Here is a 112681-nt window from a genome sequence, read left to right on the forward strand (position 1 = left end):
TCGTCCAACCCCCGGCCCACGAGGAGCACCCCGTCCCTGCGCGGTGCACCGCGCACCCTGCGGGCGGCGTCGTCGCCCACCAGCACCAGTGGAGCCGAGTCCCATCCGACCCGCGCACCCGGCCCGGCGCCCCCTTCGCTCCCGCCCTCCGCGGCCCCTGGATCGGGGGCGCCCGGCTCGGACACCGTGTGCCGCACGTGTGGTTCGGCCCCCGCGGCGGCGCACAGCCGCAGCAGGTCGTCGAGCAACAGGGGGTCCTCGGTGATGATCAGCGGTCGGCCGCCGCCGGGGGCGCCGGGCACGCTTCCCGGAAGGGCCCCCGGCGCGGCCGGCACCCCGCCCCGGCGATGGGCCGCAACGCTTTCCGCCACTTCGCACGACTTCGATCGAGCCACGATCTCCGCCCCTCTTCCCGCTGCAAATCCAGCACCGCGGACTTCGCGGCCCTAATCACGGTGCCGCCAACGGGAAAAAGGAGTGGATCTTGCTCGAAAACTGTGGACACCGGTCCGCTTGTGGATATCCCGCTCACCCCCACAGGTGAGTTCAGAGCGCGGCGGAACCACTACGCACCGTCACGAGTTCGAGGGGTGAAGGGCCTTCGCCGCGCGGGCCCACACCAGAGGAGGGACCGAAGGAATGATCACTTGGGGCCGAAGGCAGAGGACGCAAACCGCGTCCGGACATGCGACGACCCCCGCCGGGGGGGAGAGCGGGGGTCGTCCCCACGGTCCGACTCGGGGGGGGAGGAGCCAGACCGGGTTAGCACGGTCGCGAACGATCCGTGACTTCCATGGTGTACCCGAGGGGCCTCATAAGCAAACCCACGCGCCGCGCCTTACGCCGAATGGTGGGCGCATATGCTCGGAGAGTGGAAAATCAGCCCTTGCCGCACTCCTCGCCTCGCACCGCCGCCTTCTTCGACCTGGACAAGACGGTCATTGCGAAGTCGAGCACCCTGACGTTCAGCAAGTCCTTCTACCAGGGCGGCCTGATCAACCGGCGGGCCGTGCTGCGCACCGCGTACACGCAGTTCATCTTCCTGGCCGGCGGCGCCGACCACGACCAGATGGAGCGGATGCGCGAGTACCTGTCCGCCCTCTGCAAGGGGTGGAACGTGCAGCAGGTGCGGGAGATCGTCGCGGAAGCCCTGCACGACCTCATCGACCCGATCATCTACGACGAGGCCGCGTCCCTCATCGAGGCCCACCACACGGCCGGCCGTGATGTCGTCATCGTCTCGACCTCGGGCGCCGAAGTCGTCGAGCCCATCGGGGAGATGCTCGGCGCCGACCGCGTCGTCGCCACCCGCATGGTCGTCGGCGAGGACGGCTGCTTCACCGGTGAGATCGAGTACTACGCCTACGGGCCCACGAAGGCGGAAGCCGTGCGGGAGCTCGCGGAGTCCGAGGGGTACGACCTCTCCCGGTGCTACGCCTACAGCGACTCCGCCACCGACGTCCCGATGCTGGAGGCGGTCGGACACCCGCACGCGGTCAACCCCGACCGGGCGCTGCGCCGCGAAGCGGTGGCCCGGGAGTGGCCGGTGCTGGTCTTCAACCGGCCGGTGCGGCTGAAGCAGCGGCTGCCCGGACTGTCGATGCCTCCGCGGCCGGCGCTCATCGCGGCCGCGGCCGTGGGTGCGGCCGCGGCCACCGCGGGCCTCGTCTGGTACGCGAGCCGGCGCCGCGCCGGAGCGGGCGCCGCCTGACCGTCCGGCCGGTCCCGACCCTCCCCCGCCCGGCCGGCTGGCCAACCCGCTCGGCCGGCCGGGCACGATCGGCCTGCCGCGGGCCCCGACGGGGCTGGCCGGCGCCCGCCCCGCCCACGGCCGTCACCCCGCCCGCTCGCCACCCCGGCACGCGACACCGACACCGACACGGGCACCGGCACCACACGGGCACCGCACCGGCAGCGTCCGGCCGCATGCCCTGATTGTCCTGACCAGCGGCGATATGGCGTGCACCATTCGCCCTTATTCGTCCTAGAAAGTAAAGAAGTCTGGTCAGGGGTTTCGCATGCCTCGGAAGCGGAGTACAAAGGAGTCAACGGCCCGCGAGACCAAAGAACATCCGAGAGGATCATCTTTCAAACGCAGTAAGGCCCACGGACCGAAGCACGAACGCCGAGTACCCACGCGACGTCGACCCGTCGATTACGGGCCAGCCGCACCAGGGGACGGGCAAAGCTCCCGACCTGATGGGCAATCATCGAGGACGCTTGGTAACCGGGCGCCCGTGCAGGCGGCGACACCAGGGCAAGACGGTGTCGCCGCAACCCCTGTCCGGGCCCGGGCGGCCGACGACCCGGAGACCCGAGCCGCCTCAGGCCGCGCCGCGCTGCATGGCTTCACACACAGCCGTCGACTCGCGGACCCCCAGCTCGACCGCCCGCCCGCAGTGCGCGAACCAGGCGGCCATCCCCTCCGCCGTCCCGGAGACGTACCCCTCGAACGCGGCCAGGTAGGCCGCCCGCCCCTGCTCCGCGTGGCCGACCTCTGCCGGGCAGATGGCCTTGGGGTCGAGCCCGCTGTTGATCAGCACGATGCGCTCGGCGGCCCGCGCGACCAGGCCGTTGTACGAGGCGAAGGGCCGCAGCGCCAGCAGTTCGCCGTGCACCACGGCCGCCGTGACCAGCGCCGGGGCCGACCCGCCCGCGATCACCAGCCGGGACAGTCCGTCGAGCCGGCCGGCGACCTCCTCCGCGCCGGGCAGCGGCGATTCCACCAGCGGTTCGCTCACGGACTCGCCCGCGAGCCGCGGGCGCCCGACGACGTCCCCCTCCGCCGTCGACCCCGACGCCACCAGGTGCAGGCGGGCCAGGACCCGCAGCGGCGACTGGCGCCAGATGCTGAGCAGTTGGCCGGCCTCCGCGGTGAGCCGTAGTGCGGCGCCCACCGTCCGCGCCTCGGGCTCGGACCCGAAGTCGGTACGGCGGCGCACCTCCTCCAGCGCCCAGTCCGCGCCGGACAGCGCCGCGCTCCCGCGGGCGCCGCGCAGGGCCGCCTCCGAGGTGATCTCTGCGCTGCGCCGGCGCATCACCCGGTGCCCGTAGACCCGGTCCACGGCCTTGCGTACGGAATCCACGGACTCGGCGACACCCGGCAGCCCGGCCAGTGCGGCCAGCGGGTCAGAAGCGCTACTCATAAGTAGGGAGCCTACGCACTGGGCACCCCCGCCACCGACCCCTCCTTGGAGTGGTCTTCTTCACTCGGTTCGACCACCCAAAGCGATCGGTCCACTACGCTTGGTGAACATGAAGATCGCTTTCGTAGGGAAGGGCGGCAGCGGCAAGACGACGCTGTCCTCGCTCTTCATCCGCCACCTCGCCGCCAACGAAGCCCCCGTCATCGCGGTGGACGCCGACATCAACCAGCACCTGGGCGCCGCGCTCGGGCTCGGTGAGGCCGAGGCCGCCGAGCTGCCGGCCATGGGGGCCCACCTGCCCCTGATCAAGGAGTACCTGCGGGGGTCGAACCCCCGGATCGCGTCCGCCGACACCATGATCAAGACCACTCCGCCCGGCCGCGGCTCGCGGCTGCTGCGGGTCACCGGCGACAACCCGGTGTACGAGGCCTGCGCGCGCACGCTCGTGCTCGACGGGGAGCCCGTACGGCTCATGGCCACCGGACCGTTCACCGAGGACGACCTGGGCGTGGCCTGCTACCACTCGAAGGTCGGGGCGGTCGAGCTCTGCCTCAACCACCTCGTCGACGGGCCCGACGAGTACGTGGTCGTCGACATGACGGCCGGGTCCGACTCCTTCGCCTCGGGCCTGTTCACCCGCTTCGACGTGACCTTCCTCGTCGCCGAGCCGACCCGCAAGGGCGTCTCCGTCTACCGCCAGTACAAGGAGTACGCGCGGGACTTCGGGGTGGAGCTCAAGGTCGTCGGGAACAAGGTGCAGGGGCCCGAGGACATCGAGTTCCTCCAGGACGAGGTGGGCGAGGACCTGCTGGTCACCGTCGGGCACTCCGACTGGGTGCGGGCGATGGAGAAGGGCCGCCCGGCCGCCTTCGAACTGCTGGAGGCGACCAACCGGCTCGCCCTCCAATCGCTCCAGGACGCCTCCGACGACTCGTACGCGCACCGCGACTGGGCCCGCTACACGGAGCAGATGGTGCGGTTCCACCTGAAGAACGCGGAGAGCTGGGGCAACGCGAAGACGGGGGCCGACCTGGCGGACCAGGTCGACCCCGACTTCGTGCTGCACGAGGACGTGGAGCGGGAGGCGGATCGGGACGCGACGGGCGGCCCGGACGCGGAGGGCCTGGTCAGCCCTCGTCAGCAGCCGGCTCCGCAGCCGGCTTGACGGCGGCGGCGGACGGCGGGGCCGGCGGCGGCCCCGCCGTCAGGAACTTCGACCAGCCCGCCTTCGGCGTCTCCCCGACGTCGAGGGTGCGCATCCACTCCAGCGCCTTCGGGTCCTGGGCGTCCAGCCAGTCGGTCAGCTCGCGGAACGGCACGCAGCGGACCTCGGGCTTGGTGCACATGTTCTTGATGGACTCCTCGACGGCGCGCATGTAGGTGCCGCCGTTCCAGGACTCGAAGTGGTTGCCGATGATCAGCGGTGCGCGGTTGCCCTGGTAGGCGCGGTCGAAGGCCTCGCCCAGGCCGTCGCGCATCTGGTCGCCCCAGTACTGGTGCTGCGACGGGTCGCCCTGCGAGGTCGTCCCGGACTGGTTGACCATGTAGTTGTAGTCCATGCTCAGCGTGTCGAAGGCGCGGCCGGGCATGGGGACCAGCTGCAGCGGCAGGTCCCAGAGGCCGTCGGTCTTCTTCGGCCAGATCTGCTTGCTGATGCCGCTGGAGTCGTAGCGGAAGCCGAGGTCCTTCGCGGCCAGCATGAAGTTCTTCTGGCCTTCGAGGCAGGGGGTGCGGGCCCCGATGAGCTCCTTGTCGTAGTCGAACGGGAGCGGCGCCAGGTCCTTCATGCCCGCGTTGGACTTCCAGTTCTTGACGAACGACTTGGCCTGCTTGATCTCGCTCTTCCACTCGTCCACCGACCAGGTGCCGACGCCGCCCTCGGGGCCGCAGAAGTGGCCGTTGAAGTGGGTGCCGATCTCGTTGCCCTCCAGCCAGGCCGCGCGCACCTGGGTGGCGGTGTCCCTGATGCCCTGGGGGTCGCCGAAGCCGATGTCCGAACGTCCGGCGGAGTGCTGCGGAGCGGTGTAGAGGGAGCGCTTGTCCTCGGGGAGGAGGTACACGCCGCTGAGGAAGTACGTCATGCGGGCGTTGTACTTCTTGCCGACCTCGCGGAAGTGCGAGAAGAGCTTCTGGCTGTCCTCGCCGGCCCCGTCCCAGGAGAACACCACGAACTGCGGCGGCTTCTCGCCGGGCTTCAGCTTCTGCGGCTTCTGCACGTTCGGCTGCGAGCCGGTGTACGCGGTCGAGCCGTCACCGATGAGCCGGTTCACGCTGCCCGGGGCCGCTTCCGGGGCGGGACCCTTCTTCGCGTTCTGGGCCCCGGGGGCCGGGGGCCGGGCGGCCTCGGGCGCACCGCAGGCGGCGACGCCCAGGACCAGCGCCGTGGCGACCAGGCCGCCGGCGATCTTCTTCGTGGCGGCGATCATCCGCCCCACCTCTCCCTCGCAGTTCCATCGCAGGACTTCCGCGCCGCAACGTCCCATGCGGTCTGGTTTGAGGAAGGTATGACAAGCCGCACAAAATGCTTATTCAATCTTGAGTGTTAATCCATAGGCCTTTTGCCCGCTTTCCCTACCACAGGCCTTTACTCTCCATTACCATCCATTTACCGAGTGTTGAGACTCCCGCCGCTTCACCCCTCCTCCGAGGAGACGGGACCTTATGACTGCCACTTCCTCCACCTCCACGACCGACGAGACCCCCGCCGGGGCCCGCACGGCGGCCCCCAGGGGGCGCCGTGAGGACTTCTCCGCGGACCTCTCCGCCTCCATCGCCGTCTTCCTGATCGCCCTGCCCCTCTCGCTCGGCATCGCCCTGGCCACCGGCGCCCCGCTCCAGGCCGGACTGGTCGCCGCCGCGGTCGGCGGGATCGTCGCCGCACGGCTCGGAGGCGCCCCGCTGCAGGTGAGCGGGCCCGCGGCCGGGCTCACCGTCGTGACGGCCGAACTGATCCAGCGCTACGGATGGCGCACCACCTGCGCCATCACCGTGCTCGCCGGCTGCTGCCAGCTCGGACTCGCCGCGCTGCGCACCGCCCGGTCGGCGCTCATGGTCAGCCCGGCCATCGTGCACGGCATGCTCGCGGGCATCGGCGTGACCATCGCCCTCGCCCAACTGCACATCGTGCTCGGCGGCACCCCGCAGAGCTCCGCCGTGGCCAACGTGCGCGGCCTGCCCGGCCAGTTGGCCGACCTGCACCCGGCCGCGCTCGGCATCAGCGTGCTGACCCTGGTCGTGCTCCTCGGCTGGCCCCGGCTGCCCGGAAAGGCCGGCCGGGCCCTGCGCAAGGTGCCGGCCGCGCTCGCCGCCGTCGCCACGGCCACCGCCTTCGCCGCGCTGGCCGGGCTCACCCTCCCCCGGGTGGACCTGCCGTCCTGGCGCAGCCACGCCCTGCCCGAACTCCCCGAGGGGCCGGTGCTCGGCCTCATCGCGGCCGTCCTGACCATCACCCTGGTCGGCAGCGTGGAGTCGCTGCTGTCCGCGGTCGCCACGGACAAGCTGATCGCCTCCGAGCGGGGTACGGACAACCGCCCGCCGCGCGCCGACCTGAACCGGGAGCTGCGGGGCCAGGGCGCGGCGAACATCGTCTCCGGAGCCCTCGGCGGGCTGCCCATCACCGGGGTGGCCGTGCGCAGTGTGGCCAACGTCAAGTCCGGTGCGGTCAGCCGCAGGTCGTCCATGCTGCACGGCCTGTGGGTGCTCCTGGCGGCCGGGCTGCTCGTCCCCGTCCTCGACCTGATCCCGCTCGCCGCGCTGGCCGCCCTGGTGATGGCGGTGGGCGTACAGATGGTCAGCATCACCCACCTGCGCAACGTCACCCGGCACCGCGAGATCCTCGTCTACGGGACGACCATTGTGGCCGTGGTCCTCGGCGGAGTGCTGGAGGGCGTGGCGGTCGGGATCGCGGTGGCCGTGGCGCTCGCCCTGCACCGGCTGGCCCGCACCCGGATCACGGTGGAGCTGCTCGACGACGGCGTCCACCGGGTCTGCGCGCGGGGCCAGTTGACCTTCCTCGCGGTGCCCCGGCTCAGCCGGGTGCTGAACCAGATCCCGCACACCGCGCACGCGGTGATCGAACTGGACGGCTCGTTCATGGACCACGCGGCCTACGAGACGCTCCAGGACTGGCAGGACTCCCACCTCGCGCACGGGGGCTCCATCGAGGTGATCGGCCGCTCCGGGACCTCGGCCCAGGCGGCCGGCGAGCGCACGGTGGGGGCCGGCCCGATCGCCGCCGCCGGCCGCACCGGGCGCACCGACCTCTCGGACCGGGCCGGGCTCGCCGACCGGCTCCGGCGGGCCGACCGGGCCCGCCGGTCCGCGCCGCGCGCGGGGCACCAGTGCTGCCGCCCGTGGACGCCGTGGCAGAACCACTGCGACCACCGGACCGCGGGAGTCCGTACCGCCGCGGCGGCGGCCGCGGACGCCTCCCGGGCCCAGACCCCCGAGCAGGCTCTTGCCGCCCGCAGGCGGGGCGCCGGCCAGCTGGCCAGCGGGATCAGCGCCTTCCAGCGGGACACCGCGCCCCACGTGCGGGACGAGCTGGCCCGGCTGGCCCGTGAGGGTCAGCGGCCCTCCCAGCTCTTCCTGACCTGCGCGGACTCCCGGCTGGTGACCAGCATGATCACGGCGAGCGGCCCGGGGGACCTGTTCACCGTCCGCAACGTCGGCAACCTGGTGCCGCTGCCGGGCGCGGAGTCCACCGACGACTCGGTCGCGGCGGCCATCGAGTACGCGGTGGACGTGCTCCAGGTCAGCAGCATCACGGTGTGCGGGCACTCGGGCTGCGGGGCCATGCAGGCCCTGCTCAACTCCGCCCCCGGCACCCCGATGACCCCGCTGCGGCGCTGGCTCCGGCACGGGCTGCCCAGCCTGGAGCGGATGTCCAGCCGCCACCACGCGTGGGCCCGGATCGCCGGGCGGCTCCCCGCGGACGCGGTGGAGCAGCTGTGCCTGACCAACGTGGTGCAGCAGCTGGAGCACCTGCGAGCCCACGAATCGGTGGCCCGCCGGCTCGCCGAGGGCACCCTGGAGCTCCACGGGATGTACTTCCACGTCGGCGAGGCGCAGGCCTACCTGCTCTCCGAGGGCGAGGACTACTTCGACTGCCGGGTCTTCGACAGCGTCGGGCAGAACGTCTGAACCATCGACGTCTGCACCATCGACCTCTGCGCCATCAACCCCTGAACCGACTCCCTCCCCGATCCGTGCCATCATTCGGCCCCTTCCCGCTTCCTGCGGCGGGAGGGGGCCGTTGGCACGTGGTCCGTGAGCAGCCGGACCTTCTATAGGTCTAAACCAATTCTCGGCTACCCCTTGTCACCTGGGCCGCTGACTGATGAGCTATGCCCGGGGACACAACGGACACCCTGGGAAAGGGAGATGTAGTGAGCAAGGAAAGCCTGGCCAATCTGTTGAAGGAGGAGCGCCGGTTCGCTCCGCCTGCCGACCTGGCCGCCGCCGCCAACGTGACAGAGGCCGCGTATGCCCAGGCCGACGCGGACCGGCTGGGCTTCTGGGCCGAGCAGGCCCGGCGCCTGGCCTGGGCCACCGAGCCGACTCAGACGCTCGACTGGAGCAACCCGCCCTTCGCGAAGTGGTTCGCCGACGGCAAGCTGAACGTCGCGTACAACTGCGTGGACCGCCACGTCGAGGCCGGCAACGGCGACCGCGTCGCCATCCACTTCGAGGGCGAGCCCGGCGACAGCCGCTCGATCACCTACGCCGAGCTCAAGGACGAGGTCTCCAGGGCCGCCAACGCCCTCACCGAGCTGGGCGTGCGCGCCGGCGACCGGGTCGCCGTCTACCTGCCGATGATCCCCGAGGCGGTCGTCGCGATGCTCGCGTGCGCCCGCCTCGGCGCCGCGCACTCGGTGGTCTTCGGCGGCTTCTCCGCGGACGCCGTCGCCTCCCGCATCCAGGACGCCGACGCCAAGCTGGTGATCACCGCCGACGGCGGCTACCGCCGCGGCAAGCCGAGCGCCCTGAAGCCGGCCATCGACGACGCCGTGGCCCGCTGCCCGCAGGTCGAGCACGTGCTCGTCGTGCGCCGCACCGGCGAGGACACCGCCTTCACCGAGGGCCGCGACGTGTGGTGGCACGACGTGGTCGGCCGCCAGTCGGCCGAGCACACCCCGCAGGCCTTCGACGCCGAGCACCCGCTCTTCATCCTGTACACCTCGGGGACCACGGGGAAGCCGAAGGGCATCCTGCACACCTCGGGCGGCTACCTCACCCAGGCGGCCTACACCCACCAGGCCGTCTTCGACCTCAAGCCGGAGACCGACGTCTACTGGTGCACCGCCGACATCGGCTGGGTCACCGGGCACTCGTACATCGTCTACGGGCCGCTCGCGAACGGCGCCACCCAGGTGATCTACGAGGGCACCCCGGACACCCCGCACCAGGGCCGGTTCTGGGAGGTCGTGCAGAAGTACGGCGTCACCATCCTCTACACGGCGCCCACGGCCATCCGCACGTTCATGAAGTGGGGCGACGACATCCCCGCGAAGTTCGACCTGTCGAGCCTGCGCGTGCTGGGCTCGGTCGGCGAGCCGATCAACCCCGAGGCCTGGATCTGGTACCGCAAGCACATCGGCGGCGACCGCTGTCCGATCGTGGACACGTGGTGGCAGACCGAGACCGGCGCCATGATGATCTCCCCGCTGCCGGGCGTCACCGAGACCAAGCCGGGCTCCGCCCAGCGCGCCCTGCCCGGGATCTCCGCCACCGTCGTGGACGACGAGGGCAACGAGGTCCCCGACGGCGGCGGCGGCTACCTGGTGCTGACCGAGCCGTGGCCGTCGATGCTGCGCACCATCTGGGGCGACGACCAGCGGTTCATCGACACGTACTGGTCCCGCTTCGAGGGCAAGTACTTCGCCGGCGACGGCGCCAAGAAGGACGACGACGGCGACATCTGGCTGCTCGGCCGGGTGGACGACGTGATGCTGGTCTCCGGACACAACATCTCCACCACCGAGGTCGAGTCGGCGCTCGTCTCGCACCCCTCGGTCGCCGAGGCGGCCGTGGTCGGCGCCAACGACGAGACCACCGGTCAGGCCATCGTGGCCTTCGTGATCCTGCGCGGCAGCGCCTCCGAGACCGAGACCCTGGTCGCGGAGCTGCGCAACCACGTCGGCGCCACCCTCGGCCCGATCGCGAAGCCCAAGCGCATCCTGCCGGTGCAGGAGCTGCCGAAGACGCGCTCCGGCAAGATCATGCGACGGCTGCTGCGCGACGTGGCCGAGAACCGGGCGGTCGGTGACGTCACCACGCTCGCCGACTCCTCCGTCATGGACCTCATCCAGTCCCGGCTGCCCTCGGCGGGCAGCGAGGACTGACCCGGCCCCCGGGCCGGGTCAGCCGTAAGGGCGCGCGGGCCGGGTGGGGTCCGTAGGGGCTCGTAGCGGACAGGGAGGGCGTCCGGCGCGCAACGCGCCGGACGCCCTCCCTCCGTTTAAGGTGAAGATCACCCGATACGACCGGCACCGCCCTGTACCGTTGGGGAAGCGTCACACGAGGACGCCGCAACAACTCAGGGTGCGCCGGGAAGTCTGGTCGGCAACTGCATTTGCCATGCCGTCGACCAACCGGAGGTGCCCCCGCCGTGGCCACGCCCACCCGTACGCCCGACCCCTCTCCCCCCCGCAAGCTCCTCGGCCGGCTCTCGCTCCCCGAGCGCCGATTCGTCGCCGACGCCCTGCGCACCGAGACGGTCGGCGGCGTGCTGCTGCTCCTGGCGGCCATCGCCGCCCTGGTGTGGGCGAACGTCCCCGCGATCTCGGGCGCCTACGACAGCGTCCGCTCCTTCCACATCGGCCCCGCCACCCTCGGCCTGGACCTCTCGCTCCAGCACTGGGCGGCCGACGGCCTGCTCGCCCTCTTCTTCTTCGTCGCCGGCATCGAGCTCAAGCGCGAGCTCGTCGCGGGCGACCTGCGCGACCCCAAGGCCGCCGCCCTCCCCGTGATCGCCGCGCTGTGCGGCATGGCGGTGCCCGCGCTGGTCTACCTGCTCGTCAACGTCCTCGGCGGCGGCTCCACGGGCGGCTGGGCCGTCCCGACCGCCACCGACATCGCCTTCGCCCTGGCCGTCCTGGCCGTCATCGGCACCTCGCTGCCGTCCGCCCTGCGCGCCTTCCTGCTGACCCTGGCGGTCGTCGACGACCTCTTCGCCATCCTGATCATCGCCGTGTTCTTCACCAGCGAGATCGACTTCCTGGCGCTGGGCGGCGCGGTCGTGGGCCTGGCCCTCTTCTGGTTCCTGCTCCGCCGGGACGTGCGCGGCTGGTACGTCTACGTTCCGCTCGCCCTGGCCATCTGGGGCCTGATGTACAACAGCGGCGTCCACTCCACCATCGCCGGCGTCGCCATGGGCCTGATGCTGCGCTGCACCCGCCGCGACGGCGAGGAGCACTCCCCCGGCGAGCACATCGAGCACCTGGTCCGGCCGATCTCGGCCGGGCTGGCCGTCCCCCTCTTCGCCCTCTTCTCCGCCGGCGTCTCCCTCTCCGGCCACGCGGTGGCCCAGGTCTTCACCCGGCCCGAGACCCTGGGCGTGGTCCTCGGCCTGGTCGTCGGCAAGGCGGTGGGCATCTTCGGCGGGACCTGGCTGGCCGCCCGCTTCACCCGGGCCGAGCTGAACGAGGACCTGGCCTGGCCCGACGTGTTCGCCGTGGCCTCGCTCGCCGGCATCGGCTTCACCGTCTCCCTCCTCATCGGCGAACTCGCCTTCGCCGACGACCCGGCCCTGATGGACGAGGTGAAGGCGGCCGTGCTGATCGGCTCCCTGATCGCCGCCGTCCTCGCCTGCGTGCTGCTCAAGCTCCGCAACCGCACGTACCGCGACCTCACCGAGGCCGAGGACCGCGACGAGGACCTCGACGGCATTCCGGACATCTACGAGCAGGACAAGCCCGAGTACCACCTGCGGATGGCCGCGATCCACGAGGCGAAGGCGGCGGAGCACCGCCGCCGCGCCGAGGCCGCGACCCGCGCCGCCGACGCCCGGACGGCAGCCGGGTCCAGCGCCGGAGCCGACGGTCCGGCATGATCTGACTGACGGCGCAGGACAGGCGCCGGCCGCGGACGACAGAGGGAGAGAGCGATGACCGCAGTGGACCAAGGGGCGCCGGGGGCGCAAGGGGCCGAGCGCACGCTCGGCCAGCTGGTCGCCTCGGCCACCGCCGAGATGTCCGCCCTGGTGCACGACGAGATCGCCCTCGCCAAGGCGGAGCTGCGCCAGGACGTCAAGCGCGCGGGCATCGGCGGCGCGGCCATCACCGTCGCGGGGGTGCTCGCGCTCTTCTCGCTGCCGGTGCTGAGCTTCGCCGCGGCGTACGGGATCCACAACCTCGGGCTCGGGCTGGCCTGGTCGTTCCTGATCGTCGGCGCGGCGTTCCTGCTGCTCGCGGGCCTGCTCGCGCTGATCGCCGTGTCGAAGTTCAAGAAGGTCAAGCCGCCGGAGAAGTCCATCGCCTCCGTCAAGCAGACCGCGGCGGTCGTCGGCACCGTCAAGCCGCACCCGCGACCGGTCAGTGACCAGGCTGTGGGTGTGGCACGCTCGTCCTCATGACAGCGCCCACACCGGACCCCGGCACCCCGCCCACCGCGGCCACGGCGGTACGGCTCGACCTCCCCGGCGGGCGGTCGGTGACGCACCGGGACGTGGCCGCCAACGGCGCCCGCTTCCACGTCGCCGAAGTCGGCGAGGGCCCGCTGGTGCTGCTGCTGCACGGCTTCCCGCAGTTCTGGTGGACCTGGCGCCACCAGCTGACCGCGCTGGCCGACGCCGGCTACCGGGCCGTCGCGATGGACCTGCGCGGGGTGGGCGGCAGCGACCGCACCCCGCGCGGCTACGACCCCGCGAACCTCGCCCTCGACATCACCGGGGTCGTACGCTCCCTCGGCGAGCCCGACGCCGCCCTCGTCGGCCACGACCTGGGCGGGTACCTGGCCTGGACGGCCGCGGTGATGCGGCCCAAGCTGGTGCGCCGGCTCGTGGTGTCGTCCATGCCGCACCCGCGCCGCTGGCGCTCGGCGATGCTGTCGGACTTCGGTCAGACCCGGGCCAGTTCGCACATCTGGGGCTTCCAACGGCCCTTCGTCCCGGAGCGGCAGCTCGTCGCCGACGACGGGGCGCTCGTGGGCGAACTGATCCGCGACTGGTCGGGGCCGGTGCCCCCGCAGGACGCGGACCTCGACGTGTACCGGCGGGCGATGTGCATCCCGTCCACCGCCCACTGCTCGATCGAGCCGTACCGCTGGATGATGCGGTCGATGGCGCGGCCCGACGGGCTCCAGTTCAACCGGCGGATGAAGCGGCCGGTGCGCGTCCCGACGCTGCACCTGCACGGCTCGCTCGACCCGGTGATGCGCACGCGCAGCGCGGCCGGCTCCGGGGAGTACGTCGAAGCCCCGTACCGGTGGCGGCTGTTCGACGGGCTGGGGCACTTCCCGCACGAGGAGGACCCGGTGGCCTTCTCCACCGAGCTGGTGAACTGGCTGGGCGACCCCGAGCCGGACCGCTGAGCGGCCCCGGTCCCCGCGCCGCGGCCGCGTGACGGGGCAACGACCCCACCGTTGCGCTTATATGACAAACATTCAATTGCCTGGCGCATAGGCCAATTGGCCGGCCCGGACGGGATTACCGACCTTGGGGCCCGGGCACAGCTCGAAGTATGGGCTGGACGCACGACTACGGTGACACCGCACACGAACGCCGCCCGGCAGTCACGCCGGGCACCCACCAGAGGGCGGGCCGGCACGGCCACGACCTCCGGCTCGGTATTCCGCGCATCCTGCGCCGCCGCGCCCGGTGGGTGTCGGCGCGCCTCCGCCACCCGCGGACGTAGGCGCACCGGCCTCAGAGGGCGCAGCCCTGGCTGTCGACCCGGGTCTGGGCCGTCGTGCCGATCCGGATGTCGTCGCGGATCTCGTCGGCCGTCAGCGCGTACCCGGTGTTCGGGTCGTCGAGGGACTTCGCGAAGACCACGCCGTACACCCGGCCGTCGGGGGTGAGCAGCGGGCCGCCCGAGTTCCCCTGCCGGACCGTCGCGAACAGCGAGTAGACATCGCGCTGGACGGTGCCGCGGTGGTAGATGTCCGGGCCGTTGGCGTTGATCCGGCCGCGGACGCGCGCGGCCCGGACGTCGTAGCCGCCGTTCTCGGGGAAGCCGGCGACGATCGCGTCGTTGCCGCTCACCGCGTCCTTGTCGACGAACTCCAGCGGCGGTGCCTTCAGCTTGGGCACGTCCAGGACGGCGATGTCGCGCGCCCAGTCGTAGAGCACGACCTTGCCGTCGTACAGCCGGCCCTCGCCGCCGATCTGCACGGTGGGCTCGGACACGCCGCCGACGACGTGCGCGTTGGTCATCACCTTGCCCGGCGCGAAGACGAAGCCGGTGCCCTCCAGCACCTTGCTGCAGCTCGGCGCGGTGCCGACGACCTTCACGATGGAACGCTTCGCCTGGTCGGCGACGGGGCTGCTGGCGAGGTCGGGATCGGGGGCCTGCACCTCGGTGATGGGCTCGTTGGAGAACGGGCTGAACACCTGCGGGAAGCCGTTGCGCGCGAGGGTGGAGCCGAAGTCCGTGAACCAGATGTTCGCCCGGTCCGGCAGCACCCGGGACACGCCCAGCAGCACGTTGGAGTTGCGGACCTCCTTGCCCACCGTGGGCAGCGAGGTGACGGCGACCCACGAGCCGATCAGCCAGGCCACCAGCAGCATCGCCACCACGTTGACCAGCGCGCCGCCGGTCGCGTCGAGCGCGCGCGCCGGCGACCAGGTGATGTGGCGCCTGAGCCGGCTGCCGAGGTGGGTGGTCAGGGCCTGGCCGACGGAGGCGCAGACGATGATCGCGACGACGACGATGACCACGACGGTGCTGGACACCCGGGTGCCGCTGTCGGTCACCCGGTCCCAGACCAGCGGGAGCAGGGACACGGCGACGAGGCCACCGCCCAGGAAGCCGATCACCGACATGACGCCGACGACGAACCCCTGGCGGTAGCCCACGATCGCGAACCACACGGCGGCGACCAGCAACAGGATGTCCAGCACGTTCACGTGGGTCACCGTCTCATGCGCGCCAGTCGAGCGGGACCTGGCGCGAGCGGTCCCAAGGGCGTTCCCAGCCCGCGAAGTGCAGGATCCGGTCGATCACTCCGGCCGTGAAACCCCAGACCAGAGCCGATTCCACGGTGAACGCCGGGCCTTGGTGGCCGCTCGGGTGCACGACGGTGACCCGGTGCGCGGGGTGCGTGAGATCCGCCACGGGAACCGTGAACACCCGTGCGGTCTCGGCCGGGTCCACCACGCCGATCGGGCTCGGGGCGCGCCACCAGCCGAGCACCGGGGTCACCACGAACTCGCTGACGGGGATGTAGAGGCGGGGCAGCACGCCGAACAGCTGGACCCCGGCCGGGTCGAGGCCGGTCTCCTCCTCGGCCTCCCGCAGCGCGGCGCGCAGCGGGCCCGTGGTCTGCGGGTCGCCGTCCTCGGGGTCGAGGGCGCCGCCGGGGAACGAGGGCTGGCCGGGGTGGGAGCGCAGGCTTCCCGCGCGTTCCATCAGCAGCAGCTCGGGGCCGCGGGCGCCCTCGCCGAAGAGGATGAGCACGGCGGACTGTCGGCCGCGGCCGTCCTCGGGCGGCAGGAACCGGCTCAGCTGGGTCGGGCGGACCGTCCGCGCGGCGTCGACGACGGGGTCGAGCCAGTCGGGCAGTCCGCGGGTGCTCACCTCGGTGCTGCCGCGGCGGACGGGGCCGGCGGGCGGCCGGGCGGCGGCGGGTGCCCCGCCGGTCGGCCCGGCGGACGGGCCGGCGGCGCTCCCACCGGTGTCGGCGGTGGTGGTACCGGCGACCGCGTCGGCGGCGGTCGTACCCGCGACCGCGTCGGTGTCGGCGGCGGCCGGGCGGTTCTGCGTAGCCCCAGTCATAGGCACCCCTGTCCGTGTTCTCCCGCACCGCCGAACGCGGTCCGGGTACCGATTCGTTCCTACGGCTGCGGCGCCGCCTGCGCGCCCAGTGGCGGGGCCGGGAGGCCCGGGTAGTCCGGGGGCGGGCTCAGGCGCTGGCCCGGCTGGCCGCCCTTCTCGTACTTGAGGAGCTTCTTCGCCTTCTCGGGGTCGGTCTCCCCCTCCCCGTACGCCGGGCACAGCGGGGCGATCGGGCAGGCGCCGCAGGCCGGCTTGCGGGAGTGGCAGATCCGGCGGCCGTGGAAGACGACCCGGTGCGAGAGCATCGTCCACTCGCTCTTGGGGAAGATCGCGCAGACCTCCGCCTCGACCTTCTCCGGGTCCTCCTGCTCCGTCCACTTCCAGCGGCGGACCAGCCGGCCGAAGTGGGTGTCCACCGTGATCCCGGGGACGCCGAAGGCGTTGCCGAGCACCACGTTGGCCGTCTTGCGGCCGACCCCGGGCAGTTTCACCAGGTCCTCGATGCGGCCCGGCACCTCCCCGCCGAAGTCGTCGCGCAGGGCCTGCGAGAGCCCGAGCAGCGAGCGCGACTTCGCCCGGAAGAACCCGGTCGGCCGGATCAGCTCCTCCAAGGCCTCCGGTGATGCCGCGGCCATGTCCTCGGGGGTGGGGTAGGCGGCGAACAGGGCCGGGGTCGTCTGGTTCACCCGCAGGTCGGTGGTCTGCGCCGAGAGCACCGTCGCGACGAGGAGCTCGAAGGGATTGCGGAAGTCGAGTTCCGGATGGGCGTACGGATAGATTTCGGCCAGCTCCCGGTTGATGCGCCGGGCCCTGCGCACCATGGCCAGGTGCGATTCGGGCTTGGGCACCCTCGGTTTCTTGGCCGAACCTTTGCCCTCGGGGGCGGATCGGGCCCGCCCGGACGCCTTCCCTGGGGCTTGTTCGCCCACGGCTGAATTCGAGGCCGCCGTCACTCCCGCGGACCCCTTGGCCTGTGCTCTCACCGGCTTGTTGGACACCCGGCCAGCCTAAGGCCGGCCGCCGACACCCGCCCGGACCTCAAGTAACACCACCCCGATTGGTCTCTCGCCGCACAGCACACCCGTGCGTCCGGCATCCTTGTGATTGATCGCACTGTTTGAGCCGTCCGGCAAAATGGGGAGCACGGTCCCCTGAGCTGGTCGACATAGGAGAGAGACTCGTGGACGACGTTCTGCGGCGCGCCCCGCTCTTCGCGGCGCTCGATGACGAGCAGGCCGCGGAGCTCCGCGCCTCCATGGGCGAGGTGACCCTCGCACGCGGTGACGCCCTCTTCCACGAGGGCGACCCCGGCGACCGGCTGTACGTGGTGACCGAGGGCAAGGTGAAGCTGCACCGCACCTCCCCCGACGGCCGCGAGAACATGCTGGCCGTCCTGGGCCCCGGCGAGCTGATCGGAGAGCTGTCGCTCTTCGACCCGGGCCCGCGCACCGCCACCGCCACCGCCCTGACCGAGGTCAAGCTGCTCGGCCTCGGCCACGGCGACCTCCAGCCCTGGCTCAACGCCCGGCCCGAGGTGGCGACCGCGCTGCTGCGCGCCGTCGCCCGGCGCCTGCGCAAGACCAACGACCAGATGTCCGACCTGGTCTTCTCCGACGTTCCCGGCCGCGTGGCCCGGGCGCTCCTCGACCTGTCGCGCCGCTTCGGCGTGCAGTCCGAGGAGGGCATCCACGTGGTGCACGACCTCACGCAGGAGGAGCTCGCGCAGCTCGTCGGCGCGTCCCGCGAGACCGTGAACAAGGCCTTGGCCGACTTCGCGGGCCGCGGCTGGCTGCGCCTGGAGGCGCGCGCCGTGATCCTGCTGGACGTGGAGCGCCTCGCGAAGCGTTCGCGCTGACCGCTGCGGCCCTGGCCGCGAAGCCGCCGTGAAGGGGTCCCGTCCGTACACCGGACGGGGCCCCTTCCGCATGCCCGGGTGCGGCGGGCGGGCCGTCGGACGCCGCACACGGCCCTGACGCACCCGACGTGGTCGGAGCGGCCCGGGGGGCCGGAGGCGCTACGAGGGGCTCCTGTGGCCCGCCAAGGGCCTCAAGGGGTGCGAACGGGACCGCGGCGAGGGGCGAGGTGCCGCACCGGCTGCGGAGTCGGCATCGAGGCCGCTGCCGGTGTCCACGGTGATGTCGACTCCGACGTCGGCTTCGACGCCGACCTCCGACGTCGGCCAGGCCTGGACGTGGCCGGGCCGGGCCCAGGCCGTCTCTTTCGGATCTTGTCGGCCGAGCCCGCGGCGTCTGGTGCCGTGCCTGGGCGTGCTGCCGGGGCGCTCGCGTACTGGACGTACGTGGTCGCCCCGGCAGTGCGGCCAGGCACGGTGCCAGGCGTCGCGGGCCCGGCACGATCCGAAAGAGACGGCCTAGGCGTGGCCGGACATGGACTCCACCGCCGCCTTCGCCTCCACCAGGTCCGCGCCCGTGGCGGCGCGGTACGCCTTGACGGCCTCGACCGTGCGGCCGTCCCGCAGCAGCGCCCGTACGCCGTCCATCCCGGCCGGCTCCGGTTCGACGACGCCCAGGTGGTCCAGGATCAGGCCCAGGCGGCGGTCCATCCGGTCCACCCGCCGTTCCAGCCGCTGCACCCGCAGCAGCACCGCCGAGGTGGCCCAGCCTGCCGCGCCGATCAGCAGAAGCAGCACGAGCAACAGGAACACGATGTTCATTCGGGCCTCCCGGGGATCAGACCATGATCGCGCAAGTATTCCAGCTGCGCCCGCACGGACCATTCCGCCGCCGGCCACAACGACCGGTCCACATCCGCGTACACCTGGGCGACGACCGCCTCGGCCGTGGTGAAACCGTTCTCCACCGCGGTCTCCACCTGCGCCAGCCGGTGGGCGCGGTGGGCGAGGTAGTACTCGAAGGCCCCCTGGGCGTCCTCCAGCACCGGCCCGTGCCCCGGCAGGACGGTGTGCACCCCGTCGTCGACCGCGAGCGAGCGCAGCCGGCGCAGCGAGTCCAGGTAGTCGCCGAGCCGGCCGTCGGGGTGCGCGACGACCGTCGTGCCGCGCCCCAGGACGGTGTCGCCGGTCAGCACGGCCCGGTCGGCCGGCAGGTGGAAGCAGAGGGAGTCGCTGGTGTGGCCGGGGGTCGGGACGACCCGCAGCTCCAGCCCGCCGGTACGGACCACGTCCCCGGCGGCCAGCCCCTCGTCCCCCAGGCGCAGGGCCGGGTCGAGGGCGCGCACCTTGGTCCCGGTCAGCTCGGCGAAGCGGCCGGCGCCCTCGGCGTGGTCCGGGTGGCCGTGGGTGAGGAGGGTGAGGGCGACCCGCTTGCCCGCCCGCTCGGCGGCGGCGACGACCGCGCGCAGGTGGGCGTCGTCCAGCGGGCCGGGGTCGATGACGACCGCCAGGTCGGAGCCGGGCTCGGACACCAGCCAGGTGTTGGTGCCGTCCAGGGTCATCGGGGAGGCGTTGGGGGCGAGGACGTTGACGGCCCGTGCGGTGGCGGGGCCCGAGGTGACCACGCCGCGGGGCTGTCCGGGCAGTACGCCGGCGCCGGTCATGCGGGGCCTCCCGGGCCGACGCGCCGGGTGAACTCCTCGTGGCCCGGCCAGCTGAGCACCAGTTGGCCGTCCTCCTCCAGCACGGCCCGGGCCAGGACCGGCGCGAGGTCCTGCCGCACGGCCGCGGCGAGCGCGTCGGCGGCGCTCGCGTACGGCTCCAGGGAGCGCAGTGTGGAGATCGTCGGCGGCATCATCAGCAGCTCGCCCCCGTCGTACCCGGCGGCCGCCTCGGCCGGGCGGATCCACACGGTCCGGTCGGCCTCGGTGGAGGCGTTGCGGGTGCGCTGGCCCTCGGGGAGGGCCGCGACGAAGAACCAGGTGTCGTAGCGGCGCGGCTCGAACTCCGGGGTGATCCAGCGCGCCCACGCCCCCAGCAGGTCGGAGCGCAGCAACAGGCCCCGCCGGTCGAGGAACCGCGCGAAGGACAGCTCCCGCGCGACGAGGGCCTGCCGGTCGGCCTCCCAGTCCCCGCCGGTGGTGTCGCCGACCACGGTGTCCGGGCTCTCCCCGGCGAGCAGGACGCCCGCCTCCTCGAAGGTCTCGCGCACCGCCCCGCACACGATCGCCTGGGCCACGGCCGGATCGGTCCCGAGCCGGGTCGCCCACTCCTCGCGGGAGGGTCCCGCCCAGCCGATCCGGTGCTCCTCGTCGCGGGGGTCGACCCCGCCGCCGGGGTAGGCGTACGCGCCACCGGCGAAGGCCATGGAGGCGCGTCTGCGGAGCATGTGCACGGCGGGGCCGGCGGGGGTGTCGCGCAGCAGCATCACGGTGGCGGCGCGCCTCGGGTCCACCGGGGTGAGCGAGCCGTCCGCGAGCGCGCGGATGCGGTCGGGCCACTCCGGCGGGTACCACTGGCCTCCGGCGGGGGGCTGTTGCTGACCGTACTGACCATTCGGCATGGCGGGATGCTACGGCCATCCGGCCCGATGTTCGAGTGGCCCCCGCCCCCGCGGCGGGCCCGCCACCGCACCGGCCGCGCCCCCGCGGGCCCGGCCCCGCGCACCCGTCACGCGCGCGGCGGACGAAGATCGCGCCGACGCCCGCCCCGCGGGACGACGGACGGGCCGGGCCCCGCGCGGTGCGCGCGGGGCCCGGCCCGTCCGGGGTGCGGTGCCACCAGGGTCCGAAGGCCCGTCAGGCCTGGGCGACCTCGACCTCGACCTGGAGCTCGACCTCGACCGGGGCGTCGAGCGGCAGGACCGCCACGCCGACCGCGCTGCGGGCGTGCACGCCCTTCTCGCCGAGGACCTCGCCCAGCAGCTCGCTGGCGCCGTTCAGCACGCCCGGCTGACCGGTGAAGTCCGGGGCCGAGGCGACGAAGCCGACGACCTTCACGACGCGCACGATCGCGTCGAGGTCACCGATGACGGACTTGACGGCGGCCAGGGCGTTCAGCGCGCAGGTGGCGGCGAGCTCCTTGGCCTGCTCCGCCGAGACCTCGGCGCCGACCTTGCCGGTGACCGGCAGGCTGCCCTTGACCATCGGGAGCTGGCCCGCGGTGTAGACGTAGGCGCCCGAGCGGACGGCCGGCTGGTAGGCGGCGAGCGGCGGGACGACCTCGGGGAGGGTCAGGCCGAGCTCGGCGAGCCGCGCCTCGACGACGCCGCTCATGCCTTCTCCCGCTTGAGGTAGGCCACGAGCTGCTCGGGGTTGTTCGGCCCGGGCACGACCTGGACGAGCTCCCAGCCGTCCTCGCCCCAGGTGTCCAGGATCTGCTTGGTGGCGTGGACCAGCAGCGGGACGGTCGCGTATTCGAACTTCTTGGTCATGGAGCGAGGGTAGTGCCTGCGCAGGGGCGCCCACGCGCGGCCCGGGAGCCGGACGTGACACCGCCCCCGCGGCCGACCGCGCCCGTACCGCCGCCCGGCCCGGAGTAACGGAGCTCACCCCGCGAACACCCCGGCGCGGCCACCCGGCCCCTCCGCACCCGGCGCGGAGGAATTAGGCTCGGGCGCTGTGAGCAGGCTCCAGGTGGTCAGCGGCAAGGGCGGCACCGGCAAGACCACGGTCGCCGCCGCACTCGCGCTCGCCCTCGCGCGCGAGGGCGGGCGGACTCTACTCGTGGAGGTCGAGGGCAGGCAGGGTCTCGCACAGCTCTTCGGCGCCGAGGCGCTCCCCTACGAGGAGCGCAGGATCGCGGTCGCTCCGGGCGGGGGCGGCGAGGTCTACGCGCTCGCCATCGACGCCGAGCGGGCGCTGCTGGACTACCTCCAGATGTTCTACAAGCTCGGCTCGGCCGGCCGCGCCCTCAAGAAGCTCGGCGCGATCGACTTCGCCACGACCATCGCGCCCGGACTGCGGGACGTCCTGCTCACCGGCAAGGCGTGCGAGGCGGTGCGGCGCAGGGACAAGACCGGCCGGTTCGTCTACGACCACGTGATCATGGACGCGCCGCCGACCGGACGGATCACCCGCTTCCTCAACGTCAACGACGAGGTCGCGGGCCTGGCCCGGTTCGGCCCGATCCACAACCAGGCGCAGGCCGTCATGAAGGTGCTCAAGTCCCCCGAGACGGCCGTGCACCTGGTCACCCTGCTGGAGGAGATGCCGGTCCAGGAGACCGCGGACGGCATCGCCGAGCTCCGGCGGGCCGGGCTGCCGGTGGGCCGGATCGTCGTCAACATGGTCCGCCCCCACCACCTCGACGTGGACACCCTGCGCACCGCGGCCGGCGACCACCGCGCCGAGGTGGCCAGGGCGCTGTCCCGGGCCGGGCTCGGTGCGGCCCGCCGCGGCGGCCCGGCCGAACGGCTGGTGGACCCGCTGCTGGCGGAGGCGGCCGAGCACGCGGGCCGGGTGGAGCTGGAGCGCGAGCAGCGCGCCGTACTGGACGGGCTGGGCCTGCCCACGTACGAACTGCCGCTGCTGGGCGCGGGGATGGACCTGGCGGGGCTGTACGGGCTCGCCAAGGAACTGCGGAAGCAGACGGTCGCCGAATGAACGAGGGGGTGGACACCGTGGGTCTGGACTCTCCGCCGCTGCTGGCGGTCGACCGGATGCTGGACGACCCGCAGACGCGGATCATCGTGTGCTGCGGGGCGGGCGGGGTCGGCAAGACGACCACGGCCGCGGCGCTGGGCGTACGGGCGGCCGGGCGCGGGCGCAAGGCGGTGGTGCTGACCATCGACCCGGCGCGGCGACTCGCCCAGTCCATGGGCATCGACTCGCTGGACAACACTCCGCGCAGGGTGGAGTCCGTGGGCGCCGACGGCGGCGAACTGCACGCCATGATGCTGGACATGAAGCGGACCTTCGACGAGATCGTCGAGGCGCACGCGGACGCGGAGCGGGCCCGGGCCATCCTCGCGAACCCCTTCTACCAGTCCCTGTCGGCCGGTTTCGCCGGTACGCAGGAGTACATGGCGATGGAGAAGCTGGGCCAGCTGCGCTCCCGCGACGACTGGGACCTCATCATCGTGGACACGCCGCCGAGCCGGTCGGCGCTGGACTTCCTCGACGCGCCCAAGCGGCTCGGTTCCTTCCTGGACGGGAAGTTCATCCGGGTGCTGATGGCTCCGGCGAAGGTCGGCGGCCGGGCCGGCATGAAGTTCCTCAATGTCGGCATGTCGATGATGACGGGCACGCTGAGCAAGCTCATGGGCGCCTCGCTGCTCAAGGACGTCCAGACCTTCGTCGCCGCGATGGACACCATGTTCGGCGGCTTCCGCACCCGCGCCGACGCCACCTTCCGGCTGCTCCAGGCCCCCGGTACGGCCTTCCTCGTGGTCGCGGCCCCCGAGCCGGACGCCCTGCGCGAAGCCGCGTACTTCGTGGACCGGCTGGCCGCGGAGCACATGCCGCTGGCCGGGCTGGTGCTGAACCGGGTGCACGGCAGCGGCGCCGACCAGCTGTCCGCCGAGCGGGCGACGGCCGCCGCAGAGAATCTTGAAGAAGGGGGCATTGTCGATCAGGAGTCCGGGAAAGCTGGACTTCGTGACACGGCCGCGGCGGCCGCGCACACACCCGCGGGAACTCCCGAGACCGGCTCCCCCAGCGCCGAAAGCGATACCGCGGAGAACGACCCGGAGAACGACCCGGAGGACGGCCCGGAGACCGACCGGAACACCAGCGACCTCAGCGACACCGTCGACACCATCACGGCAGGACTGCTGCGCCTGCACGCCGAAAGGATGCAGGTGATCGCGCGGGAGCAACGCACACGCGACCGCTTCACCTCACTGCACCCCGAAGTGGCGGTGGCCGAAGTGGCGGCCCTGCCCGGCGACGTGCACGACCTCGCCGGACTGCGGGCCATCGGAGAGCGACTCGCGGCCGGGGTACCGGCCGGAGCGTAGGCGTTCGTACGACGTGGCGCCCGGCCGGTCTACCCGGCGGCCGCGTACGTCTCGTACGGAACGTCCAACTCCGCGTCTGCATCCATGGTGAGGATGCCCGTACTGCGCTCGTATTCCGTGCGCGCGGTTTCGAGCAGCCGTCGCCACGAGGTGACGGTGGGACGTCGGCGCAGCAGTGCGCGTCGTTCCCGCTCGGTCATTCCGCCCCACACGCCGAACTCGACACGGTTGTCGAGCGCGTCGGCCAAGCACTCGGTCCGCACCGGACATCCGGTGCACACCGCCTTGGCCCTGTTCTGTGCCGCTCCTTGAACAAACAGTTCATCCGGATCGGTAGTGCGGCAGGCTGCCTGCGCACTCCAGTCGGTAACCCAGCCCATCCCGGCGCCGTCCTCTCCCGAATCGAGGCTCCCCCACGGCGGCAGCGGCATATTCACCGCTGCCAGTTGAGGACGTTACGGAAGGCGGGCACGGCGCAACACCCCCGTCGGGCCCAATCTTGAATGGTCCGAACGGACTATGGGTAAGCGGCAGATCACCCGACGGAGTGATCCGGCGACATGCCCGACCCTTCCGGCGATTCGGGTGAAATCGGGGAAGCGCTGGTGGGACCCGTATGGCACAGCAGGCGAGATTCGGACATGTGTCCACCCCATTCGGGAAGGGTGAAAATCAAGCCGCGGGGTTGATGTGGCACCGCTCTGCTGTGACAGTTGGGGCCAGCTTAGGCCAAGGCATTCGCGCGTGTCCGGCGAATGAGAACGTAGGCTGCCCTCCATGGGAAAGAAGCGCTCGGGCGGCGGGCTCTCGGGGAGCCAGCAAGCCGTCAAGTTCCTCGGGGTGTCCGTTCTCTCCGGAGTTGTGCTGGCCGGCATGGCGATTCCTGCCGCAGGCGCCCTGGGGCTGGCGGCCAAGGGCACGGTCGAGGGATTCGACGAGATCCCGGCCAATCTCAAGACCCCGCCACTGAGCCAGCGCACCACGATCCTGGACTCCGAAGGTGGCCTGATCGCCACCGTCTATTCACGCGACCGCCAGGTGGTGCCGCTCACCGCGGTCTCCCCGTACATGCAGAAGGCGATCGTCGCGATCGAGGACTCGCGTTTCTACGAGCACGGAGCGGTCGACCTCAAGGGCATCCTGCGCGCGGTCAACCGCAACGCGCAGGAGGGCGGCGCGGCGCAGGGCGCCTCCACCCTCACGCAGCAGTACGTGAAGAACGTCTTCGTCGAAGAGGCGGGTGACGACGAGACCAAGGTGCGCGAGGCCCAGGAGAAGAGCCTCGGGCGCAAGATCCGCGAGCTGAAGTACTCGATCCAGGTCGAGGAGGAGCTCGGGAAGAAGAAGATCCTGGAGAACTACCTCAACATCACGTACTTCGGGCAGCAGGCGTACGGCATCGAATCCGCGGCCCAGCGCTACTTCAGCAAGCCGGCCAAGGACCTCACCCTCGACGAGGCCGCGCTGCTGGCGGGCGTCGTGCAGTCGCCGAGCCGGTACGACCCGGCGAACGACGCGCAGGAGGCGATGAAGCGCCGCAACGTCGTCCTTCAGCGGATGGCCGACATCAAGGACGTCTCGCAGGCGGAGGCGGACGCGGCGAAGGCCAAGCCCGTCACGCTGAAGGTGACCAAGCCGAAGAACGGCTGCATCACCGCGGTCAAGGGCGCCGGCTTCTTCTGCGACTACGTGCGCAACTCCTTCCTGACCGACTCGGTCTTCGGCAAGACGCGCGAGGAGCGGGCCAAGGTCTGGAACCAGGGCGGCCTGACCGTGCGCACCACCCTGGACCCGCAGTCGCAGGACGCGGCCAACGAGTCGATCAAGGACCACGTCTACCAGGAGGACTCGATCGCGACGGCGGTGACCATGGTCCAGCCGGGCACCGGTCGCGTGCTGGCGATGGGCCAGTCCAAGCCGTACGGCTTCGGGAAGAACGAGACGCAGATCAACTACTCCGTGGACAAGCGGATGGGCGGATCGAACTTCGGCTTCCAGGTCGGCTCGACCTTCAAGCCCTTCATCGCGGCGGCCGCGCTGGAGCGGGGCCTGCCGCCGACGAAGGTCTACGCGGCGCCGAACAAGCTCGACTACCCGAGCCCGATCCCGCGCTGCGACGGCACCCAGTACGTCAACACCCAGAAGGAAGAGGCGGAGAACGAGACCGAGGACGAGATCGGCCCCTATGCGCTGAAGACGGCCATGGAGAAGTCGATCAACACCTACTTCGTCGAGATGATCGGCGAGATCGGCCTCTGCCCCGTCTCCCAGATGACGCAGAAGCTCGGCGTGGTCCCGGCGAGCGGCGCGAAGCTCAAGGACGGCCCGGCCATCGCGCTCGGCGCCGAGGAGATGTCCCCGCTGACGATGGCCAACGCGTACGCGGCCTTCGCCAACCGCGGCATCTACTGCACCCCCGTCGCCATCGAGTCGATCACGGACTCGCACGGCAAGGCCCTCGCGGTGCCGAAGTCCAAGTGCGACCGGGCGATGTCCCAGACCACCGCCGACACCATCAACACCCTGCTGCGCGGCGTGGTGGACTCCGGTACCGGTGAGCGGGCCGGCCTGACCGAGCGCGACAGCGCGGGCAAGACCGGTACCACCGACTCCCGTTACAACGCCTGGTTCGTCGGCTACACCCCGAACATCTCGGGCGCGGTGTGGGTCGGCTCCGGCGGCAACAAGAAGATCACGATGGAGGACATCGTGATCGGCGGCCGGTCCTACGACAAGGTCTTCGGCGGCGGCCTGCCGGGCCCCATCTGGAAGGACGCGGTCTCGGGCGCGCTGTCCGGACGCGAGTCCCCGTCGTTCACCACGGTCGGCATCCCGGAGCCCAACGTCCCGTCCGGCGGCTCGCGCGGCGGCACCAAGCCGCCGACGCCCAACACGGGCAAGCCGGGCAAGCCCGGCGGGGGCGAGTAGCCCCGCGACGCGCCACGGCGCCACGGGTGACGGGTGAGGGCCCGGCCGCATGCGGCCGGGCCCTCACCCGTCACCCGTGGCGCCGGCCGGGAGGGCCGGCTGCCTGCTAGGCCAGCTGCTGCTTGACGACGGCGGCGACGCGGCCGCCCTCCGCCAGCCCGGCGACCTTCGGGTTCACGATCTTCATCACGGCGCCCATGGCCCGCGGTCCCTCGGCACCGGCCGCCCGGGCCTCCTCGACGGCCTGCGCCACGATCGCGACGAGCTCGTCGTCGGTGAGCTGCTTGGGCAGGTAGGTGTCGAGGAACTCGCCCTCGGCCGTCTCCCGGGCGGCCTGCTCGGGCCGGCCGCCCTGGGCGAAGGCCTCCGCGGCCTCGCGGCGCTTCTTCGCCTCCTTGGCGATCACCTTGAGGACCTCGTCGTCGGAGAGGACGCGCGCTTCCTTGCCCGCGACCTCCTCCTTGGTGATGGCGGAGAGGGTCAGGCGCAGCGTGGACGAGTGCAGCTCGTCGCGCGCCCTGATGGCGGTCGTGAGGTCTTCCTGGAGCTTGGCCTTGAGCGTGGTCATGCAATGAGTCTGCCAGGTACGGGGGCGCTGGCGCCCGCGCCTTTTCCCGGTCTGCGACGATGGGGCCATGCGTGCGCGTTACGGAGTACCCCTGAAGGCGGCTGCCGGAATCGCGGCGGTGGGGGCCGCCGGTCTGGCCTATGCCGCCGGTTTCGAGGCGCGGTCCTTCCGCCTGCGCCGGGTCACGGTGCCGGTCCTGCCCGCGGGGATGCGCCCGCTGCGCGTCCTGCAGGTGTCGGACGTCCACATGGTCGGCGGCCAGCGCAAGAAGCGCGCCTGGCTGCAGTCCCTCGCGGGCCTGCGCCCCGACTTCGTCGTGAACACCGGCGACAACCTGTCGGACACCGAAGGCGTACCGGAGCTGCTCGACGCCCTGGGACCGCTGATGGAGTTCCCCGGCGTCTACGTCTTCGGGTCGAACGACTACTACGGGCCGCGGCCGCGCAACCCCGGGCGCTACCTGATCGAGAAGACGCAGGGCCGGCACGGGCTGAACGGCAACAAGCCGGTCGTCGGCGCCGTCCACAACCCGTGGGAGGGCATGCGGGACGCCTTCGACGCGGCGGGCTGGCTGAACCTCACCAACACCCGCGCCCGGCTGAAGCTGGACGGGCTGGAGCTGGCCTTCACCGGGCTGGACGACCCGCACATCAAGCGGGACCGCTACGAGCGGGTGGCGGGCGGCCCGGAGACCGGCGCCGACTTCTCGATGGCGGTCGTGCACGCCCCGTACCTGCGGGTCCTGGAGTCCTTCACCGCCGACGGGTACCCGTTGATCCTGGCCGGCCACACGCACGGCGGGCAGCTGTGCATCCCCTTCTACGGGGCGCTGGTGACCAACTGCGACCTGGACACGAAGCGGGTGAAGGGCCTCTCCACGTACGAGACGGAGGGCCGGCGGGCGTTCCTGCACGTCTCGGCGGGCTGCGGCACCAACCGCTACACCCCGGTCCGCTTCGCCTGCCCGCCGGAGGCGACCCTCCTGACGCTGACCCCGAAGACCTGACCGGGCACGGCACCCCGAAGCCCGCGCAACCGACGCCGGAGCCGGCGCCGGCGGTGGGCAGCTCGGACCCGGCCCCCGCCCGGCCTCGGCGGCCGGCCGGGTGGCCGCGGCCGTCTTCCGGCCCTGATCGCGGCCGCGGAGGCGGCCGGGGTGGCCCGGTACGGCTGCGGGCGCGTCGTGGTGGACGCGGCCGTCCTGGGCGCACTCTTCTACGCCCCGGGCCCCGCCCCGGTGGCCGCGGACCGCTTCCGCCGCAGACCCCCGCTCGCTCCGGGGCCCCCGCCGAAAACCGGATTTCGTCTCCGGCCGCGGGTCCGCTAAAGTAATCGATGTCGCCAGGACAGCACACACTGCCCAGGGTGACGCTCGGGGTGTAGCGCAGCTTGGCAGCGCGCTTCGTTCGGGACGAAGAGGTCGTGGGTTCAAATCCCGCCACCCCGACTTCGTAAGACCAGGTCAAGGGCTTGATCCGCATCGCGGGTCAGGCCCTTCCTGCGTCTCCGGAGATCGTTTGGGAGAAATCTGGGAGAAGGTCTTGATCGGCTTCTCCCAGGAACCCGGTCGGCCTCCGTCTTCGCGTCTTCTCCGCGCGCCCGCCTGCCGGTTGGGGTGTGCCCGAGCCTGAGGTCCGTGCCGTTTGTCTTCCTCCCCTGTCTCCAGCCCCGCGCGCCCGCGCGGCCTTCGCCGTCCGGCGCGGCCCGCCTGGATGTCACCGAAGGTGTTCCGCACCGAGGTGCTCGGCGGTCTGGTGGTCGCACTCGCGCTGATCCCCGAGGCGATCTCCTTCTCGGTCATCGCAGGAGTCGACCCGGCGATCGGCCTCTTCTCTTCCTTCACCATGGCCGTGGTGATCTCGGTCGTCGGCGGGCGCCCGGCGATGATCTCCGCCGCCACGGGAGCCGTCGCGCTCGTGATCGCTCCGCTCAACCGGGAGCACGGCTTGGGCTACCTGATCGCTGCCGTGATCCTCGGCGGTGTCTTCCAGATCGTGCTCGGGGTGCTCGGGGTGGCGAAGCTGATCCGGTTCATACCGCGCTCGGTGATGGTCGGCTTCGTCAACTCCCTCGCCATCCTCGTCTTCATGGCCCAGGTCCCGGAGATGCGGGACGTGCCGTGGGCCGTCTACCCGCTGCTCGCCGGGGGGCTCGCGCTGATGGTGTTCTTCCCCAAGGTCACCAAGGCGGTCCCGGCCCCACTGGTGTCCATCGTCATCCTCACCAGCGTCACCGTGGCCGCGGGGATCGCGGTGCCGACCGTCGGGGACAAGGGCGCCCTGCCGTCCTCGCTGCCCGTGCCCGGTCTGCCGGACGTGCCGTTCACCCTGGACACCCTGACGCTCATAGCTCCGTACGCCCTGGCCATGGCCGTGGTCGGGCTGATGGAGTCGCTGATGACGGCGAAGCTCGTCGACGAGATCACCGACACCCGGTCGAGCAAGACCCGCGAGTCCGTGGGCCAGGGCGTCGCGAACATCGTCACCGGGTTCTTCGGCGGCATGGGCGGCTGCGCCATGATCGGCCAGACAATGATCAATGTGAAGGTCTCGGGCGCCCGGACCCGGCTGTCGACCTTCCTCGCGGGCGCGTTCCTTGTGGTGCTGTGCATCGTCTTCGGGCCCGTCGTCTCCCGGATCCCGATGGCGGCCCTCGTCGCCGTCATGGTCATGGTCTGCTTCGCGACCTTCGACTGGCACTCGGTCGCACCGAAGACGCTGCGGCGCATGCCGGCCGGCGAGATCGGCGTCATGGTGCTGACCGTGGCCTGTGTGGTCGCCACCCACAACCTCGCCGTCGGCGTCGTCGCCGGGTCGGTCACCGCGATGGTCATCTTCGCCAAGCGCGTCGCACACCTGGCGAGCGTCACCTCCGTGACCGACCCCGAGGGAGGCACGGTGGTCTACTCGGTCACCGGCGAACTGTTCTTCGCGTCGTCCAACGACCTCGTCGGGCAGTTCGACTACGCCGGAGACCCGGAGACGATCGTCATCGACCTGTCGTCCGCACACATCTGGGATGCCTCCTCCGTCGCGGCCCTCGACGCCATCGAGGAGAAGTACCGCCAGCGCGGCAAGAGCGTCGAGATCATCGGCCTCAACGAGCACAGCGCCCGCCTGCACGGAACCCTCAGCGGCGAGCTGTCAGCAGGCCACTGACGGAGTCCGATCGCCAAAGCCCTGCCGGAGCGGTGAGCGCGGCCCTCACTTGAGCGGGAGGCCCGCTGCTAGGCAGCGGGCCTCAGGGGTGGTGTCACCAGGCGGTCAGCCGGTGATCTCGATCTTCCCGTTCAGGGCGGGCGTCTCCGGGGCGTCGGAGGCCTTCGGGGCGGTGAGGCCCTTCAGGAGCTGGGCCAGGTCGACGCCGGTGGTGGAGCTCAGGAGCTCCATGCCCTGGGTGACGTTGTCGGTGACCGTGCGGGTGAGCTGGCCCGCGCCGTCGGTGGAGATGACCGTCATCCTGTCGACGGCCGCCAGGGGTTCGGCCGCCTTGGCCACCACCTCGGGGAGGGCATCGACCATCATCTGGACCATCGCCGCTTCGCCGTAGCTCTCGAAGGCGCCCGCCTTCTTCTGCATCGCCTCGGCCTCCGCCGCGCCCTTGGCCGCGATGGCCGCCGCCTCCGCGTCGCCCTCCAGGCGGACCGCCTCCGCGATGGCCGCGCGCCGGGCGCGTTCGGCCTCGCCGCGCTTGGCGCCCTCGACGGCCTCGGCCTCGGCCAGGGCGGAGCGGCGCTGCTTCTCTCCCTCACCGGTCAGGCGGGCCCGTTCGGCCTCGCCTTGGGCGGCGGCGATGGCGGCCAGCCGTTCGGCCTCGGCCTGCTTGACCCGGGCCACGCGCAGGGCCTCGGCCTCCTGCTCGGCCTGGTAGCGGCGGGCGTCGGCGGGCTTGCGGACCTGGGTGTCGAGCTGCCGGTCGGTCAGCGCGGCCTGGCGCTCGGCGACCTTCTCCTGTTCGGCCAGGATCTGCTGCTGGCGGTCGGCGTCGGCGAGGGGGCCGGCCGCGTTGGCCTGCGCGGTGGCCGCGTCCGTCTCGGCCTTGATCTCGGCCTGGCGCAGGTACAGGGTGCGCTGGGCCACCGCGATCTCCTCCTCGGCCCGCAGCCGCGCCTGCTCGGCGGCCTGCCGGGAGTTGGCCTCGGCGATGTCGGCCTCCTGCCTGGCCCGGGCGGCCTCGGGCCGGCCGAGGTCTTCGAGGTAGGAGCCCTCCGTGGTGATGTCCTGGATCTGGAAGGCGTCCAGGACGAGGCCCTGCCCGGACAGGCTGGCCTCGGCCTCCTCCGCGACCTGGCCGGCGAACGCGGCGCGGTCGCGGATGATGTCCTCCACCGACATCCGGCCGACGATGGCGCGCAGGGCGCCGGAGAGCACCTCCTGGGTGAATCCGACGATGCCGTCCTGCTGCTGCAGGAAGCGCTGGGCCGCGGCGCGGATGGCGTCCTCGGTGCCGCCGACCTTGACGATCGCGACGCCCTCCAGGTTGGCCTTGATGCCGCGCAGGGTGACGGCGCCGCGGACCGCGATCGGGATGTGGCGGCTGGACAGGTCGAGGGTGTAGCGCTGCTGCACGAAGGGGACGACGAAGACCCCGCCGCCCACGACGACCTTCTGGCCGCTGTTGTCGGTCACGACCTGGCCGGTGTGCGGGTCGGTGGACTCCTTGCCGCGCCGGCCGGTGATGATGAACGCCTCGCTCGGGCCCGCGACCTTGTAGCGCGTGACCACCACCAGGGCGAGCAGGACGAGGAGCACGAGCACTCCGACGACCGCGGTGACGACTGGACTCATGGGTGTTCCCCTCCTGCCCCCGAAGCGGCAGATCGTTGGTGTCCGGGCCGGTGCGGGGCCCGTCAGCGCTCGACGGCGCGGACGACGACCGAGGTCGGCGAGGGAGTGCGCTCCACCCACACCTCGGCGCCCCGGGCCAGCGGGCCGTCGGCCAGCGCCGCGTACTTGACGGTCTGGCCGGCCAGCCGGAGCAGGACCTCGCCGTACCCGCCGGCGGGGATCGGCGTGACCACCGTGCCGGCGGAGCCGAGCAGTTCCTCCCCGCGCGGTGCGGCCCCGCCGCGGTCCGCCATCAGGGCCCGGCCGACCCGCCAGGCCGCCCAGGCGGCCGCGGACCCCGCCACCGCGCCCGCGGTGGCCGCCGCCCCCGGCCCGAGTCCCGTGGACCCGAGCACGATCGCCCCCGTGAAACCGAGCATCGAGACGAAGCCCGCGACCACCGGAAGCGACAGCCACCCGTCGAGCAGTCCGCCGAGCGCACCGTCGAAGACGCCCTCCAGCAGACCGTCCAGGGCGAGCGAGAGGGCCAGCAGGGCGGTTCCCCCGATGCCGAGACCCAGAAACAAGCCCATGAGCCCCTCCCCCGCTGTGCTCCCGCTCCCGCCGGACAACGGCATCGTGTCAGCGCGGGTCCCGCACGCACATTGCCGTCCGTCGGCAATCTTTACGGTCCTTTAACGCGCGGCCCGCGGCCAGTCCAGCAGCCGTGCCCCGATGGCCGCCGTCTGCAGCGTGTAGCGGTGCTGCGGATCGGCCGGGTCCGCGCCGGTCAGAAGCTGGATGCGGCGCAGCCGGTAGGTCAGCGCGCGCACGCTGAGCGAGAGCCGGCGGGCCGCCTCGGTGGCCACGCAGCCGCTGTCGAAGTAGGCGTGCAGGGTGTCGAGCAGCGGCCGCGCGCCGCCGCGGGCCTGGCGGAGCGGGCCGAGCACGGTCTCCACCAGGTCCTCCATGGCTTCCCGGTCCCGGGCCAGGACGGGGTAGACCAGCAGGTCGGCGGCGTGCAGCAGCGGCCCCTCCAGCTCCATCCGGTCGGCGAGGCCGAGGGCGTTGAGGGCTTCCTCGTAGCTGTGGACGACGCCGCCCGCGCCGGGGTGCGCGCGCCCTATCGCCACCCGTCCCCCGCCGGTCGCCGCGTAGGCCCGCTTCGCGAAGAAGGCCAGGATGTCGGGCTGGTCGCCGGGGGCCACGCACACCAGCCGGCCCTCCTTGGTGGTCAGCAGGATGTTCCGCTCCCCGAAGCGGGCCAGGACGGCGGACTCGATGCCGCGGGCCACGGGGAAGCCGTCCCCGTACGGCTCCGGGCCCTCGGCCACCGCCACCGCGTGGGCCCGGGAGAGCAGCAGGCCGAAGCGGGCCGCCCGTTCCGCGAGCCGGCCCAGGTCGCTGCGCCCGTACAGCAGGTCGTCGACGAACTCGCGGCGCGCGGCCTCCTCGCGGCGCACGACGTCGCGCTGGGCCCGCTCGTAGCCCTCGGCGAACGCGTCCACCGCCTGTTCCACGGCCTCCAGGAGGTGCCGCGCCGTGCCGGCGGGCAGGCCGGGCTGGATCTCGCGGGCGGTCGCCAGGTGCGCGCGCACCAGGGTCCGCAGCCCGTGGCCGGCCTCGGCCGCCCGTTCCCCCTCGGCGCGGCGGGCGTCGCGCTCGTCGCGCGTGAGGTGGCGGCCCGTGGCGCACGCGGCCCGGAGGATCTCGGCGTACTGCGCCAGGTGCTCCCCGCCGGTGCCCCGCTCGTCCATGGCCGTCCTCCCCCGGTCGCGCGGGGTGCCGCCCGCGCCCCGTCGACGCGCCGTCCGCGCGCGTCAAGACTGCCACGGCCGCCGGGCACCGCCCCGCCCGGTCCGGCCGCGCCTTCAGGCCGGACGCAGGGCGAAGTCGACCTCCGTGAGCGCTTCGCCGGGCCACGACAGCCGCGCGGGGGCCGGCGGGGTCTCGGCGAGGACGCGGCCGTGCGCGACGACGTACCGGGGGCGGACCTGGCGGCGGACGGCCTCCTGCGGGGTCGGGGCCGGGAGCACGACGAAGGAGGCGGGGGCGCCCGGGGTGATGCCGTACTCGGCGGCCGTCAGGCCCAGCACCCGCGCGGCGCGGTCCGTCACCATCGCGAACGCCTCGGGGATCTCGTCGGCGCCGGTGAGCTGGGCGGCGTAGATGCCGACGAGGGCGGTCTGGAGCGGGTTGCCGGTGCCGAGCGGGTTCCAGGGGTCCATCACGTCGTCGTGGCCGAAGGCCACGTTGACCCCGGCCGCGAGCAGCTCCTTGACCTGGGTGAGGCCGCGCCGCCGGGGGTAGCCGTCGAAGCGGCCCTGGAGGGCGAGGTTGGCGAAGGGGTTGGAGACCAGGTTGACGCCCGAACGGGACAGCAGCCGCCGGAGCTTGTAGGCGTAGGCGCCGTTGTAGGAGCCCATCGCCGTCGTGTGGGAGGCGGTGGCCCGCTCGCGCAGGCCCGAGCGCAGTGCGAGGGCGGCCAGCACCTCGACGAAGCGGGACTGCTCGTCGTCGATCTCGTCGCAGTGCGCGTCGAGCCGCAGGCCGTGCCGTTCGGCGAGGGCGAACGCGGTGTGCAGCGAGGCCACCCCGTCCTCGCGGGTGTCCTCGAAGTGCGGGATGGCGCCGACGACGTCCGCGCCGCGCCGGACCGCCTCGCGCAGCAGCGCCTCGCCGTCCGGGAAGGAGACGATGCCCTCCTGCGGGAAGGCCACGATCTGCAGGGTCATGAAGTCCCTTACCCTGTCGCGCACTTCGAGCAGGGCGTCGAGGGCGGTCAGGCGGGGGTCGGTGGTGTCGCAGTGGGTGCGCACGTGCAGCACGCCGTGCGCCGCCTGCCAGCGCAGCACCTCGGTGGCGCGGGCGACGACGTCCTCGCGGGTCAGGGTGCGCTTGCGTTCGCTCCAGCAGGCGATGCCCTCCCACAGGGTGCCGGAGGCGTTGGGGCGCGGTTCGCCGGCAGTCAGCGCCGTGTCGAGGTGGATGTGCGGTTCGACGAAGGGGGCGGTGAGCAGGCCGCCGCGGGCCTCGACGAGCACGCCCGTGGCGGGCGGCTCCTTCTGGTCGTCGTACGGCAGGACCCGCGCGATCCGGCCGTCCTCGCCCACCTCCACGTCGCACAGCCCGCCGTGCCCGCCGGCGTGGCCCTCGTCGTGCAGCAGCCGGGCGCCCCGGACGATCATCCGCATCGCGCCAGCGTACGCAGCGGGCCGGGTGCGCGGCGCGTGTCGGGGGTGGGCCGGACGGGGTGCGTCGCGGCGGGTCCGGCGGGCGGGTCCGGCGGGCGGGGCGGTGCCGTCGGCGTGCGGGGGACCGGCGGAGCGGTCGGCGGGCGGGGCGGGCGTGCGGCAAGAATGGGGCCATGACCAGCGACAGCGATGTGACCACCGACGTGACCCCCGACTGGGAGAAGCGGTTCCGGGCCCCGCGCGTCGGGCTGCCCGAGTGGGCCGAGGACGCGCCGGACCGTTCGCTCTTCGTCTCCAACGCGACCGGGACGTTCGAGCTCTACGCCTGGGACCGCGCCACCGGCGCCCAGCGGCAGGCCACCGACCGCCCCAACGGCACCACCGACGGCACCCTCTCGCCGGACGGCGAGTGGATCTGGTGGTTCTCCGACACCGACGGCGACGAGTTCGGCACCTGGGTGCGCCAGCCCTTCGCGGGCGGCCCCGACGAGCCGGCCACCCCCGGCCTGGAGCCCTCGTACCCGGCAGGTCTGGCCCTGGGCCGGGACGGGACGGCGGTCGTCGGCCGGTCCACGGACGAGGACGGCACCACGATCCACGTGGTACGGCCCGACGGTTCGGCGCCCACCGTGATCTACCGGCACCGCGAGTCCGCGGGCGTCGGCGACCTGTCGCGGGACGGGACGCTGGTGGCGGTCGAGCACACCGAGCACGGCGACGCGATGCACTCGGCCCTGCGCGTGCTCGACCTCGACGGCGCCACCGTCGCCGAGCTGGACGACTCGCGCGGCGGCACCGAGGAGCTCGGCCTGGAGGTGCTCGGCTTCGCCCCGGTCGCGGGCGACACCCGGCTGCTCGTCGGCCACCAGCGGCGCGGCCGCTGGGAGCCGATGGTGTGGGACGTGGCATCGGGCACCGAGACGGAGCTCGGCATCGAACTGCCGGGCGACGTCAGCGCGGAGTGGTACCCGGACGGGTCGGCGCTGCTGATCGCGCACGGCTTCGAGGCGCGCAGCGAGCTGTGGCGCTACGACCTGGCCGCGCGGTCCCTCGTCGCGGTGGAGACGCCCCCGGGCACGGTGTCGGGTGCGACGGCCCGCCCCGACGGGACGGTGGAGTACCAGTGGTCCTCGGCCGCCGAGCCGCCGACCGTGCGGTCCACCGCGGGCGGGGTCGTCCTGGACCCGCCCGGGTTCCGGGCGCCCGGGTCGGTGCCGGTGGAGGACGTGTGGGTGGAGGGCCCGGGCGGGCGCGTCCACGCGCTGGCGCAGCGGCCCGCGGGCCGCGGCGACGGCCCCTTCCCGACGGTCTTCGAGATCCACGGCGGGCCGACCTGGCACGACAGCGACGCCTTCGCGTCGGCGCCGGCGGCCTGGCTGGACCACGGGTTCGCGGTGGTCCGCGTCAACTACCGGGGCTCGACCGGCTACGGGCGCGAATGGACCGACGCCCTCAAGCACCGGGTCGGCCTGATCGAGCTGGAGGACATCGCGGCGGTCCGCGAGTGGGCCGTCGCGAGCGGGCTCGCGGACCCGGCGCGGCTGGTCCTCTCGGGCGGCTCCTGGGGCGGCTACCTGACGCTGCTGGGCCTGGGCACGCAGCCCGGAGCCTGGGCGGTCGGGCTGGCGGCCGTACCGGTCGCGGACTACGTGACGGCCTACCACGACGAGATGGAGGCGCTGAAGTCCCTGGACCGCACCCTCTTCGGGGGCACGCCGCAGGAGGTGCCGGAGCGCTTCGCGGCCTCGTCGCCGCTGACGTACGTGGACGCGGTGACGGCCCCGGTGCACATCGCGGCGGGGGTCAACGACCCGCGCTGCCCGATCCGGCAGATCGAGAACTACGTGGACCGGCTGGCGGAGCGCGGGGCGGTGCACGAGGTGTACCGCTACGAGGCCGGGCACGGTTCGCTGGTGGTGGAGGAGCGGATCAAGCAGGTCCGGATGGAGCTGGAGTTCGCCCTGAAGCACCTGCCGCACTGACCCGCGGTACGTGCCCCGACGCGGGCCGCGCCGGTGCACCCCCGTACGGTGGTGGGGTGCACCGGTTTCTCCTGACCCCGCGCTGGTGGGGGATCAACGTCTTCGTCCTGCTGGCGGTCCCCTTCTGCCTGTTCATGGGGTCGTGGCAGCTCGGCCGGTTCGAGGACCGCGTCGACAGCCACCGGGAGGCCACCTCGGCGCGCCCCGCCGACCGGGCGGCCGCCCCGCTGGACTCGCTGCTCCCGGTGGACAAGACGACCTCCGGACGGCTGGCCTTCGCCTCCGGGGAGTACGGCGAGCAGTTGCTCGTCCCGGAGCGGAACCTCGACGGCGCGTCCGGCTTCTACGTGCTGACCCTGCTGAAGACCGACTCCGGCAAGGCCGTCCCGGTCGTCCGGGGCTGGCTGCCGGGTCCGGCGGACCCGGCGGTGGCGCCCGCCGCGCCGACCGGGCGGGTGGAGGTCACCGGAGCCCTGCAACCCTCGGAGAACGGCGGCACCAAGGGGGTCCACTCCCAGGGCGGGCTGCCGGCCGGGCAGCTGGGCGTGATCGGCGCGGCCTCGCTGATCAACATCGTTCCGTACGACCTGTACGACGCCTGGCTGACCGTGCAGACCCCCTCGGAGGGGATGCGCCCGGTGCCGGCGGCGGCGCCCAACGACACCGGGCTCGACCTGAAGGCCTTCCAGAACCTCGGCTACACCGGTGAGTGGTTCGTCTTCGTCGCCTTCGTCCTCTTCATGTGGTTCCGGCTCTACCGCCGCGAGATCGAGACCCTCCGCGACGCCGAGGCCGGCCTGCTGGACGCGGCCGGTACGGCCGGGGCCGAGTCCGGGGCCGCGCCCCCGAGCGGACCCGCCGAGCCCGCGGCCCCCGCCGAAGCGGCCTCCCCGCGCACCTGACGCCCCCGCCGCCCGAGCCGCCTCCGGGCCGGGCGGCCACGGCTTCGTCGGCCACGGCCGGCGCCGCGGCTACGGCTACGGCTACGGCTTCGCCGGCTCCAGCGGGATCGCCCCCGTGCGGTAGAGCGTCCCCCCGCAGGCCTCGGGGATCGTGGTCCGGGTGGTCGGCGCGCCCGCCGCCGGGGTGTGCGAGACCGCGAGGCCGGACGGGTCGGGCGGGCTCGTCTGCGGGTCCGTGCCCGGGGCCGTGTTCGAACCGGCCGCACCGTCCGCGGCGGCGCCGTCCGGACGGCCCGCGCCGCCCGTGGACTCGCCCTGCGGCGGGTTCGGGCCGGTACCGGGCGTCGCCGGACAGGTCTGCCCCGACGGCACCCAGGCGAAGCGCACCTCGTACGCCGTGTTCGGCTGGAGCACCAGCAGCGGCGGCTCCGCGGAAGGGTCGGGCAGCAGCCCGCTCGCCGCGTCCCCCGCCCGGTGCCCGACGACCGGGACCCCGGAGGTGACGCCCTGCGCGGCGCCGGGCAGGGCGGCCGCCGTCACGCTGTCGGAGCCGCTGACGACGCAGCCGCGCGAGGAGACGTTGGTGACCTTGAAGCTGCCGTAGACCTTGCCGTCGGCCCCGGGGGCCCGGGCGGAGCCCACCACCCCCAGCTGGTCGGCGCCGCACCCGGGGGTCCCCGCCGCCGCCGGGGGCTGCGGCCCCGTCCCGGGGAGCCCGCCGGCCGCGCCGAGGGAGGAACCCGCCGGGGAGCCCGTGCCGGACGGGCCCGCGGTGGAGCCGCCCGTCCGCGGTCCGTCGCCGGCCGCCTCCGGCAGGCCGGTGGTCCCGCCGCCCCCGGGGCCGGCGCCACCGGGTCTCGGGGCGCTGGGCCGCACTCCGGATCCGTTCTGGTGCGGGTCGGACGGGCCGGCGCCCTCCGCGGCGCCCTGCTGCCGGCCGTGCCCCGCCACGGCCGAGCGGTCGGCGGTGGAGGCGTCCTCGCCCGTGAGGTGGACGGCGGCCGGGACCGCGGTCCCGGCGAGCAGGGCGACCGCGGCCGCCCCGACGAGGGTCCGGCGCTTGCGGGCGCGGCGCGCGGGGACGGCGCACCGCAGCCGCTCCAGCGACCCCTCGGAGGGCTCCAGTCCCTCGACGGCCCCGTGCAGCAGCCCGCGCAGGGCCCGTTCCTCGCTCGCCCCGCCCGGCGGGGTGTGGTCGTCCCTCATGACTGCGCAGCCTCCATCGCGACCCGCAGCGCGGCAATGCCCCGCGAACCGTACGCCTTCACCGAACCGATCGAAATGCCGAGCGTCTCGGCCACCTGGGCCTCCGTCATGTCCGCGAAGTAGCGCAGCACCAGCACCTCGCGCTGGCGCCGCTGGAGCCCGCGCATCGACTTGATCAGGTCGTCCCGTTCGAGCTGGTCGTACGCGCCCTCCTCGGCGCTCGCCATGTCCGGCATCGGCTTCGACAGCAGCTTGAGGCCGAGGATGCGGCGGCGCAGCGCGGAGCGGGAGAGGTTGACGACGGTCTGGCGCAGGTAGGCCAGGGTCTTGTCCCGGTCGCGGACGCGGCTGCGGGCCGAGTGGACGCGGATGAAGGCCTCCTGGACCACGTCCTCGCAGGAGGCGGTGTCGTCCAGGAGCAGCGCGGCCAGGCCCAGGAGCGAGCGGTAGTGGGCGCGGTAGGTCTCGGTGAGGTGGTCGACGGTGGTGCCCGCCACCACCGCCGCCTCCCCGCCGGCGGCGGGTCCCGCGTCCTCGCGCGGCGCGGGCGGACGGGTGGCCGGGAGCGGTGCGGGATCCCGTACGGACGCCTCGGGGGGCGGCTCCGCGGGCGGAACGGGCACGATCACGGGGAAACCGCCGCCGGGCGTACGGGGATGCCGGCGCGGGGGGACGAGCCCGGTGCGCGCCGGGAGGACGGCCAGGTCCAGAAGTGCCTCTGCCACGCCAGTAGGACGCGCGCGGTCCCGTCAGGGTTGTACGCGCGGGGCGACCTCTCCGGTGACATCCCCATGGCCCTCATGCGTACCCGCTCTTCCCGATTGCGCCCCGTTCGGTCGAGACGGCGGTCGGGCCATCACCTTGATCAAGGGATCAGCACCGATCCTACAAAGCGGATTACGCACGTTCACCCGCGATCAGTTCCGCGATCTGCGTGGCGTTCAGGGCGGCGCCCTTGCGCAGGTTGTCGGCGCACACGAAGAACTCCAGCGCGCGCGGCTCGTCGAGGGACGCACGCACCCGTCCCACCCAGGCCGGATCCGTGCCGGCGGCGTCCGCCGGGGTCGGGAACTCGCCGGCCGCCGGGTCGTCCACGAGCACCACACCGGGCGCGGACTTGAGGATGTCCCGGGCGTGCGCGGCGTCCACGACCTTCTCGAACCGCGCCCGCACGGTCAGCGAATGCCCGGTCAGCACCGGCACCTGCACGCAGGTCACCGACACCGGGAGCCGCTCCAGGCCCAGGATCCGGCGGGTCTCGGACCGCACGGCGAGCTCGTGCGAGGACCAGCCGCCCTCGCGCAACTCGCCCGACCAGGGCACGACGTTGAGGGCGAGCGGGGCCGCGAAGGGGCCGGTGTCCTCGCCGACCGCACGGCGCACGTCCCCGGGCTGCTCGCCGAGGGAGGTCCCGGCGACCAGGGACAGCTGGCGGCGCAGCACCTCGGTGCCGGCGCGTCCGGCGGCGCCCGCGGCCTGGTACGAGGAGACGGCCAGGTCGGCCAGGGAGTACTCGGCGTGCAGGGCGCCGAGGGCCGCGATCATCGCGGCGGTCACGCAGTCCGGGCCCGCGACGATCCCGCGCGGCCGCATCCGTACGGCGTGCCCGTTGACCTCGGGCACCACCAGGGGCACCTCGGGGTCCTCGCGGAAGGCGGCGGACTGGTCCACCACGACGGCTCCGCGGGTGGCGACGACGGGCGCCCACCGGGCCGAGACCTCGGCCGGGGTGAGGAAGACCACGACGTCGCCCGGTCCGAGGCCGTCGAAGGCGTCCTCGGTGAGGGCGAGCACCTCGGTCTCCTCCGCGCGGACGGCCAGCGTGCGGCCGGCCGAGCGCGCGGAGGCGATCAGGCGGATGGTGCCCCAGACGTCCGCCCGCTGGGACAGGATCCGGAGCAGGACGGAGCCCACCGCTCCGGTCGCCCCGACCACGGCGAGCGCCGGGGCGGAGGACCGGGCGGGGGTCATCGTCCGGTGCCTCCGTAGACGACGGCCTCGTCGTTGTCGGAGTCGAGGCCGAAGGCCGTGTGCACGGCGCGGACGGCCTCGTTGACGTCGTCCTGGCGGGTGACGACCGAGATGCGGATCTCGGAGGTGGAGATCAGCTCGATGTTGACGCCCGCGTCGGACAGCGCCTGGAAGAAGGCGGCGGTGACGCCCGGGTTGGTCTTCATGCCCGCGCCGACCAGGGAGATCTTGCCGATCTGGTCGTCGTAGCGCAGCGAGTCGAAGCCGATCGTGCCCTTCGCCTTCTCCAAGGCGTCGATGGCCTTGTGGCCCTCGGCCTTGGGGAGGGTGAAGGAGATGTCGGTCAGACCCGTCGAGGCCGCCGACACGTTCTGCACGATCATGTCGATGTTGATCTCCGCGTCGGCGATGGCGCGGAAGATCGCCGCGGCCTCGCCCGGCTTGTCCGGGACGCCGACGACGGTGATCTTGGCTTCGGAGACGTCGTGCGCGACTCCGGAGATGATGGCGTGCTCCACCTGCGCGTCCCCTTGCGGATTCTCGTTGCTGACCCAGGTGCCCGGCAGTCCCGAGAAGGACGAGCGGACGTGGATCGGGATGTCGTATCGGCGTGCGTATTCGACGCAGCGGTGCAGCAGCACCTTGGAACCGGAGGCGGCGAGCTCCAGCATGTCCTCGGAGGAGATCCAGTCGATCTTCCGGGCCTTCTTCACGACGCGGGGGTCCGCGGTGAAGACGCCGTCGACATCGGTGTAGATCTCGCAGACCTCGGCGTCCAGCGCCGCGGCCAGCGCCACGGCGGTGGTGTCCGAGCCGCCGCGGCCCAGGGTGGTGATGTCCTTGGAGTCCGCGGACACGCCCTGGAAGCCGGCGACGATGGCGATGTTGCCCTCGTCCAGCGCGGTGCGGATACGGCCCGGCGTGACATCGATGATGCGCGCCTTGTTGTGGACCGAGTCGGTGATGACGCCTGCCTGGCTGCCGGTGAACGACTGGGCCTCGTGGCCCAGGTTTTTGATCGCCATGGCCAGCAGGGCCATGGAGATCCGCTCTCCGGCGGTCAGCAGCATGTCGAACTCCCGGCCCGCAGGCATCGGGGACACCTGCTCGGCCAGATCGATCAGCTCGTCCGTCGTGTCGCCCATCGCCGATACCACGACGACCACCTGGTGGCCGTTCTTCTTGGCATCGACGATCCGCTTGGCGACACGCTTGATGCCCTCGGCATCGGCTACGGAGGAGCCTCCGTACTTCTGCACGACAAGGCCCACGTGCGCTCCTCGCTCAGTCCGTCTCATTGCTGGTGCAGTCTAACGAGCGGCCGCCATCCGACCGCTTCGTACCACATCATGAGACGAAAAGATCAACGAATTGGTTCCCGTACAGGCCACTGACCTGCGCGGAGTCCGCCGCCGCTCAGCTGCGGCCGAGGCCGCCGAGCTCTTCCGCCATGACCCGGCCGGCCTGCTCCGCGAGCTCTTCCTCGGCCAGGTCCTCGTCGGTGTCCAGCCCGTCCAGGGCCGCCAGCGGCTGGTCCAGCCGCACGTGCGCCACCAGCGACTGCAGGGCGCGCAGGGTCGCCGAAGCGGTCGGCCCCCAGTTGGTGAAGTACGAGAACTGCCACCACCACAGCGCCTCGGTGATCCGGTCGGCCTGGTAGTGGATCAGCCCGTGCCGCAGGTCGGCGACCACGTCCGCCAGGTCGTCGGAGATGCGGTGCGGGACCGGGGCCTTGCGCGGCTCGTAGGGGTCGAAGACCTCGGAGTAGACGTCGACCGGCTCCAGCATCAGCGCGAAGCGCTCGCGCAGGTCGTCCACGTCCGGCTCGGGTCCGAGGTCCGGCTCGTACCGCTCCTCGGGCAGCACGTCCTGGTACGCGCCCAGCCGGCCGCCCGCGAGCAGCAGCTGGGACACCTCCAGGAGGAGGAAGGGCACCGCGCTGTCGGGGTCCTCCCCCTTGGCCACCTCGGTGACCGCGACGATGAAGGACTCGATCTGGTCCGAGATCTGGACGGCGAAGTCGTCCGGGTCCTGACCCAGGGCGTGCAGCGTTGCGTCAGACATCGAGTAGTCGCCTTCCCTCAAAGGCCCGCCCCAGCGTGACCTCGTCCGCGTACTCCAGATCTCCCCCGACGGGGAGCCCGCTGGCCAGACGGGTGACCTTCAGGCCCATGGGCTTGATCATGCGGGCGAGGTACGTCGCCGTCGCCTCGCCCTCCAGGTTCGGGTCGGTGGCGAGGATCAGCTCGGTCACCACCCCGTCCGCGAGGCGCGTCAGCAGCTCCCGGATGCGCAGGTCGTCCGGTCCGACGCCCTCGATCGGGCTGATCGCGCCGCCGAGGACGTGGTACTTGCCCCGGAACTCGCGGGTCCGCTCGATCGCGACGACGTCCTTGGGCTCCTCCACGACGCAGATGACCGTCGTGTCGCGGCGCGGATCGCGGCAGATCCCGCACCGCTCCTCCTGCGCCACGTTCCCGCACACCGCGCAGAACCGGACCTTGTCCTTGACCTCCAGCAGCGCGTGCGCGAGGCGGCGGACGTCGGTGGGCTCGGTCTGCAGGATGTGGAAGGCGATCCGCTGCGCGCTCTTGGGCCCGACGCCGGGCAGCCTGCCCAGTTCGTCGATCAGGTCCTGGACCACGCCTTCGTACAACGGACTGCCTTCTTTCGCTTCGGTTTCCCCGGGAGGTGCCGGTGCCGGGGGCGGCTGGGGGGCTGGCTGCTAGAAGGGGAGCCCGGGGATGCCGCTGCCGCCGCCCAGGCCCTGGGCCAGGGGGCCCAGCTTCTCCTGCTGGAGCGCCTGGGCGTTCTCGTTGGCCGCCTGGACCGCCGCGACCACCAGGTCGGCGAGGGTCTCGGTGTCCTCCGGGTCCACCGCCTTCGGGTCGATCACCAGGGCGCGCAGCTCGCCGGAACCGTTGACGGTCGCCTTGACCAGGCCGCCGCCGGCCTGGCCCTCGACCTCGGCCAGGGCCAGCTCCTCCTGGGCCGCGGCGAGGTCCTGCTGCATCTTCTGGGCCTGCTGGAGCAGCTGCTGCATGTCGGGGCCACCACCGGGAATCACAGGTCACTCACTCTCTGGCTCGGGACGTCCGATCGCGACGTCGGGTCGCGATGCACTGGTCAATCCGAGCCTACGTGCTCCCCGGGCACCACGCCCTACGCCGAGAGGACCAACTCTTTCGAGTGAGAGTCGGGGCGTGCGCGCACCTGCTGGAGGGCTCCTTGCGGGCGGAAATCCGGGGAAGCGTCGTCCGCGGCCCGTCATTCGAAGGTAGGAAGAGCATGCGCACCATTGCGCACACGCGCACCACCACACGTCAGCGCAGGCAGAGGGAGTGCCGGGTGAGCCAGCCGGAGATGCAGCCCGAGGGCCCACCCCGGGAGGAGGGCGGCGGGCCGATGCCGGCGGGCGACCTGACCGGACGGCCGTTCCCCCTCGGGGACTGGGGCGAACCCGCGGAGCGGCTCGACGAGCTCTACCGCCGGGTCGAGGACGACGCGCTGCGCACCGCCGAGTGGTACCTGTCCGACCGGGCGTGGAAGCGGCGCGGGGCCCGGCTGCTGCGCGTCGCCGCCGCGGCGGGCGCCGTCACGGGCGCGGCCATGCCGCTGCTGGACCTGACCGGCTCGGTCCCGGGCGGGGCCGCGTACGGGTACCTGGCGCTGCTGCTGGGCGCGGCCGCCCTGGGCTGCGACCGGTTCTTCGGTCTCACGTCCGGCTGGATGCGGGACGTGGCGACCGCGCAGGCCGTGCAGCGCCGGCTCCAGACGCTCCAGTTCGACTGGGCGTCGGAGAACGTACGGGAGGTGCTCGGGCCCACCGACGGCACCGCGAGCGAGGCCGCCGAGCGGTGCCTGACCGTGCTGCGCCGGTTCTCCGAGGACGTCACCGAGCTGGTGCGCTCGGAGACGGCGGACTGGATGGTGGAGTTCCGGGCCGGGCCCGCGCCGCTGGTGATGCAGTCGCTGGGCGCGTCCGCGGGCCGTCCGGACGCCGCCGTCCCGCCGGCCCGCTTCCCGCTGCCCCCCGGGACCCGGCCGAACATGCCGCGCCAGCGCCCGCCGGAGCAGCCGAGGTAGACCCGCCGGCGGGCGGGGTGCGGGGCGGCCGTACCGGCGGGCCCGCACCGGGCGGTCGCCGGTCAGCTGAAGATGATCATCGAGCCCTGGCCGAGGCTCCGCGTCGCGGCCGCGTGCAGCCCGAGCCAGACGTGCCGCTCCCGGGCGAAGGGGCTGTCGTCGTACGGGATCGGCCCCGCCGGCTCCTCCAGTGAGGTCGGGCGGCCGGGCGGCGCGGGGGGCGCGGGCGGGTTGCCCGGGTCTATCCCGATGGCGGGCGCCACGAACAGCAGCTCCCGCAGCAGGCCCTGCGCGGACCCCAGCGGCCCGCCGCCGGAGAGCAGCTCCTCGTTGGCCAGCGGCGCCGCGAAGTCCACCGGGACGTAGGCCCCGGCGTGGTCGTAGTGCCACACCAGGTGCGACTGCTGCGCGGTGGGCTCGAACATCTCCAGCAGCTGCTCGTAGTCCCCGCCCAGCTCGTCCACCGGGGTCACCGGCAGGCCGCAGAGCTGGAGCAGGTAGGCCCGCCGCAGGAAGTGCAGGGCGTCGTAGTCGAAGCCGGCGACCGGGGCGACGTCCCCGCTCAGGCCGGGCATGTACGCGAAGACGGGCACGGACGGCAGTCCGGCCTCGCCCAGCGCCTTGTCGTAGGCGGCGATCTCTTCCGCGAAGGGGTTGTCGGGGCTGTGGCACAGCACGTCGACAAGGGGGACCAGCCACAGGTCACAGGCCACGCGGGCTCCGATCAGTCGTTGCCGCCGATCGGCCAAGCGTAGTGCGCCGGACACCCTCCGCGAAGGGGTGCGCATCACCCGGTCCCCGCCGCACCCGGCGCGCCCGCCGCTACAGTCCCGCCGCCCAGTTCAATCCGTGCTGGTTGTAGTCGTGCACGAGGCGGCGCACGGTGTCCGCGTCGTTCAGGGTGACGGCGTCCACCAGCTCGCCGTGCCGGTCCCACAGGGCGGCCCGCAGCCGCGGGTCGCGCTGGAGGTGCGGGACGGCGAAGACCCAGCACTGGACGCGGATGCGGTGCAGGAACTCGGAGATGTAGGTGTTGCCGACGAGCGCGCTCAGCTCCCGCCAGAAGCGCAGGTCGTAGCCGATCAGCACTTCGAGGGTGCCGCCGCGCGCGGCCCGCCGCGCCTCCTCGGCGCGGCGGCGCACCGACACCAGCCGCTCGCCGGAGCCGGGGGCGACCCCGCGCTCGGCGAGCCTGCGGAAGATGCCGTCGACGATCAGGGTGCGGGCCTCGACCATGCCGCGGAAGTCGTCGGCGGAGTAGACCCGCACGCGGAAGCCGCGGTGCTGGAGCAGTTCGAGCAGCCCCTGGGCGGAGAGGTCGACGAGGGCCTCGCGGACGGGGGTCGCGGAGACCTCGTACTGCTCGGCGATCTGTTTGACGGTGAACTCGGTCCCCGGCGGCAGGCGTCCCGCGAGCACCTCGTCCCGCAGCGCGTCCGCGATCTGCTGGCGAAGTGTGTTGCGGGTGACAGCTCCGCTGCCTGGCATAGGGGCCCGTCTCCTCTGTAGGACTCCGGACACCTTAGGCCAGACCGTGCGGCCGAAACCGAGCGGTCGAGGATCGTTATGCGGATTAAAGGACCGTTATGCGGACGTCTCGGAGGCCCGCCCGACGGGCGCGGGGCACGGCGGGCGGGCCCCGGCGGCTCAGCCGGAGGCGGTGTGGCGGTCGGCCACCGTCAGCGCCTCGTCGAGCAGGGCCAGGCCCTCCTTGGCCTCCGTCTCGCCGATGTTGCAGGGCGGCACCACGTGGGTGCGGTTCATGTTGACGAACGGCCAGAGGCCGGAGGCCTTGCAGGCGGCGGTGAACTCGGCCATGGGCGCGTTGTCGGCCCCGGCGGCGTTGTACGGGACGAGCGGCTCGCGGGTCCCCTTGTCGCGTACGAGCTCCAGCGCCCAGAAGGCGCCGAGGCCCCGGACCTCGCCCACGGAGGGGTGCCGCTCGGCGAGCGCGCGCAGCCCCGGGCCGAGCACGTCCTCCCCGAGGCGGGCGGCGTGCTCGACGACGCCCTCCTCCTCCATCGCGTTGATGGTGGCGACGGCGGTGGCGCAGGCCAGCGGGTGTCCGGAGTAGGTGAGCCCGCCGGGGTACGGCCGGGTGGCGAAGGTCTCGGCGATGGCGGCGGAGATGGCGACGCCGCCGAGGGGGACGTATCCGCTGGTGACGCCCTTGGCGAAGCAGATGAGGTCGGGGGTGACGTCCCAGTGCTCGGAGGCGAACCAGCGGCCGGTGCGGCCGAAGCCCGCCATGACCTCGTCGAGGACGAAGACGATGCCGTGGCGGTCGCAGAGCTCGCGCACGCCGGCCAGGTAGCCGTCGGGCGGCGTCATGATCCCGGCCGTGCCCGGGACGGTCTCCAGGACGATCGCCGCGACGGACTGCGGCCCCTCGAAGGCGATGGTGTCGGCGAGGTGGGCCAGCGCCCGCTCGCACTCCTCGGCCTCGGTGGAGGCGTGGAAGGCGGAACGGTAGAGGTACGGGCCCCAGAAGTGCACGACGCCGGCGGAAGCGGTGTCGGAGGGCCAGCGGCGCGGGTCGCCGGTCAGGTTGATCGCGGCGGCGGTGGCGCCGTGGTAGGAGCGGTAGGCGGAGAGCACCTTCTGCCGGCCGGTGTGCAGCCGGGCCATGCGGACGGCGTTCTCGACGGCCTCGGCGCCGCCGTTGGTGAAGAAGATCTTGTCGAGGTCGCCGGGGGTCCGCTCGGCGATGAGGCGTGCGGCCTCGGAGCGGACGTCGACGGCGAAGCCGGGCGCGAGGGTGCAGAGCCGGGCGGCCTGCTCCCGGACGGCCTCGACGACCTTGGGGTGCTGGTGGCCGATGTTGGTGTTGACCAGCTGGGAGGCGAAGTCGAGGAAGCGGTTGCCGTCGTAGTCCCAGAAGTACGAGCCCTCGGCCCCGGCCACGGCGAGGGGGTCGATCAGGGCCTGCGCGGACCAGGAGTGGAAGACGTGAGCGCGGTCGGCGGCCTTGACGGTCGCGGCGGTGACGTGAGGGGTCATGCGGTCACGCTAGAAGTGCGCTGGTGGGGAGGGATATCGGCGGACTGTATGGGGGTGGGGGGCCGGTCTCGGCAGTCTGTCCGCCCCGGCGGGGGCCGCGGCGGCCGGAGGGGGCGCGGAAGGGGCTGCGGGCCGGTCCGCGACATTGACAGCATGCTGCCTTTATGACAGCCTATTGTCATGTGAGGCGAGGCGTCCCGACGGACGCCGGACCGGACATCTCCGGCGCGACCGCCGGCGCACGTGAACGTGAACGTGATGAGAGCGAAGCAGTGATGCTGGAGGCGAGCACCATGACCGAGACCCCGCGCAAGCCCGTCCACCTCGCGGTCTACGACACCTACGCGGACTGGGAGACCGGGCACACCACCGCCCATCTCACGCAGCACGGCCACGAGGTCCGCACGGTCGGGCCCGCCGCCGGCGAGCCCGTCACCACCATGGGCGGCGTCCGCATCCAGCCCGACCTGGCACTGGCCGGGCTGCGGCCGGAGGACTCCTCGCTGCTGATCCTCACCGGGGCCTCGCTCTGGGACGCGGGCGACGCGCTGGCGCCGTTCGCGGCCAAGGCCCGCGAGTTCCTGGCCGCCGGGGTGCCGGTAGCGGCGATCTGCGGCGCGACGGCCGGACTGGCCCGCGAGGGCCTGCTGGACGACCGCGCGCACACGAGCGCCGTCTCCTTCTACCTGGCCGGGCAGCCGGGCTACGGTGGCGCGCGGCACTACGTGGAGGCGGACGCGGTCACGGACGGCGACCTGATCACGGCGGGGCCGACCGACCCGGTGGCCTTCGCGCGCGAGGTGTTCGCCCGGCTGGACGTGTACAAGCCGGACGTGCTGGACGCGTGGTACCGGCTGTTCCACGACTCGGACCCGAGTGCGTACCCGGTGCTGATGGCGGCGGAGGAAGAGGAGGCGGCGAACGGTGTTTGATCCCCTGCCCGAGGGCGCGGACGACGGCCCGCGGACGGCGGGCGCCGACCGGGCCCGGCAGGACCTGCTGAGCCGCACCGCGCTCGGGGTGTTCCGGCTGAACGGCCAGTTCCTCGCCATCTCCGAGGAGCTGGCGCGGCCGGCCGGGCTGACGGCCGCGTGGTGGCAGGTGCTGGGGGCGGTGCTGCGGGAGCCGCTGCCCGTCGCCGGGATAGCCAGGGCCATGGGCATCACCCGGCAGAGCGTCCAGCGCATCGCGGACCTGCTGGCCGACAAGGGGCTCGCGGAGTACGTCCCGAACCCGGCCCACCGCCGGGCGAAGCTGCTGCGCCCGACCGACGCGGGCCGGGCGGCGATCGCCCTGATCGGCCCGGGTCACGCGGCGTGGGCGAACCGCCTGGCCGAGGCCCTGGGCGACGAGGCCTTCACGGAGACCATCCGCGTCCTGGACCGCCTGGCCGCGACCCTCGACGCCCTTCCCCTCCCGGACGACGCCCGGCCCGCGACGGCCACCTGAGCCGCCCGCCCCGCCCCGGGGGCCGGGCGGGCGGGGCCCCGGGACGGTACGGGTCCGGGAGAGGACCCGCACCGGTGCCGCGAACAGCGCCTCCCGGCGGGGGGCGCCGCACTACGCTCGGCCGGACGCCTTGAGGGAGGGGTCCACCCGGCCATGGAGCAGTTGCACCCGCACGACCCGCACCGCATCGGCCCCTACCGGCTGCTGGCACGGCTCGGCGCGGGCGGGGGCACGGCCCAGGTCTACCTGGCCCGCTCCGGGCGCGGGCGCACCGTCGCCCTCACCTCGGTCCGCCCCGGGGCCGCCGGGGACCTGCGCGCCCGCTTCCGCCGGGAGGTCGCCGCCGCCCGGCGCGTGGACGGGCCGTGGACGGCGCCGGTGCTCGACGCCGACACCGAGGCGGCCGCCCCCTGGTACGCCACCGGCTACGTCGCCGGGCCCAGCCTGCGCCGGGTCGTCGAGGGCGGCTGCGGCCCACTGCCCGAGCGCTGCCTGCGGGTCCTGGCCGCGGGCCTCGCGCACGCCCTGCGCGACGTCCACCGCGCCGGCCTGGTCCACCGCGCCCTGACCCCCTCGCACGTGCTGCTCACCCTCGACGGCCCCCGCGTCACCGGCTTCGGAGTCACCGGCTTCGGCCTTCCGCGCGGGGCCGGGTCCGGGCCGGCGGGCGACCGGCCCGGTTTCGCCGCGCCCGAGCAGGAGCGCGGCGGGCCGGTCACCGCCGCCTGCGACCTCTTCGGCCTCGCGGTCCTGGCGTACGCGGCCACCGGACGGCCGCCGTTCGGCACGGCCGGGCCGACGGTGCGGGGCCCGGAGCCGGACCTGGACGGGGTGCCGGCCGGGCTGCGCGAGCTGGTACGGGACTGCCTGCGCCGGGACCCCGGCGACCGGCCGGGCACCGCCGAGGTCCTGGCCCGGGTCGGCGCGGCGGGCTCGGTGGCGGACGGGAGGGTGCTGGGGCCGTGGCTGCCCGGTCCGCTCGTGGCCCGGCTCGGGCTGCACACCGTACGGCTGCTGGACCGCGAGGAGGCCGGCCCGGAACGCCCGCTGCCCGCCGCGCCCCCGCCCCCGCCCCCGCCCGCGGACCTTCCCGGGGGCCGCGGGTACGGGCCGCCGCCGCAGTCGCCGCCGCGGCCGCGCGGACGGGCGGCCTCCACGGCCTTCCTCCTCGCCGTGGCCCTGGTCGTCGCCGTCGCGGCCGGGGCCACCGTGTACGCCGTGATGACCGGGGAGCAGGACCCGGCCCCGCCGGGCGGCGTCCCGCGGCCGCCCGCCGGCCCGACCGCGACCGCCGCGCCCGCGCCCGGCGACCGGAAGAACTGATCCGCCGGGCGATTGTGTCGATGCCAATAAGCCTGTAGGCAAAGCTTGTTTGCGCGGGGCGGCCGCGTCGGACACTGCCGCACATGGAGCCGTTGGACGTGGTTGCGGAACTGTGGGAGCGGATCGGGGCACGCGACTGGGACGCGGTGGCCGGGCTCATCGCCGAGGACGCCGTCATCGAATGGCCCGTGAGCGGCGAACGCATCGTGGGCCGCGCCAACTTCGTCGCCGTGAACAGCGACGACGGCTGCGCGGACGACCGGCCGGTCGAGCTGCTGCGCATCCTGGCCGACGGGGACCTCGTCGTCACCGAGGTGGAGATCCCGCAGGACCACGTCGTCTACCGCGCCGTCTCCCTGTGGACGGTCCGGGACGGGGAGGTCGTGGGCGCGCGCGAGTACTGGACCAGCCCCGGCCAGGACCCGGCCCCCCGCTGGCGCGCGGGCTACGTGGAACCCATGGTCGCGGACTGACCGCGGGCCGCCCCTGCCCGACCGGCGGCCCTCGCCCCCGGTGGGCGCCGCCCCGCCGCCGAGCCGGCGCAGCACGGTGGGATTCTCGCCCCGGTGGGCGCTTGCGATGCGGTCGCGGCGCCCGTCGGTCCCGGTCATGACCGGAGCCTGACGGCGGGGGCCCGGGGGCGCGCGCGGTGCGGGTAGTACTTGAGGGGGAGGCGCGGATATCCCCTTCAGCGCCGACGCGGACGACGGGGGCGCCGCCCTACGGTGAGGGGTATGACCGATACGACCACCGGGGCGACCGCCCGGGCGCCCGAGTTCCGCCTCGCGTCGGGGCTCTTCCAGAGCTTTCGCGACGACCTGATCACCGACGCCTTCTCCTACCGGCCGCTGCCGCCGGTCCGCACGGACGGACGGCTCGCCCGGTGGGTGCCGCGGTCGCTGCGCCCCAGGACGGCCTACCTGCCGCACGCCGTGGTGGTCCTGCTGGCCGTGATCACCGCGTTCGTCTCCGTCGTCAACGGCGGCATGGGGGCATCCGGACTGCCGCTGCTGATGGGGCTGATGGCCGCGGCCCCGGTGCTGATGACGCTGGTGCGGCCGGTGGGCGCCTTCTGGGCGGTGGTCGCCGTCACCCTGCCGCTGGCGCTGCTGGGGAACGCCTCGATGACCTGGCCGTGGTCGCCGGGCACCTTCTTCGCCCACCTCGTCGTCGTCACCGTGGTGGCGCTGCGCAGCCGGCCGCGGGTGGCCGGCTGGCTGTGGCTGGCCACCGTGGTCGTCGGGTCGGTGCTGCCGCTGCTGATCGGCCGGGACGCCGAACTGGGACCGATGGCCTTCCTGTCGGCGGTCGCGCTGCTCGCCGTCACGGTCCGCAACACCCGCCGGCAGGCCGAGCAGGAGGTCACGGCCCAGCAGGAGGTCACGGCCGTCGAGCGGGACCGGCGGACGCTGCTGGAGGAGCGGACCACGATCGCCCGGGAGCTGCACGACGTGGTCGCGCACCACATGTCGGTGGTGGCGATCCAGGCGGAGGCCGCCCCGTACCGGGTGAAGAACCCGCCGCCGGAGCTGGAGGCGGCGTTCGCCACCATCCGGGAGAACGCGGTGTCCGCGCTGACGGAACTGCGCCGGGTGCTCGGCGTGGTGCGCTCCGCGGACTACGAGGCCCCGGACGCCCCGCAGCCGACGCTGGCCTCGCTGGACGGCCTGCTGGCGAACGTGCGGGACGCCGGTCTGACGGTGGACAGCACGGTCACGGGCGCGGTGCGGGAGCTGCCGCAGGGGGTGGAGCTGTCGGCGTACCGGATCGTCCAGGAGGCGCTGAGCAACACGCTGCGGCACGCGCCGGGCGCGGAGGCCGGGGTGGAGGTGTCGTACGTGCTGGGCGGTCTGGGGGTGCGGATCGTCAACGGGGCGCCGACCGGCGACGTGCGGCCCTCGCCCGGGGCGGGTCACGGGATCACCGGGATGCGGGAGCGGGTGGCGATGCTGGAGGGCGAGATGACGGCCGGGCCGACGGCCGCGGGCGGGTACGAGGTCGCGGTGTTCATCCCGGTCCGGCGTCCCGAACCGGCCGCGGGCGCGGTCCCGGACGCCGGGGCGGCGACGCCGTGACGATCAGGGTGTTGATCGTCGACGACCAGATGATGGTCCGCGAGGGGTTCTCCGTGCTGCTGAACGCCATGGACGGCATCGAGGTCGTCGGCGAGGCGGTGGACGGCCGCGAGGCCCTCGCCCGGGTGGCGGAGCTGCGGCCGGACGTGGTCCTGATGGACATCCGGATGCCGGTGATGAACGGGCTGGAGGCGACGCGGGAGATCATGGCCGCCGACACGGACGCGAAGGTGTTGGTCCTGACCACCTTCGACCTCGACGAGTACGTCTACCAGGCGCTGCGGGCCGGGGCCTCCGGCTTCCTGCTCAAGGACGCCTCGGCGCGGCAACTGGCCGACGGGGTGAGGGTGGTGGCGTCGGGCGAGGCGCTGCTGGCGCCCTCGGTGACCAAGCGGCTGATCGCGGAGTTCTCGAAGCTGGCCGAGGCCCCGCGGCTCGCGGACCCGGCGGGCGTCGGGGAGCTGACGGACCGGGAGACGGAGGTGCTCGTGCTGATCGCGCAGGGGCTGTCCAACGCCGAGATCGCGGACCGGCTCGTGGTCGCGGAGTCCACGATCAAGACGCACGTGAGCCGCGTGCTGGTGAAACTGGGCCTGCGGGACCGGACGCAGGCGGCCGTCTTCGCCTACGAGACGCGGCTGGTGCGGCCGGCGTAGCGCCGGGCCGGGTCCGCCCGCGCCGGGCCGGGTCCGCCCGCGCGGGGCGGGGGCCGCCCGGGCGCCGGTCCCGTGCGGATCTCGTGGCGGTGTCCGCGGCATCCCGCCGGACGGCCCGCCGCGCGCCTACTGTGCGGGGATGGGTTTTGATCCGTGGGACGCCGCCTTCGTCGCCGATCCGTATCCGGCCTACCGGGAGGTGCGGGAGCAGGGCCGGGCGGTGTGGTTCGAGCCCACCGGGCAGTGGCTGGTGCCGCACTACGCCGATGTGAGCGCGCTGCTGCGGGACCGGCGGCTGGGGCGGACCTACCTGCACCGGTTCACGCACGAGGAGTTCGGCCGCGAGGCCCCGCCGCCGGAGCACGAGCCCTTCCACGTGCTCAACGGCAACGGGCTGCTGGACCTGGAGGACCCCGCGCACGCGCGGGTGCGCCGGCTGGTGGCGAAGGCCTTCACCCCGCGGACCGTGGAGCGGCTGGTGCCCGCCGTGCGGCGGCTGGCCGGGGAGCTGGTCGGGCGGTTGCTCGCGGACGGGGGCGGGGACCTGCTCACCGTCGTCGCCGAGCCGCTGCCGGTGGCGGTGATCGCGGAGCTGCTCGGCGTCCCGGAGGCGGACCGGGGGCTGCTGCGGCCCTGGTCCGCGGACATCTGCGGGATGTTCGAGCTGCGGCCCGACGAGGAGACGGCGCGGCGGGCGGTGCGGGCGAGCGAGGAGTTCGGCGCGTACCTGCGGGCCCTGATCGCGGAGCGGCGCGCCCGGCCCGGGGAGGACCTGGTCTCGGGGCTGATCGCGGCCCACGACGAGGACGGCCGGCTCAGCGAGCAGGAGATGATCTCCACGTGCGTGCTGCTGCTGAACGCCGGGCACGAGGCGACGGTCAACACCACCGCCAACGGCTGGTGGACGCTGCTGCGCCACCCCGGGCAGTTGGCCGGGCTGCGGGAGCGCGCGCACCCCGGGGACGCGGCGTCCGGATGCCTGTCCACAGCTGTGGACGAACTGATGCGCTTCGACACTCCGCTGCAGATGTTCGAACGCTGGGTGCTCGACGACGTCCGGATCGGTGACACCGTCGTCCCCCGGGGCGCGGAGGTGGCGCTGCTCTTCGGGTCGGCCAACCGGGACCCCGCGCGCTTCGCCGACCCCGACGTCCTCGACCTCACCCGGGCCGACAACCCCCACCTGACCTTCGGTGCCGGGATCCACTACTGCCTGGGCGCCCCGCTGGCCCGGCGCGAGCTGGAGGCGTCCTTCGGGGCGCTGCTGGCCGAGGGGGTCCCGCCGCTGCGGCTGGCGAAGGAGCCGCAGTGGCGGGAGGGATACGTCATCCGGGGGCTGCGGGAACTGCTCGTCGAGTTCTAGGCCGTCCCCTTCGGACCGGGCCGTCTGCGCGAAGGAGCGCCGGGCCGCCTACACCACCAGGTCGCGGCGGCGCAGCGCGGCCAGCCCGGCCGCCGTGAGGGCCGCCGCCAGGGCGGTCAGGGCGAGCAGCGGGGCCCAGGCCGTCGCGGCTGCGGCGCCGGGCAGACGGGGCAGGTGGGCGAAGGGCGAGAGGTCGAGCACGGCGTCGGGCAGGTGCAGCGCCGGGCCGACCCAGCCCAGGGCGAGCGCGGCCCCGGCCACGGCCCAGGCGACCGCCGTGTACCGCGGGGCCGCGCCGTGCAGCAGGACCGCGAGGCCGCCGATCGCCCACACCGCCGGAAGTTGGGCGAGCGCGGCGCCGACCGCCGGGCCGAGCGCGGCGGCCCGGCCCTGCCCGAGGCCCAGGCCGAGCCCGGCGGCGAGCAGGATCAGCGCCGGGCCGCCGAAGGCCGCGGCCAGGTGGCCGCCGGCCCAGCGCAGCCTGCCGACCGGGTGCGCGAGCAGCGGTTCGGCGCGCTGCCCCGTCTCCTCGGCGGCCAGGCGCAGGACGGCCGCGACGGCGTACAGGGCGGCGACCATGCCGAGCATCTGGGCCATGGTGGCCAGGAAGGCGTCGGTCAGCCCGCTCCGGTTGCCCATCCGCTCGATGAGCTCGCGCGTCCGGTCGTTGCCGCCGACCAGTTCGGTGGCGCCGGCGGCGACGGCGCCGAAGACCAGCCCGGCGGCGAGGAAGGCCAGGCTCCAGCCGACGAGGGCCGGGCGCTGGAGCCGTCGGGCCAGCGCCCCGGCCGAGCCGAGCCGGCCGTGTGCGGGGCCGGGGCGGGCCGGCAGGAGGCCCGTGCCGAGGTCGCGCCGGCCGGCCAGCGCGTACGCGGCCGCCGCAAGCGCGGCGGTGGCCGTCGCGAACAGGGCCAGCACCCACCAGCGTTCGCCCGCGAAGGCCCGTACGTGCTCCAGCCAGCCCAGCGGCGAGAGCCAGGTCGGCAGGGACGCGCCGGCGGGGGCGCGGGCGTCGCCGACGGCGCGCAGTACGAAGGCCGCGCCGATCGCCGCCCCCGTGAGCCCCTTCGCGAGGCGCGCGCTCCCGGTGAGTTGCGCCGCGACGGCGGCGAGCGCCGCGCAGAGCGTGCCGGTGGCGCCGATGCCCAGCCCGAGGGCCGCCGCGCCGGCCGCGCCGTGCCCGGCGAGGCCGGCGGTCACCAGGGCCGCGGCCAGGCCGTTGGCGAGCAGGGCGGTCAGCAGCGCCGCGGTCAACGGGGCACGGCGGCCCACCACGGCCGCCGACAGCATCTCCTGACGGCCCGTCTCCTCCTCTTCGCGGGTGTGGCGGACCACGATGACCAGGCTCATGATCCCGGCGAGCACCGCGGCGAAGACCCCGCCCTTCCATGCGGTCAGTGCGCCGACGGAGTCGCCGAAGACCGGTCCGTACAGGCCGCGCAGCGAGCCGCTGGCGTTGGTGGTGGCCAGCAGGGTGCCGCGCTCGGCGGGGGTCTGGTAGACCGATTCCAGCGAGGCGGGCAGGGCCAGCACCATCGACGCGACGACGAGGATCCAGACGGGCGCCAGCACCCGGTCGCGCCGCAGGGCGAGCCGCACCAGGGCCGCGGTGCCGGCGAGCGGGGCGCTCATCGCGCACCCTCCTCGGCGTAGTGGCGCAGGAACAGCTCTTCGAGGGTGGGCGGGGTGGAGGTCAGCGACCGGACGCCGGACGCGGCGAGGGAGCGCAGGACGGCGTCCAGCTTGTCGGTGTCGACCCGGAGGCGGACGCCGGCGCCCCGGACCTCGACGTCGTGGACGCCGGGCAGGTGCGCGAGGCCGTCGGGCGGCCCGGCGAGTTCGGCGCTGATCGAGGTGCGGGTGAGGTGGCGCAGCTCGGCGAGGGTGCCGCTCTCCACGGTGCGGCCCCTGCGGACGATGCTGACCCGGTCGCAGAGGGCCTCGACCTCGCCGAGGATGTGCGAGCTGAGCAGGACGGTGCGCCCGCCGGCGCGGGCTTCGGTGACGCAGCCGCGGAAGACCTCCTCCATCAGCGGGTCGAGGCCGGAGGTGGGTTCGTCGAGGACGAGCAGGTCGGTGTCGGAGGCGAAGGCGGCGACGAGGGCGACCTTCTGCCGGTTGCCCTTGGAGTAGGTGCGGCCCTTCCCGGTCGGGTCGAGTTCGAAGCGCTCGACCAGTTCGGCCCGGCGCGCCGGGTCGAGTCCGCCGCGCAGCCGCCCGTAGAGGTCGATGACCTCGCCGCCGGAGAGGTTGGGCCACAGGGTGACGTCACCGGGGACGTAGGCGACGCGGCGGTGCAGGGCCACGGCGTCGGACCAGGGGTCGCCGCCGAGGAGTTCGACGGTGCCCGAGTCGGCGCGCAGCAGGCCCAACAGGATGCGCAGGGTGGTGGACTTGCCGGAGCCGTTGGGGCCGAGGAAGCCGTGGACCTCGCCGGTGGTGACCGCGAGGTCGAGTCCGTCCAGTGCGTGCGTGCGGCCGAATGCCTTGTGGAGTCCGGCGACACTGATGGCCTTGGTCATGCTTCTGAACGTACGCTACTTTCACAAACTTGTGAAGCTCGGGAATAACGTAAAGTCGGGAGGGTGGCGGACGACATGGCGGTACCGGCGGCGGTACGGGACGAGGAAGCGGTCTCCCGCTTCGTGGAGCGGTTCGCCGCGCAGCTGAACGAGGCGGGGATGCAGCGGATGGCCGCGCGGGTCTTCGCGCAGCTGCTGGCCAGCGACGGCGGGGCGATGACCTCGGCGGAGCTGGGCGAGGCGTTGCGGATCAGCCCGGCGGCGGTGTCGGGCGCGGTGGCGTACCTGACCCAGGTCAACATGGTCAGCCGCGAGCGGGAGCCGGGCTCGCGCCGCGACCGGTACGTGCTGCACAACGAGCTCTGGTACGAGACCTTCACCCGGCGGGACCAGATCCTGACCCTGTGGGAGAAGACCCTGCGCGACGGCGCGGCGGGCGTGGGCGCGGCCACCCCGGCCGGGGCCCGGATCGCCGAGACGGCGGCCTTCTTCGCGTTCATGCAGAGCGAGCTGGTGGGCATGATGGACCGCTGGCGGGCCCACAAGGTGACGCTCGGCTTCGACGCGGACTGACCCCGCGCACCCCGGGCCGGGCCGGGCGCGCGCCCGGCCGGAACCCGCGCTGGCGACACGCAGGCGCTCGCCCCGGAGGCGACCCGCTGCGGTGGCGGGGTCCCGGGGCGCTGCCTAGCGTGGGCGGCGGACGCGCCGCACCCGCGCGGTGCCCGCCGCGAGAGAAGGTGCGAGCCCATGGCCGCGAAGCCCGCCGTCGTTCTGGTCCACGGATTCTGGGGCGGCGCCGCCCACTGGGCCAAGGTCGTCCCCGAGCTGCGCCGCCGCGGCTTCGGCTCGCTCCACGCGGTCGAGAACCCGCTGACCTCGCTGGCGGACGACGCCGAGCGCACCCGCAGGATGGTCCGGCAGATCGGCGGGCCGGTGGTCCTCGTCGGCCACTCGTACGGCGGCGCGGTCATCACCGAGGCGGGGGACCTGCCGAACGTGACCGGGTTGGTGTACGTCGCCGCGTTCGCCCCGGACGCGGGCGAGAGCCCGGGGCAGATCAGCCAGGAGCAGCCGCCGGCGGCGTTCGAGAACCTCGCCCCGGACTCCGACGGCTACCTGTGGGTCAAGCAGGACAAGTACCACGAGAGCTTCGCGCAGGACCTGCCGGAGGAAGAGGCGTTCGTCATGGCCGTGACGCAGAAGGCGCCGCTCGCCTCGACCTTCGGCGACACCGTCACCGCGCCCGCCTGGCGGGTCAAGCCGTCCTGGTACCAGGTGTCCACCGGGGACCGGATGATCCACCCGGACAACGAACGGCGGATGGCCGCCCGGATGGACGCGCGGAAGGTCATCGAGCTCGACGCCTCCCACGCCTCCCTGGCCTCGCAGCCGGTCGCGGTCACCGACCTCATCGAGGAAGCCGCCACGGCCTCCGCGTAGCCCCGGCGCAGCCGTGTGAGGGCGCCGGGAGACCGGGCGCGGCCCCGCACGGCTCCCCCTCCCTCAGCGCGGTGTCGTGAGCGCCCACGCCGCCGGGTGCAGGGTCCACGTGCGGCGCCGCACCGGGCCCCCCATCGCCGCGTCGGCCCGGTAGCGGAAGTCCGCGCCCGACACGGTCACCGTCTTGGCCCGGGCCCGCACCACCGCGCCCGCCCGCTCCGCTTCGCCGCCGGCGCCCGGGGCGGCCCCGGTCACGGCCGCCCGGACCACCACCTCCGCGAGCCCGCCGTCGTCCCGCGTGGACACCGCGACCTCCTCGACGGGCCGGTCCACGTCGGCCAGCACCACCCCGTCCGCCTCCACCCGCAGCCGGCGCGGGACCGTACCGCCGCCGCCCGCCGGGCGCACCAGCGTCCGCACCAGCGAGCGGTACGCGCTCCACACCGACGGCCCGGCCCCGGACGGGCCGCCCGGCGCCCGCGGCGTCCGCGAACCGCCCGGGCCGCCGCCCGTCCGCAGCGGCCCGATGCGCACGGCGCCCAGCACCACCCCGTCGCTGTCGTCGACGAGCAGGTCGCACATGCGCACCGCCCCGTCGAGCACCGCCCGCGCGGCCGTCACCGCCGACAGCGGCACGCCGAGCGACCCGGCCAGCCCCAGGGAGCCGGCCGCGCCCACCGGGATCAGCGAAACGGCACCTCCGGCCAGCCCCCGCTCCCGGTGCAGCAGCCCGACGGCCCGGACCAGGGCGCGGTCGTCCCCGACGATCACCGGCTGCCGATGACCCCGGCGGGCGAGCGCCCGCGCAAATTCCTCCTGCGAATCCGGAAGGCAGATTTTCGCCGCCGCTCCCGCTGACAACACATCTTTCGCGATCCGCACGGACTCGCCGTCAAGACGGCGGGCGACCGGGTCGACGAGCACGAGCAGGCCGCCTACCGGCGCGCCCGCGTGGCTCATGGTGGGCTCTGGAGCCGACACCTCGGTCCTTCCTCGGGTAGCATCTTTGTGCAAGAGGCCCTTGCGCTATTGCGCCAGGGCCTTCGTCTATTCCGGGGCACCGGTCCGACGGCTCAGCCTGCGGTGTACATCGTCGTACGCCCCCTGACCTTGGACATGCCCCATCCGGAAGAGGTGTACGCCTGTGCCCGCTCTTGTGCTGCTCGGAGCTCAGTGGGGTGACGAGGGCAAGGGAAAGGCCACCGACCTGCTCGGTGGTTCCGTCGACTATGTAGTGCGCTACCAGGGTGGCAACAACGCCGGCCACACCGTCGTCGTAGGCGACCAGAAGTACGCGCTGCACCTTCTCCCTTCCGGCATCCTCTCCCCCGGATGCACCCCGGTCATCGGCAACGGCGTCGTCGTCGACCCGGCCGTCCTGCTCTCCGAGCTGCGCGGCCTCAACGAGCGCGGGATCGACACCTCCAAGCTGCTCATCAGCGGTAACGCGCACCTGATCACGCCGTACAACGTCACCCTCGACAAGGTCGGCGAGCGCTTCCTCGGCAAGCGCAAGATCGGTACCACCGGCCGCGGCATCGGCCCGACGTACGCGGACAAGATCAACCGCGTCGGCATCCGCGTCCAGGACCTCTACGACGAGTCGATCCTCACCCAGAAGGTCGAAGCGGCGCTGGAGGGCAAGAACCAGCTCCTCGCCAAGCTGTACAACCGCCGCGCCATCGAGGCCGGCGCCATCGTCGAGGAGATGCTCCAGTACGCGGAGCAGATCAAGGGCTACGTCGCCGACACCACCCTGATCCTCAACAACGCGCTGGACGAGGACAAGGTCGTGCTCTTCGAGGGCGGCCAGGGCACCCTGCTCGACGTCGACCACGGCACGTACCCCTTCGTCACCTCCTCGAACCCGACCGCGGGCGGCGCCTGCACCGGTACCGGTGTCGGCCCGACGAAGATCAGCCGCGTCATCGGCATCCTGAAGGCCTACACCACGCGCGTCGGCGCGGGCCCGTTCCCGACCGAGCTGTTCGACGAGGACGGCGAGGCCCTGCGCCGCATCGGCGGCGAGCGCGGCGTGACCACCGGCCGCGACCGCCGCTGCGGCTGGTTCGACGCGCCGATCGCGCGCTACGCGACCCGCGTGAACGGCCTCACCGACTTCTTCCTCACCAAGCTGGACGTGCTGACCGGCTGGGAGCAGATCCCGGTCTGCGTCGCGTACGAGATCGACGGCAAGCGCGTCGAGGAGCTCCCCTACTCGCAGACCGACTTCCACCACGCGAAGCCGATCTACGAGAACCTCCCCGGCTGGTCCGAGGACATCACCAAGGCCAAGACCTTCGCGGACCTCCCGAAGAACGCCCAGGCGTACGTCAAGGCGCTGGAGGAGATGTCGGGCGCCCCGATCTCCGCGATCGGCGTCGGCCCCGGCCGCACCGAGACGATCGAGATCAACTCGTTCCTCTAGGCCGCCGCCGGCCCCCGCATGCCCGGAGGGGCGGCACGCTCGCGCGTGCCGCCCCTCCGGCGACTGCCCGGCGGTCCCCTGGTGGAACGGAGGGACCGGCGCCCGCCGGACCGCCGGTCGGCGGTCCGGCGAATCCGTGGATCAGTTGGTCTCGTAGTAGCCGAAGACGTCGACGATCAGGTCGGTGGTCGCCCACTCTTCCCAGCTCTGGTTGAAGAAGTCGACGATGCCGTTCTGCCCGGCGCTCGCCTGGACCAGGTTCGGGACGGTCTTGCCCTTCGTCCAGTTCAGGGTGGAGGAGCCGGGGGCGTCCGGCGGATTGACGGTTCCCCTCTCGTAGTCCTCGTACGAGTTCGGGTCCGGCGCGACCGCGAGGTAGCCGGTGTTGGCGGTGTTGGTGGCCGTGGCGTTCAGTACGAAGCCCGAGATGCCGTCCTCCGACGGGTCCGGGGAGAACACCACGGGCTGGTAGTAGCCGCCCGGGATCGCCCCGCTCGGACGGTCACGGGTGTCCAGCCGGCGGAACGGCGAGACGGGCACGAACGAACCCGTGCTGGCCGGGCTGTAGTAGCCGACCACGTCCACGATGACGTCGACCCCGCCCCAGGCGCCGTTGCGGACCCCGATCTTGCCGTCGGAACCGACCGGCACGATGACCGAGTTGGCGATGGTCTGGCCCGCGGTGAAGTTCAGGCTGGAGGTGTCCGGCGCCGCCTGGCCGCTCGGGAACACGGTCAGGTGGCCGTACTGCTTCGGGTTGGTGACCGTCACGTTCAGCGCCACGGCCTTGATGCCGGCGGGCACCCCGCGCAGGTTGCTGATCTTGGTGCTGAAGGTCCCCTGGCCGGCGAGCTGGCCCCGGGAGGTGCCGAGTCCCTCACGGGTGTCGACGAAGCGCACCGGCGTCATCGGGGTGTAGCCGCTGGCCGCCGACTTCGTGAAGTAACCGGTGACGTCGGCGATCAGGTCGATGGAGCTGCCGCCCCAGCTGCTGTTGGCCAGGTCGACGTAGCCGTTCTTGCCGACCGGCACGATGACCTGGTTCGGGACGGTCTGACCCGCCTCGTAGTTGACGTTCGAGGTCGTCGGCCGCTCACCGAAGTCGGGGAAGACGGTGACGAACCCGGAGTTCGTGGGGTTGGTGACGGTCACGTTGAGGACGACCGCGGTGACGCCCGCGGGAATGCCCCCGTTGCCGCCGACCTTGAGCCCGACGGTGCCGGACGGGCCCACCTTGCCGGCCTTGGCCCCGGTCCCGTTGCGGGTGTCGAGGATGCGGGTGGGCGTGTACGGGGTGAAGTCCGAGCCGGCGGTCCCGTACGGGAGCTCGTTGACGACCTGCACCCCGTTGGCCGGGTCCGACACCGTGACCTTGATGTTGTACTGGCCGAGCTCCGCGTAGGTGTGCGTGTAGTGCAGGGCCCCGGCGCCGTACGCGTCCCGCTGGTCCCGCGTCCCGTCGCCCCATTCGACGGTGACGATGAGCGAGGCGTCCTCGCTGATCAGGTCGGTGACGAACTCCAGCCCGTGGGCCGTGGTGCTGGTCGCGGCGAGCACCATGTTCAGATTCGGGTTGCCCGCGGCGGCCCCCGCCGCGCGCGGCGCGGCGGCGCCCTTGTTCTTGGCGGCCGGCAGGGCCGAGCGGACCGACTTCTCCGCGGGGCTCTTGTAGGTCTTGAAGTTCGCCGCCGCGGCCTTGGTGAGCTGGGCGTCGGGCGCCGCCACCGGCGGCGCGACGGGCTCGGCCGCGTGGGCCGCGCCCGGGATGAAACCAACGCTGGCCGCTATGACGGCGACAGCGGACATTACGAGACGGCGACTGCGCACCGGCCCCCCCATTTTTGTTTTTGAACGCGATCAGGAACGATCGCGAGCCCAGAGTACATAGGCCTGGCGGGGACACGTACAGGGATATCCGGGGTGTCACGGCGCGGCTCGTGACTCCGACTCCCCTGCTGCCGAGGTCGCGAGGCCGAAACCGGGGCGGGCCGTACGAAACGGCGCCCGGCCCGTACCGACCGCCCCTACGGACGCGCCGCCCACCCGGTGAACCCCGCCCAGGCCTCCCCGGCCAGGCGGAGCGTGGGCCCGGGGTTCTTGGAATCCCGCACGTGCACCGTGTGACCGCAGCCGGCGCCACCGCCGCTCCACTGCCGCCCGTCGAGGGCGACCTCGACGCAAGCACCACCGCTGTCGTTGCTGTAGCTCGATTTGAACCACAGCAGGGGGTTGGTGCTCATATCCAGTCTCCCGCCACCTGCTCGATGAAGCCCAGCGATTCACGCGGACCAAGGGCCTGTGCGCGGATCTTCGCATACCGCTGTGAGTACGTGCTCACCTTGGCTCCATCACTGATCAGCAGGCTTTCGTCTCCCGTCTCGATATAGACCAGCCGCTCATGGCGCGGCGTCTCGACGATGTTCATGCCCCCACGCGTACCGGCATGTTCGCCCGAGAAGCCGGTGCCGAAGGGAAGCACGTAGACGGCCACATTGCGCAGCGCCGCCAGCTCGGACAGATACAGGCACTGCGCTCGCATGATCGCCGGAGTGCCGATGCCTCGACGGAGCACACTCTCGTCGAGGATCAGCTCGATGAGTGGGGCAGGGTCCCGGCCGAAGAGCACCTTGCGCGCCATTCGGCCCTCGACCAGCTCGTCCACCCGTCGGTCCGAGAGGACCGGGAAGCCCCCGGCGATCAACGCTCGGGCGTACTCCTCGGTCTGGAAGACCCCGTAGATCGCTTCGGTCTCGAACAGGTAAAGGCTCAAGGCCTGTTGCTCCAGCAGGAAGAAGTCCTGAAAGTGCGATGGGTACTTGTCCAGCCGCACAAGTTCGCGCGCCACTTCGAAGACCCCGAGTCCGCCCCCGATCTCGGCCTCCAGGCCGACCAGCATCTCGTCGCTCGCAGGTTGCGCGCACGTCTCCACAGCGCTGATCGCTGCGGCAGAGTAGCCGAGTCGCTCGCCCAGTTCTCTCTGGGTCAGCTTCTCCTTCTCACGGAGTGCACGGGCAAGGTGCGAGACCAGGCGGGTCGCACCACCCGCCGTTTCCTTGTTGGCGGCCTTGGCCATGGGGGAGCGCACCTCCAGTCAACCGGACTCAACCAGGCTCAACCCGAGCAGGCCGAGCTACTACCGTTTCACCCCGTCGAGCCGGAGCTATGGAAAACGGTAGGGCGGAGCCGTCAGGCTCGTCCCATGAACACCGAAAGTGACGGCGCCGGCTCAGCGGCGCCCGGCTGGGTTCCGGACTCCGGCATCGTCCTGCGCAAGGCCGGCGTGCTCTTCGACGCCGTACGCGTGGACGGTGACCTGGGACGGAACCTCGCCGACCTGCTCGTCACGCTCACCGGGGGCGACCCCGGGCCGATCGTCACACAAAGCAACGGCCGGCGCCCGACGTACTTCTTCATCGCGGTCGGCAGCGCCGCCCACCGCGTCTGGCCCGCCGGGTTCACCCGGCTCGGCTCCGGGCCGCGCCGGATCAGCTTCGTCCCCGTGCCGGAGGCGGACGGCTGCTGGCCGCTGGCCTGGCGGTGCCCGCCGACCGGCGAGGACCGCTTCGTGCACGCCCTGCTGCTGCACCGTGCGGCCGGGCTCTACCAGGCCAGTTGCGCGATCTCCTCCGCCACCACCGCGCAGGCGTCGGCCGCCGGGTCGATCAGCGGGAAGTGGCCGACCCCGTCGAGCAGCGTCAGCCCGACCAGCTCGCCGGCCTGAGCCGCGGCGGCCACGTACGACTCGGCCACCCGCTCCGGCACCACGATGTCCTCCCGGCCCTGCACCACCGCGGTGGCGATCCCGGTCGGCAGCAGGGCCGAGGGGTCCGCGTACGGCAGCCGCTCGGCGACGTACCGCTCACCGCCCAGCAGTTGGGCAGTGGCGTCCCCGCACACGCCCAGCTCCCGCGCCACCGCGAAGTCCGCGATGGGGGCCAGCGCCACCACACCGCGCAGCGGCGGTGCGGAAGGCAGCCTCCAGGGCGATCCCGGGGGCAGCACGTGCCGGGCGGCGGCCCACAGCGCGAGGTGGCCGCCGGCCGAGTGGCCGGTCAGCACGGTCCGGCGGACGTCCGCCCGCGGGACGGAGGCCGCGGCGAGGCGGGGCAGCGCGTCCAGAGCGGCGGCGACGTCGTCGAAGGTCTCGGGCCAGCGCCCGGCAACCGGGCCCTCGGCGCCCTGGTGCGGGACTGAACTCCCGCGCCGGTACTCGATGTTGGCCACCGCGAAGCCGCGACGGGCCAGGAAGCCGGCCAGCGGGGTGACGTGCTGCCGGTCGTACGGGGCCCGCCAGGCGCCGCCGTGCAGGACCACCACCAGCGGGGCGGGTACGGCGCTCTCGCCGTGCGGGGCGTAGAAGTCGACGACCTGGTCGGGGTGGTCCCCGTACGCGGCGGTCGCGTCCGGCGCGACGGGCGGGTGCGCGAAGGCCGAAGCGGCCTCGGCGGCGTCCCGTTCCACGGCGGCGGGGTCCGTCATCGGCACAACCTCTCGGTAACGCGTGGGACAGCGGAGACAGATGTTCCGGTGGTTCGGCAGAGCGGGACGGTATCAGCCTGGAACGGCCCGTTCCGTACGGGGGCGCCGCAGAACGGCGGCGGGCGGAGCCGGAGCCCCGCCCGCCGCGTGAGGTGACGTTTCGCTACGGGGTCACCCGAAAATGTGACCCAGTGTGCGCGCCGCGCGTTCCGCGTCGGCGAATCCGACGTAGAGCGGGGTGAAGCCGAAGCGCAGGACGTCCGGCGCCCGGAAGTCCCCCACGACGCCGCGGGAGATGAGCTCCGCCATGACCGCGCGGGCGTCGTCGGTGCGCAGCGAGACCTGGCTGCCGCGCTCGGCGTGCGCGGCCGGGGTGACGGACTCGACCCGGCCCGCCGGAACGTACGCGGCCACGCACTCCAGGAAGAAGTCGGTCAGGGCCAGCGACTTGGCCCGTACGTCCGCGATGCCGACCCCGGCCCAGGCGTCGAGCGCCGCCTCCAGGGCGAGCATGGACAAAATGTCCGGGGTCCCGACCCGGCCGCGCCGCGCACCCTCGGCCGGGACGAAGCCCGGGGTCATGGCGAAGGGTTCGGCGTGGCCGTTCCAGCCGGGCAGCGGGGAGTCGAAGTCCTGCTGGTGGCGTTCGGCGATGTACAGGTACGCGGGGGCGCCGGGGCCCCCGTTGAGGTACTTGTACGTGCAGCCGACCGCGAGGTCGACGCCGTGCGCGTCCAGGTCCACCGGCAGGGCGCCGGCGGAGTGGCACAGGTCCCAGACGGTGACCGCCCCGGCGGCGCGGGCCGCCCGGGTGAGGGCGGGCAGGTCGTGCAGGCGGCCGGTGCGGTAGTCGACGTGGTTGAGGAGGACGACGGCGGTGTCGGCGTCGAACGCGGCGGCCGCGTGCGAGGGGTCCACCGGGGTGACGGTCAGGCCGGTCATCCGGGCGGCGGACTCGGCGATGTAGCCGTCGGTGGGGAAGGTGGCGGCGTCCACGAGCAGCCGCGTACGGCCCGGCCCGGCCAGCCGGGCCGCGCCGACCAGGGCCTTGAACAGGTTCACGCTCGTGGAGTCGCCGACGACGACCTGGCCGGGGGCCGCTCCGACGAGGGGGGCGAGCCTGTCGCCGATCCGCTCGGGTGCGGTCCACCAGGCGGACTCGTCCCAGGAGCGGATGAGCAGCTCGCCCCACTGCCGCCGGGCGACGTCGGCGAGGGCGTCGGGCACGCCGGCCGGGAGCGCGCCGAGGGAGTTGCCGTCCAGGTAGACGACGCCCTCGGGGAGCGCGAAGCGGGCGCGGAGCCCGGCGAGCCCGTCGGTGGCGTCGAGTCCGGCGGCGCGGGCGCGCAGGTCGGGCGCGGGCCCGGTGGTGGTGGCCGTGGCGGGCGCGGCTGCGGGGGTGTCGATGGGGTCAGACATGGCTGCGGGCCGTCCAGAGCTCGGGAAAGACGTTCTTCGTGGCGCGCTTCTCCAGCCAGGCCACTCCCGCGGAACCACCGGTGCCGGTCTTGGCGCCCATGGCGCGGCGGGTGGCCACCAGGTGGTCGTTGCGCCAGCGCCAGACCAGCTCGGCCACGTCCGTCATGACCTCGCCGAGGCGGTGCAGGTCCGGGTGGGCGTCGGGGTCGGCGTACAGGGCGGTCCAGACGGCCTCGACCCCGGCCGAGGGCTCGTAGCGCTGCGAGAGGTCGCGCTCCAGGGCGGCGGACGGCACCGGGAGGCCGCGGCGGGCGAGCAGCCGCAGGACCTCGTCGTAGAGGCTGGGCTCGTAGAGGGCCTTCTCCAGCTCCGCGTGGACGCGCGGGGCGCCGCGGTGCGGGACGAGCATGGAGGCGGACTTGTCGCCGAGCAGGAACTCCATCCGGCGGTACATCGCGGACTGGAACCCGGAGCCCTCGCCGAGGGCGCCGCGGTAGGAGTTGAACTGCGCGGGGGTGAGGTGGGCGAGCGGGCGCCAGGAGGCGTTGAGGGCCTCCAGTTCGCGGAGCGATCGCTTCAGCGCGTCCGTCGCGACGGAGAGGTCGTCCTCGCGGACGGCCGCCGCGGCGGTCTCCCACTCGTGGACGATGACCGTGAACCACAGCTCCATGACCTGGGTCGTGACCAGGAAGACCATCTCGCCGGGATCGTCCGAGCGGAGGTGCTGGAGGTGGGTGAGGACGTCCGCCTGGACGTAGTCCTCGTACGGGGTGGTGCCGGCGAAGTCGAGGTTCGGGGCGTCCGAACCGGCTCCGGAGGCATCAAGGGTGTTCGACATCGCTGTCTCCTCGACACGTGCTTCCGGGTAGCGGTCCGCTCCTTCCGTGAGGTGAGTGGAGCCCCGGTCCCCTGTCCGCATCATAGGACCCGCTCGCGCCGGGGCTCCAGCGGAGAGTGACGCAGGTCACGCGCGGGTGCCGTGCGTCACTCCCTGCCGGGTGCGCCGGGTGCGCCCGGTGGGGCCGCCGGGGCGAGGTGCCGGTGGGGCCCCGGTCCCGGGCGGCCGGTGGCGGGGCCGGTCAGGCGGCGAGGGCGTCCGCGGCCGCCGGGGAGGAGTCGCGCAGGAAGGTCGAGCAGCGCTCGTACTCCTCCTTCTCGCCGATCGCCCCGGCGGCGCGGGCCAGGGCGTTCAGGGCGCGCAGGAAGCCGCGGTTCGGCTCGTGCTCCCACGGGACCGGGCCGTGTCCCTTCCAGCCGGCGCGGCGCAGGGCGTCGAGGCCGCGGTGGTAGCCGGTGCGGGCGTACGCGTACGACTCGACGGTGCGGCCGGCCGCGAACGCGTCGTCGGCGAGGACCGCCCAGGCCAGGGAGGACGTCGGGTGCTCGGCCGCCACCTCGACGGCGGGGGCGCCGGCGGCGAGGGCCTCGCGGCCGGGCTCGTCGGGGAGGTGGGTGGGGGCGGGGCCCCCGAGGAGGTTCTGGTGAATGGACATGCGGACAGTCTGTCGGACGGGGGCCGGTGCCGGGGCCGGTGGGACGGGCGGGACGGGTGGGCCGGCTTCCCGGCGGGGCCGCGGGCCGGACGGGGCGGCGGGCCTGGGGCGGGTCACCGGGGGCGGCGGCCTGCGGAGAGGAGGGTGGTGAGGGTGTGGCGGGGGGTGGGGGAGGTGACGAGGGCCTCGCCCAGCAGGACGGCGTCCGCACCGTCGGCGGCGTAGGACGCCACGTCCTGCGGGACGCGGATGCCCGACTGGGCGATGCGGACCACGTCGTCGGGGATCGCGCCCGCGAGCTTGGCGAAGGTGCGGTGGTCCACCTCCAGCGTGTGCGGGTCCCGCGCGCCGACCACGATCAGCCGGGCCCCGGCGGCCACCGCACGGGACACCTCGTCCTCCGAGTGGACCTCGACCAGCGGGGTCAGCCCGATGTCCTCGGCGAGCCGCACCAGCATGACCAGGTCCGGCTGCGACAGCGCGGCCACGACCAGCAGTGCCAGGTCGGCCTGGTGGGCGCGGGTCTCCCACAACTGGTACGGCGAGACGACGAAGTCCTTGCGCAGCACCGGCACGGTGACGCGGGCGCGGACCGCGTCGAGGTCGGCCAGCGAGCCGCGGAAGCGGCGCTCCTCGGTCAGCACGCTGACGACGGCGGCGCCGCCGGCCGCGTACTCGGCGGCCAGCAGGCCCGGGTCGGTGATCTCGGCGAGCGGCCCGGCGGCGGGGCTGGCCCGCTTGACCTCCGCGATGACCTGGACTCCCCCGGGGCGGCGCAGGGCGGCCACCGCGTCGATGGGCGGGGAGCCGACGGCGGCCAGGCTCTTCAGGTCGCCGAGCGGCACCCGGAGCTGGCGTACGGTCAGGTCCGCCCGGACCCCGTCGAGGATGGCGTCGAGGGTACGGCCCGCGCTCATCGCGCCCGCTCCCATGCCCATACGCGCAGCCGCAGCCGCAGGGGCAGCGGCGGCCTCGAACGTGGCCGCGGCTCCAGCCCCAGGCGCTCCCGCACTCTCAAGGGACATCCTCCCGGTTCCGCGCACGGCACGGCGGTCGGCCGCCGTGTCACTCCCCGCGATCCTCGAACCTCCGGTTCCGGATGGGCAACGCACGGGTGCCCGGTGTGTCACCTCCGGCCCCGCCGGCCGGCCCCCGCCGGGGTGGTGGCCGGACACCACCCCCGGGCCGCAGGCCGGTGGCCGGCGCACCTCCCCGGCGGCCGGGTCCGCGACGGACCGTTGGACCGCAGTCATCGCAGCCAAGGGGGGCAGTCGTGACCACCGTCATGCACACCATCGTCCGCAACCAGCGCAGCGCCGTCCACCGGCACCGCGAACCGCTCGGCGAACCGCTCGGGGAGCGGGTCGCCGAGCATGCCGGAGCGCCCGCGTCGGCCGAACGGGCCGGACCCGGCGGGCCCGCCGACACGGCCGCCGACACGGCCCGGCTCGCGGAGCTGACCGAGCTGACCGAGGACCTCTGCTCCACCGTCTTCGCCTCGCTGCGCCGCAGGGACCAGCGCGAGAAGGGCCTCCAGTACGTACGGGGCCTGCTCACCACCAGCGGCCGCAAGTCCATCCGCAGCATCGCCGCGCACGTCGGGGGGCCCGCGGCGGAGCAGAGCCTGCACCACTTCATCTCCAGCTCCACCTGGGACTGGCAGCCGATCCGCACGGCGCTCACCCGCTACCTGGAGGCGAGCGACCCGCTCGGCGCGTGGGTGGCCCAGCCGATGGCGATCCCCAAGGGCGGCGAGCACTCGGTCGGCGCCGGCCACCACTTCGACCCGCACCGCGGCCAGATGTTCCGCGGCCAGCAGGCCTTCGGCACCTGGTTCACCTCCGCCGGACTGGCCACGCCGGTGGGCTGGCGGCTGTTCCTGCCCGATGCGCAGGGCCCGGCCGAGGCCGCCGCCAACTCCGCCCCGCGCGCCGCCGGCTCCCCCGGCGGCCCGGGCACCGGGGGCCCCGCACAGGCCCTGTCCTACGAGGAGTGCGCCGCGAGCGGCGTCATCGAGACGGTCCGCGGCAGCGGTCTGCCCACGCGCCCGGTGGTCCTCGACATCCGGGACATCGGCACCCGGCCGACCATGAACCGGTTCGCCGAGGCCCGCCTGCCCGTCATCGCCCGCATCAGCCCGACCAGCCGGCTCCTGGTGACCGATCCCGCGCTGCCCGGCTACGGCGCGGGCGCCCGGCAGGCCGTGGACGTCCTGCAGTCCGTCAAGGGCCTGCGCATGCCCGTCGAATGGCGCGACCCGGCCGGGCCGCCCACCCACCGCAGCACCCCGGCCGTCGCCGTCCGGGTGATGATGCCGGACCCGTCACCGGCCCGCCGCCGCCACCTGATGCTGATCGGCGAGTGGTCCGACCCGCGCGGGCTGCCGTCCCAGCTGTGGATCACCGACCTCACCCGGCTGCCCGTGGGACCGCTGCTGCGCATGACCAAGCAGGCCCGCCGCGTCGCCCACTCCTCCCACCACGTCGGAGGGGAACTGGGCCTGCGCGACTACGCGGGCCGCTCGCTGCACGGCTGGCACCGCCACGTCACCCTGGCCTCCGTCGCCCACGCCGCCCACAGCCTGCTGGCCCGCGACCTCCCCCGGCACTGACCCCCCTGGCGGTGCGGGCCCGTGCTACTGCGGGCCCGTGCCGCGCCGGGCCGCCTCCGCGCGGCGGTCGTGCAGCACGGCGCTGGCCTTGCGCAGCCGCAGCGCCATCTGGATCTCCAGCGCCCGGTCCGGCTTCTGCCACAGCGGGCCGAGCAGTTCCGCGATCCGGTCCAGCCGCCGCGAGACCGTGTTGGCGTGGACGTGCAGGGCCTCGGCCGCGTGGGTGGGGCTGGCGCCCGAGTCGAAGTACGCCTCCAGCGTGCGCGTCAGCTCCGTGAACCGCGTCGCGTCGTACCGCAGCACCGGCCCGATCGTCGACTCGACGAACGCCTCCACGTCGTGGTCGGTGGACAGCAGCAGCCCCAGGAAGCCCAGTTCGCCCAGGGAGGCGGTACCGCCCGCCCCGTCCAGCGCGGTCAGCGCGTCCAGGCAGCGCACGGCCTCCGCGTACACCCGGGCCACCTCGCGCGCACCCCCGGTCGGGCCGGCCGCGCCGGTGGAGACGGGGTGGCCGAGCATCGGCGACAGTTCCGCCGAGACCTGGCGGGCCGCCGCCGAGGCGTCGGAGCCCGGCAGCACCAGCACGATGCAGCCGCGGCGCACGCCCTTGAGCCCGTTCATCCGGTACGCGTACGAGGACGCCCAGGCGACCGCCTTGCCCAGCTCCCCGCCCTCCGGCCGGGCCACCACCACCACGTGCGGCCGGTCCAGCTCGATGCCGAGCCGGCGGGTGCGCTCCAGCAGGTGCCGGTCCGAGCGGTTCGGCCGGTCCAGCAGCTCCCGGAGCAGCTCTTCGTGGACGGGGCCCTCGGCGGCGGCCGTACCGCGCTGGATCAGGATCAGCGAGGCCACCGACTGCGCGGCCATCTGGAGCAGCCGTACGTCCTCCGCGGTCAGCGGCGCCGACGCGTGCAGCACCAGCACGCCCAGGTCCTCCGCCCCGGCCAGTACCGGGGCCAGCCACACGTCGCCCGGCAGCTCCACCGGCCGCCGGTCGGTGTGCACCGCCAGCGCGGCCCGCGCGACGTCCTCCTCGTCCGGCGCGGCCGCCGGCAGCGGGCCGGTGGAGATCAGCGGCCGGCCGCCGGGATCGCGCACCTGGAGGACGCCGTCGAGCGCGTCCGCCGTGGCCCGGGCCACCGTCGACAGGCTCGCGCCGTCCAGGACCAGGCCGGCCAGCCGCGCGTGGCACTCCCACAGGTAGCGGACACGTGTCAGCGCCGTGTTGGTGCGCGAGCCGAACCGTTCCAGCTCGCCGACCTCGGCGCGGGTCCGCTCCAGCAGCCGGGCCTTCTCGATGGCCACGGCGGCCAGGTCGGCGAGCGAGAGCAGCAGCCCGATCTCGTCCGGGGTGAAGCGGCGCGCGCCGCGGTCGGCGCCGTACAGCGCGCCCAGGGTGGAGTCGCCGTGCCGCAAGGGCACCGCGATGATCGCGCGCAGGCCCTCGGCGCGGGCCAGCGCGTCGATGCCGGGGCCGTGCGGGACGCCCGCGTCGGCCGGGTGGTCTGCGGTCCACACCGGGGCGTGCCGGGCGCCGGCCGGGCCGCCCAGGCCGTTGCCCGCGCCCAGGTCCAGGTCCGGGTCCAGGGCGGTCGTCCCGCCGTCGGAGGTCCGTACGTACGCAGTGCCGTCCGGGCGGTCGAGGGACACCCAGGCCATGTCGAACGTCAGCAGCCGCCGGGCCCGCCGGGTGATCACCCTGAGCAGGCCGTCGAGGTCGTACGGCGAGGTGAGGTCCTGCGCGGTGTCCACCAGCGCGGCGAGGGCCGCCTCCCGCTGCTGGCGGCGGCCGGCGCCGGCCCGCACCGATCGCGCCAGCTCCAGTGCCCGGTTGAGGTCGGTGAGCCCGGCCCCGTCCGCGCCCGCGCGGCGGGCCTCGTGCAGCAGGGCGTCGAACCGGGCCTCCGGGGCCTCCTGCGCGAGCAGCTCCAGCACCGCGAGGGCGGTGGGGGCGGTGGGGGCGGTGGGGGCGGTGGGGGCGGTGCTGGTGGTTGCGGGTGCGGGTGTGGTGCCGGCGGGTGTGGGTGCGGGTGTGGGTGTGGTGCCGCTGCCCGTGGGCGCGGTGCCGTTGTCCCGATCCATCCCTGTCTCCCCCCGGCTGACCAGTGCATTCAAGCCAGATGCCCCGAACCTAGGTTCCGGCCGCCGGGGGGTCAAGCCGCTGCCTCCGGGGCGGTGGGGGCCGGGTGGGGTCGGGGCCGGGGTGCGGGGGCCCGCCGGGGTGTCTCCTCGGCTCGCGCACGCAGCCGGGTCACGCACCCGGGAGGTGGTTGCGCGCTCGTCCTGCGGGGACACCCCGCCGTGCCCCCGCACCCCTCCGCACCGTCGGACCTGCGGGCCCGCGTCCTACGCGTCCGGGAGGTGGTTGCCCGTTCGACCGGTGGGTGCACCCCGCCGTGCCCCCGCACCCCTCCGCACCGTCGGACCTGCGGGCCCGCGTCCTACGCGTCCGGGAGGTGGTTGCCCGTTCGACCGGTGGGTGCACCCCGCCGTGCCCCCGCACCCCTCCGCACCGTCGGACCTGCGGGCCCGCGTCCTACGCGTCCGGGAGGTGGTTGCCCGTTCGACCGGTGGGTGCACCCCGCCGTGCCCCCGCGCCCCTCCGCACCGTCGGACCTGCGGGCCCGCGTCCTACGCGTCCGGGAGGTGGTTGCCCGTTCGACCGGTGGCTGCACCCCGCCGTGCCCCCGCACCCCTCCGTCGGACGTACCGGCCCGGAGGTGGTTGCCCGTTCGGCTTGTGGGGGCACCCCGCCGTGGCTCCGCGTCCCTCCGTCGGACGTACCGGCCCGGAGGTGGTCGCGCGCTCGGCCGGTGGGGGCACCCCGCCGTGGCTCCGCGTCCTCCCTCGGGCGGGCGGGGGCGTGTCGCGTGCGGGTCGGGGTGTGCTTCGGGGCGGGACGGGGAGGTGGGCTCGCACCCGTCGGGGGGTGTGGGGGGTGTGGCCCGGGCACCTTCTCGCGGGGGCGGGCAGCCGGGAGGCTGGCATCCGTACCGGGCGGGTCCGCCACGGGCCACCGGGACGAGGGGAACGACGCGCCCCGGGGCCGTGGCACGCGGGCCGTCCGAGCTCACCGCCTCCGGGGGGACGGCGGGGGCCAGGGGGCCCGGTACAGGGCGGCCGCAACGGCTGCGACCGGGTACGGGGCGGTCGTGGCCGGAGCCGGGTCCGGTGCGACCGGGACCGGGGCGGCCGGGGCCGCTGCGGCCGGGGGGAGCGGGGCGTGAGGGCGCGTCGCGGTACTCCCGATCCGTACGCCGGCCAGGGCGCGGGCCCGGGACCACCGGGCGGCCGCCTGCCGCTCGTGGCGCCCGGCCGCCCGCGCCTCCCGCGCCCGGGCCGGGCCCCCGCGGGCGCGGGCCAGCTCGCGCCGTAGGTGCCCGCCGGCGCCGCCGAGCGTCTCGCCGCGCAGCACCGCCTCCCGGGCGACCGGCCCCAGGGCCTCGGCGGACAGCACCACGCCGGTGCCCCAGCCGACCAGCCCGGGCACGGCGACGGCGGCCGTCGCCGGGTCGAAGCCGCTCCACAGCAGCCGGTGCGGGCGCGCACCCGCCGCGACCAGGGCGGGCCAGCGGGGGTCGTCGTAGCGCAGGTCGGCGCAGGCGTGCAGCAGCCGGGCCGCCGCTTCGGCCTCGGCCACCGGGGCGGGGAGGCGGCGTTCCGCGGCGAAGGCGATCCGGCCGAGGTCCAGACCGGCCCGGTGCGCCCGGTCGAGCCCGGTCAGCCAGGCCTCCAGTACGGCCTCGTACGCCGTCACCCCGAACACCGGCCCGCAGTAGACGCCCAGCCCTTCGCCGAGGCAGCGGACGGCCGCGGCCAGCCCCTCCGGCGTGGCCCGCAGGCCGACGAGCACGTTGGGCCGCCCGACGCGGTGGGCGAGCGCCCGCGCGGCCGCGACCTGCGCCGCCGCGCTCCGGTGCCAGGGTGCCACGGGCACCGCGACCATGCCGTCGGGTCCGAGGAGGCGCAGCAGTGCCCCGCCGGCCCGGCGGGCGTCGGCGGCCAGCAGTTCCTCCACCAACGCCTCTGCCGAGCCGGGGAGTCGTTCCGGGAGGCGGGGACCGGTGCGGAGCAGGTCCTCCCGTACGGACTCCACCCCGCACAGGAGTCCGCGCACCCCGGCGACCTCGACCAGGTGGTCGAACTCCCCCGCGTCCAGGGCGGACCGGCCGATGCCGTCCAGCCACGGGGACACGCCCTCGGCCGCCAGCCGGCGCAGGACGCTCCCGTCCTGCGGCAGGTCGCGGGCTGCCACCGCGCTCAGCCGACCGGGTCGGGCGCGGCGGCCTCCGGGGCCCCGGGCTCCGTGACGAGGGGAGTACGCATGGACGGGATTGTGCGTCGCGCCACACCGGGCGGCACCAGGGCGTCGGAGAGTCCGTCAACTCCCCTCCCCCACAGGGCAGGTAGCGCTCCGTCAGCCCGCCAGCACGCCCGGCGGCGCCGTGCCCGTGTCGCGGGCGCGCAGCAGGCGTGCCACCTGGGCCACGCGGCGGCCCAGGTGGCGGACCGTCTCCCGGGCTTCGACCAGGGCCGCTCCGCAGGCCGCGGCGCCCGCCGCTCCCGGGCCGGAGCCGGGGCCGAATCCGGACAGGGAACCGGGGCCGAACGCGGAACCGGCGCCCGCTCCGGAGGGCGAGAGGCACGCCGGCGGGAGGTCCAGGTCGACCCAGTGCATGCCGTGCTGCGAGGCGAGGACGGAGAAGTAGCGCAGCGCGCCGAGCTCGCCCCCGGACGGGTGGCCGGGCGTCGCGAAGCCGGAGGCGGCCTTGTCCGCCCAGACCCGGGCCGCCCAGCGGCCGGAGCTCTCCTCCGCGAAGCCGCGGAAGGCCGCGGAGGCGCCGTTCGCGTGGGCGGGCGCCCCGAACACGATCCCGTCGGCCTCGTCCAGCAGGGCCCAGCCGTCCTCGCCCATCGCCGCGACGTCGGCGAGGACGGCCCGTACGCCCTCCTCGCCGGCCCCGTCGCGGGCGGCGGCCGCCAGGGCCGCGGCGCCGCCGCCCTGCGGGTCGTAGGCGATGACCACCAGCGGGGTGCCGGTCCCGGTGTCTTGCGTCATCAGTGCGCTCCGGTCGGGAGGGGCCGCGTCCGGCTCCGCCTCCAGGCGGCGCCGCCCGCGGCCGGATTCGGACGGCCCGGGCCGTCGCTTCGCGGTGCCTTCGGGGTCGAACGCCGTTTTCCGCTAAGGGAGTTGGGCACCCCTGGCAGTCAGGATCCTGCGCGGGCGCAGGCCCGTCCGCCATGAACGTACTCCGAATAAGTCATGTACATGCCCTATCCGCCCCCCCGTCGAACCCCGCCCCGCGCCCCCGCACGGCGCCCGTCAGGCGAACCGCGCGCCCGGCGCGCCCAGCAGCACGGTGCGGCGCAGCGCGCGCAGGGCCACCGAGGCGCCACGGCCGGAGTCCGCGTCCAGCGTGGCGGCCGTCGCGTGCAGGGTCCGCAGCGAACCCACGCGCCGACCGGAACGCCGCAGGGCGGCGAGGTACGGCTCGTCGGGCTGCTCGCGGCCGGTGTGCCGGGCCAGCAGCCCGGACAGTTCGGCGTGCAGCTCGCGGTGGCGGCCCAGGGACAGCCCGGCCTCCACCCACTGCCCGAGGACGGCGAGGCGGGAATCCTCCAGGGCGGCGATGCGCTCGCCGAGCCGGGGTCCGGCGTCCACACCGGCGAAGGCGGGGCCGGTCCACAGGTCCAGCGCACCGCGCAGGCGGCGGGCGGCCGCCTCGAAGTCGCCCCGGGCCATGGCCCGGTAGCCGGCGCCCGCCTCGCGCTCGAACTCGTCGAGGTCGCAGCGGCCGCCTCCGGTGTCGAAAAGATACCCGCCCGGCACCGAGGGCAGCACGGTGTCCGCGGTACGTACCGCGCGGGGCCCCGCGTGCAGGGCGGCCGCCAACTGTTCGCGCAGGACCCGCACGGCCGAGTGCACGACGGCCCGGGCGTGCTCGGCGGGCACCCGGCCCGTCAGCTCGTCGGCCAGTACGGACACGGGAACCACCTGGTTGGCATGGGCGGCGAGGACCGCCAGCACGAGCCGGGTCTCCGGGGTGGGCGCCACGATGGGCACACCGTTCTCGGTGACGCGCAGCCCTCCGAGTACGTCGATGTCCACAGTTCTCTCCCCCTGGGCGGGCAGGACTCAGCGCCGCTGACCCTCTGAAAAATAGTACCCGGAAGGATGTTTTCGCAACAAGCGCCCGCCCGCACCGCTCCGGAGCACCCCCGACACGCGGAAGCCCCGGGCCCGGAGCCCCCGTTCAGGGACGTCCGGGTCCGGGGCTCCGCTCCGGCTGCGGGTCGCGGACGCGCACGCCCCGGCCGGCCGGTCCCGCCGAGCCCCTCAGGCGCCGGCCTCGGCCGCGGTCGCGGCCGCCCGCGGGTCGGCGTCCCCGTCCTCCGTCGCGAGGACGGGGATGCCCGACGCGCAGCCGTACGTACAGGGGTGCGTCCCCTGCGGACCGTAGAGCGCCCGGGCCCCGCGGCCCGGGGCCGTGTCGAGCCGGATCGCCAGCGAGGGCACGACCACGTTCGGCATGACGTGCGTGTACAGCGCCGACACCTGCTCGTCCAGGTCCAGTTCGAGCATCTGCGCCATCACGTTGAGCCCCGCGTACGACCCGACGATCAGCCGCGAGGGGACCGCCGGGTCGACCGTCGACATCAGTTCACCGCGGGCCTTGGCCTCCGTCAGCAGGGAGACGTGCAGCTCGATCCACGCCGCGTACGGGGAGGCCCGGTCCAGGCTCAGGGTCGTCTGGTCCAGCGTCAGCCGGGCGCTGGCGCGCATCAGCGGGTCGTGCCGCAGCCGGTGCGAGAAGATCATGCCGACGTCGACGAACTCCTGCACCTTGTACTCCTGGGGCGCCGCGTCCGGGGCCGACGCCACCTGGGCGTCGATCACCGCCTGCGCGAGGTGCTCCTTCGAGTCGAAGTGGAAGTAGAGCGCGCCCTTGGTCACCTTGGCGATGTTCACGATGTCCGAGAGCTTGGCCGCCTCGTAGCCCCGCTCCTCGAACACCAGCGCCGCCGCCTCCAGGATCGCCTGGCGCGTGCGCACCGCGCGGTCCTGCTTGACCTGGGGTCGTTCTGTCCTCATGTGCCGAGCCCTCTCTGCCCCCGTCCGCCATGCCGCTGCGCTGAGAGTCCCCCGGCAGCCGGTGGGTGAGTTCCCTGACTCCCACCCTCCCCCCGTACCCCGACATTTACATGCCTACGGGTACGTTCCCGTCGGTAGTTTCACACCATCGTGAACCCGCCGTCCACCGGCATCGTGACACCTGTGACGAACGACGCCCGGTCGCTGCACAGCCACGCCGCGGCCTCGGCGATCTCGTACGGCTCCGCGGTCCGCGGCTGGGGCGTGCCCGCGTGCAGTTGGGCCTCGATGCCGGGCACCGCCGCGAACCACTCCTGGACCACCTCGGTCCGCGTGGTGCCCGGCGCCACCGCGTTGACCCGGATGCCGCGGGCCGCGTACTCGGCGGCGGCGGCCTTGGTCAGGCCCACGACCGCGTGCTTGGCCGCCACGTACGGCGCCGCCACCGGCGTGGCCAGCAGCCCGCCCACGCTGCTGTTGTTGACGATCGACCCGCCCCCGGTCTCCAGCATCGCGGCGATCTCGGGGCGCAGGAAGTTCCACACTCCCCCGACGTTGACGTCCATGATCCGGTGGTACAGGTCGTCGTCCATCTCGTGCAGCGGAGTGCGGCCCAGTCCCCATCCCGCGTTGTTGAAGGCGCAGTCGAGACGCCCGAAGGCCTCGACCGCGTCGGCCACCGCCGCCTCGGCGTCGGTGCGCACGGTCACGTCCGCCACCGCGTACCGGGCCCGCGCGCCCTGCTCGCGCAGCTCCTCGACCAGTGCGGCCAGCCGCTCCTCGCGTCGCGCGACGAGTACGAGGGCCGCACCCTCCCGCGCGAAGACCCGGGCCGCGGCGGCGCCGATGCCGCTGCTCGCCCCGGTGATCAGAGCGACCTTCCCCTCCAGCAGACCCTGCCGCTGCCCCTGCATGCTCGTCCCCTTGCCGTTGTCGCCGTGTGCGTCCGTGCCGTGTGCGTCGTCGTGCCGTGTGCGTCGTCGTGCCGGTCCCGCTCGCGCGCGGGCCCCGGTGGTTCAGGCGGCGCCGGCCGTGACCGGGCCGCCGCTGTCCGCGCCCGCCGCGCGCGCCGCTTCGTCGTCCACCGTGCGCAGCAGCCGCTCGTCGATCTCGCCGAGCGAGCCGACCAGGTGGCGCACGCCCAGCTCCCGCATCTGCTGCCCCTGGAAGCCGTGCTCGAAGGGGCTCGGGTGGCCGATGAACGGGGCTCCGAGGTCCAGGGCGGCCTGCGCGACCCGGGCCACGTCGTCCACGAAGAGCGCCTGGCCGTGGTCGAGGCCGAAGACCTCGGCCGTGATCTCGCGCAGGCCCGGGCGGAACGCGTCCGTGCAGACGTAGCCGGGGCCGTCGAAGAGGTGCGCCAGGTGACCGAGGTAGTGGTCGAAGTGCTCCTTGCCGAGGCCGCCGTAGCAGACGGTGCGCAGCCCGAGGGCGCGCAGCCGGTGCAGCAGTTCCTCGGCCCCGTCGAGCACGTGCAGCGGGTGTTCGGCCAGGTAGGCGGCCCGCTCCTCGAAGTAGACCTCCAGCACGCGCTGCGCGCTCCAGTCGACTCCCGCCGCCTCGGCCATGGCCAGCGCGGCGACCGCGCGGGGCTGGGAGAAGATGCCGCGTTCCACGTCTCCGTCGTAGGAGCCGCCCCGACGGGTGATGAACCCGTGGATGACCGGGCTGAAGGTGTCGTTGAGCAGGACGCCGTCGATGTTCAGGGCGACGAGCCGCAGGTGCCTCAGGGGCTGCATGGCACTCCGTTCGTGAGACGGGGCCGGGGGCCGGTTAAAGACGGTTTTCGGGCAGATTCAGCCGCCGTGACCGATGAACCCCCCGGAAAATACCCATCAGTACGTGCGCCGCTCCGCCATGGAAAGATACCGGATGCAGGTTCGAGCGTACGATGCCGCCCACTCTGCGGACGGGAGCGGCATCCACTTCGCAAAACCGCTCTGACCTGGGTAATCTTCACAACTCGACCAGGATGCAAGGCATTCCGCATGTGGCCTGCATCACTCTGTACGGACGGGCCGGGGTTCCTCGGGTAATGATCTGAGAGGTAATCAAACCCTGAAGTACGTACTTTGCCGACAATCGAAGTTTGTTGTATTCGGCCATGATGACGAGGGACTTCATGTTCACGACCCTGGAACCGATGGAATTCATCAACCCTGCCGCCACCGAGCCCTGTGCCTGCCCGGCCCGGTCGGACGACGGGCTGACGACCACGGTTCCCAGGGCGCTCGTCCACCGCGCGGCCGTCGCCGAGGTGTTCCTGACCGGCATGTGCCGCCCCGCACCCGAGCGCTTCCACATCACCGCCCAATGGCCGCGCGGGCACAGCTTCTTCACCCCCATCGGGGGCACCCACTACGACCCGATGCTGATCGCCGAGACCATCCGCCAGGTCGGCTCGTACCTCGCCCACGAGGCCTTCGACGTGCCGCTCGGCCACCAGTTCCTGCTCTGGTCGCTCGAATACTCGACCGTGCCCGAGCACCTCGTCATCGGCAGCGCCCCCGCCGAACTCGACCTCACCGTCACCTGCCCCGAGATACGCCGCCGGGGCAACCGCCTCACCGCCCTCGGCTACGAGGTGGTGATCCGCCAGCGGGGCCTCGTCGTCGCCACCGGACGCGTCGGCTACAACGTCACCTCGCCCGCCGTCTACCGCCGGCTGCGCGCCGAACAGCTCGCCAAGGAGCCGGTGGCCTCGCTCCCGCCGACCCCGCTCGCCCCCGCGGCCGTCGGCCGGCTCTCGCCCTTCGACGTGGTGCTGGCCGGCTCCTCCCGCCCGGACCTCTGGCAGCTGCGCTACGACACCCGCCACCCGGTGCTCTTCGACCACACCGGCGACCACCTGCCCGGCATGGTCCTCCTGGAGGCCGCCCGGCAGGCCGCCGTGGCCCTCGCCGACGACGGAGCCGCCGTCCTGCCCGTCTCCGTCATCAGCACCTACCAGCGCTACGCCGAGTTCGGCAGCCCGCTGTGGATCCGCGCCGAGCCCGCCCCGACGGAACTGGGCGACGCGGGGACCCGCCCCGTGCGCGTGACCGGCACCCAGGACGGCGAGCAGGTCTTCGAGGCGTTCGTGAGCACCGAGCCGGTCGGCGCCGGCGGCCCTCCCCGCTGAGGGAACCGCCCGCGCGACGACCGAAGGGCCTGCCGGTCCGGGGGGACCGGCAGACCCTCGGCGGTGTCCTGCCCGGTGGAGCGGGGCGCGCTACTTCAGCTTGGTACCGGTGGAGCGCAGGTTCGCGCACGCCTCGGTGACGCGCGCGGCCATGCCCGCCTCGGCGGACTTGCCCCACGTACGGGGGTCGTACTTGGACTTCGTGCCGACCTCGCCGTCGACCTTCAGGACCGCGTCGTAGTTGCGGAACATGTGGTCCACGACCGGGCGGGTGAAGGCGTACTGGGTGTCGGTGTCGAGGTTCATCTTCACGACGCCGTTCTCCAGCGCGGTGGCGATCTCCTCGGCCGTGGAGCCCGAACCGCCGTGGAAGACGAAGTCGAACGGCGAGGGCTTGCCGTACTTCTCGCCCACGCCGGCCTGGAGGTCCTTCAGCAGCTCGGGACGCAGGACGACGTTGCCCGGCTTGTACACGCCGTGCACGTTGCCGAAGGAGGCGGCCAGCAGGTAGCGGCCCTTCTCGCCCAGGCCCAGGGCCTCGGCGGTGCGGATCGCGTCGTCGACGGTGGTGTACAGCTCGTCGTTGATCTCGTGGCTGACACCGTCCTCCTCGCCGCCGGTCGGGGTGATCTCGACCTCAAGGATGATCTTGGCGGCGGCGGCCTTGGCGAGCAGCTCCTGTCCGATGGCCAGGTTGTCGGCCAGGGTCTCGGCGGAACCGTCCCACATGTGCGACTGGAAGAGCGGGTTCAGACCGCGGGCCACGCGCTCGGCGGAGACCTCCAGGAGCGGGCGGACGTAACCGTCCAGCTTGTCCTTGGGGCAGTGGTCGGTGTGCAGCGCGACGGTGATGTCGTACTTCGCGGCCACGATGTGCGCGAACTCCGCCAGGGCCACCGCGCCCGTGACCATGTCCTTGTTGTACTGGCCACCCAGGAACTCCGCACCACCGGTGGAGATCTGGATGATGCCGTCGCTCTCGGCCTCCGCGAAGCCGCGCAGCGCGGCGTGCAGGGTCTGGGAGGAGGTCACGTTGATGGCCGGGTAGGCGAACTTGCCTGCCTTCGCCCGGTCGAGCATCTCGTTGTAGACCTCGGGGGTTGCGATGGGCATCTGTCCGCTCCTTGGATGTGCGGGGAGTGTGCTTATTGCGGGCCCTGACCTGGGGGCGACGTCATCGTCACGCCTATCTTTCCAGACTCCGCGCGACACTCCACCCCGGCTGTCGGCCCCGGCGGGCCGAACGGGCCGGGACGTTTCACGTGAAACATCCCGGCGGCCGGTAAAAGAGCAGGTCAGAGCAGATTTCAGGAATCCGGAGGACCTTCGTCACCACGTGCGGCGGCCCCAGGTCGGCCGGGACTCGCACCGCCCGCCCGCCCCTCGTACCAAGGAGCGGACACCGCCCGGGGGCGGCACGGTCCGAAGGAGACGGCCTAGGCCAGGCCGAGGTCCCCGAGCCGGTAGCCGGTGAGGTACGGGATGCCCGCGGCCGCGATGGCGTCCGCCGCGCCCCGGTCGACGATCGTGGCGATGGCGACGACCTCGCCGCCGGCCTCGCGGACCGCCTCGACGGCGGTCAGCGGGGAACCGCCGGTGGTCGAGGTGTCCTCGACCACCAGGCAGCGCTTGCCCTTCACGTCGGTGCCCTCGATGCGGCGCTGCATGCCGTGCGCCTTCTGCGCCTTGCGGACGACGAACGCGTCGAGCCGGCCGCCGCGCGCCGCGGAGGCGTGCAGCATCGAGGTCGCGACCGGGTCGGCGCCCAGGGTCAGACCGCCGACGCAGTCGAAGTCGAGCTCGGCGGTCAGGTCGAGCATGACCTGACCGACCAGCGGGGCCGCCTCGCCGTCCAGGGTGATCCGGCGGAGGTCGATGTAGTAGTCGGCCTCGATCCCGGAGGAGAGCGTCACCTTGCCGTGCACGACGGCCTTGTCCTTGATCTGCTGCAGAAGCGCATCGCGTACGTCAGTCATGCCCCCGAGCTTAAGTGCGCGCTACGGGAGCCGCCGCCAGGTCCACGTGGTGGAGATCTCCAGCGGGTCCACGGGCGTGACCAGCCGCGGAAGGGTGTTCAGGCCGTTCGGCGGCCCGGACTGCGGCTCCACGCAGACGGCCTCGGGGTCCTCGTCGTAGACGACGACCCACTCGGACCGGCTGGTGACCCGCAGCTCCAGCGCGCCGGGCCACGTGACGGTGACGTCGACCCCCTCCGGCATGCCGAAGCAGTCGTCCCAGGGGCCGGGCTCCGGATCGATGCGACGGCCGGTGGGGAGGTGGTCGGCGCCGCGCTCCTCCTGCCAGGCGGCGGCGAACCCGAGGCGGGCCTCCGGGCCGCCGTCGAGGGTCCGGCGGAACCAGGGGTGCCAGCCGGCCTGCGCCGGGAAGGAGTCCCCGTACGTCTCGACGCCCATGGTCAGCGTCAGCGCGTCGGCGGACAGTTCGACGCTCTGGGTGACCCGGCCGGGGTACGGCCAGGGCTCGGCGAGGTCGTAGGTGAAGGCGGCCTCGGTGCCGGTGTCGCGGACCCGGCGCCAGGCGGCGTCACGGCCGAATCCGTGGATGGCGTGCGGCGGGTGGTTGACGGGCAGCTGGTGGACGGTGCCGCCGTCGCGGAAGCGGCCGTTCTCGGTCCGCCCGCACCACGGCACCATCGGGAAGGCCCCGTACGCGGGGCCCTGGCGCAGCAGCTCCGTCCCGTCGATGCGCAGGCTGCTGATCCGGCAGCCGTTCTCCTGGTCGACGGTCACCTCGGCGCCGCCGGCGCTCAGTTGCGTACTCATGCCGCCGACCCTAGTGCGCGGGCGGGCGGACCGGCGGAGCTCAACGCCGGCGGCGCAGCGCCCGGCCGAGGACCACCGCCGAGGCGACGGCGAGGGCTGCGGCCGGGGCGAGCCAGCGCAGGCTGTCGCCGGCCGTGCCGGCGCCGGGTGCGGGGACCGGGGCGTAGCGGCCGCGCGGCGGCGCGTGGTCGACCTCCTCGGCACTGCGGCCGATCATGGTGCGGCGGGCGTGGGCGGCCTCGGCGGGGGGCCGCGGGCCTCCGTCGACCGCGTCGAACCCGCCGGCCAGGAAGGGGTCCAGGGTCGGCGGGGGGACCTCGGTCTCGAAGACGGACGCGGTGACCTCGGTGACGTCCGCGCCCTCGTCCCCGCCCATGTCCCCGTCCCCGGCGCCCGCACCACCGCCGGCCGCCTCCTCGCCCTCGCCCTCGGCGACGGGGTCGGCGTCCTCCGCGAGCGGGTCCTGGGACCCCGGTGCGGACCCGGCCCCGGGCCGGGAGCCGGGCTCGGGCTCGGACCCGGGCTCGGGCCGGGCTGCCCCGGAGGAAACGGCGGCGGGCCCGACCGCGCCCGCGGTGCCGCCCCCGTCCCCGCCCGCGGTGTCGTCCGCGTCCGCAACAGCCAGGTACCCGGCGGTCCGGTCCAGGAGCCGGCGCACGGCGGTGGCGGTGGCCTCCGGGGTGAAGGCCGCGGCCCGCCCGTCGGCCGCGCCCCCGGCGGTGAGGTCCAGCCGGGTGCCGCCGTCCACCGGCGTCAGCCGGACGTCGAGCGAGACCTCCACGGCGCCGTGGCCCCGCACCTCGACGCCCTCGCCCGCGACCGCGAAGCGGTCGGGGCCGTGCTCGGTGACGGTCAGGGCGCCCCGGTAGGTCACGGTGTGGCCGCCGACCCGGATGCGCAGCCGGCCGGCCAGCGGCCCGGACGCGGCGTCGGCGTCCTGCTGGAGGCCCGGCACGGACCGGGCCAGACGGGCGGGGTCGCGCAGGGCGGCGCGGAGATCGTCTGCGGATACCGGAACGAACACCTGATGCTCCATGCGGCCGAGCCTACCGACGAGACCCGCACCGGGTCATCAACCCGGACCGCGCGGCCCGCGGCGACCCGCTCGGCGGCGGCCCGCTCAGTACCGGGGGTGCGGCAGCGTCGAGGGCGGCAGTCCGGCCGGCCGGGTCCGCTCCACGTCGCGCGCGGCGTCCCGCAGGGAGGCCGTCGACAACGAGCGCAGCCCCGGCGTGTCGGGGTTCACGTACAGCGGGGGCACCTGCTCGCGGGAGGCCAGGACGAAGCCCCAGTCCTGCGGCGGGGCGCTGTCGTCCGCCCCGGTGGGGGCCCGGTCGGGGCCCGCGGCGAAGCCCGAGAGGCGGCCGCCCGCGCTGTAGGGGGCGGTCCGCAGGCCGGCCGCGCGCAGGGTGGACTCGACGGTCCAGTACGAACGCGGCCGGACGGCGAGGGGGCCGGCGTGCACGGCGATCCGGCCACCGGGACGCAGGGCGCGGACGGCCAGCCCGTAGAACTCCTGCGAGTACAGCTTCGTGCTCGGGGTGATGCCCGGGTCGGGGAGGTCCGAGACGATGACGTCGAACCGGTCGCGGGCGGCGGCCCCGCGCAGCCAGTGGAAGGCGTCCTCGCTGACGACGCCCAGGCGCGGGTCCCCGTACACCCCGCCGTTGAGCGCGGAGAGCATCGGGTCGGTGCGGGCGAGGCGCACGACGCCGGGGTCGAGCTCGACGACGGTGACGGAGGCGACGTCGGGGTAGCGCAGCACCTCGCGGGCGGCCAGCCCGTCGCCGCCGCCCAGGACCAGGACGCGGGCGTGCGGTCCGGTCATGGCGGGATGGACCAGGGCCTCGTGGTAGCGGTACTCGTCGTAGCCGCTGACCCGCAGCCGGCCGTCGAGGTACAGGTCCAGGGAGCGCGGGGAGCCGGTCGGCGGCCCGGTGAGCACCAGTTCCTGCACCCCGGTCTGGACGGCGACGCGCACCTCCCCGCCGTACACGGCGCGCCGGGCGATGCGCTCGAAGTCGTCGGCGAGGAGGGTTCCGGCGGCGAGCACGGCCAGCACGCAGACGTTGGCGGCGACCAGCACCCAGCGGGCGCGGCGGCTCAGGTCGCGGCGGAACAGCCAGAGCACCAGCCCGCCGCCCACCACCGCGTTGACGGTGCCGGTGAGCAGGGCGCCGGTGAGCTGGCCGACCAGCGGGAGCAGCAGGAACGGGAAGGCCAGGCCGCCGACCAGCGCACCCACGTAGTCGGCGGCGAACAGGTCGGCGACGGCCCCGCCCGCGTCCTGTCTGCGGATGCGCTGGATGAGGACCATCAGCAGGGGGATCTCCGCGCCGATGAGCACGCCGATGGCGAAGGAGAACGCGACGAGGGCCGGCCGGGACTCCCCCAGCCAGGCGAAGCTCGCGTAGAGGGCCATGGCCGAGAGCCCGCCGAGCAGGGCCAGCCCGGCCTCGATGGCCGCGAAGCCGAAGGCGGGGGCGGTGCGGAACCGCTTGGCGAGGAGGGAGCCGACGCCCATGGCGAAGACCATGACGGACAGGACGACCGACGCCTGGGTGACGGAATCGCCGATGAGGTAGGAGCCGAGGGCGAGCAGCTCCAGCTCGTACACGAGCCCGCAGGCGGCGCAGACGAACACGGTGGCCAGGACGAGGAGTCGGCCGGTCCGGGGCCGTACGGGCAGGGCGGCCGGGACGGTCACCGCGCCGCGCGGCTCCGGAGCCGGGAGCACCCGGCGCGGGACGGAACGGTCGATCATGAAGCGAACCGTACGTCACGTCCCGCTCACACCCTGTCACCCACATGGGTGCAAGTGGCGTACGGGACGGGCCAGTTGGAGCAACCACACGAGAACTCCCGCGCCCCGGAAGCCCCGAAGCGCCCCACCGCGCCCTCGACACCCACCACGCCCCCGGGCCCACCCCACCGCCGACGCCCGACGCACCGGCCCGCGCACCCGGCGTCGTCGCACCGGCGCCGCCGCCCGGGCCGGCAGCGCGGTACCGGCGCGGTCAGCGCAGTACCGGGGCCTCCGACGTCGGGGCCGGCGTCGCGCCCATGCGGACGCCGACCCGGGTCCGGGTCGCCACCAGCTGGCCCTCCTGCGGGTAGGCGTGCCAGGTCCGCCAGCGCACCTGCCCCTCGTAACGCTGCGCGAGCATCGCGGTGAAGGCGTGCGGACTTCCCGGGAAGGTGCCCGCTAGCCCGTTCGGGTGGTCGGCGACCAGGGCGAGCAGTTCCTGGGCCCGCCCGGCGAAGGAGCCTCGGGTCAGGGTCTCGACCCGCGCGGCGAACTCGTACTCCCAGTCGCCCACCCGCTTGGCCACGCCGAGCGGCAGCGGGGTGCTGCTGCCCGGCATGCAGGCGACCGTCTCCGAGCAGAGCACCTCGCCCTCCTCCAGGAGCACCTGGTGGGAGGCCCCGAGCAGCCGCAACTCCAGTTTCGCGCCATCCAGTTCGAGGTTCAGTACGGCCAGGGCGGGCAGCCGCTCCCGACCCAGGGCCCAGGCGAGGTCGGCGGCACGCGTGTCGGTATAGGAGGTCTGGAGGGTCGTGAGCATGAGTCGGCTCCGCAAACGCGCGAGGGGAGAGGGGCCGGAGCCCGCCAGCGGTAGTCAACGGGTGGGGGGACACCGGCACGGGTCCACAGGAAGTCCAGGGAGGTCCGAGGACTGGTCTACTCAACCGAGGGAATCATGAAAGGCACGGCGCTCACAGCGTTTTTACCCAACTTGACGGGGTTTACATCCCCCCGGGGGCTACGCAGTTCACGTGTTCAACAAGTTGCGTCCCGCGCGCCGCCGTGCAGGGCCGGACGCGAGGGCGCCGGAGGGGCTCCGGACCACCGGACGCCCCCGCCCGCACGGCACCCGACGCCCCGTGCGGCACGGCACCGGGCGCCCCGTGCGGCACGGCACCGGGGCGCCCCCGCCGACGGGACCGTCAGCTGGAGCCGCACCCCCCGCCGCCGCCACAGGAGGAAGACGACCCCCCGCAGGACGAGGAGGATCCGCAGGAGGACGAGGAGCCGCAGGACGAGTGGGAGTGCGAGTGCGACGACCCGCTGTCCCCCGCCCACCAGCTCCCGCCGCCGCCCCCACCGTCACTGCTGCCGCCACCGCGACCGCGACCACGACCCGAGAAGCCGCTCTTGAACGAGCGGAACGCCATCGTCATGACGAAGGCGACCATCAGCACGAACACCAGCACCAGCAGGATTCCGACGAAGACGAACGTCATGTCCGTCCCCCTCTCTGACGCCCCGGTCCTCCCGGGGGGCGGGCCCCCGCGCCCGCGTGCCAGGGGGATTCCCTCGGGCCGCCCGGGCCAAAGCACACTTGAGCAAGTCCAGAGCTTCCCCGCAGGATGGCGCCCATGAGCACATCCGTGAACAGTGACCGCCCCCACCTCAACCGCCGTCTCGCGCCCTTCGGCACCACGATCTTCGCGGAGATGTCGGCCCTGGCCGCCCGCACCGGCTCGATCAACCTCGGCCAGGGCTTCCCCGACACCGACGGCCCGGCCGAGATCGCCGAAGCCGCCTCCCGCGCGGTCCTCACGGGACTCGGTAACCAGTACCCGCCCGGCCCCGGCGTCCCGGAACTGCGCGCCGCCGTCGCCGCCCACCAGCAGCGGTTCTACGGCCTGTCCTACGACCCCGACACCGAGGTCCTGATCACCGCGGGCGCCACCGAGGCCATCGCCGCGGCCCTCCTCGCCCTCCTCGAACCGGGCGACGAGGTGATCGCCCTGGAGCCGTACTACGACTCGTACGCCGCCTGCATCGCGATGGCCGGCGCCGTCCGCGTCCCCGTCACCCTGCGCCCGCACGCCGGGGCCTTCACACTGGACCTGGACGAACTGCGCGCCGCGGTCACCCCGCGCACCCGGCTCCTCCTGCTGAACACCCCCCACAACCCGACGGGCACGGTCCTCACCCCCGCCGAGCTGGCCGCCGTGGCCGAACTCGCCGTCGAACGCGACCTGCTGGTCGTGACCGACGAGGTGTACGAACACCTCGTCTTCGAGGGCGCCCACACCCCCCTCGCCGGCCTGCCCGGCATGCGCGAGCGCACCGTCTGCATCTCCTCCGCCGGCAAGACCTTCTCCTTCACCGGCTGGAAGGTCGGCTGGGTCACCGCGCCGCCGGAGCTGCTGACGGCCGTCCGCTCGGCGAAGCAGTTCCTCACCTACGTCGCCTCGGGCCCCTTCCAGTACGCGATCGCCGAGGCCCTCGCCCTCCCGGACGCCTACTACGACACCTTCCGCGCCGACCTCACCGCCAAGCGCGACCTGCTGGCCGACGGGCTCGCGGCGGCGGGCTTCGAGGTCTTCCGCCCGCGCGGCACCTACTTCATCACCACCGACATCACCCCGCTCGGCGAGAAGGACGGCCTCGCCTTCTGCCGCTCCCTGCCCGAACGCTGCGGGGTCGTCGCCATCCCGAACCAGGTCTTCTACGACGACAAGGCCGCCGGCGCGAGCCTGGTCCGCTGGGCCTTCTGCAAGAAGACCGAGGTCCTCCAGGAGGCCGTGGCCCGGCTCCGCCGGCTCTGACCCCCGCCCGGACCCGGCAGGGACCCGCCGCCGCACCGGCGGGTCTGGCCGGGCGGTGTCCGGCGGGTGACCCGGCCGTGAGGTTCCGGCGACGCCGCGACACCGGCTCCCGGAGGTGGTTGCGGGGCGCGTCGGGCCGGTGTGAAGCTGACCGCTCGAACGTGCCCGAAGCTCCCATCGAACGATGGGCGTCCTCACGCAGCGCAGGAAGTCGGCATACATGGCAACGGGCCGAGTCGCGGTGTCCGCGTCGCCCCTGGAGATCCGCGCGGTCAGGGCGGTCCGGTCCGCGGCCCCCGTGACCGTCCTCGCGCTCGGCGTGTTCGCGGCCGTCCGCGGCGCCGGGGTGCTGGTGCTCGCCCTCGGGTCCTGGTGGGCCGGCCGGGACCCGGTCAAGGTGCTCGGCGCCTCCTGGGACTCCGTCTGGTACCTCGCCATCGCCGGCCACGGCTACGGCCGGACCCAGATGTGGGCCGACGGCCTCGCCGGCACCGGCTCCGTCCAGAGCGACTACGCCTTCTTCCCGCTCTACCCGGTGCTGATCCGGCTCGTCTCCCAGGTGCTGCCCGGCGGACTGCTGCCCGCCGCCCTCCTCATCGCCTGGGTCGCGGCGGGCGCGGCCGCCCTCGGGATCTTCCGGATCGGCGAACGGCTGCTGGGCCCGCGCGCCGGGCTGCTCCTCGTCGGCCTCTGGGCGGCCCTGCCGCACTCCGTGGTGCTGACCCTCGCCTATACCGAACCCCTGCTCGCCGCGCTCGCCGCATGGGCCCTCCACGCCCTCCTGCGGGGCGACTGGGCACGGGCCGCCGGTCTGGCCGTCCTCGCCGGGCTGACCCGGCCCACGGGCCTGGCCGTCGCGGCCGCCGTCTGCGCCGCGGCCCTGCACGCGATCCTCGTGCGCCGCTCCCGCGCGCCCGGGGTGTGGCTGGCCGTGCTGCTGGCACCGGCCGGCTGGGCCGCGTACCTGCTGGCCGTCGGGGTGCGCACGGGCGACCCGCTCGGCGGCTACTTCACCGTGCAGCGCCGCTGGGGCTCCCGCTTCGACTTCGGCGCCGGGGCGCTGCGCTCCGCCGAACAGGTGCTGACCGGCGGGCACGTGCCGCTCGCGACCACCGTGACCGTGGTCCTGCTGGCCGCCGCCGGACTGCTCGCGGTCCTGCTGCTGCTCGACCGGACCCCGCTGCCGCTGCTCGCGTACACCGGGATACTGCTGCTGATCACCTTCGGCGGGGCCGGCTTCTTCGAGTCCAAGCCCCGCTTCCTGCTCCCGGCGTTCCCGCTGCTGCTGCCGGTGGCCGCCGTCATGACGAGAGCCCGGCCGCGCACCGCGGTCCTGGTGACCGCGGGGCTGGCCGGGCTCTCCTACGGCTACGGGCTCTACCTGCTGCTCGTGGCGCGCGTACCGCTGTGACGGGCGACTACTGGTCGCCGTCGCCGTTCTTGTCCTCGTCGCCGCCGGCGGAGTCCACGTCCTGCTCCAGACCGAGCTGCTCGACGAGCCACTTGTCGAACTCGATGGAGGCGCGGACCCAGCTGACCGTGGAGGACACGAAGTGCTCCAGGCTCACGCCGGTGCCGATCAGCATCTGCGCCTCGCCGATCAGGCGGACCGAGCCGTCGTCGTGGGTGTGGCTGTAGACCTTCGGCCACAGGGTGCGGCGGTTCCAGTCGTCGATCGACTCCAGGAGCTGCGGCTTCTCGTCGATCTTGTGCGGGCGGTCGTAGAAGGTCCGCACCGAGAACACCTGCTGCTCGTCCTCGCCGCGGAACATGAAGTACGTGCGGAACTCCTCCCACGGCGCCGCGAGGTCGCCCTCGTCGTCGACGACGTACTTGAGCTCCATCTGCTCCAGCAGCTGCTTGACCAGATCCTGGTCGGGGACGACGGGGCCCGCCGGTCCTGTGGCCTGCGGATCGGGCTGCTGCCCTCCGAAGTTCGGAATCGAGGCCGGGTCGATGCTCACCGTGATTTTCCCTTCGTGCGGATACCTGCATCCTCCCCCATCGCGCCCCTTCCGTGTCCACCCCCGGCGCCCCGATCCGCTCCGGGCGGACACGGCCGCGCCCCCGGAGCGTGCTCCGGGGGCGCGGCCGGGCCGGGGCCCGGATCTCAGAGGACCTTGCCGACCAGCAGGTCCTCGCCGGCCACGTCGACCCGTACGGTGTCGCCGTCGCGGACCTCGCCGGACAGGATCTCCTTCGCGAGGCGGTCGCCGATCGCCGTCTGGATCAGCCGGCGCAGCGGGCGGGCGCCGTACGCCGGGTCGTTGCCCTTGTCCGCCAGCCAGGCCAGGGCCTCGGGCGTGACGTCGAGGGTCAGGCGGCGGTCGGCGAGCCGCCGGGCGAGCCGGCCGACCTGGAGCTCGGCGATGTGGGCGAGCTCCTCGCCGCTGAGCGCGGAGAAGACCACCAGGTCGTCGAGGCGGTTGAGGAACTCCGGCTTGAAGGAGGCCCGCACCACGTCCAGGACCTGCTGCTTCTTCTGCTCGGGCGCGGTCAGCGGGTCCATCAGGAACTGGCTGCCCAGGTTGGAGGTGAGGACCAGGATGGTGTTGCGGAAGTCCACCGTCCGGCCCTGCCCGTCGGTGAGCCGGCCGTCGTCCAGCACCTGGAGCAGGACGTCGAAGACCTCCGGGTGCGCCTTCTCGACCTCGTCGAGGAGGACCACGCTGTACGGGCGGCGGCGCACGGCCTCGGTGAGCTGGCCGCCCTCCTCGTAGCCGACGTAGCCGGGCGGCGCGCCGACCAGCCGGGCCACGCTGTGCTTCTCGCCGTACTCCGACATGTCGATGCGGATCATGGCCCGCTCGTCGTCGAAGAGGAAGTCCGCGAGGGCCTTGGCCAGCTCCGTCTTGCCGACGCCCGTCGGGCCGAGGAAGAGGAACGAGCCGGTCGGCCGGTCGGGGTCGGCGATGCCGGCCCGGGTGCGGCGCACGGCGTCGGAGACGGCCCGCACGGCCTCGCCCTGGCCGATCAGGCGGCGCCCCAGCTCGTCCTCCATGCGCAGCAGCTTCTGCGTCTCGCCCTCCAGCAGCCGGCCGGCCGGGATGCCGGTCCAGGCGCCCACCACGTCGGCGATGTCGTCGGGGCCGACCTCGTCCTTGACCATGGTGTCCTTGGCCGCGACCTGCTCGGCCTCGGTGGCCTCCGCCAGCTCGCGCTCCAGGGTCGGGATCTCCCCGTAGAGCAGCTTCGAGGCGGAGTCGAAGTCTCCGTCGCGCTGGGCGCGCTCGGCCTGGCCGCGCAGGTCGTCCAGGCGCTCCTTGAGCTCGCCGACCCGGTTGAGGGACTGCTTCTCCTTCTCCCAGCGGGCGGTCAGGCCGCGCAGCTCCTCCTCGCGGTCGGCGAGGTCCTTGCGGATCTTGTCGAGGCGCTCGCGCGAGGCGGGGTCCGACTCGTTGTTCAGCGCCAGCTCCTCCATCCGCAGCCGGTCGACGGAGCGCTGGAGCTCGTCGATCTCCAGCGGGGAGGAGTCGATCTCCATGCGCAGCCGCGAGGCGGCCTCGTCGACGAGGTCGATGGCCTTGTCGGGGAGGAAGCGGGAGGTGATGTAGCGGTCGGAGAGGGTCGCGGCGGCCACCAGCGCGCTGTCGTTGATGACGACCTTGTGGTGGGCCTCGTAGCGCCCCTTGAGGCCGCGCAGGATCGCGATGGTGTCCTCGACGGACGGCTCGGCGACCAGCACCTGCTGGAAGCGGCGCTCCAGCGCCGGGTCCTTCTCGATGCGCTCGCGGTACTCGTCGAGGGTGGTCGCGCCGACCATGCGCAGCTCGCCGCGGGCCAGCATGGGCTTGAGCATGTTGCCCGCGTCCATGGCGGAGTCGCCGCCGGCGCCCGCGCCGACGACCGTGTGCAGCTCGTCGATGAAGGTGATGATCTGGCCGTCGCTGGACTTGATCTCGGCGAGGACCGTCTTGAGCCGCTCCTCGAACTCGCCGCGGTACTTGGCGCCGGCGACCATCGCGCCGAGGTCCAGGGAGACGAGCCGCTTGTTCTTCAGGGACTCGGGGACGTCGCCCTTGACGATGCGCTGGGCCAGGCCCTCGACGACGGCCGTCTTGCCGACGCCGGGCTCGCCGATGAGCACCGGGTTGTTCTTGGTGCGGCGCGAGAGCACCTGTACGACGCGCCGGATCTCCTGGTCGCGGCCGATGACCGGGTCGAGCTTGCCCTCCCGCGCGGCCGCCGTGAAGTCGGTGCCGAACTTCTCCAGGGCCTTGTACTGACCCTCGGGATCGGGGCTGGTCACCCGGCGTCCTCCTCGTGCGTTCTCGAAGGCGGCCAGCAGCTTCTTCGCACTGGCGCCCTGGCTGGAAAGGACCTCGCCGGCCGCGCCGCCCTTGGCGGCGACGGCGATGAGGAGGTGTTCGGTGGAGAGGTACTCGTCGCCGAGCTTGCCGGCCTCCGCGTCCGCCTCCGCCAGTACCGCCAGCAGCTCGCGGGTGGGCTGCGGCGGCGCGACGGTGGAGCCGGTGACGCTGGGCAGGGCGGCGAGCAGCCGCTCCGTGCCGCTGCGCACGGCGGCCTGGTCGGCTTCGGTGGCGACGAGCAGGTCGATGACGTTCTCGTTCTCCTCCCCGGTGAGGAGGGCCAGCAACAGGTGCGCGGGGGTCAGGTCGGCGTGTCCGTCCTTGACGGCCCTGCTGGTGGCCGCGTTCAGCGCGTCGCGGCTCCTGTTGGTCAGCTCGGCGTCCACTGCGTCTGCTCCTCTCCGAAGGGGGTACTCACTCACTCTGACAGAGTCAGCGTATGCAAAGTTGAGTCTATTCCACTCAAGGTGGAGATGGGTACTCCGCGGGGCACTCGGCGCGTACCGCCGCGTACCGCACGCGTACCCTTCGGCCATGTCCCATGACGTACTCAACCCGACGCCCGAGTACCTCGCCTTCTGGCGGGAGCGGCACGTCTGCACGCTGACCACCCACCGCCCCGACGGCTCCCCGCACGTGGTGCCGGTGGGGGTGACGTACGACCCGGAGGCCGGGCTCGCGCGGGTGATCTGCAACCGGCACAGCCGGAAGGTCCGCAACATCCTGGTGGCCGCCGGCGCGGAGCCGGGCGGGGCGCGGGTCGCGGTCTGCCAGATGCAGGGGCGCCGCTGGGCCACCCTGGAGGGGCGCGCGGTGGTCCGCACGGACGGGGCGTCGGTCGCGGACGCGGAAGCGCGCTACGCGGAGCGCTACGGGCGGGTCCCGACGCCCAATCCGGACCGGGTGGTCCTGGAGATCACCCTGGACCGGGCGATGGGGCGCGCCTGAGGCACGGCGGGGACGGCGGGCCGGCCGTCGCGGCCGTCGCGGCGAAATCCAACGGGATTCAACTTGTCCGGTCCGACACTGGACGCGGACATCACAACGGCGCCATCGTGGTCAGGTCCACGATGGCGCCGTTGTGTGGGGGAAGCGCCTGAGCGATCGGGAAAGACGGGGGAATCGCTTCAGGCACTGCGGGGGGTGGCAGTGGTGATGTCGGGTTCGAAGAGCTGGTGATCGCGCTGATCAAGGTTGACGAAGACCATTCCGTAACGCACCTCGCAGCGGACGGGCTGCGGCGCGCCCCGCGGGCGGCGCAGGCACCGGTAGGCACGTACGTCCTCGTCCTCCTCGCGCACGACGACGATCGGCTGGCCGAACAGGGTGACCATCAGCGAATCACCGGCGTACGGGATCGCGGTGGCGAGGTCGATGAACTGCCAGCCGGAGCGGTAGGCAGAGGCCATTTCGCGGCGGAACCCGCGGTCGTCGGGGGTCATGCGCCCGCGGACTTCCCACCCAGGCCCCAGCCGCTGTCGTCCTTGGGTACGACGGGCCCCCACCCGCTGTCGCCCTTGACGCTGCCCCAGCCGCTGTCGCTCACGCCGGTCGGACCGGCCCCCCAGCCGCTGTCGGCGGGCGCACTCGCCCAGCCCCCGGCCGCGAGCGAGATTCCACCGACAGCAGCAGCCGTAGAGAGAGCAATGGCAGCCACCGAGCGAAGCAATTTCTTGTACATGGTCGACGTTGTCCTCACTTGATGGATTCCTCTCCCCCGCATCTCAGACGATGACTGATCGAGCCACGCCATTGCCACCGTGGCGATGCATCATGTTCCTGTACATGCAGGACCCTGGGGGTGGGAGATTTGCCGAGTATGCGCATAAACCAGACACATCCCCATGCTGTGACGGACCTGTGCGACCTCGGGGCCGAGCTGTACGCAAGTGCGCTCAGCTCGGGCCGAATCGCCCGCGAGGAGGTCGAGCAGACGCCCTGCCTGCTGGAATTCGCGCTGCTGCACCCTGATCCGGACGACGACAACTGGCTCCGCCCGGTTCCCCCCTCGGTGGCACTGGCCCAGCGCCTGCATCCGCTGGAACGGGAGATCCTGCACCGCAGGCGGTCCTCCATCGCGCTCACCGAAGCGTTTGAGCCATTCATGGCCATCAGTGCGCTGACGCCGGCGCCCACCCACGCGATCACCGTGCTGGAGGGATTCAACAGGATCAACGCGGCGCTCAACGTCGCCACCGCCGAGTGCCAGGCCGAAATGCTCACCATCCAGCCGGGCGGCGGGCGTTCCGAGAACATACTCAACCAGGCGATCGAGCGGGACCAGCCGCTCATCCGGCGCGGGGTCAGCATGCGGACCCTCTACCAGCACACCGTCCGGCACAGCCGCGGCACCATGGCGTACGTGGACCGCATGGCGAGCGGGAAGGTCGAGATCCGGACGTTGGAGGAGCTGGTCGAACGCCTCATCATCTGTGACGAATCGGTCGCTTTCATCCCGGCCAGCGACGACCAGCAGATCGCCCTGGAGCTCCGCCACCCGGCCCTCGTCCGCTACCTGATCCGCGTCTTCGAACAGCTCTGGCGCCGGGCCACCCCCCTCAACGAGCAGATCCCCTACGACCCGACGCCGTCCGGCATCTCGGGCGTCCAGCGCTCGATCGCCCAGCTGCTCGTCGAGGGCCACGTCGACGAGGCCATCGCCCGCCGCCTCGGCATGAACGTCCGCACCTGCCGCGCCCACATCGCCAAGCTGGCCACGGCCCTGGGCAGCGGCAGCCGCGCCCAACTCGGCTACCTGATAGCCCAGTCGGGCATCCTGGGCCGCGTCTCGGGCGCCCTGCCGGAGCCCCGGGACTGACGCGAAGGCCCCGCCCGGACGTTCCCGGGCGGGGCCTTCCGCGGTGCCGTCGCCGGCGCGGGCCGGTCAGTCCAGCGGGCGCTTCGGAGTCGGCCGCCAGACCACCAGGGCGTTGCCCGGCTGCGGGGCCTGGTACGGGACCAGGTCGCGGCGGTACGAGGCGTGGACCTGGGCCTCGCGCTGGCGTAGGACCGCGGCGGCGCCGTCGACCGCCGCCGAGAGCTCGGCCACCCGCTGCTGGAGCGCGGCGACCTGGTTCTCCAGTTCGATGATCCGCTTGATGCCCGCCAGGTTGATGCCCTCGTCCTGGGACAGCGCCTGCACCGTGCGGAGCAGTTCGATGTCCCGGGCCGAATAGCGCCGGCCGCGCCCGGCCGTGCGGCCCGGGGAGACCAGGCCGAGGCGGTCGTACTGGCGGAGGGTCTGCGGATGCAGGCCCGAGAGCTGGGCGGCCACCGAGATCACGTAGACCGGGGTCTCGTCCGTGAGCTGGTAGTGGCTCCTGCGGCGGCCGTCCATGTCATGCTCCCTTCGCGGACTCGAACAGCGCGGAGCGCGGGTCCTCGGACGCCGTCGCCTCGCGGTACGTCTCCAACGCCTCGCGGGCCTTGTCCGAGAGCTCGGTCGGTACCGCGACCTCCACCGTCACCAGCAGGTCCCCGCGGGTGCCGTCCTTGCGGACCGCGCCCTTTCCGCGGGCCCGCATCGTACGCCCGTTGGGAGTGCCCGGGGGCAGCTTTAGCGTGACCGACGGCCCGTTCAGCGTCGGAACCTTCACCTCGGCGCCCAGGGCGGCCTCCGCGAAGGTCACCGGCACGGTCACCGTGAGGTTGTCGTCCTTGCGGCCGAACACCGGGTGGGTGCCGACGTGCACGACCACGTACAGGTCGCCGCCCGGACCGCCCCGCTCGCCCGGTGCGCCCTTGCCGCGCAGCCGGATCCGCTGGCCGTCCGAGACGCCCGCCGGGATGCGGACCTGCATCGTGCGCGACGAGCGGGCGCGACCGCTGCCCTTGCACACGTCGCAGGGGGTCTCGGCGATCAGGCCGCGGCCCTTGCAGTCGGCGCAGGGGTCGGTCAGCGAGAAGCCGCCGCCGCTGCCCCGCGAGACCTGTCCGGTGCCGACGCAGGTCGGGCACACCCGAGGGGTGCCGTTCTTGTCGCCGGTGCCCGCGCAGGCCTTGCAGGGGGACTGCGAGGACATCCGGAGCGGGACCGTGGCCCCGTCCACCGCCTCCGTGAAGGAGAGGGTGACCTCCGACTCGATGTCCTGGCCGCGGCGCGGCTGGGCCCGGGTGCCCGGGCCCGCACCGGCGCCGCCGCGGTTGAACAGCCCGCCGAACACATCGCCCAGGCCGCCGCCGAAGCCGCCGCCCGCCGTGCCCTGCTGCTGCCCGCCGAAGAGGTCGCCGAGGTCGAAGTTGGTGAAGCCCCCGCCCCCGCCCGGCCCGGGGCGGAAGCCGCCGCCGTTGCCGAACAGGGCGCGGGCCTCGTCGTACTCCTTGCGCTTCTTCGGGTCGCCGAGGACGTCGTTCGCCTCGGAGACCTCCTTGAAGCGCTCCTCGGCCGAGGCGTCGCCCTTGTTGGCGTCCGGGTGGAACTCGCGGGCGAGCTTCCGGTACGCCTTCTTGATCTCGGCCTCGGTGGCGTCCTTCGGGACACCGAGGACCTTGTAGTAGTCCTTCTCGACGAAGTCCTTCGTGCTCATCCCCGGTGTCCCTCCTCCCGTACCGCTTCTTCCAGTGGTGCGTCAGCCCTTGTCGGGGGCATCCGCGTCCTTGTCCGACGGCGCTTCGCCCTCCGCCGGCTCGGACTTGGGGGCCGCGCCCGGCTGGGGCTCGGCCACCGCGACCCGCGCGGGACGGATCGTCCGCTCGCCGATCCGGTACCCGGGCTGCAGGATCGCCACGCAGGTCGTCTCGGTGACGTCCGGCGCGTACGAGTGCATCAGGGCCTCGTGGATCGTCGGGTCGAAGGGCTCGCCCTCCTTGCCGAACTGCTGCAGCCCCATCTTGGCCGCGACCGTCTCCAGCGACTCGGCCACCGACTTGAAGCCGCCGACCAGCTCGCCGTGCTCCCGCGCCCGGCCGATGTCGTCCAGGGTCGGGAGCAGCTCGCTCAGGAGGGACGCGACCGCGATCTCCTTGACGGTGACCCGGTCCCGGTCGACCCGGCGACGGTAGTTCTGGTACTCCGCCTGGAGCCGCTGGAGGTCCGCCGTGCGCTCGGAGAGCGCCGTACGGGACTGGTCCAGCTGCGCCAGCAGCGCGGTCTCCTGGCCGACGGACTCCGCTTCGCCCGCGGCCGGGGCCGCCTCCTCCTTGGCGGAGTCGGCGGCCTTCGGCTCATCGGGCGTGCCGTCGGCGGGGACTTCGGGCTTCTCGTCGAATCCCGGGGTCTCCTCCGACATCAGGCAGCGCCGCCCTTCGGCTTCTCGTCGTCGACGATCTCGGCGTCGACGACGTCGTCGTCGGCCTTGGCCTGGCCCGCGTCACCGGCAGCGGCGCCAGCGGCACCCTGCGCGGCCTGCGCGTCGGCGTAGATCGCCTGGCCGAGCTTCTGGCTGACCGCGGCGAGCTTCTCCGTCGCGGTGCGGATCTCGGCGGTGTCCTCGCCCTTCAGGGTCTCCTTGAGCTCGGAGACGGCCGTCTCGACCTCGGTCTTGACGTCGGCCGGGACCTTGTCCTCGTTGTCCTTGACGAACTTCTCCGTCTGGTAGACGAGCTGCTCGCCCTGGTTGCGGGACTCGGCGGCCTCCTTGCGGCGCAGGTCCTCGTCCGCGTACTGCTCCGCCTCCTGGCGCATGCGGTCGACCTCGTCCTTGCCGAGCGAAGAGCCGCCGGTGACGGTCATCTTCTGCTCCTTGCCCGTGCCGAGGTCCTTGGCCGTGACGTGCATGATGCCGTTCGCGTCGATGTCGAAGGAGACCTCGATCTGCGGGACGCCACGCGGGGCCGGCGGCAGGCCGGTCAGCTCGAACATGCCGAGCTTCTTGTTGTACGCCGCGATCTCGCGCTCGCCCTGGTAGACCTGGATCTGCACGGACGGCTGGTTGTCCTCGGCCGTCGTGAAGATCTCGGACCGCTTGGTCGGGATCGTGGTGTTGCGCTCGATGAGCTTGGTCATGATGCCGCCCTTGGTCTCGATGCCGAGGGACAGCGGGGTCACGTCGAGGAGCAGGACGTCCTTGACCTCACCCTTGAGCACACCGGCCTGGAGGGTGGCGCCGATCGCGACGACCTCGTCCGGGTTGACGCCCTTGTTGGCGTCCTGACCGCCGGTGAGCTCCTTGACGAGCTCGGCGACGGCCGGCATGCGGGTGGAGCCGCCGACCAGGACCACGTGGTCGATCTCGGACAGCTGGATGCCGGCGTCCTTGATCACGTTGTGGAACGGGGTCTTGCAGCGGTCGAGCAGGTCCGCGGTGAGCTGCTGGAACTGGGCGCGCGTGAGCTTCTCGTCCAGGTGCAGCGGGCCCTCGGCGGAGGCCGTGATGTAGGGCAGGTTGATCGAGGTCTCCGTGGAGGAGGACAGCTCGATCTTCGCCTTCTCGGCGGCCTCGCGCAGGCGCTGGAGCGCCATCTTGTCCTTGGACAGGTCGACGCCGTGGCCGTTCTGGAACTGCTTCACCAGGTAGTCGACGACGCGCTGGTCCCAGTCGTCGCCGCCGAGGTGGTTGTCACCGTTGGTGGCCTTGACCTCGACGACGCCGTCGCCGATCTCAAGCAGCGAGACGTCGAAGGTGCCGCCACCGAGGTCGAAGACGAGGATGGTCTGGTCGTCCTTGTCGAGACCGTAGGCCAGGGCGGCCGCAGTCGGCTCGTTGACGATACGCAGGACGTTGAGGCCCGCGATCTCACCGGCCTCCTTCGTCGCCTGACGCTCGGAGTCGTTGAAGTAGGCCGGGACGGTGATGACCGCGTCCGTGACCTTCTCGCCCAGGTAGGCCTCGGCGTCGCGCTTCAGCTTCTGCAGGATGAAGGCGCTCATCTGCTGCGGGTTGAAGTCCTTGCCATCCAGGTTGATCTTCCAGTCAGTGCCCATGTGGCGCTTGACGGAGCGGATGGTCCGGTCCACGTTCGTGACCGCCTGGCGCTTGGCCACCTCGCCGACGAGCACCTCGCCGTTCTTGGCGAAGGCGACGACGGACGGCGTGGTCCTGGCGCCCTCGGCGTTGGTGATGACGGTGGGCTCGCCGCCTTCCAGAACGCTGACGACGGAGTTAGTGGTGCCCAGGTCGATGCCGACCGCACGTGCCATTTCGATTCCTCCAGCTGACTTGAGTGGAACAGACTCAACCATGCCCCATCCCGGCGCGCGCGTCAACAGAACTGAGCCGAGGGGACTCAATCTTTAGGCTGCCCTTACGCGCAATGAAGGCGGTCCGACCCGCGGTGCGGGCGACCCCGGGGCCGTGGAACCAGGCGACCCACGCGCCCCACCGAACCCGGCCACCCCGGAACCGGCACCCGAACGGAGCAAGCCGGACCCCCGCCCGCAGCGCGGCGCACCGGGCGCACCGCCCTCGTGCGGGAGCGTTTCCGCATGCCCCTGCCGCTCACCGCCCTCCCCCTCCCGCGGCCGGCCACGCCCCCGGCCAAACGGGTGCTCGACCTGCTCGGAGCCGTGGCCCTGCTCGTCCTCTGCACACTGCCGGTGGCCCTGGCCGCCGCACTGCTCGCCGTGGCGCACGGCCGGCGGGTCCTCGTACGGGAGCCGGCCGCCGGCCTCGCCGGGCGGCCGTTCCTCACCTGGCGGCTGCGCACGGACGGCGCCGGGCGGATCGGGGCGGCCGTCGAGCGGTGCGCCCTCGACGCGCTGCCGCAGCTGCTGAACGTGGTGCGCGGGGAGATGTCCCTGGTGGGGCCGCGCCCGGAACCCCGTACGGACCGCCCCGACCGGCTTGCGGTACGCCCGGGAATGACCGGTTTGTGGCAGGTGAGCGCGCGTTCCGACCTCCCCTGGGAGGAGATGGCCCTGCTGGACCGGCACTATGTGGAGTGCCATTGGCTGGGGATGGATCTCGCGATCCTCGCGCAGACCCCTCGGGCGGCCTATCGACAGAGGGTCGCCTGAGCGACACAGATCACCGCACGCTCGCCTACATTGCGGCGCGGGGAATGGGTAACCTCAACCCTTGACTCAATAAGTTACCGCTTAGTAAGTCCCCGCCCGAGGAGCCCTCCCATGCAACTCGCCGCGATCATCGTGTCGCTGGTCCTGACCGTGGTCGGCGTCGCGCTGCTCGCACGAGCCGTGGCGCAGATCTACCGGTTCGTGAAGATCGGCCAGCCCGTGCCGGCCGGCAGCCGCACGGACGACCCGAAGGCCCGAACGCTCACCCTCGTCCGGGAGTTCCTCGGCCACAGCCGGATGAACCGGTGGGGCATCGTCGGCTTCGCGCACTGGTTCGTCGCGATCGGCTTCCTGACCCTGCCGCCGACGCTGGCGCAGGCGTACGGGCAGCTGTTCCAGGCCGACTGGACGCTGCCGGTCATCGGCGGCTTCCTGCCGTTCGAGATGTACATCGAGTTCATCGGCCTGATGACGGTCCTGGGCATCGTCGTCCTCATCGCCATCCGCCTGCTCAACCTGCCCTCGCGGGCGGGCCGCAAGTCGCGGTTCGCCGGCTCGAAGGCCTGGCAGGCGTACTTCGTCGAATACATCATCCTGACGATCGGCCTGGCGATCCTGGCCCTGCGCGGCCTCGAAGGCGCGATCCACCACGTGGACTCCTACGACCCGGCGTACTTCGTGTCGTACCCGCTGGTGCTCGCCTTCAAGGGGCTCTCCCTCGGCACCCTGCAGAACGCCATCTACTTCACCGCGATGGTCAAGATCGGCACCTCGCTGATCTGGATGATCGTCGTCTCGCTCAACACCAACATGGGCGTCGCCTGGCACCGCTTCCTCGGCTTCCCGAACATCTGGTTCAAGCGGAACGCCGACGGCGAGGTCGCGCTGGGCGCCCTCCAGCCGATGACCAGCGGCGGCAAGGAGATCGACTTCGAGGACCCGGGCGAGGACGACGTCTTCGGCGTCTCCCAGGTCGAGCAGTTCTCCTGGAAGGGCATCCTCGACTTCTCCACCTGCACCGAGTGCGGCCGCTGCCAGTCGCAGTGCCCCGCCTGGAACACCGGCAAGCCGCTCTCCCCGAAGCTGCTGATCATGTCCCTGCGCGACCACGCGCACGCCAAGGCCCCGTACCTGCTGGCCGGCGGCGGCAAGGACATGGAGGGCAACGAGAAGGCCACGGCCGAGCAGCTCAAGGACGTCCCGGCCGCCGCCCTCGCCGAGGCCGAGCGCCCGCTGATCGGGACGGCCGAGGAGAACGGCGTCATCGACCCGGACGTGCTGTGGTCATGCACCACCTGCGGCGCGTGCGTGGAGCAGTGCCCGGTCGACATCGAGCACATCGACCACATCGTCGACATGCGGCGCTACCAGGTGATGATCGAGAGCGCGTTCCCGTCGGAGGCGGGCACGATGCTCAAGAACCTGGAGAAGAAGGGCAACCCCTGGGGCCTGGCCAAGAAGGCGCGCGTCGAGTGGACCAAGGAGGTCGACTTCGAGGTCCCGATCGTCGGCAAGGACGCCGAGGACCTGTCGGAGTACGACTACCTGTACTGGGTCGGCTGCGCGGGCGCGCTGGAGGACCGGGCCAAGAAGACCACCAAGGCCTTCGCGGAGCTGCTGAACATCGCGGGCGTCAAGTTCGCGATCATGGGCGGCGACGAGAAGTGCACCGGTGACTCGCCGCGCCGCCTGGGCAACGAGCCGCTGTTCCAGCAGCTCGCCCAGGAGAACGTGGCGATGCTGAACATGGCGTTCGGCGAGGACGACGACGACCCGTCGACGAAGAAGCCGAAGTCGGCGAAGCGGATCGTCTCCACCTGCCCGCACTGCTTCAACACCATCGCGAACGAGTACCCGCAGCTGGGCGGCGAGTACGAGGTCATCCACCACACGCAGCTGCTCCAGCACCTGATCGACGAGGGCCGGCTGACGCCGGTGACGCCGGTCGAGGGCCTGATCACGTACCACGACCCGTGCTACCTGGGCCGCCACAACAAGGTCTACACGCCGCCGCGCGAGATCATGTCGGCCGTGCCGGGCCTGCGGCAGCAGGAGATGCACCGCCACAAGGAGCGGGGCTTCTGCTGCGGCGCGGGCGGCGCGCGGATGTGGATGGAGGAGCGGATCGGCAAGCGCATCAACAACGAGCGCGTGGACGAGGCCCTGTCCCTGAACCCGGACATCGTCTCGACGGCCTGCCCGTTCTGCCTGGTGATGCTGACCGACTCGGTCAACGGCAAGAAGAACGACGGCAAGGCCAAGGAGTCCGTCCAGGTGGTGGACGTGGCCCAGCTGCTGCTGGACTCGGTCAAGCTCCCGGAACCGGCCCCCGAGCCGGAGCCCGCGGCGGAGCCGGAGCCGGAACGCCGGCCGGTGGCGGTGGCGGCGGGCCCGGCGACGACCGCGGGCACGGGTACGGCCACGGGTGCGAGTACGGCCACGGCCACGGGTACGGGTACGGCTTCTGCGCCGGCCCCGGCGGGGGCCCCGGCGGGGGCCGAGCCCGCGCCGAAGCCGGAGCCGGAGACCAAGGCCGGGGCCACGCCCGCGACGAAGCCGGAGCCCTCGACCGAGGCGGCGGCCACCGGGCCGTCGGCGGCGGAGGGCGGACCCGCGGCCGAAACCAAGGCCGCCGAGCCGGAGGGCGCGGAGGGCGCGGAGGGCGCGGAGGGCGACGGCAAGCGGGCGTAGCAGCCCACTCGCCCGCCCACTCGCCCCACTCGCCCGCACGCACGCAGACACCAGGAACGGCCGGCCCCCACCCGGGGGGGCCGGCCGTTCCGCCGTTCGCTACACCGCCGAACCCGCCCGGTACTGCTCGATCAGCCGGCCGTCGAACCCGTACACCCAGCTGCTCCCGGCGCCCGAGCCGTCGATGACGACGAACTTCACGCGCGGGCCGTCCTGGACGATCCGGTAGGTCCAGACGTCGTGCTGCGCGGTCGGACGCTTCAGGTCGACGGCGTCGACGGCGGAGCCGTTCGGCAGGAACATCTCGACCCGCGCGCCCTGCGGGCCGTCCATCAGCTTCGCGGTCCACCCGTCCGGCATCGCGATGCGGACCGCGCTCGCCCTCTTGGCCGCCGGCTTCGGCGTCCCGGCCATCCACGACGTCACGCGGCCGTCCGGCCGCAGGACGACGCGCAGGCCGTTGCTCTGCCCGTACGAGGCGTCGGCGCCCCGGCCGACCAGGGTGTCCAGCTTGGTGGGGCCGGAGAGTATGTCCGCCTCGAAGTGGCGGTCGCCGATCTTGTAGACCTTCGCGACGGACCCGTCCGCCAGCCTCACGGTGGTGACGTACCCGCCGGTCCCCGGCTTCGGCTGCGCCGGCTGGGCCACCGGCAGCGGCCGCGGTGCGGGCGCGGCCGCGGAGTCCGCGAAGGCGGCGCCGGCCGGCACGGCCAGGACGGCGGCCGCGCCGGCGACGACGGCCGCGGTACGGAGGAGGCGGGTGGTACGGCGGGGGCTGCGCATGAGGGGATGCTCTTCTCGTTACCGGCTCTGGCTCTCGGCTCTGGCTCTGGCTCTGGCCTTGTCTGTGGTGTCCGGCCCTGCGAAAGGGCCACGGACACGAAGCTACGGACCCGATACATAGGCATTCCATAGGGAACGTAACGAAGAACCACAGAAACCTGCACAGCCACGTAAACCGGACACCACGCCGGGGTGGGGACAACCCCCCGGGGTTCCCCTAGGGGATGTCACAGCTCAGCCGCAAAGGCCGCGTGTTCCGGCCGCCCGGCTCACGGGGCGCGCCGGACCAGGTACGTTCGATCACGTGGCTGGATTCAGGATCGGACGCGGCCGGGACAACAACCGCTCTCCGCAACAACCCCCGCAGCAGCAGCCGTACGGTCAGCAGCAACCGCCGCCACCGTACGGCCAGCAGCCCTACCCCCCTCAGCAGCAGTGGCCCTCCCAGGCTGCCGGGGGCCACGGCGAGCCCGAGTACTTCGACCCGTACGGACAGCAGCCGCAGGCGCGGCCGCCGTACGGGCACGGAGCAGCCGGCGACCCCGGTGCCCCCGCGCCCGGACCCTCGTACGGGAACGACAACCCGGGCCACACCCGGGCCTTCTCCATCGGCGAGGACCCGTACGGCCAGGGCGCCACGTACCAGGCGGGCTCGGCAGCGGCCGCGCCCTCCGGCCCGAGGCTGCCGTGGAAGGAACTGCTGCGCGGCATCGTGACCCGCCCCGGGCAGACCTTCCTCCAGATGCGCGACCACCCCGTGTGGGGCCCGGCGCTCGTCGTGACCTTCCTCTACGGCATGCTCGCGGTCTTCGGCTTCGACCAGGCCCGCGAGGACGCGATCAAGGCGACCCTCACCAAGGCGATCCCGATCGTCCTCACCACCGGTGTGGCCTTCGTCCTGTCCGGCCTGATCCTCGGCGCGGTCACGCACACGCTGGCGCGGCAGCTGGGCGGGGACGGCGCCTGGCAGCCGACCGTGGGCCTGTCGATGCTGGTGATGTCCCTCACGGACGCGCCGCGCCTGCTGTTCGCCGTGTTCCTCGGCGGCGACAACATGGTCGTGCAGGTGCTGGGCTGGGCCACCTGGGTGGCGGCCGGCGCCCTGTTCACCTCGCTGATCAGCAAGTCGCACGACCTGCCGTGGCCGAAGGCGCTCGGCGCCTCGGCGATCCAGCTGATCGCGCTGCTGTCGCTCATCAAGCTCGGCACGCTGTAGCCGCGTACGCGCCCGTACGCCCGTACGCACCCGTGCGCGCGCTCGTACGCACACAGCCCACGGAGAAGGGCCCGCCCGGCGGCAAAACCGCAGGACGGGCCCTTCCCCGCACATCTCTCCGCGCATCTCTCCGCGCAGCGGATCAGGCGTCGAGGACCTGGCCCTCGCGCCGGACCACGGGCGGCTCGACCGACCAGGGGAAGTTGATCCACTCGTCGGTCTTCTTCCACACGTACTCGCACTTCACCAGCGAGTGCGACTTCTCGTAGATCACCGCGGACCGGACCTCGGCGACGTGGCCGAGGCAGAAGTCGTGCACCAGCTTCAGCGTCTTGCCGGTGTCGGCGACGTCGTCGGCGATCAGCACCTTCTTGTCGGTGAAGTCGATGGCCTCGGGCACGGGGGCCAGCATGACCGGCATCTCCAACGTGGTGCCGACGCCGGTGTAGAACTCGACGTTCACCAGGTGGATGTTCTTGCAGTCGAGCGCGTATGCCAGGCCGCCCGCCACGAACACCCCGCCGCGCGCGATGCTCAGGATGATGTCGGGCTCGTAGCCGTCGTCGGCGATGGTCTGGGCCAGCTCGCGCACGGCGCGCCCGAACCCCTCGTAGTTCAGGTTCTCGCGTACGTCGCTCATGCCTCGTGCCTCACCTGGGTGCGGTGGAAGTTCTGGAAGGAGCGCGAGGCGGTCGGCCCGCGCTGCCCCTGGTACCTGGAGCCGTACCGGTCGCTGCCGTACGGGAACTCCGCGGGCGAGCTGAGCCGGAACATGCACAGCTGCCCGATCTTCATGCCCGGCCACAGCTTGATCGGCAGGGTGGCGAGGTTCGACAGCTCCAGGGTCACGTGGCCCGAGAACCCGGGGTCGATGAACCCGGCGGTCGAATGCGTCACCAGGCCGAGGCGGCCGAGGCTGGACTTGCCCTCCAGCCGGGAGGCGATGTCGTCGGGCAGCGAGACGACCTCGTACGTGGACGCCAGCACGAACTCACCCGGGTGGAGGATGAACGCCTCGTCCCCCTCCGGCTCGACCAGACGGGTCAGATCGGCCTGCTCGATGGCGGGGTCGATGTGGGCGTACCGGTGGTTCTCGAAGACCCGGAAGAACCGGTCGAGACGCACATCGATGCTGGAGGGCTGCACCATCGACTCGTCGAACGGGTCGATGCGAACCCGTCCGCTGTCGATCTCGGCCCGGATGTCTTTGTCAGAGAGAAGCACGTCCCGAGGATACGCAGAGCGCGCGGGCCGCCCCCAATCGGAGCCTGCCCGCGCGCCCTGTGCCGTTCCGTATCCGTACTCCGTGCGCCTAGCGCTTGACGGCGCCGCCCACGGGCACGGCATGCCTCAGCCGCGCACACTGCGGACACCGCAGCAACCGCCCGGGCCCGATCCGGCCCGCACCGAGGTGCTGCAACGGAAACGAGGCGGTACTGAAAACGTGCCCTTCGGCACAGCGGACGACGGTGTGCTCCATCGAGTCCCTTTCCCCAACGAGCCGTACTGCGATGAATCGCCACATTAGGGGATGAACAGGACCCCACTCCAGCCGCCGCTCCGAACCCCTACGGTACGCCCCAACTCCCGCCCCCACACGCCCCGGTGCACACGGCACACGCCGACGCCAGCGGGGCAAATTCACCGGGGGTCGACGATGGGGTAGAGTGAGCGACGATACGAATCCAGGCAACTGGACCGTAGTGCGGATGTAGTTTAATGGTAGAACATGAGCTTCCCAAGCTTATAGCGCGGGTTCGATTCCCGTCATCCGCTCCATGACGAAGCCCCAGGTCAGCGACCTGGGGCTTTCGCGTTGTCCGGGTTTTTTGGTTATGGGCGTGCTCTCTACGGGCCGCAAGTCCCCGCGCGCGGAGTCAGGTTGGGGGGCGAGTCCGCGTCGTCCGGGGTGGGGTGCCGCGGGGGATGCCGGGGGTGGGGGTCAGCGGTGTGCGGGTGTGGGGCGGGGGGTGTTCGGGGTCGGGGTCGGTGGGTTCGTGAGTGTGAGGAGGGGGCCGGTCATCAGGGTGGTGGCCAGGGCGATGACGGTCAGGATCGCGAGCAGCGGGCCGTCGATGATGCCCGCCTCGTGGCCGATCTGGAGGACGACCAGCTCGGTCAGTCCGCGGGTGTTCAGCAGCGCGCCCAGCGTGAACGACTCCCGCCAGGGCAGCCCCGCGTACCGGGCGGCCAGGCCGGCGCCGCCGATCTTTCCGACGACGGCCACGGCCAGCAGGGCCGGCAGGACCAGCGCCCCGCCCGAGGAGAGGTCCAGGGCCGACAGGTCCACTCCGAGCCCGAAGCCCAGGAAGAAGAAGGGCAGCAGGACGGTCTTGGACGTGGTGGCCAGCGGCTCGGCGGCGGCGACGGCGAAGGGGTTGCCGACCGGCCACACCAGGCCCACCAGGAACGCGCCGATGAGCTGGTGCACGCCGAGGGCGGCGGTCAGCGCCGCGGAGGCGGCGATCGCGACGACGAGCACGACCCGGAGGGTGGCCAGGTCGGTGGTCTCGCCCCGGCGCGCGAACCACCGGGCCGCCGCCCGGCGCACCGGCCCCAGGTAGACGGCCACGACGGCCGCCGCGATCAGCGCGCGCACGGCCGCGTCGCGATGGTCCGAGCCCTGGGCCAGTGCGAGGATCGCCGACAGCGCCAGCCAGCTGCCGCCGTCGCCCACGGCGGCGGCGAACAGGCTCAGCCGGCCGGGCCGGGTGCGGGAGAGGCCCAGGTCCTCCAGCATGCGGGCGAGCACCGGGAACGCCGTGATGCTGATCGCGCATCCGACGAACAGGACGAAGACGGACTCGGGCACACCCGCGGGCGTGTAGCGGTCCGCGAGCGGCAGGGCGGCCAGGGAGCCGCCGGCGAACGGGACGAACAGGGATGCCTGGCTGATCAGCAGGCCCTCCCGGGCGGTGCCCCGCACCCGCATCGAGCAGAGCTCCTGCCCGGCGAAGAACATGAACACCGCCAGGCCGATCTGCGCGAGCCCGGAGAACATGGGCAGCACGGCCTTCGGGAACAGCCACGCCACCGCCCCGGGGGCGAGCGCGCCCAAGAGCGAGGGGCCGAGGGCGATGCCCGCGACCACCTCGCCCATCACCCGCGGCTGGCCCACCCGGACGGCGAAGCCGCCCGCGACCCGGGACAGGGCGAGGACGAGGGCCGCACCGAGGAAGAAGTGGCCGACGGAGTCGAGAGGAAACATGCGGTTCCGTTCTGCCGGACCCGGCAGGTCCGGCCCTTCGCGGCGCGGCGGTGCCGGGTGCGGTCAGTGGCGGGTGCGGTCAGTGGCGGGTGCGGTCAGTGGCGGGTGCGGTCAGTGGCGGGTGCGGTCGGGGCCGGGGCGGTCGGGGCCGGGGGTGGTCGGGGCCGGGTGCGGTCAGTGGCGGGGGCGGCGGCTGAGTGCGATGCCGGCGAACAGGAAGACCACGCCGAGGGTGCCGGCGATGACGGCCGCGGTGGTGTGGGCGGGCTGGTCGCCGGCGTGCAGGACGGCCGTCACGACGCCCATCACGCCGCTGATGTAGCAGAAGATCGTCAAGAAGATCTTGAGGCTCGGATTCATGGGGGGTGGGTCCAATCGGATCGGGGGGTGGTGCGGGCCGGGTCAGTGGGGGGCGGTGCCCGTGGCCGTGAAGCCGAGCAGCATCACGTACGCGTCCGGGTCGGCGCGGAAGCGGTTCCAGCGGTCGGCGGCCAGCGCGAACTCGCCCAGGCTCACCACGCCGGCGGCCACGAGCGGCTGGAGGCGGCCGGGGCCCAGGTGCGGGGCGAAGGCCTCGACGGGGTGGTCGTCGTTGGTGGTGGCGAACGGGCGCAGGGCCACGTCCTCGTAGCCCGCGCCGCGCAGCAGCCGGGTCAGGCGGCGGCCGACGGTCCGGTCGCCGCCCGCCGAGGTCTGGGCACGGGCCAGCTTGCCGTGGATGCCGGCCAGTTCGGGGTAGGCGGGCTCGGCCAGGCCCCAGCAGGAGGCGTCGACCTCGGTCACGGCGATCCGCCCGCCGGGCCGCAGCACGCGCAGCGCCTCGACGAGCACGGCCTGCGGGTCGGCCAGGTGCTGGAGTACGTAGCGCAGCAGCACGAAGCCGGCCGAGTCGTCGGGGAGCGGCAGGGCCGCGCCGTCGGCGACGAGGAGTTCGGCACCGCAGCCGTCGGCGTGGGCCAGCAGGTCGCCGTCGATGTCGACGGCGGTGTGGGCGAGGGCGGGCAGGGCGGCGCGCAGCCTGCGGGTGACCGCCCCGGAGCCGGCGCCGATCTCGACGAACGGGCCGGCGTGCGCGTCCAGGCCCGCCTCGCGCAGGATGCGCAGCTCGGCGCCGAACGACAGCTCGGCCTGGGCCTCCAGCCGGGCCAGTTCGCCGGTGAGCCCGCCGGCCGTGGTGGCGGCGGGGTCGTACGAGCCGCCGACCGGGCGGGCGACGGTGGCCGCCCGGTCGGCCGGATCCGCCGGGGCCGGGGCCGTCGTGACCGACGGGGCGGAGGAGGTCGGGGGGGACGTGGTCATCGGGGCCTCGCAGTCATCCGCATGCCGTGCTTGGGTCGCAGGGTCACCAGGGCCTCCGGCTCCACCGTGAAGCCCGGCTCCAGTTCGAGGCGGGTCGCGCGCATCAGGACGGCCAGCACCAGCGTGGCCTCGATCAGGGCCAGGTGCTGGCCGATGCAGACGCGCTCGCCCCCGCCGAAGGGCAGGTAGAGGTGGCTGGGCAGGTCGGCGTCCTCGAAGCGGTCGGGTACGTACGCGTCGGGCCGGTCCCAGTAGTCGGGGTGCCGGTGCAGCACCCACTGGCTGACGCACACCAGCGTCCCGGCGGGGATCTCGTAGCCGCCGACGGTGTCGGGGCCCTTGGCGCGCCGGGAGATCAGCCACACCGGCGGGTAGAGGCGCATGGCCTCCTCGATCGCGCGCCGGCAGCGCACCAGGTCGGGCAGGTCGGCCGCGGTGGGCGTGCGGTCCCCGAGGACCGCGTCGAGCTCCGCCCGGACCTTCTCGGCCTCCTCCGGGTGCCGGTCGAGCAGGTACAGGGTCCACGTCAGGGCCTTGGCCGTGGTCTCGTGGCCCGCCATGACCAGGGTGAGCACCTGGTCGCGCAGCTCCTCGTCGTCCAGCTCGCCGATCATCGCGTCGAGCAGGGACGCGGAGCCGTGCGCGGGGGGCTGTCCGCCGGCCACCGCCCGCCTTGAGGCGATGACGGTGCGGGCGATCAACTGGAGGAACATGCGGGCCTGTACGTATCCCTTGCGGCGCAGCGCCGTGTCCGCGGGGTCCGGGTCGGGGGTCGGTACGTAGTGCCCCATGAACCGGTTGGCGGCGTCGACGGCGCGCCCGAAGCCGTCGCCGGCCGCGCCGAGGTCCACGCCGAGTACGGCGCGGGTGAGGATCGCCAGGGTCAGCGAGGTCAGGTGGTGTTCGACGGGGAGGGCGCTGCCGTCCCGCAGGGCCGGCTGCCAGCGCTCCAGGAGGGCTTCGGT

General features: G+C 73.2%; 101 protein-coding genes and 2 tRNA genes (2 of these 103 cut by a window edge). 37 read left to right on the forward strand and 66 right to left on the reverse strand.

The genetic code is table 11. The annotated features are described in order from the left end of the window. On the reverse strand, positions 1–302 hold the beginning of the coding sequence (ssd, locus tag CP968_RS15380) for a septum site-determining protein Ssd (RefSeq protein ID WP_150518557.1). Its footprint begins 838 nt before the window's first position; 302 of the gene's 1140 nt are visible here — the first part of the coding sequence; its start codon is at positions 300–302; its stop codon lies beyond the left edge, outside the window. A 584-nt stretch (positions 303–886) separates the two neighbouring features. Between ssd and CP968_RS15385 the strand changes: the two genes are divergently transcribed. Continuing rightward, positions 887–1711, forward strand: coding sequence for an HAD family hydrolase (locus tag CP968_RS15385; RefSeq protein WP_373304098.1), 825 nt, complete (start codon positions 887–889; stop codon positions 1709–1711). A 613-nt stretch (positions 1712–2324) separates the two neighbouring features. On the opposite strand, the gene CP968_RS15390 is transcribed toward CP968_RS15385, so the two are convergent. Further along, positions 2325–3146, reverse strand: a complete 822-nt coding sequence (locus tag CP968_RS15390) for a Fic family protein (RefSeq protein WP_150518559.1) — start codon at positions 3144–3146, stop codon at positions 2325–2327. A 109-nt stretch (positions 3147–3255) separates the two neighbouring features. Here CP968_RS15390 and CP968_RS15395 point away from each other — a divergent pair, with 109 nt between their 5' ends. Then, complete coding sequence (locus tag CP968_RS15395) at positions 3256–4311, forward strand: ATP-binding protein (RefSeq protein ID WP_150518560.1); 1056 nt, start codon at positions 3256–3258, stop codon at positions 4309–4311. On the opposite strand, the gene CP968_RS15400 is transcribed toward CP968_RS15395, so the two are convergent. After that, positions 4274–5572, reverse strand: a complete 1299-nt coding sequence (locus tag CP968_RS15400) for a polysaccharide deacetylase family protein (protein ID WP_150518561.1) — start codon at positions 5570–5572, stop codon at positions 4274–4276. The genes CP968_RS15395 and CP968_RS15400 overlap by 38 nt on opposite strands. 235 nt (positions 5573–5807) lie before the next feature. Between CP968_RS15400 and CP968_RS15405 the strand changes: the two genes are divergently transcribed. The 5 genes from CP968_RS15405 (at position 5808) to CP968_RS15425 (ending at position 13676) form a co-directional block, all read left to right on the forward strand. After that, on the forward strand, positions 5808–8288 hold the full coding sequence (locus tag CP968_RS15405; protein ID WP_150518562.1) for a SulP family inorganic anion transporter: 2481 nt from the start codon (positions 5808–5810) through the stop codon (positions 8286–8288). A gap of 203 nt (positions 8289–8491) precedes the next feature. Then, the gene (gene acs / locus CP968_RS15410; protein ID WP_150518563.1) at positions 8492–10489 is read left to right on the forward strand and encodes an acetate--CoA ligase; all 1998 of its coding nucleotides are present in this window, start codon (positions 8492–8494) and stop codon (positions 10487–10489) included. Between the two features lie 266 nt (positions 10490–10755). After that, the gene (gene nhaA, locus CP968_RS15415) at positions 10756–12198 is read left to right on the forward strand and encodes a Na+/H+ antiporter NhaA (RefSeq protein ID WP_150518564.1); all 1443 of its coding nucleotides are present in this window, start codon (positions 10756–10758) and stop codon (positions 12196–12198) included. A 54-nt stretch (positions 12199–12252) separates the two neighbouring features. Further along, on the forward strand, positions 12253–12720 hold the full coding sequence (locus CP968_RS15420; protein ID WP_150518565.1) for a phage holin family protein: 468 nt from the start codon (positions 12253–12255) through the stop codon (positions 12718–12720). Next, positions 12717–13676 (forward strand): alpha/beta fold hydrolase, encoded by a 960-nt coding sequence (locus tag CP968_RS15425; RefSeq protein WP_150518566.1) that lies wholly within the window; start codon positions 12717–12719, stop codon positions 13674–13676. The genes CP968_RS15420 and CP968_RS15425 overlap by 4 nt, the downstream gene beginning before the upstream one ends. 334 nt (positions 13677–14010) lie before the next feature. Here CP968_RS15425 and CP968_RS15430 read toward each other — a convergent pair whose 3' ends face one another. From CP968_RS15430 to nth, 3 genes are read right to left on the reverse strand one after another with little or no spacing between them, the layout of a single operon-like run. Further along, positions 14011–15213 (reverse strand): MarP family serine protease, encoded by a 1203-nt coding sequence (locus tag CP968_RS15430; RefSeq protein ID WP_150518567.1) that lies wholly within the window; start codon positions 15211–15213, stop codon positions 14011–14013. Positions 15214–15226: 13 nt separating this feature from the next. Further along, positions 15227–16081, reverse strand: a complete 855-nt coding sequence (locus tag CP968_RS15435; protein WP_229886735.1) for an NUDIX hydrolase — start codon at positions 16079–16081, stop codon at positions 15227–15229. 59 nt (positions 16082–16140) lie between these two features. Beyond that, the gene (gene nth, locus CP968_RS15440) at positions 16141–17010 is read right to left on the reverse strand and encodes an endonuclease III (protein ID WP_150518568.1); all 870 of its coding nucleotides are present in this window, start codon (positions 17008–17010) and stop codon (positions 16141–16143) included. A 251-nt stretch (positions 17011–17261) separates the two neighbouring features. Here nth and CP968_RS15445 point away from each other — a divergent pair, with 251 nt between their 5' ends. After that, on the forward strand, positions 17262–17936 hold the full coding sequence (locus CP968_RS15445) for a Crp/Fnr family transcriptional regulator (RefSeq protein WP_003981529.1): 675 nt from the start codon (positions 17262–17264) through the stop codon (positions 17934–17936). Positions 17937–18452: 516 nt separating this feature from the next. Here the strand turns inward: CP968_RS15445 and CP968_RS15450 are convergent. The 5 genes from CP968_RS15450 to sp36 form a co-directional block, all read right to left on the reverse strand. Next, positions 18453–18755: a hypothetical protein gene (locus CP968_RS15450; RefSeq protein ID WP_167536807.1), complete on the reverse strand. Its 303-nt coding sequence runs from the start codon at positions 18753–18755 to the stop codon at positions 18453–18455. Next, a complete protein-coding gene (locus tag CP968_RS15455; protein WP_150518569.1) occupies positions 18752–19597 on the reverse strand; it encodes an MBL fold metallo-hydrolase in 846 nt (281 codons plus the stop codon). The genes CP968_RS15450 and CP968_RS15455 overlap by 4 nt, the downstream gene beginning before the upstream one ends. Next, positions 19594–20496 carry an NUDIX hydrolase gene (locus CP968_RS15460; protein ID WP_150518570.1) on the reverse strand — a complete coding sequence of 301 codons (903 nt, stop codon included), beginning with the start codon at positions 20494–20496 and terminating at the stop codon, positions 19594–19596. Before CP968_RS15460 ends, CP968_RS15455 begins: the two co-directional genes overlap by 4 nt. Positions 20497–20731: 235 nt before the next feature. Further along, on the reverse strand, positions 20732–21208 hold the full coding sequence (locus CP968_RS15465; protein WP_150518571.1) for a RidA family protein: 477 nt from the start codon (positions 21206–21208) through the stop codon (positions 20732–20734). Continuing rightward, positions 21205–21366, reverse strand: a complete 162-nt coding sequence (sp36, locus tag CP968_RS15470; protein WP_007264966.1) for a Sp36 family protein — start codon at positions 21364–21366, stop codon at positions 21205–21207. Before sp36 ends, CP968_RS15465 begins: the two co-directional genes overlap by 4 nt. Positions 21367–21553: 187 nt before the next feature. Here sp36 and bagA point away from each other — a divergent pair, with 187 nt between their 5' ends. Then, positions 21554–22537 carry an ATPase BagA gene (gene bagA / locus CP968_RS15475; protein ID WP_150518572.1) on the forward strand — a complete coding sequence of 328 codons (984 nt, stop codon included), beginning with the start codon at positions 21554–21556 and terminating at the stop codon, positions 22535–22537. Next, entirely contained in the window at positions 22534–23892 is a 1359-nt protein-coding gene (gene bagB, locus CP968_RS15480; RefSeq protein WP_150518573.1) for an ATPase BagB, read from the forward strand. The genes bagA and bagB overlap by 4 nt, the downstream gene beginning before the upstream one ends. Before the next feature lie 29 nt (positions 23893–23921). Here bagB and CP968_RS15485 read toward each other — a convergent pair whose 3' ends face one another. Further along, complete coding sequence (locus CP968_RS15485) at positions 23922–24272, reverse strand: WhiB family transcriptional regulator (RefSeq protein WP_189828978.1); 351 nt, start codon at positions 24270–24272, stop codon at positions 23922–23924. Positions 24273–24669: 397 nt separating this feature from the next. Here CP968_RS15485 and CP968_RS15495 point away from each other — a divergent pair, with 397 nt between their 5' ends. After that, positions 24670–26820, forward strand: coding sequence for a transglycosylase domain-containing protein (locus CP968_RS15495; RefSeq protein WP_150518574.1), 2151 nt, complete (start codon positions 24670–24672; stop codon positions 26818–26820). Between the two features lie 106 nt (positions 26821–26926). On the opposite strand, the gene CP968_RS15500 is transcribed toward CP968_RS15495, so the two are convergent. Further along, positions 26927–27388: a GatB/YqeY domain-containing protein gene (locus CP968_RS15500; RefSeq protein WP_150518575.1), complete on the reverse strand. Its 462-nt coding sequence runs from the start codon at positions 27386–27388 to the stop codon at positions 26927–26929. A 67-nt stretch (positions 27389–27455) separates the two neighbouring features. On the opposite strand from CP968_RS15500, the gene CP968_RS15505 reads away from it, so the two are divergent. From CP968_RS15505 to CP968_RS15515, 3 genes are all read left to right on the forward strand, one after another. Beyond that, positions 27456–28394, forward strand: coding sequence for a metallophosphoesterase (locus CP968_RS15505; protein ID WP_150518576.1), 939 nt, complete (start codon positions 27456–27458; stop codon positions 28392–28394). Positions 28395–28761: 367 nt separating this feature from the next. Further along, positions 28762–28835: transfer RNA gene (locus CP968_RS15510), tRNA-Pro, on the forward strand. Between the two features lie 265 nt (positions 28836–29100). Further along, entirely contained in the window at positions 29101–30546 is a 1446-nt protein-coding gene (locus CP968_RS15515) for a SulP family inorganic anion transporter (protein ID WP_229886778.1), read from the forward strand. A 105-nt stretch (positions 30547–30651) separates the two neighbouring features. Here CP968_RS15515 and CP968_RS15520 read toward each other — a convergent pair whose 3' ends face one another. The 4 genes from CP968_RS15520 to codA form a co-directional block, all read right to left on the reverse strand. Then, on the reverse strand, positions 30652–32175 hold the full coding sequence (locus CP968_RS15520) for a flotillin family protein (RefSeq protein ID WP_150518578.1): 1524 nt from the start codon (positions 32173–32175) through the stop codon (positions 30652–30654). A 62-nt stretch (positions 32176–32237) separates the two neighbouring features. Then, on the reverse strand, positions 32238–32747 hold the full coding sequence (locus CP968_RS15525; RefSeq protein WP_150518579.1) for a hypothetical protein: 510 nt from the start codon (positions 32745–32747) through the stop codon (positions 32238–32240). Between the two features lie 102 nt (positions 32748–32849). After that, positions 32850–33911 (reverse strand): PucR family transcriptional regulator, encoded by a 1062-nt coding sequence (locus CP968_RS15530; RefSeq protein WP_150518580.1) that lies wholly within the window; start codon positions 33909–33911, stop codon positions 32850–32852. Between the two features lie 114 nt (positions 33912–34025). Further along, the gene (codA, locus tag CP968_RS15535; protein ID WP_280116689.1) at positions 34026–35348 is read right to left on the reverse strand and encodes a cytosine deaminase; all 1323 of its coding nucleotides are present in this window, start codon (positions 35346–35348) and stop codon (positions 34026–34028) included. Positions 35349–35521: 173 nt separating this feature from the next. Between codA and CP968_RS15540 the strand changes: the two genes are divergently transcribed. Next, positions 35522–37330: a S9 family peptidase gene (locus CP968_RS15540; protein ID WP_150518581.1), complete on the forward strand. Its 1809-nt coding sequence runs from the start codon at positions 35522–35524 to the stop codon at positions 37328–37330. A 56-nt stretch (positions 37331–37386) separates the two neighbouring features. After that, complete coding sequence (locus CP968_RS15545; protein WP_150518582.1) at positions 37387–38232, forward strand: SURF1 family protein; 846 nt, start codon at positions 37387–37389, stop codon at positions 38230–38232. 81 nt (positions 38233–38313) lie between these two features. Here the strand turns inward: CP968_RS15545 and CP968_RS15550 are convergent, their stop codons facing one another. The 7 genes from CP968_RS15550 to CP968_RS15580 all read right to left on the reverse strand — a co-directional run bounded on the left by CP968_RS15550 (position 38314) and on the right by CP968_RS15580 (position 44476). Then, entirely contained in the window at positions 38314–39438 is a 1125-nt protein-coding gene (locus tag CP968_RS15550) for a hypothetical protein (protein WP_150518583.1), read from the reverse strand. Continuing rightward, positions 39435–40163, reverse strand: coding sequence for a SigE family RNA polymerase sigma factor (locus CP968_RS15555; protein ID WP_150518584.1), 729 nt, complete (start codon positions 40161–40163; stop codon positions 39435–39437). The genes CP968_RS15550 and CP968_RS15555 overlap by 4 nt, the downstream gene beginning before the upstream one ends. A 172-nt stretch (positions 40164–40335) precedes the next feature. Further along, positions 40336–41409, reverse strand: coding sequence for an aspartate-semialdehyde dehydrogenase (locus CP968_RS15560; protein ID WP_150518585.1), 1074 nt, complete (start codon positions 41407–41409; stop codon positions 40336–40338). Next, positions 41406–42680, reverse strand: a complete 1275-nt coding sequence (locus CP968_RS15565) for an aspartate kinase (RefSeq protein ID WP_150518586.1) — start codon at positions 42678–42680, stop codon at positions 41406–41408. The genes CP968_RS15560 and CP968_RS15565 overlap by 4 nt, the downstream gene beginning before the upstream one ends. 145 nt (positions 42681–42825) lie before the next feature. Further along, positions 42826–43473, reverse strand: a complete 648-nt coding sequence (locus CP968_RS15570) for a DUF5063 domain-containing protein (RefSeq protein WP_150518587.1) — start codon at positions 43471–43473, stop codon at positions 42826–42828. Beyond that, on the reverse strand, positions 43466–44065 hold the full coding sequence (gene recR / locus CP968_RS15575) for a recombination mediator RecR (RefSeq protein ID WP_150518588.1): 600 nt from the start codon (positions 44063–44065) through the stop codon (positions 43466–43468). The genes CP968_RS15570 and recR overlap by 8 nt, the downstream gene beginning before the upstream one ends. Positions 44066–44134: 69 nt before the next feature. Next, complete coding sequence (locus CP968_RS15580; RefSeq protein ID WP_150518589.1) at positions 44135–44476, reverse strand: YbaB/EbfC family nucleoid-associated protein; 342 nt, start codon at positions 44474–44476, stop codon at positions 44135–44137. A gap of 281 nt (positions 44477–44757) precedes the next feature. Here CP968_RS15580 and CP968_RS15585 point away from each other — a divergent pair, with 281 nt between their 5' ends. Next, positions 44758–45495 carry an SLATT domain-containing protein gene (locus tag CP968_RS15585; RefSeq protein ID WP_189828987.1) on the forward strand — a complete coding sequence of 246 codons (738 nt, stop codon included), beginning with the start codon at positions 44758–44760 and terminating at the stop codon, positions 45493–45495. Positions 45496–45557: 62 nt separating this feature from the next. Here CP968_RS15585 and CP968_RS15590 read toward each other — a convergent pair whose 3' ends face one another. The 3 genes from CP968_RS15590 to CP968_RS15600 form a co-directional block, all read right to left on the reverse strand. After that, on the reverse strand, positions 45558–46208 hold the full coding sequence (locus CP968_RS15590; protein ID WP_150518591.1) for a hypothetical protein: 651 nt from the start codon (positions 46206–46208) through the stop codon (positions 45558–45560). 109 nt (positions 46209–46317) lie between these two features. Continuing rightward, positions 46318–46983, reverse strand: a complete 666-nt coding sequence (locus CP968_RS15595; RefSeq protein WP_150518592.1) for a GntR family transcriptional regulator — start codon at positions 46981–46983, stop codon at positions 46318–46320. A gap of 159 nt (positions 46984–47142) precedes the next feature. Continuing rightward, positions 47143–48495, reverse strand: coding sequence for an aspartate aminotransferase family protein (locus CP968_RS15600; protein ID WP_150518593.1), 1353 nt, complete (start codon positions 48493–48495; stop codon positions 47143–47145). Positions 48496–48788: 293 nt separating this feature from the next. On the opposite strand from CP968_RS15600, the gene CP968_RS15605 reads away from it, so the two are divergent. From CP968_RS15605 to CP968_RS15635, 7 genes are all read left to right on the forward strand, one after another. Next, complete coding sequence (locus CP968_RS15605; protein WP_150518594.1) at positions 48789–49427, forward strand: type 1 glutamine amidotransferase family protein; 639 nt, start codon at positions 48789–48791, stop codon at positions 49425–49427. After that, the gene (locus tag CP968_RS15610; protein ID WP_373304104.1) at positions 49420–49944 is read left to right on the forward strand and encodes a MarR family winged helix-turn-helix transcriptional regulator; all 525 of its coding nucleotides are present in this window, start codon (positions 49420–49422) and stop codon (positions 49942–49944) included. Before CP968_RS15605 ends, CP968_RS15610 begins: the two co-directional genes overlap by 8 nt. 153 nt (positions 49945–50097) lie before the next feature. Next, positions 50098–51267 carry a serine/threonine-protein kinase gene (locus CP968_RS15615; RefSeq protein WP_150518595.1) on the forward strand — a complete coding sequence of 390 codons (1170 nt, stop codon included), beginning with the start codon at positions 50098–50100 and terminating at the stop codon, positions 51265–51267. An 83-nt stretch (positions 51268–51350) separates the two neighbouring features. Next, the gene (locus tag CP968_RS15620; RefSeq protein ID WP_150518596.1) at positions 51351–51740 is read left to right on the forward strand and encodes a nuclear transport factor 2 family protein; all 390 of its coding nucleotides are present in this window, start codon (positions 51351–51353) and stop codon (positions 51738–51740) included. 261 nt (positions 51741–52001) lie between these two features. Continuing rightward, positions 52002–53342: a sensor histidine kinase gene (locus CP968_RS15625; protein ID WP_150518597.1), complete on the forward strand. Its 1341-nt coding sequence runs from the start codon at positions 52002–52004 to the stop codon at positions 53340–53342. After that, positions 53339–53998: a response regulator gene (locus CP968_RS15630; protein ID WP_150518598.1), complete on the forward strand. Its 660-nt coding sequence runs from the start codon at positions 53339–53341 to the stop codon at positions 53996–53998. Before CP968_RS15625 ends, CP968_RS15630 begins: the two co-directional genes overlap by 4 nt. Positions 53999–54137: 139 nt before the next feature. Then, positions 54138–55361 (forward strand): cytochrome P450, encoded by a 1224-nt coding sequence (locus tag CP968_RS15635; protein WP_150518599.1) that lies wholly within the window; start codon positions 54138–54140, stop codon positions 55359–55361. A gap of 48 nt (positions 55362–55409) precedes the next feature. Here CP968_RS15635 and CP968_RS15640 read toward each other — a convergent pair whose 3' ends face one another. Both CP968_RS15640 and CP968_RS15645 read right to left on the reverse strand, forming a co-directional pair. Further along, positions 55410–56993: an ABC transporter permease gene (locus CP968_RS15640; protein ID WP_150518600.1), complete on the reverse strand. Its 1584-nt coding sequence runs from the start codon at positions 56991–56993 to the stop codon at positions 55410–55412. Further along, entirely contained in the window at positions 56990–57883 is an 894-nt protein-coding gene (locus CP968_RS15645; protein WP_150518601.1) for an ABC transporter ATP-binding protein, read from the reverse strand. The genes CP968_RS15640 and CP968_RS15645 overlap by 4 nt, the downstream gene beginning before the upstream one ends. A 75-nt stretch (positions 57884–57958) precedes the next feature. On the opposite strand from CP968_RS15645, the gene CP968_RS15650 reads away from it, so the two are divergent. Further along, a complete protein-coding gene (locus CP968_RS15650) occupies positions 57959–58456 on the forward strand; it encodes a GbsR/MarR family transcriptional regulator (protein WP_150521936.1) in 498 nt (165 codons plus the stop codon). Positions 58457–58633: 177 nt separating this feature from the next. Then, the gene (locus tag CP968_RS15655) at positions 58634–59326 is read left to right on the forward strand and encodes an alpha/beta hydrolase (protein ID WP_150518602.1); all 693 of its coding nucleotides are present in this window, start codon (positions 58634–58636) and stop codon (positions 59324–59326) included. A gap of 63 nt (positions 59327–59389) precedes the next feature. On the opposite strand, the gene CP968_RS15660 is transcribed toward CP968_RS15655, so the two are convergent. Continuing rightward, positions 59390–60286, reverse strand: coding sequence for a diacylglycerol kinase (locus tag CP968_RS15660; protein WP_229886781.1), 897 nt, complete (start codon positions 60284–60286; stop codon positions 59390–59392). 184 nt (positions 60287–60470) lie between these two features. On the opposite strand from CP968_RS15660, the gene CP968_RS15665 reads away from it, so the two are divergent. Beyond that, a complete protein-coding gene (locus tag CP968_RS15665; RefSeq protein WP_150518604.1) occupies positions 60471–61754 on the forward strand; it encodes an adenylosuccinate synthase in 1284 nt (427 codons plus the stop codon). A gap of 141 nt (positions 61755–61895) precedes the next feature. Here CP968_RS15665 and CP968_RS15670 read toward each other — a convergent pair whose 3' ends face one another. From CP968_RS15670 to trpC, 8 genes are all read right to left on the reverse strand, one after another. Next, entirely contained in the window at positions 61896–63560 is a 1665-nt protein-coding gene (locus tag CP968_RS15670; protein WP_150518605.1) for a hypothetical protein, read from the reverse strand. Between the two features lie 218 nt (positions 63561–63778). Then, positions 63779–63994 (reverse strand): DUF397 domain-containing protein, encoded by a 216-nt coding sequence (locus CP968_RS15675; RefSeq protein WP_150518606.1) that lies wholly within the window; start codon positions 63992–63994, stop codon positions 63779–63781. Continuing rightward, the gene (locus tag CP968_RS15680) at positions 63991–64827 is read right to left on the reverse strand and encodes a helix-turn-helix domain-containing protein (RefSeq protein WP_150518607.1); all 837 of its coding nucleotides are present in this window, start codon (positions 64825–64827) and stop codon (positions 63991–63993) included. The genes CP968_RS15675 and CP968_RS15680 overlap by 4 nt, the downstream gene beginning before the upstream one ends. A gap of 527 nt (positions 64828–65354) precedes the next feature. Then, positions 65355–66233 (reverse strand): alpha/beta hydrolase, encoded by an 879-nt coding sequence (locus CP968_RS15690; protein WP_150518608.1) that lies wholly within the window; start codon positions 66231–66233, stop codon positions 65355–65357. 171 nt (positions 66234–66404) lie between these two features. After that, complete coding sequence (gene kynU / locus CP968_RS15695; RefSeq protein ID WP_150518609.1) at positions 66405–67652, reverse strand: kynureninase; 1248 nt, start codon at positions 67650–67652, stop codon at positions 66405–66407. After that, entirely contained in the window at positions 67645–68490 is an 846-nt protein-coding gene (locus tag CP968_RS15700) for a tryptophan 2,3-dioxygenase family protein (RefSeq protein WP_150518610.1), read from the reverse strand. The genes kynU and CP968_RS15700 overlap by 8 nt, the downstream gene beginning before the upstream one ends. Positions 68491–68731: 241 nt before the next feature. Next, positions 68732–69145 carry a DUF3151 domain-containing protein gene (locus CP968_RS15705; protein ID WP_150518611.1) on the reverse strand — a complete coding sequence of 138 codons (414 nt, stop codon included), beginning with the start codon at positions 69143–69145 and terminating at the stop codon, positions 68732–68734. A gap of 113 nt (positions 69146–69258) precedes the next feature. Then, positions 69259–70062 carry an indole-3-glycerol phosphate synthase TrpC gene (gene trpC / locus CP968_RS15710; RefSeq protein WP_150518612.1) on the reverse strand — a complete coding sequence of 268 codons (804 nt, stop codon included), beginning with the start codon at positions 70060–70062 and terminating at the stop codon, positions 69259–69261. Positions 70063–70418: 356 nt separating this feature from the next. On the opposite strand from trpC, the gene CP968_RS15715 reads away from it, so the two are divergent. Next, positions 70419–71756 carry an IS701 family transposase gene (locus CP968_RS15715; protein WP_229886777.1) on the forward strand — a complete coding sequence of 446 codons (1338 nt, stop codon included), beginning with the start codon at positions 70419–70421 and terminating at the stop codon, positions 71754–71756. Positions 71757–71780: 24 nt separating this feature from the next. Here the strand turns inward: CP968_RS15715 and CP968_RS15720 are convergent, their stop codons facing one another. The 7 genes from CP968_RS15720 to CP968_RS15750 form a co-directional block, all read right to left on the reverse strand. Continuing rightward, positions 71781–73838 (reverse strand): helix-turn-helix domain-containing protein, encoded by a 2058-nt coding sequence (locus CP968_RS15720; RefSeq protein ID WP_150518613.1) that lies wholly within the window; start codon positions 73836–73838, stop codon positions 71781–71783. A gap of 988 nt (positions 73839–74826) precedes the next feature. Next, the gene (locus tag CP968_RS15725; RefSeq protein ID WP_150518614.1) at positions 74827–76011 is read right to left on the reverse strand and encodes a transaldolase family protein; all 1185 of its coding nucleotides are present in this window, start codon (positions 76009–76011) and stop codon (positions 74827–74829) included. 162 nt (positions 76012–76173) lie between these two features. Next, positions 76174–76815: a flavodoxin family protein gene (locus CP968_RS15730; RefSeq protein ID WP_150518615.1), complete on the reverse strand. Its 642-nt coding sequence runs from the start codon at positions 76813–76815 to the stop codon at positions 76174–76176. Positions 76816–77079: 264 nt separating this feature from the next. After that, the gene (locus tag CP968_RS15735) at positions 77080–77865 is read right to left on the reverse strand and encodes an AfsR/SARP family transcriptional regulator (protein ID WP_150518616.1); all 786 of its coding nucleotides are present in this window, start codon (positions 77863–77865) and stop codon (positions 77080–77082) included. 228 nt (positions 77866–78093) lie between these two features. After that, a complete protein-coding gene (locus CP968_RS15740) occupies positions 78094–78849 on the reverse strand; it encodes a ScbR family autoregulator-binding transcription factor (protein ID WP_229886776.1) in 756 nt (251 codons plus the stop codon). Positions 78850–78989: 140 nt separating this feature from the next. After that, positions 78990–79763, reverse strand: coding sequence for an SDR family NAD(P)-dependent oxidoreductase (locus tag CP968_RS15745; RefSeq protein WP_150518617.1), 774 nt, complete (start codon positions 79761–79763; stop codon positions 78990–78992). A gap of 102 nt (positions 79764–79865) precedes the next feature. Continuing rightward, positions 79866–80588, reverse strand: a complete 723-nt coding sequence (locus CP968_RS15750; RefSeq protein WP_189828986.1) for an HAD family hydrolase — start codon at positions 80586–80588, stop codon at positions 79866–79868. Between the two features lie 383 nt (positions 80589–80971). Here CP968_RS15750 and CP968_RS15755 point away from each other — a divergent pair, with 383 nt between their 5' ends. After that, positions 80972–81970, forward strand: coding sequence for a ScbA/BarX family gamma-butyrolactone biosynthesis protein (locus CP968_RS15755; RefSeq protein ID WP_229886775.1), 999 nt, complete (start codon positions 80972–80974; stop codon positions 81968–81970). 90 nt (positions 81971–82060) lie between these two features. Here CP968_RS15755 and fbaA read toward each other — a convergent pair whose 3' ends face one another. The 7 genes from fbaA to CP968_RS15790 form a co-directional block, all read right to left on the reverse strand. Next, the gene (gene fbaA, locus CP968_RS15760) at positions 82061–83083 is read right to left on the reverse strand and encodes a class II fructose-bisphosphate aldolase (RefSeq protein ID WP_150518618.1); all 1023 of its coding nucleotides are present in this window, start codon (positions 83081–83083) and stop codon (positions 82061–82063) included. A 323-nt stretch (positions 83084–83406) separates the two neighbouring features. Next, positions 83407–83946 carry an orotate phosphoribosyltransferase gene (gene pyrE / locus CP968_RS15765; protein WP_150518619.1) on the reverse strand — a complete coding sequence of 180 codons (540 nt, stop codon included), beginning with the start codon at positions 83944–83946 and terminating at the stop codon, positions 83407–83409. Between the two features lie 21 nt (positions 83947–83967). After that, the gene (locus CP968_RS15770; RefSeq protein ID WP_150518620.1) at positions 83968–84753 is read right to left on the reverse strand and encodes an aldose epimerase family protein; all 786 of its coding nucleotides are present in this window, start codon (positions 84751–84753) and stop codon (positions 83968–83970) included. 40 nt (positions 84754–84793) lie between these two features. Beyond that, positions 84794–85789 (reverse strand): SRPBCC family protein, encoded by a 996-nt coding sequence (locus tag CP968_RS15775; protein ID WP_150518621.1) that lies wholly within the window; start codon positions 85787–85789, stop codon positions 84794–84796. Positions 85790–85873: 84 nt separating this feature from the next. Then, positions 85874–87517 (reverse strand): polyamine aminopropyltransferase, encoded by a 1644-nt coding sequence (locus CP968_RS15780; protein ID WP_150518622.1) that lies wholly within the window; start codon positions 87515–87517, stop codon positions 85874–85876. A 253-nt stretch (positions 87518–87770) separates the two neighbouring features. After that, positions 87771–88319 carry a DUF2617 family protein gene (locus CP968_RS15785; RefSeq protein ID WP_150518623.1) on the reverse strand — a complete coding sequence of 183 codons (549 nt, stop codon included), beginning with the start codon at positions 88317–88319 and terminating at the stop codon, positions 87771–87773. 382 nt (positions 88320–88701) lie between these two features. Next, the gene (locus tag CP968_RS15790) at positions 88702–88998 is read right to left on the reverse strand and encodes a hypothetical protein (protein WP_150518624.1); all 297 of its coding nucleotides are present in this window, start codon (positions 88996–88998) and stop codon (positions 88702–88704) included. Positions 88999–89124: 126 nt separating this feature from the next. Between CP968_RS15790 and CP968_RS15795 the strand changes: the two genes are divergently transcribed. Beyond that, a complete protein-coding gene (locus tag CP968_RS15795; protein ID WP_373304103.1) occupies positions 89125–90315 on the forward strand; it encodes a pyridoxal phosphate-dependent aminotransferase in 1191 nt (396 codons plus the stop codon). Between the two features lie 220 nt (positions 90316–90535). Next, entirely contained in the window at positions 90536–91726 is a 1191-nt protein-coding gene (locus tag CP968_RS15800; protein ID WP_229886774.1) for a hypothetical protein, read from the forward strand. A 7-nt stretch (positions 91727–91733) separates the two neighbouring features. Here CP968_RS15800 and CP968_RS15805 read toward each other — a convergent pair whose 3' ends face one another. Beyond that, the gene (locus CP968_RS15805) at positions 91734–92279 is read right to left on the reverse strand and encodes a type III secretion system chaperone family protein (RefSeq protein ID WP_150518626.1); all 546 of its coding nucleotides are present in this window, start codon (positions 92277–92279) and stop codon (positions 91734–91736) included. 146 nt (positions 92280–92425) lie between these two features. After that, positions 92426–95011: an ATP-dependent chaperone ClpB gene (gene clpB, locus CP968_RS15810; protein ID WP_150518627.1), complete on the reverse strand. Its 2586-nt coding sequence runs from the start codon at positions 95009–95011 to the stop codon at positions 92426–92428. 148 nt (positions 95012–95159) lie between these two features. Here clpB and CP968_RS15815 point away from each other — a divergent pair, with 148 nt between their 5' ends. Beyond that, positions 95160–95573: a pyridoxamine 5'-phosphate oxidase family protein gene (locus CP968_RS15815; protein ID WP_150518628.1), complete on the forward strand. Its 414-nt coding sequence runs from the start codon at positions 95160–95162 to the stop codon at positions 95571–95573. A gap of 179 nt (positions 95574–95752) precedes the next feature. On the opposite strand, the gene CP968_RS15820 is transcribed toward CP968_RS15815, so the two are convergent. Continuing rightward, complete coding sequence (locus CP968_RS15820; protein WP_150518629.1) at positions 95753–96067, reverse strand: Rieske (2Fe-2S) protein; 315 nt, start codon at positions 96065–96067, stop codon at positions 95753–95755. A gap of 377 nt (positions 96068–96444) precedes the next feature. Between CP968_RS15820 and CP968_RS15825 the strand changes: the two genes are divergently transcribed. Next, the gene (locus tag CP968_RS15825) at positions 96445–97443 is read left to right on the forward strand and encodes a helix-turn-helix transcriptional regulator (RefSeq protein WP_150518630.1); all 999 of its coding nucleotides are present in this window, start codon (positions 96445–96447) and stop codon (positions 97441–97443) included. Between the two features lie 66 nt (positions 97444–97509). Here the strand turns inward: CP968_RS15825 and CP968_RS15830 are convergent, their stop codons facing one another. The 4 genes from CP968_RS15830 to dnaK are packed head-to-tail and all read right to left on the reverse strand — an operon-like array spanning position 97510 to position 101703. Next, positions 97510–97962 carry a heat shock protein transcriptional repressor HspR gene (locus CP968_RS15830; RefSeq protein ID WP_150518631.1) on the reverse strand — a complete coding sequence of 151 codons (453 nt, stop codon included), beginning with the start codon at positions 97960–97962 and terminating at the stop codon, positions 97510–97512. Between the two features lies 1 nt (position 97963). Continuing rightward, positions 97964–99151, reverse strand: a complete 1188-nt coding sequence (dnaJ, locus tag CP968_RS15835; RefSeq protein ID WP_150518632.1) for a molecular chaperone DnaJ — start codon at positions 99149–99151, stop codon at positions 97964–97966. Between the two features lie 42 nt (positions 99152–99193). Continuing rightward, the gene (gene grpE, locus CP968_RS15840; protein ID WP_150518633.1) at positions 99194–99853 is read right to left on the reverse strand and encodes a nucleotide exchange factor GrpE; all 660 of its coding nucleotides are present in this window, start codon (positions 99851–99853) and stop codon (positions 99194–99196) included. Next, positions 99853–101703 (reverse strand): molecular chaperone DnaK, encoded by a 1851-nt coding sequence (gene dnaK, locus CP968_RS15845; protein WP_150518634.1) that lies wholly within the window; start codon positions 101701–101703, stop codon positions 99853–99855. Before dnaK ends, grpE begins: the two co-directional genes overlap by 1 nt. 285 nt (positions 101704–101988) lie before the next feature. Here dnaK and CP968_RS15850 point away from each other — a divergent pair, with 285 nt between their 5' ends. Both CP968_RS15850 and CP968_RS15855 read left to right on the forward strand, forming a co-directional pair. Beyond that, on the forward strand, positions 101989–102519 hold the full coding sequence (locus tag CP968_RS15850; RefSeq protein ID WP_150518635.1) for a sugar transferase: 531 nt from the start codon (positions 101989–101991) through the stop codon (positions 102517–102519). A gap of 111 nt (positions 102520–102630) precedes the next feature. Continuing rightward, on the forward strand, positions 102631–105210 hold the full coding sequence (locus tag CP968_RS15855) for a (Fe-S)-binding protein (protein WP_229886773.1): 2580 nt from the start codon (positions 102631–102633) through the stop codon (positions 105208–105210). Between the two features lie 99 nt (positions 105211–105309). On the opposite strand, the gene CP968_RS15860 is transcribed toward CP968_RS15855, so the two are convergent. Further along, a complete protein-coding gene (locus tag CP968_RS15860) occupies positions 105310–105993 on the reverse strand; it encodes a hypothetical protein (protein WP_150518636.1) in 684 nt (227 codons plus the stop codon). 304 nt (positions 105994–106297) lie between these two features. Here CP968_RS15860 and CP968_RS15865 point away from each other — a divergent pair, with 304 nt between their 5' ends. Continuing rightward, positions 106298–107209 carry a Yip1 family protein gene (locus tag CP968_RS15865; protein ID WP_150518637.1) on the forward strand — a complete coding sequence of 304 codons (912 nt, stop codon included), beginning with the start codon at positions 106298–106300 and terminating at the stop codon, positions 107207–107209. Between the two features lie 142 nt (positions 107210–107351). On the opposite strand, the gene CP968_RS15870 is transcribed toward CP968_RS15865, so the two are convergent. Together CP968_RS15870 and dcd are read right to left on the reverse strand one after the other, a co-directional pair. Next, entirely contained in the window at positions 107352–107849 is a 498-nt protein-coding gene (locus tag CP968_RS15870; RefSeq protein ID WP_150518638.1) for a phosphoribosyltransferase, read from the reverse strand. Then, entirely contained in the window at positions 107846–108433 is a 588-nt protein-coding gene (gene dcd, locus CP968_RS15875) for a dCTP deaminase (RefSeq protein WP_150518639.1), read from the reverse strand. Before dcd ends, CP968_RS15870 begins: the two co-directional genes overlap by 4 nt. A 481-nt stretch (positions 108434–108914) precedes the next feature. Between dcd and CP968_RS15885 the strand changes: the two genes are divergently transcribed. Then, a tRNA-Gly gene (locus tag CP968_RS15885) sits at positions 108915–108988 on the forward strand. A gap of 163 nt (positions 108989–109151) precedes the next feature. Here CP968_RS15885 and CP968_RS15890 read toward each other — a convergent pair. From CP968_RS15890 to CP968_RS15905, 4 genes are all read right to left on the reverse strand, one after another. After that, positions 109152–110417: a cation:proton antiporter domain-containing protein gene (locus tag CP968_RS15890; protein ID WP_150518641.1), complete on the reverse strand. Its 1266-nt coding sequence runs from the start codon at positions 110415–110417 to the stop codon at positions 109152–109154. Between the two features lie 174 nt (positions 110418–110591). After that, the gene (locus CP968_RS15895) at positions 110592–110777 is read right to left on the reverse strand and encodes a hypothetical protein (protein WP_150518642.1); all 186 of its coding nucleotides are present in this window, start codon (positions 110775–110777) and stop codon (positions 110592–110594) included. Positions 110778–110819: 42 nt separating this feature from the next. Next, on the reverse strand, positions 110820–111716 hold the full coding sequence (locus CP968_RS15900; RefSeq protein ID WP_150518643.1) for a class I SAM-dependent methyltransferase: 897 nt from the start codon (positions 111714–111716) through the stop codon (positions 110820–110822). Then, positions 111713–112681, reverse strand: partial view of a cytochrome P450 gene (locus CP968_RS15905; RefSeq protein ID WP_150518644.1) — the 3' portion only. 315 nt of this gene lie beyond the right edge of the window; the window shows 969 of its 1284 coding nt (coding positions 316–1284); its start codon lies off the right edge, out of view — the gene reads right to left on this strand; its stop codon occupies positions 111713–111715. The genes CP968_RS15900 and CP968_RS15905 overlap by 4 nt, the downstream gene beginning before the upstream one ends.

Origin of the sequence: Streptomyces subrutilus (genome assembly GCF_008704535.1) — a bacterium.
GTDB classification, from domain to species: domain Bacteria; phylum Actinomycetota; class Actinomycetes; order Streptomycetales; family Streptomycetaceae; genus Streptomyces; species Streptomyces subrutilus.

What these genes read in the sequence shown, in the direction of transcription:
- dnaK (WP_150518634.1), bottom strand. Translation starts at nt 101,703, where the DNA reads ATGGCACGTGCGGTCGGCATCGACCTGGGCACCACTAACTCCGTCGTC.
- codA (WP_280116689.1), bottom strand. Translation starts at nt 35,348, where the DNA reads ATGCGGATGATCGTCCGGGGCGCCCGGCTGCTGCACGACGAGGGCCAC.
- CP968_RS15400 (WP_150518561.1), bottom strand. Translation starts at nt 5,572, where the DNA reads ATGATCGCCGCCACGAAGAAGATCGCCGGCGGCCTGGTCGCCACGGCG.
- CP968_RS15785 (WP_150518623.1), bottom strand. Translation starts at nt 88,319, where the DNA reads ATGCTCACGACCCTCCAGACCTCCTATACCGACACGCGTGCCGCCGAC.
- CP968_RS15505 (WP_150518576.1), top strand. Translation starts at nt 27,456, where the DNA reads ATGCGTGCGCGTTACGGAGTACCCCTGAAGGCGGCTGCCGGAATCGCG.
- CP968_RS15700 (WP_150518610.1), bottom strand. Translation starts at nt 68,490, where the DNA reads ATGTCGAACACCCTTGATGCCTCCGGAGCCGGTTCGGACGCCCCGAAC.
- CP968_RS15405 (WP_150518562.1), top strand. Translation starts at nt 5,808, where the DNA reads ATGACTGCCACTTCCTCCACCTCCACGACCGACGAGACCCCCGCCGGG.
- CP968_RS15790 (WP_150518624.1), bottom strand. Translation starts at nt 88,998, where the DNA reads ATGACGTTCGTCTTCGTCGGAATCCTGCTGGTGCTGGTGTTCGTGCTG.
- CP968_RS15670 (WP_150518605.1), bottom strand. Translation starts at nt 63,560, where the DNA reads ATGTCCGCTGTCGCCGTCATAGCGGCCAGCGTTGGTTTCATCCCGGGC.
- CP968_RS15390 (WP_150518559.1), bottom strand. Translation starts at nt 3,146, where the DNA reads ATGAGTAGCGCTTCTGACCCGCTGGCCGCACTGGCCGGGCTGCCGGGT.
- CP968_RS15660 (WP_229886781.1), bottom strand. Translation starts at nt 60,286, where the DNA reads ATGAGCCACGCGGGCGCGCCGGTAGGCGGCCTGCTCGTGCTCGTCGAC.
- CP968_RS15740 (WP_229886776.1), bottom strand. Translation starts at nt 78,849, where the DNA reads ATGAGGACAGAACGACCCCAGGTCAAGCAGGACCGCGCGGTGCGCACG.
- CP968_RS15820 (WP_150518629.1), bottom strand. Translation starts at nt 96,067, where the DNA reads ATGACCCCCGACGACCGCGGGTTCCGCCGCGAAATGGCCTCTGCCTAC.
- CP968_RS15515 (WP_229886778.1), top strand. Translation starts at nt 29,101, where the DNA reads ATGTCACCGAAGGTGTTCCGCACCGAGGTGCTCGGCGGTCTGGTGGTC.
- CP968_RS15455 (WP_150518569.1), bottom strand. Translation starts at nt 19,597, where the DNA reads ATGACCGGCGCCGGCGTACTGCCCGGACAGCCCCGCGGCGTGGTCACC.
- kynU (WP_150518609.1), bottom strand. Translation starts at nt 67,652, where the DNA reads ATGTCTGACCCCATCGACACCCCCGCAGCCGCGCCCGCCACGGCCACC.
- CP968_RS15680 (WP_150518607.1), bottom strand. Translation starts at nt 64,827, where the DNA reads ATGGCCAAGGCCGCCAACAAGGAAACGGCGGGTGGTGCGACCCGCCTG.
- CP968_RS15450 (WP_167536807.1), bottom strand. Translation starts at nt 18,755, where the DNA reads ATGAACATCGTGTTCCTGTTGCTCGTGCTGCTTCTGCTGATCGGCGCG.
- CP968_RS15870 (WP_150518638.1), bottom strand. Translation starts at nt 107,849, where the DNA reads ATGAGCGACGTACGCGAGAACCTGAACTACGAGGGGTTCGGGCGCGCC.
- CP968_RS15640 (WP_150518600.1), bottom strand. Translation starts at nt 56,993, where the DNA reads ATGAGCGCCCCGCTCGCCGGCACCGCGGCCCTGGTGCGGCTCGCCCTG.
- CP968_RS15795 (WP_373304103.1), top strand. Translation starts at nt 89,125, where the DNA reads ATGGCGCCCATGAGCACATCCGTGAACAGTGACCGCCCCCACCTCAAC.
- CP968_RS15615 (WP_150518595.1), top strand. Translation starts at nt 50,098, where the DNA reads ATGGAGCAGTTGCACCCGCACGACCCGCACCGCATCGGCCCCTACCGG.
- CP968_RS15525 (WP_150518579.1), bottom strand. Translation starts at nt 32,747, where the DNA reads ATGGGCTTGTTTCTGGGTCTCGGCATCGGGGGAACCGCCCTGCTGGCC.
- CP968_RS15720 (WP_150518613.1), bottom strand. Translation starts at nt 73,838, where the DNA reads ATGGATCGGGACAACGGCACCGCGCCCACGGGCAGCGGCACCACACCC.
- CP968_RS15850 (WP_150518635.1), top strand. Translation starts at nt 101,989, where the DNA reads ATGCCCCTGCCGCTCACCGCCCTCCCCCTCCCGCGGCCGGCCACGCCC.
- CP968_RS15540 (WP_150518581.1), top strand. Translation starts at nt 35,522, where the DNA reads ATGACCAGCGACAGCGATGTGACCACCGACGTGACCCCCGACTGGGAG.
- trpC (WP_150518612.1), bottom strand. Translation starts at nt 70,062, where the DNA reads ATGAGCGCGGGCCGTACCCTCGACGCCATCCTCGACGGGGTCCGGGCG.
- acs (WP_150518563.1), top strand. Translation starts at nt 8,492, where the DNA reads ATGCCCGGGGACACAACGGACACCCTGGGAAAGGGAGATGTAGTGAGC.
- CP968_RS15435 (WP_229886735.1), bottom strand. Translation starts at nt 16,081, where the DNA reads ATGACTGGGGCTACGCAGAACCGCCCGGCCGCCGCCGACACCGACGCG.
- CP968_RS15600 (WP_150518593.1), bottom strand. Translation starts at nt 48,495, where the DNA reads ATGACCCCTCACGTCACCGCCGCGACCGTCAAGGCCGCCGACCGCGCT.
- sp36 (WP_007264966.1), bottom strand. Translation starts at nt 21,366, where the DNA reads ATGACCAAGAAGTTCGAATACGCGACCGTCCCGCTGCTGGTCCACGCC.
- fbaA (WP_150518618.1), bottom strand. Translation starts at nt 83,083, where the DNA reads ATGCCCATCGCAACCCCCGAGGTCTACAACGAGATGCTCGACCGGGCG.
- CP968_RS15650 (WP_150521936.1), top strand. Translation starts at nt 57,959, where the DNA reads ATGGCGGTACCGGCGGCGGTACGGGACGAGGAAGCGGTCTCCCGCTTC.
- CP968_RS15460 (WP_150518570.1), bottom strand. Translation starts at nt 20,496, where the DNA reads ATGCCGAATGGTCAGTACGGTCAGCAACAGCCCCCCGCCGGAGGCCAG.
- CP968_RS15780 (WP_150518622.1), bottom strand. Translation starts at nt 87,517, where the DNA reads ATGATCGACCGTTCCGTCCCGCGCCGGGTGCTCCCGGCTCCGGAGCCG.
- CP968_RS15595 (WP_150518592.1), bottom strand. Translation starts at nt 46,983, where the DNA reads ATGCCAGGCAGCGGAGCTGTCACCCGCAACACACTTCGCCAGCAGATC.
- CP968_RS15900 (WP_150518643.1), bottom strand. Translation starts at nt 111,716, where the DNA reads ATGACCACGTCCCCCCCGACCTCCTCCGCCCCGTCGGTCACGACGGCC.
- CP968_RS15495 (WP_150518574.1), top strand. Translation starts at nt 24,670, where the DNA reads ATGGGAAAGAAGCGCTCGGGCGGCGGGCTCTCGGGGAGCCAGCAAGCC.
- CP968_RS15675 (WP_150518606.1), bottom strand. Translation starts at nt 63,994, where the DNA reads ATGAGCACCAACCCCCTGCTGTGGTTCAAATCGAGCTACAGCAACGAC.
- CP968_RS15895 (WP_150518642.1), bottom strand. Translation starts at nt 110,777, where the DNA reads ATGAATCCGAGCCTCAAGATCTTCTTGACGATCTTCTGCTACATCAGC.
- CP968_RS15750 (WP_189828986.1), bottom strand. Translation starts at nt 80,588, where the DNA reads ATGCAGCCCCTGAGGCACCTGCGGCTCGTCGCCCTGAACATCGACGGC.
- CP968_RS15825 (WP_150518630.1), top strand. Translation starts at nt 96,445, where the DNA reads ATGCGCATAAACCAGACACATCCCCATGCTGTGACGGACCTGTGCGAC.
- CP968_RS15815 (WP_150518628.1), top strand. Translation starts at nt 95,160, where the DNA reads ATGTCCCATGACGTACTCAACCCGACGCCCGAGTACCTCGCCTTCTGG.
- CP968_RS15755 (WP_229886775.1), top strand. Translation starts at nt 80,972, where the DNA reads ATGTTCACGACCCTGGAACCGATGGAATTCATCAACCCTGCCGCCACC.
- CP968_RS15625 (WP_150518597.1), top strand. Translation starts at nt 52,002, where the DNA reads ATGACCGATACGACCACCGGGGCGACCGCCCGGGCGCCCGAGTTCCGC.
- CP968_RS15645 (WP_150518601.1), bottom strand. Translation starts at nt 57,883, where the DNA reads ATGACCAAGGCCATCAGTGTCGCCGGACTCCACAAGGCATTCGGCCGC.
- CP968_RS15745 (WP_150518617.1), bottom strand. Translation starts at nt 79,763, where the DNA reads ATGCAGGGGCAGCGGCAGGGTCTGCTGGAGGGGAAGGTCGCTCTGATC.
- CP968_RS15530 (WP_150518580.1), bottom strand. Translation starts at nt 33,911, where the DNA reads ATGGACGAGCGGGGCACCGGCGGGGAGCACCTGGCGCAGTACGCCGAG.
- pyrE (WP_150518619.1), bottom strand. Translation starts at nt 83,946, where the DNA reads ATGACTGACGTACGCGATGCGCTTCTGCAGCAGATCAAGGACAAGGCC.
- CP968_RS15690 (WP_150518608.1), bottom strand. Translation starts at nt 66,233, where the DNA reads ATGACGGACCCCGCCGCCGTGGAACGGGACGCCGCCGAGGCCGCTTCG.
- CP968_RS15830 (WP_150518631.1), bottom strand. Translation starts at nt 97,962, where the DNA reads ATGGACGGCCGCCGCAGGAGCCACTACCAGCTCACGGACGAGACCCCG.
- CP968_RS15855 (WP_229886773.1), top strand. Translation starts at nt 102,631, where the DNA reads ATGCAACTCGCCGCGATCATCGTGTCGCTGGTCCTGACCGTGGTCGGC.
- CP968_RS15635 (WP_150518599.1), top strand. Translation starts at nt 54,138, where the DNA reads ATGGGTTTTGATCCGTGGGACGCCGCCTTCGTCGCCGATCCGTATCCG.
- CP968_RS15705 (WP_150518611.1), bottom strand. Translation starts at nt 69,145, where the DNA reads ATGTCCATTCACCAGAACCTCCTCGGGGGCCCCGCCCCCACCCACCTC.
- CP968_RS15550 (WP_150518583.1), bottom strand. Translation starts at nt 39,438, where the DNA reads ATGAGGGACGACCACACCCCGCCGGGCGGGGCGAGCGAGGAACGGGCC.
- CP968_RS15655 (WP_150518602.1), top strand. Translation starts at nt 58,634, where the DNA reads ATGGCCGCGAAGCCCGCCGTCGTTCTGGTCCACGGATTCTGGGGCGGC.
- CP968_RS15420 (WP_150518565.1), top strand. Translation starts at nt 12,253, where the DNA reads ATGACCGCAGTGGACCAAGGGGCGCCGGGGGCGCAAGGGGCCGAGCGC.
- CP968_RS15605 (WP_150518594.1), top strand. Translation starts at nt 48,789, where the DNA reads ATGACCGAGACCCCGCGCAAGCCCGTCCACCTCGCGGTCTACGACACC.
- CP968_RS15520 (WP_150518578.1), bottom strand. Translation starts at nt 32,175, where the DNA reads ATGAGTCCAGTCGTCACCGCGGTCGTCGGAGTGCTCGTGCTCCTCGTC.
- CP968_RS15425 (WP_150518566.1), top strand. Translation starts at nt 12,717, where the DNA reads ATGACAGCGCCCACACCGGACCCCGGCACCCCGCCCACCGCGGCCACG.
- CP968_RS15800 (WP_229886774.1), top strand. Translation starts at nt 90,536, where the DNA reads ATGGCAACGGGCCGAGTCGCGGTGTCCGCGTCGCCCCTGGAGATCCGC.
- dnaJ (WP_150518632.1), bottom strand. Translation starts at nt 99,151, where the DNA reads ATGAGCACGAAGGACTTCGTCGAGAAGGACTACTACAAGGTCCTCGGT.
- CP968_RS15395 (WP_150518560.1), top strand. Translation starts at nt 3,256, where the DNA reads ATGAAGATCGCTTTCGTAGGGAAGGGCGGCAGCGGCAAGACGACGCTG.
- bagB (WP_150518573.1), top strand. Translation starts at nt 22,534, where the DNA reads ATGAACGAGGGGGTGGACACCGTGGGTCTGGACTCTCCGCCGCTGCTG.
- grpE (WP_150518633.1), bottom strand. Translation starts at nt 99,853, where the DNA reads ATGTCGGAGGAGACCCCGGGATTCGACGAGAAGCCCGAAGTCCCCGCC.
- CP968_RS15620 (WP_150518596.1), top strand. Translation starts at nt 51,351, where the DNA reads ATGGAGCCGTTGGACGTGGTTGCGGAACTGTGGGAGCGGATCGGGGCA.
- CP968_RS15860 (WP_150518636.1), bottom strand. Translation starts at nt 105,993, where the DNA reads ATGCGCAGCCCCCGCCGTACCACCCGCCTCCTCCGTACCGCGGCCGTC.
- CP968_RS15465 (WP_150518571.1), bottom strand. Translation starts at nt 21,208, where the DNA reads ATGAGCGGCGTCGTCGAGGCGCGGCTCGCCGAGCTCGGCCTGACCCTC.
- CP968_RS15890 (WP_150518641.1), bottom strand. Translation starts at nt 110,417, where the DNA reads ATGTTTCCTCTCGACTCCGTCGGCCACTTCTTCCTCGGTGCGGCCCTC.
- CP968_RS15730 (WP_150518615.1), bottom strand. Translation starts at nt 76,815, where the DNA reads ATGACGCAAGACACCGGGACCGGCACCCCGCTGGTGGTCATCGCCTAC.
- CP968_RS15485 (WP_189828978.1), bottom strand. Translation starts at nt 24,272, where the DNA reads ATGGGCTGGGTTACCGACTGGAGTGCGCAGGCAGCCTGCCGCACTACC.
- CP968_RS15775 (WP_150518621.1), bottom strand. Translation starts at nt 85,789, where the DNA reads ATGGAGCATCAGGTGTTCGTTCCGGTATCCGCAGACGATCTCCGCGCC.
- CP968_RS15500 (WP_150518575.1), bottom strand. Translation starts at nt 27,388, where the DNA reads ATGACCACGCTCAAGGCCAAGCTCCAGGAAGACCTCACGACCGCCATC.
- CP968_RS15570 (WP_150518587.1), bottom strand. Translation starts at nt 43,473, where the DNA reads ATGTCTGACGCAACGCTGCACGCCCTGGGTCAGGACCCGGACGACTTC.
- CP968_RS15770 (WP_150518620.1), bottom strand. Translation starts at nt 84,753, where the DNA reads ATGAGTACGCAACTGAGCGCCGGCGGCGCCGAGGTGACCGTCGACCAG.
- CP968_RS15560 (WP_150518585.1), bottom strand. Translation starts at nt 41,409, where the DNA reads ATGACCCCCGCCCGGTCCTCCGCCCCGGCGCTCGCCGTGGTCGGGGCG.